Source organism: Variovorax saccharolyticus, from assembly GCF_030316765.1.
Taxonomy (GTDB): domain Bacteria; phylum Pseudomonadota; class Gammaproteobacteria; order Burkholderiales; family Burkholderiaceae_C; genus Variovorax; species Variovorax saccharolyticus.
In genome coordinates this window covers 56,872-170,737 of the sequence record NZ_JASZYT010000012.1, presented here as the reverse complement: position 1 = coordinate 170,737, position 113,866 = coordinate 56,872, and the positions used below count along the sequence as shown (strand labels likewise).

General features: G+C 63.3%; 107 protein-coding genes and 3 pseudogenes (1 of these 110 cut by a window edge). 65 read left to right on the top strand and 45 right to left on the bottom strand.

The window, feature by feature from the left end; genetic code table 11:
* The first annotated feature begins 29 nt into the window (after window positions 1-29).
* From QTI45_RS30340 to QTI45_RS30330, 3 genes are all read left to right on the top strand, one after another.
* Window positions 30-914, top strand: a complete 885-nt coding sequence (locus QTI45_RS30340; protein ID WP_286656972.1) for a c-type cytochrome — start codon at window positions 30-32, stop codon at window positions 912-914.
* Between the two features lie 232 nt (window positions 915-1,146).
* Window positions 1,147-2,124, top strand: coding sequence for a ferritin-like domain-containing protein (locus QTI45_RS30335; RefSeq protein ID WP_286372461.1), 978 nt, complete (start codon window positions 1,147-1,149; stop codon window positions 2,122-2,124).
* A gap of 20 nt (window positions 2,125-2,144) precedes the next feature.
* Window positions 2,145-3,023: a YihY/virulence factor BrkB family protein gene (locus tag QTI45_RS30330; protein WP_286656971.1), complete on the top strand. Its 879-nt coding sequence runs from the start codon at window positions 2,145-2,147 to the stop codon at window positions 3,021-3,023.
* Between the two features lie 30 nt (window positions 3,024-3,053).
* Here the strand turns inward: QTI45_RS30330 and QTI45_RS30325 are convergent, their stop codons facing one another.
* From QTI45_RS30325 to QTI45_RS30310, 4 genes are all read right to left on the bottom strand, one after another.
* Window positions 3,054-3,884 carry an oxygenase MpaB family protein gene (locus QTI45_RS30325; RefSeq protein ID WP_286656970.1) on the bottom strand — a complete coding sequence of 277 codons (831 nt, stop codon included), beginning with the start codon at window positions 3,882-3,884 and terminating at the stop codon, window positions 3,054-3,056.
* A 231-nt stretch (window positions 3,885-4,115) separates the two neighbouring features.
* Window positions 4,116-5,354, bottom strand: coding sequence for an AI-2E family transporter (locus QTI45_RS30320; protein ID WP_286656969.1), 1,239 nt, complete (start codon window positions 5,352-5,354; stop codon window positions 4,116-4,118).
* A gap of 965 nt (window positions 5,355-6,319) precedes the next feature.
* On the bottom strand, window positions 6,320-6,979 hold the full coding sequence (locus QTI45_RS30315; RefSeq protein ID WP_286656968.1) for an SGNH/GDSL hydrolase family protein: 660 nt from the start codon (window positions 6,977-6,979) through the stop codon (window positions 6,320-6,322).
* A 619-nt stretch (window positions 6,980-7,598) separates the two neighbouring features.
* Window positions 7,599-7,928 (bottom strand): hypothetical protein, encoded by a 330-nt coding sequence (locus QTI45_RS30310; protein WP_286656967.1) that lies wholly within the window; start codon window positions 7,926-7,928, stop codon window positions 7,599-7,601.
* A gap of 810 nt (window positions 7,929-8,738) precedes the next feature.
* On the opposite strand from QTI45_RS30310, the gene QTI45_RS30300 reads away from it, so the two are divergent.
* The gene (locus QTI45_RS30300; protein WP_286656993.1) at window positions 8,739-8,960 is read left to right on the top strand and encodes a hypothetical protein; all 222 of its coding nucleotides are present in this window, start codon (window positions 8,739-8,741) and stop codon (window positions 8,958-8,960) included.
* Window positions 8,961-8,984: 24 nt separating this feature from the next.
* Here the strand turns inward: QTI45_RS30300 and QTI45_RS30295 are convergent, their stop codons facing one another.
* The 3 genes from QTI45_RS30295 to QTI45_RS30285 form a co-directional block, all read right to left on the bottom strand.
* On the bottom strand, window positions 8,985-9,296 hold the full coding sequence (locus QTI45_RS30295; protein WP_286656966.1) for an RES family NAD+ phosphorylase: 312 nt from the start codon (window positions 9,294-9,296) through the stop codon (window positions 8,985-8,987).
* Complete coding sequence (locus tag QTI45_RS30290; RefSeq protein ID WP_286656965.1) at window positions 9,293-9,817, bottom strand: MbcA/ParS/Xre antitoxin family protein; 525 nt, start codon at window positions 9,815-9,817, stop codon at window positions 9,293-9,295. Before QTI45_RS30290 ends, QTI45_RS30295 begins: the two co-directional genes overlap by 4 nt.
* 257 nt (window positions 9,818-10,074) lie before the next feature.
* On the bottom strand, window positions 10,075-10,299 hold the full coding sequence (locus QTI45_RS30285) for a hypothetical protein (protein WP_286372467.1): 225 nt from the start codon (window positions 10,297-10,299) through the stop codon (window positions 10,075-10,077).
* A gap of 1,014 nt (window positions 10,300-11,313) precedes the next feature.
* Here QTI45_RS30285 and QTI45_RS35385 point away from each other — a divergent pair.
* From QTI45_RS35385 to QTI45_RS30270, 4 genes and pseudogenes are all read left to right on the top strand, one after another.
* Window positions 11,314-11,733 (top strand): annotated as a pseudogene (locus tag QTI45_RS35385) (IS66 family transposase); the annotation flags it as partial.
* 293 nt (window positions 11,734-12,026) lie between these two features.
* Window positions 12,027-12,302, top strand: a complete 276-nt coding sequence (locus QTI45_RS30280; protein ID WP_286656964.1) for a hypothetical protein — start codon at window positions 12,027-12,029, stop codon at window positions 12,300-12,302.
* Between the two features lie 170 nt (window positions 12,303-12,472).
* Window positions 12,473-12,686: pseudogene (locus QTI45_RS30275) on the top strand (ATP-binding protein); the annotation flags it as partial.
* 89 nt (window positions 12,687-12,775) lie between these two features.
* Window positions 12,776-13,240, top strand: coding sequence for a hypothetical protein (locus tag QTI45_RS30270; protein WP_286656963.1), 465 nt, complete (start codon window positions 12,776-12,778; stop codon window positions 13,238-13,240).
* A 301-nt stretch (window positions 13,241-13,541) separates the two neighbouring features.
* On the opposite strand, the gene QTI45_RS30265 is transcribed toward QTI45_RS30270, so the two are convergent.
* The 5 genes from QTI45_RS30265 to QTI45_RS30245 all read right to left on the bottom strand — a co-directional run bounded on the left by QTI45_RS30265 (window position 13,542) and on the right by QTI45_RS30245 (window position 17,636).
* Window positions 13,542-13,976 carry a hypothetical protein gene (locus tag QTI45_RS30265; RefSeq protein ID WP_286656962.1) on the bottom strand — a complete coding sequence of 145 codons (435 nt, stop codon included), beginning with the start codon at window positions 13,974-13,976 and terminating at the stop codon, window positions 13,542-13,544.
* Between the two features lie 111 nt (window positions 13,977-14,087).
* Window positions 14,088-15,275, bottom strand: a complete 1,188-nt coding sequence (locus QTI45_RS30260) for an NHL repeat-containing protein (protein WP_286656961.1) — start codon at window positions 15,273-15,275, stop codon at window positions 14,088-14,090.
* Window positions 15,276-15,743: 468 nt separating this feature from the next.
* A complete protein-coding gene (locus QTI45_RS30255) occupies window positions 15,744-15,995 on the bottom strand; it encodes a hypothetical protein (RefSeq protein ID WP_286656960.1) in 252 nt (83 codons plus the stop codon).
* A 599-nt stretch (window positions 15,996-16,594) separates the two neighbouring features.
* Window positions 16,595-16,765, bottom strand: a complete 171-nt coding sequence (locus tag QTI45_RS30250; RefSeq protein WP_286656959.1) for a hypothetical protein — start codon at window positions 16,763-16,765, stop codon at window positions 16,595-16,597.
* Between the two features lie 31 nt (window positions 16,766-16,796).
* Complete coding sequence (locus QTI45_RS30245) at window positions 16,797-17,636, bottom strand: hypothetical protein (RefSeq protein WP_286656958.1); 840 nt, start codon at window positions 17,634-17,636, stop codon at window positions 16,797-16,799.
* Between the two features lie 391 nt (window positions 17,637-18,027).
* Between QTI45_RS30245 and QTI45_RS30240 the strand changes: the two genes are divergently transcribed.
* From QTI45_RS30240 to QTI45_RS30230, 3 genes are all read left to right on the top strand, one after another.
* Window positions 18,028-19,221 (top strand): extracellular catalytic domain type 1 short-chain-length polyhydroxyalkanoate depolymerase, encoded by a 1,194-nt coding sequence (locus tag QTI45_RS30240; protein WP_286656957.1) that lies wholly within the window; start codon window positions 18,028-18,030, stop codon window positions 19,219-19,221.
* 489 nt (window positions 19,222-19,710) lie between these two features.
* Window positions 19,711-20,172 (top strand): nuclear transport factor 2 family protein, encoded by a 462-nt coding sequence (locus tag QTI45_RS30235; RefSeq protein ID WP_286656956.1) that lies wholly within the window; start codon window positions 19,711-19,713, stop codon window positions 20,170-20,172.
* 196 nt (window positions 20,173-20,368) lie between these two features.
* Window positions 20,369-20,614, top strand: coding sequence for a hypothetical protein (locus QTI45_RS30230; protein ID WP_286656955.1), 246 nt, complete (start codon window positions 20,369-20,371; stop codon window positions 20,612-20,614).
* A gap of 278 nt (window positions 20,615-20,892) precedes the next feature.
* On the opposite strand, the gene QTI45_RS30225 is transcribed toward QTI45_RS30230, so the two are convergent.
* A complete protein-coding gene (locus QTI45_RS30225) occupies window positions 20,893-21,840 on the bottom strand; it encodes a PDR/VanB family oxidoreductase (protein ID WP_286656954.1) in 948 nt (315 codons plus the stop codon).
* Between the two features lie 37 nt (window positions 21,841-21,877).
* Complete coding sequence (locus tag QTI45_RS30220; RefSeq protein ID WP_286656953.1) at window positions 21,878-22,861, bottom strand: DODA-type extradiol aromatic ring-opening family dioxygenase; 984 nt, start codon at window positions 22,859-22,861, stop codon at window positions 21,878-21,880.
* 181 nt (window positions 22,862-23,042) lie between these two features.
* Here QTI45_RS30220 and QTI45_RS30215 point away from each other — a divergent pair.
* From QTI45_RS30215 to QTI45_RS30210, 3 genes and pseudogenes are all read left to right on the top strand, one after another.
* Window positions 23,043-24,131, top strand: a pseudogene (locus QTI45_RS30215) (aldehyde dehydrogenase family protein); the annotation flags it as partial.
* Window positions 24,132-24,162: 31 nt separating this feature from the next.
* On the top strand, window positions 24,163-24,570 hold the full coding sequence (locus tag QTI45_RS35380) for an aldehyde dehydrogenase family protein (RefSeq protein WP_353621346.1): 408 nt from the start codon (window positions 24,163-24,165) through the stop codon (window positions 24,568-24,570).
* Window positions 24,571-24,683: 113 nt separating this feature from the next.
* A complete protein-coding gene (locus tag QTI45_RS30210; RefSeq protein ID WP_286656951.1) occupies window positions 24,684-25,511 on the top strand; it encodes an IclR family transcriptional regulator in 828 nt (275 codons plus the stop codon).
* Between the two features lie 39 nt (window positions 25,512-25,550).
* On the opposite strand, the gene QTI45_RS30205 is transcribed toward QTI45_RS30210, so the two are convergent.
* Genes QTI45_RS30205 through QTI45_RS30175 form a run of 7 tightly spaced genes read right to left on the bottom strand, consistent with a single transcriptional unit; the run spans window position 25,551 to window position 35,188 of the window.
* Window positions 25,551-26,624, bottom strand: a complete 1,074-nt coding sequence (locus QTI45_RS30205; protein WP_286656950.1) for an ABC transporter substrate-binding protein — start codon at window positions 26,622-26,624, stop codon at window positions 25,551-25,553.
* Window positions 26,624-28,765, bottom strand: coding sequence for a 3-hydroxyacyl-CoA dehydrogenase NAD-binding domain-containing protein (locus QTI45_RS30200; RefSeq protein WP_286656949.1), 2,142 nt, complete (start codon window positions 28,763-28,765; stop codon window positions 26,624-26,626). Before QTI45_RS30200 ends, QTI45_RS30205 begins: the two co-directional genes overlap by 1 nt.
* 30 nt (window positions 28,766-28,795) lie before the next feature.
* The gene (locus QTI45_RS30195; RefSeq protein WP_444813326.1) at window positions 28,796-29,188 is read right to left on the bottom strand and encodes a Zn-ribbon domain-containing OB-fold protein; all 393 of its coding nucleotides are present in this window, start codon (window positions 29,186-29,188) and stop codon (window positions 28,796-28,798) included.
* 2 nt (window positions 29,189-29,190) lie between these two features.
* Complete coding sequence (locus tag QTI45_RS30190; protein ID WP_286656991.1) at window positions 29,191-30,354, bottom strand: thiolase family protein; 1,164 nt, start codon at window positions 30,352-30,354, stop codon at window positions 29,191-29,193.
* A 49-nt stretch (window positions 30,355-30,403) separates the two neighbouring features.
* Window positions 30,404-32,302, bottom strand: coding sequence for a feruloyl-CoA synthase (locus tag QTI45_RS30185; RefSeq protein WP_286656947.1), 1,899 nt, complete (start codon window positions 32,300-32,302; stop codon window positions 30,404-30,406).
* Window positions 32,303-32,342: 40 nt separating this feature from the next.
* A complete protein-coding gene (locus QTI45_RS30180; RefSeq protein ID WP_286656946.1) occupies window positions 32,343-34,085 on the bottom strand; it encodes an ABC transporter permease in 1,743 nt (580 codons plus the stop codon).
* Window positions 34,082-35,188, bottom strand: a complete 1,107-nt coding sequence (locus QTI45_RS30175) for an ABC transporter ATP-binding protein (protein ID WP_286656945.1) — start codon at window positions 35,186-35,188, stop codon at window positions 34,082-34,084. Before QTI45_RS30175 ends, QTI45_RS30180 begins: the two co-directional genes overlap by 4 nt.
* Window positions 35,189-35,417: 229 nt before the next feature.
* Here QTI45_RS30175 and QTI45_RS30170 point away from each other — a divergent pair, with 229 nt between their 5' ends.
* From QTI45_RS30170 to QTI45_RS30130, 9 genes are all read left to right on the top strand, one after another.
* Window positions 35,418-36,452 (top strand): Bug family tripartite tricarboxylate transporter substrate binding protein, encoded by a 1,035-nt coding sequence (locus QTI45_RS30170; protein ID WP_286656944.1) that lies wholly within the window; start codon window positions 35,418-35,420, stop codon window positions 36,450-36,452.
* Between the two features lie 49 nt (window positions 36,453-36,501).
* Window positions 36,502-37,188 (top strand): flavin reductase family protein, encoded by a 687-nt coding sequence (locus QTI45_RS30165; protein ID WP_286656943.1) that lies wholly within the window; start codon window positions 36,502-36,504, stop codon window positions 37,186-37,188.
* 154 nt (window positions 37,189-37,342) lie between these two features.
* Window positions 37,343-38,674 carry a Rieske 2Fe-2S domain-containing protein gene (locus QTI45_RS30160; RefSeq protein WP_286656942.1) on the top strand — a complete coding sequence of 444 codons (1,332 nt, stop codon included), beginning with the start codon at window positions 37,343-37,345 and terminating at the stop codon, window positions 38,672-38,674.
* Window positions 38,671-40,200 (top strand): carboxylesterase/lipase family protein, encoded by a 1,530-nt coding sequence (locus QTI45_RS30155; RefSeq protein ID WP_353621345.1) that lies wholly within the window; start codon window positions 38,671-38,673, stop codon window positions 40,198-40,200. Before QTI45_RS30160 ends, QTI45_RS30155 begins: the two co-directional genes overlap by 4 nt.
* A gap of 47 nt (window positions 40,201-40,247) precedes the next feature.
* On the top strand, window positions 40,248-41,810 hold the full coding sequence (locus tag QTI45_RS30150; protein WP_286656990.1) for a class I adenylate-forming enzyme family protein: 1,563 nt from the start codon (window positions 40,248-40,250) through the stop codon (window positions 41,808-41,810).
* Window positions 41,811-41,822: 12 nt separating this feature from the next.
* Entirely contained in the window at window positions 41,823-42,809 is a 987-nt protein-coding gene (locus QTI45_RS30145; protein WP_286656940.1) for a Bug family tripartite tricarboxylate transporter substrate binding protein, read from the top strand.
* 10 nt (window positions 42,810-42,819) lie between these two features.
* The gene (locus QTI45_RS30140) at window positions 42,820-43,638 is read left to right on the top strand and encodes a pyridoxamine 5'-phosphate oxidase family protein (RefSeq protein WP_286656939.1); all 819 of its coding nucleotides are present in this window, start codon (window positions 42,820-42,822) and stop codon (window positions 43,636-43,638) included.
* 10 nt (window positions 43,639-43,648) lie between these two features.
* Window positions 43,649-44,740 (top strand): AraC family transcriptional regulator, encoded by a 1,092-nt coding sequence (locus tag QTI45_RS30135; protein ID WP_286656938.1) that lies wholly within the window; start codon window positions 43,649-43,651, stop codon window positions 44,738-44,740.
* Window positions 44,741-44,981: 241 nt separating this feature from the next.
* A complete protein-coding gene (locus QTI45_RS30130; RefSeq protein ID WP_286656937.1) occupies window positions 44,982-46,232 on the top strand; it encodes a porin in 1,251 nt (416 codons plus the stop codon).
* A 25-nt stretch (window positions 46,233-46,257) separates the two neighbouring features.
* On the opposite strand, the gene QTI45_RS30125 is transcribed toward QTI45_RS30130, so the two are convergent.
* Window positions 46,258-46,635 (bottom strand): hypothetical protein, encoded by a 378-nt coding sequence (locus QTI45_RS30125; RefSeq protein WP_286656936.1) that lies wholly within the window; start codon window positions 46,633-46,635, stop codon window positions 46,258-46,260.
* 144 nt (window positions 46,636-46,779) lie between these two features.
* On the opposite strand from QTI45_RS30125, the gene QTI45_RS30120 reads away from it, so the two are divergent.
* Complete coding sequence (locus QTI45_RS30120) at window positions 46,780-48,276, top strand: Fic family protein (protein ID WP_286656935.1); 1,497 nt, start codon at window positions 46,780-46,782, stop codon at window positions 48,274-48,276.
* Between the two features lie 267 nt (window positions 48,277-48,543).
* Here QTI45_RS30120 and QTI45_RS30115 read toward each other — a convergent pair whose 3' ends face one another.
* A complete protein-coding gene (locus QTI45_RS30115; RefSeq protein WP_286656934.1) occupies window positions 48,544-48,786 on the bottom strand; it encodes a hypothetical protein in 243 nt (80 codons plus the stop codon).
* A gap of 141 nt (window positions 48,787-48,927) precedes the next feature.
* On the bottom strand, window positions 48,928-49,185 hold the full coding sequence (locus QTI45_RS30110; protein WP_286656933.1) for an SWIB/MDM2 domain-containing protein: 258 nt from the start codon (window positions 49,183-49,185) through the stop codon (window positions 48,928-48,930).
* 339 nt (window positions 49,186-49,524) lie between these two features.
* On the opposite strand from QTI45_RS30110, the gene QTI45_RS30105 reads away from it, so the two are divergent.
* Both QTI45_RS30105 and QTI45_RS30100 read left to right on the top strand, forming a co-directional pair.
* Window positions 49,525-49,734 carry a hypothetical protein gene (locus QTI45_RS30105; RefSeq protein WP_286656932.1) on the top strand — a complete coding sequence of 70 codons (210 nt, stop codon included), beginning with the start codon at window positions 49,525-49,527 and terminating at the stop codon, window positions 49,732-49,734.
* 20 nt (window positions 49,735-49,754) lie between these two features.
* Complete coding sequence (locus QTI45_RS30100; RefSeq protein ID WP_444813325.1) at window positions 49,755-50,282, top strand: thermonuclease family protein; 528 nt, start codon at window positions 49,755-49,757, stop codon at window positions 50,280-50,282.
* A gap of 444 nt (window positions 50,283-50,726) precedes the next feature.
* Here QTI45_RS30100 and QTI45_RS30095 read toward each other — a convergent pair whose 3' ends face one another.
* The 4 genes from QTI45_RS30095 to QTI45_RS30080 all read right to left on the bottom strand — a co-directional run bounded on the left by QTI45_RS30095 (window position 50,727) and on the right by QTI45_RS30080 (window position 54,965).
* Entirely contained in the window at window positions 50,727-50,972 is a 246-nt protein-coding gene (locus tag QTI45_RS30095) for a hypothetical protein (RefSeq protein WP_286656930.1), read from the bottom strand.
* Window positions 50,973-51,081: 109 nt separating this feature from the next.
* Entirely contained in the window at window positions 51,082-51,240 is a 159-nt protein-coding gene (locus QTI45_RS30090; protein ID WP_353621344.1) for a hypothetical protein, read from the bottom strand.
* A gap of 851 nt (window positions 51,241-52,091) precedes the next feature.
* On the bottom strand, window positions 52,092-52,835 hold the full coding sequence (locus QTI45_RS30085; protein WP_286656929.1) for an H-NS histone family protein: 744 nt from the start codon (window positions 52,833-52,835) through the stop codon (window positions 52,092-52,094).
* 381 nt (window positions 52,836-53,216) lie between these two features.
* The gene (locus QTI45_RS30080; RefSeq protein WP_286656928.1) at window positions 53,217-54,965 is read right to left on the bottom strand and encodes a helix-turn-helix domain-containing protein; all 1,749 of its coding nucleotides are present in this window, start codon (window positions 54,963-54,965) and stop codon (window positions 53,217-53,219) included.
* A gap of 387 nt (window positions 54,966-55,352) precedes the next feature.
* Here QTI45_RS30080 and QTI45_RS30075 point away from each other — a divergent pair, with 387 nt between their 5' ends.
* From QTI45_RS30075 to QTI45_RS30025, 11 genes are all read left to right on the top strand, one after another.
* On the top strand, window positions 55,353-56,819 hold the full coding sequence (locus tag QTI45_RS30075; protein WP_286656927.1) for an NAD-dependent succinate-semialdehyde dehydrogenase: 1,467 nt from the start codon (window positions 55,353-55,355) through the stop codon (window positions 56,817-56,819).
* 275 nt (window positions 56,820-57,094) lie between these two features.
* Entirely contained in the window at window positions 57,095-58,108 is a 1,014-nt protein-coding gene (locus QTI45_RS30070; protein ID WP_286656926.1) for a flavin reductase, read from the top strand.
* A complete protein-coding gene (locus QTI45_RS30065) occupies window positions 58,102-59,610 on the top strand; it encodes an aldehyde dehydrogenase (protein WP_286656925.1) in 1,509 nt (502 codons plus the stop codon). The genes QTI45_RS30070 and QTI45_RS30065 overlap by 7 nt, the downstream gene beginning before the upstream one ends.
* Window positions 59,607-60,692, top strand: coding sequence for an LLM class flavin-dependent oxidoreductase (locus tag QTI45_RS30060; RefSeq protein WP_286656924.1), 1,086 nt, complete (start codon window positions 59,607-59,609; stop codon window positions 60,690-60,692). The genes QTI45_RS30065 and QTI45_RS30060 overlap by 4 nt, the downstream gene beginning before the upstream one ends.
* A complete protein-coding gene (locus QTI45_RS30055; protein ID WP_286656923.1) occupies window positions 60,689-61,798 on the top strand; it encodes an ABC transporter substrate-binding protein in 1,110 nt (369 codons plus the stop codon). Before QTI45_RS30060 ends, QTI45_RS30055 begins: the two co-directional genes overlap by 4 nt.
* Window positions 61,795-62,631, top strand: a complete 837-nt coding sequence (locus QTI45_RS30050; RefSeq protein ID WP_286656922.1) for an ABC transporter permease — start codon at window positions 61,795-61,797, stop codon at window positions 62,629-62,631. Before QTI45_RS30055 ends, QTI45_RS30050 begins: the two co-directional genes overlap by 4 nt.
* Window positions 62,628-63,419 carry an ABC transporter permease gene (locus QTI45_RS30045; protein ID WP_286656921.1) on the top strand — a complete coding sequence of 264 codons (792 nt, stop codon included), beginning with the start codon at window positions 62,628-62,630 and terminating at the stop codon, window positions 63,417-63,419. Before QTI45_RS30050 ends, QTI45_RS30045 begins: the two co-directional genes overlap by 4 nt.
* Window positions 63,420-63,443: 24 nt before the next feature.
* A complete protein-coding gene (locus QTI45_RS30040; protein ID WP_286656920.1) occupies window positions 63,444-64,529 on the top strand; it encodes an ABC transporter ATP-binding protein in 1,086 nt (361 codons plus the stop codon).
* Window positions 64,526-65,683, top strand: a complete 1,158-nt coding sequence (locus tag QTI45_RS30035) for an alpha/beta fold hydrolase (protein ID WP_286656919.1) — start codon at window positions 64,526-64,528, stop codon at window positions 65,681-65,683. The genes QTI45_RS30040 and QTI45_RS30035 overlap by 4 nt, the downstream gene beginning before the upstream one ends.
* 23 nt (window positions 65,684-65,706) lie before the next feature.
* Window positions 65,707-66,306 carry an amino acid synthesis family protein gene (locus tag QTI45_RS30030; protein WP_286656918.1) on the top strand — a complete coding sequence of 200 codons (600 nt, stop codon included), beginning with the start codon at window positions 65,707-65,709 and terminating at the stop codon, window positions 66,304-66,306.
* Window positions 66,307-66,369: 63 nt separating this feature from the next.
* Window positions 66,370-66,624, top strand: coding sequence for a tripartite tricarboxylate transporter substrate-binding protein (locus tag QTI45_RS30025; RefSeq protein WP_286656917.1), 255 nt, complete (start codon window positions 66,370-66,372; stop codon window positions 66,622-66,624).
* 224 nt (window positions 66,625-66,848) lie between these two features.
* Here the strand turns inward: QTI45_RS30025 and QTI45_RS30020 are convergent, their stop codons facing one another.
* From QTI45_RS30020 to QTI45_RS30010, 3 genes are all read right to left on the bottom strand, one after another.
* Window positions 66,849-67,283, bottom strand: a complete 435-nt coding sequence (locus QTI45_RS30020; RefSeq protein WP_286656916.1) for a MarR family winged helix-turn-helix transcriptional regulator — start codon at window positions 67,281-67,283, stop codon at window positions 66,849-66,851.
* A gap of 67 nt (window positions 67,284-67,350) precedes the next feature.
* On the bottom strand, window positions 67,351-68,394 hold the full coding sequence (locus QTI45_RS30015; RefSeq protein ID WP_286656915.1) for a 2,5-dihydroxypyridine 5,6-dioxygenase NicX family protein: 1,044 nt from the start codon (window positions 68,392-68,394) through the stop codon (window positions 67,351-67,353).
* Window positions 68,395-68,421: 27 nt separating this feature from the next.
* Window positions 68,422-69,255, bottom strand: a complete 834-nt coding sequence (locus QTI45_RS30010; RefSeq protein WP_286656989.1) for an alpha/beta fold hydrolase — start codon at window positions 69,253-69,255, stop codon at window positions 68,422-68,424.
* Window positions 69,256-69,501: 246 nt separating this feature from the next.
* Here QTI45_RS30010 and QTI45_RS30005 point away from each other — a divergent pair, with 246 nt between their 5' ends.
* The 16 genes from QTI45_RS30005 to QTI45_RS29930 all read left to right on the top strand — a co-directional run bounded on the left by QTI45_RS30005 (window position 69,502) and on the right by QTI45_RS29930 (window position 87,044).
* Window positions 69,502-70,653, top strand: coding sequence for an FAD-dependent monooxygenase (locus QTI45_RS30005; protein WP_286656914.1), 1,152 nt, complete (start codon window positions 69,502-69,504; stop codon window positions 70,651-70,653).
* Between the two features lie 97 nt (window positions 70,654-70,750).
* Entirely contained in the window at window positions 70,751-71,896 is a 1,146-nt protein-coding gene (locus tag QTI45_RS30000; protein ID WP_286656913.1) for an ABC transporter substrate-binding protein, read from the top strand.
* Between the two features lie 36 nt (window positions 71,897-71,932).
* Window positions 71,933-73,819: an ABC transporter permease gene (locus QTI45_RS29995; protein WP_286656912.1), complete on the top strand. Its 1,887-nt coding sequence runs from the start codon at window positions 71,933-71,935 to the stop codon at window positions 73,817-73,819.
* Window positions 73,816-74,589, top strand: a complete 774-nt coding sequence (locus QTI45_RS29990; RefSeq protein WP_286656911.1) for an ABC transporter ATP-binding protein — start codon at window positions 73,816-73,818, stop codon at window positions 74,587-74,589. The genes QTI45_RS29995 and QTI45_RS29990 overlap by 4 nt, the downstream gene beginning before the upstream one ends.
* Window positions 74,586-75,356: an ABC transporter ATP-binding protein gene (locus QTI45_RS29985; RefSeq protein WP_286656910.1), complete on the top strand. Its 771-nt coding sequence runs from the start codon at window positions 74,586-74,588 to the stop codon at window positions 75,354-75,356. The genes QTI45_RS29990 and QTI45_RS29985 overlap by 4 nt, the downstream gene beginning before the upstream one ends.
* 37 nt (window positions 75,357-75,393) lie before the next feature.
* Window positions 75,394-75,864, top strand: a complete 471-nt coding sequence (locus tag QTI45_RS29980) for a (2Fe-2S)-binding protein (RefSeq protein ID WP_444813323.1) — start codon at window positions 75,394-75,396, stop codon at window positions 75,862-75,864.
* The gene (locus tag QTI45_RS29975) at window positions 75,864-79,679 is read left to right on the top strand and encodes a molybdopterin cofactor-binding domain-containing protein (RefSeq protein WP_444813324.1); all 3,816 of its coding nucleotides are present in this window, start codon (window positions 75,864-75,866) and stop codon (window positions 79,677-79,679) included. The genes QTI45_RS29980 and QTI45_RS29975 overlap by 1 nt, the downstream gene beginning before the upstream one ends.
* Window positions 79,679-80,326, top strand: a complete 648-nt coding sequence (locus QTI45_RS29970) for an isochorismatase family protein (protein ID WP_286656908.1) — start codon at window positions 79,679-79,681, stop codon at window positions 80,324-80,326. Before QTI45_RS29975 ends, QTI45_RS29970 begins: the two co-directional genes overlap by 1 nt.
* A gap of 9 nt (window positions 80,327-80,335) precedes the next feature.
* Window positions 80,336-81,283, top strand: a complete 948-nt coding sequence (locus tag QTI45_RS29965) for a D-2-hydroxyacid dehydrogenase family protein (RefSeq protein ID WP_286656907.1) — start codon at window positions 80,336-80,338, stop codon at window positions 81,281-81,283.
* Entirely contained in the window at window positions 81,255-81,458 is a 204-nt protein-coding gene (locus QTI45_RS29960; protein ID WP_286656906.1) for a hypothetical protein, read from the top strand. The genes QTI45_RS29965 and QTI45_RS29960 overlap by 29 nt, the downstream gene beginning before the upstream one ends.
* Window positions 81,459-81,683: 225 nt before the next feature.
* A complete protein-coding gene (locus tag QTI45_RS29955; RefSeq protein ID WP_286656905.1) occupies window positions 81,684-81,920 on the top strand; it encodes an OB-fold domain-containing protein in 237 nt (78 codons plus the stop codon).
* A gap of 39 nt (window positions 81,921-81,959) precedes the next feature.
* Window positions 81,960-83,078 carry a thiolase family protein gene (locus QTI45_RS29950; RefSeq protein ID WP_286656904.1) on the top strand — a complete coding sequence of 373 codons (1,119 nt, stop codon included), beginning with the start codon at window positions 81,960-81,962 and terminating at the stop codon, window positions 83,076-83,078.
* A 1-nt stretch (window position 83,079) separates the two neighbouring features.
* Window positions 83,080-83,838 (top strand): SDR family oxidoreductase, encoded by a 759-nt coding sequence (locus QTI45_RS29945; protein ID WP_286656903.1) that lies wholly within the window; start codon window positions 83,080-83,082, stop codon window positions 83,836-83,838.
* Between the two features lie 10 nt (window positions 83,839-83,848).
* Window positions 83,849-84,649, top strand: a complete 801-nt coding sequence (locus QTI45_RS29940; RefSeq protein ID WP_286656902.1) for an enoyl-CoA hydratase/isomerase family protein — start codon at window positions 83,849-83,851, stop codon at window positions 84,647-84,649.
* A gap of 43 nt (window positions 84,650-84,692) precedes the next feature.
* The gene (locus QTI45_RS29935; protein WP_286656901.1) at window positions 84,693-85,856 is read left to right on the top strand and encodes a CaiB/BaiF CoA transferase family protein; all 1,164 of its coding nucleotides are present in this window, start codon (window positions 84,693-84,695) and stop codon (window positions 85,854-85,856) included.
* A 39-nt stretch (window positions 85,857-85,895) separates the two neighbouring features.
* Complete coding sequence (locus QTI45_RS29930; protein WP_286656900.1) at window positions 85,896-87,044, top strand: PrpF domain-containing protein; 1,149 nt, start codon at window positions 85,896-85,898, stop codon at window positions 87,042-87,044.
* Window positions 87,045-87,776: 732 nt separating this feature from the next.
* Here QTI45_RS29930 and QTI45_RS29925 read toward each other — a convergent pair.
* The 6 genes from QTI45_RS29925 to QTI45_RS29900 form a co-directional block, all read right to left on the bottom strand.
* Complete coding sequence (locus QTI45_RS29925; protein WP_286656899.1) at window positions 87,777-88,859, bottom strand: alpha/beta hydrolase; 1,083 nt, start codon at window positions 88,857-88,859, stop codon at window positions 87,777-87,779.
* Between the two features lie 122 nt (window positions 88,860-88,981).
* Window positions 88,982-89,833 (bottom strand): aldo/keto reductase, encoded by an 852-nt coding sequence (locus tag QTI45_RS29920; protein WP_286656898.1) that lies wholly within the window; start codon window positions 89,831-89,833, stop codon window positions 88,982-88,984.
* A gap of 25 nt (window positions 89,834-89,858) precedes the next feature.
* Window positions 89,859-90,464, bottom strand: coding sequence for a flavodoxin (locus QTI45_RS29915; protein WP_286656897.1), 606 nt, complete (start codon window positions 90,462-90,464; stop codon window positions 89,859-89,861).
* A 7-nt stretch (window positions 90,465-90,471) separates the two neighbouring features.
* Complete coding sequence (locus QTI45_RS29910) at window positions 90,472-91,869, bottom strand: MFS transporter (RefSeq protein ID WP_286656896.1); 1,398 nt, start codon at window positions 91,867-91,869, stop codon at window positions 90,472-90,474.
* The gene (locus QTI45_RS29905; protein WP_286656895.1) at window positions 91,870-92,472 is read right to left on the bottom strand and encodes an NAD(P)H-binding protein; all 603 of its coding nucleotides are present in this window, start codon (window positions 92,470-92,472) and stop codon (window positions 91,870-91,872) included. It lies immediately after the preceding gene.
* A 37-nt stretch (window positions 92,473-92,509) separates the two neighbouring features.
* Window positions 92,510-93,496, bottom strand: coding sequence for an aldo/keto reductase (locus QTI45_RS29900; RefSeq protein ID WP_286656894.1), 987 nt, complete (start codon window positions 93,494-93,496; stop codon window positions 92,510-92,512).
* A 125-nt stretch (window positions 93,497-93,621) separates the two neighbouring features.
* Here QTI45_RS29900 and QTI45_RS29895 point away from each other — a divergent pair, with 125 nt between their 5' ends.
* The 4 genes from QTI45_RS29895 to QTI45_RS29880 all read left to right on the top strand — a co-directional run bounded on the left by QTI45_RS29895 (window position 93,622) and on the right by QTI45_RS29880 (window position 100,537).
* Window positions 93,622-94,518: a LysR family transcriptional regulator gene (locus QTI45_RS29895; RefSeq protein WP_286656893.1), complete on the top strand. Its 897-nt coding sequence runs from the start codon at window positions 93,622-93,624 to the stop codon at window positions 94,516-94,518.
* Between the two features lie 244 nt (window positions 94,519-94,762).
* Window positions 94,763-97,978 (top strand): efflux RND transporter permease subunit, encoded by a 3,216-nt coding sequence (locus QTI45_RS29890; protein ID WP_286656987.1) that lies wholly within the window; start codon window positions 94,763-94,765, stop codon window positions 97,976-97,978.
* On the top strand, window positions 97,968-99,125 hold the full coding sequence (locus QTI45_RS29885; RefSeq protein WP_286656892.1) for an efflux RND transporter periplasmic adaptor subunit: 1,158 nt from the start codon (window positions 97,968-97,970) through the stop codon (window positions 99,123-99,125). Before QTI45_RS29890 ends, QTI45_RS29885 begins: the two co-directional genes overlap by 11 nt.
* A gap of 8 nt (window positions 99,126-99,133) precedes the next feature.
* Entirely contained in the window at window positions 99,134-100,537 is a 1,404-nt protein-coding gene (locus QTI45_RS29880; protein WP_286656891.1) for an efflux transporter outer membrane subunit, read from the top strand.
* A gap of 30 nt (window positions 100,538-100,567) precedes the next feature.
* On the opposite strand, the gene QTI45_RS29875 is transcribed toward QTI45_RS29880, so the two are convergent.
* Complete coding sequence (locus tag QTI45_RS29875) at window positions 100,568-101,536, bottom strand: LysR family transcriptional regulator (protein ID WP_286656890.1); 969 nt, start codon at window positions 101,534-101,536, stop codon at window positions 100,568-100,570.
* A gap of 164 nt (window positions 101,537-101,700) precedes the next feature.
* Between QTI45_RS29875 and QTI45_RS29870 the strand changes: the two genes are divergently transcribed.
* The 6 genes from QTI45_RS29870 to QTI45_RS29845 all read left to right on the top strand — a co-directional run bounded on the left by QTI45_RS29870 (window position 101,701) and on the right by QTI45_RS29845 (window position 105,951).
* Complete coding sequence (locus QTI45_RS29870; protein ID WP_286656889.1) at window positions 101,701-101,997, top strand: alpha/beta hydrolase; 297 nt, start codon at window positions 101,701-101,703, stop codon at window positions 101,995-101,997.
* Window positions 101,998-102,030: 33 nt separating this feature from the next.
* Complete coding sequence (locus tag QTI45_RS29865) at window positions 102,031-102,873, top strand: formylglycine-generating enzyme family protein (RefSeq protein WP_286656888.1); 843 nt, start codon at window positions 102,031-102,033, stop codon at window positions 102,871-102,873.
* 165 nt (window positions 102,874-103,038) lie between these two features.
* Window positions 103,039-104,091: an NAD(P)-dependent alcohol dehydrogenase gene (locus QTI45_RS29860; RefSeq protein ID WP_286656986.1), complete on the top strand. Its 1,053-nt coding sequence runs from the start codon at window positions 103,039-103,041 to the stop codon at window positions 104,089-104,091.
* Window positions 104,092-104,111: 20 nt separating this feature from the next.
* Window positions 104,112-104,597: a (R)-mandelonitrile lyase gene (locus tag QTI45_RS29855; protein ID WP_286656887.1), complete on the top strand. Its 486-nt coding sequence runs from the start codon at window positions 104,112-104,114 to the stop codon at window positions 104,595-104,597.
* On the top strand, window positions 104,594-105,001 hold the full coding sequence (locus tag QTI45_RS29850) for a carboxymuconolactone decarboxylase family protein (RefSeq protein ID WP_286656886.1): 408 nt from the start codon (window positions 104,594-104,596) through the stop codon (window positions 104,999-105,001). Before QTI45_RS29855 ends, QTI45_RS29850 begins: the two co-directional genes overlap by 4 nt.
* 122 nt (window positions 105,002-105,123) lie before the next feature.
* Window positions 105,124-105,951, top strand: a complete 828-nt coding sequence (locus QTI45_RS29845) for an SDR family oxidoreductase (RefSeq protein WP_286656885.1) — start codon at window positions 105,124-105,126, stop codon at window positions 105,949-105,951.
* Between the two features lie 71 nt (window positions 105,952-106,022).
* Here QTI45_RS29845 and QTI45_RS29840 read toward each other — a convergent pair whose 3' ends face one another.
* From QTI45_RS29840 to QTI45_RS29825, 4 genes are all read right to left on the bottom strand, one after another.
* On the bottom strand, window positions 106,023-106,781 hold the full coding sequence (locus QTI45_RS29840; protein WP_286656884.1) for an SDR family NAD(P)-dependent oxidoreductase: 759 nt from the start codon (window positions 106,779-106,781) through the stop codon (window positions 106,023-106,025).
* Between the two features lie 136 nt (window positions 106,782-106,917).
* On the bottom strand, window positions 106,918-107,646 hold the full coding sequence (locus tag QTI45_RS29835) for a dihydrofolate reductase family protein (protein ID WP_286656883.1): 729 nt from the start codon (window positions 107,644-107,646) through the stop codon (window positions 106,918-106,920).
* Window positions 107,647-107,654: 8 nt separating this feature from the next.
* Window positions 107,655-108,515 (bottom strand): N-acyl homoserine lactonase family protein, encoded by an 861-nt coding sequence (locus QTI45_RS29830; protein WP_286656882.1) that lies wholly within the window; start codon window positions 108,513-108,515, stop codon window positions 107,655-107,657.
* 41 nt (window positions 108,516-108,556) lie between these two features.
* A complete protein-coding gene (locus tag QTI45_RS29825; protein WP_286656881.1) occupies window positions 108,557-109,804 on the bottom strand; it encodes an ABC transporter substrate-binding protein in 1,248 nt (415 codons plus the stop codon).
* Between the two features lie 418 nt (window positions 109,805-110,222).
* Between QTI45_RS29825 and QTI45_RS29820 the strand changes: the two genes are divergently transcribed.
* Together QTI45_RS29820 and QTI45_RS29815 are read left to right on the top strand one after the other, a co-directional pair.
* Window positions 110,223-110,600, top strand: coding sequence for a carboxymuconolactone decarboxylase family protein (locus QTI45_RS29820; RefSeq protein ID WP_286656880.1), 378 nt, complete (start codon window positions 110,223-110,225; stop codon window positions 110,598-110,600).
* Window positions 110,601-110,652: 52 nt separating this feature from the next.
* Window positions 110,653-111,561, top strand: a complete 909-nt coding sequence (locus tag QTI45_RS29815; protein ID WP_286656879.1) for an SMP-30/gluconolactonase/LRE family protein — start codon at window positions 110,653-110,655, stop codon at window positions 111,559-111,561.
* A 28-nt stretch (window positions 111,562-111,589) separates the two neighbouring features.
* Here QTI45_RS29815 and QTI45_RS29810 read toward each other — a convergent pair whose 3' ends face one another.
* The 3 genes in view from QTI45_RS29810 to QTI45_RS29800 are tightly spaced (at most 49 nt apart) and all read right to left on the bottom strand, a layout consistent with a single transcriptional unit that may run on beyond the window.
* The gene (locus QTI45_RS29810; protein WP_286656878.1) at window positions 111,590-112,342 is read right to left on the bottom strand and encodes an SDR family NAD(P)-dependent oxidoreductase; all 753 of its coding nucleotides are present in this window, start codon (window positions 112,340-112,342) and stop codon (window positions 111,590-111,592) included.
* A gap of 49 nt (window positions 112,343-112,391) precedes the next feature.
* Window positions 112,392-113,357: a Bug family tripartite tricarboxylate transporter substrate binding protein gene (locus QTI45_RS29805; protein ID WP_286656877.1), complete on the bottom strand. Its 966-nt coding sequence runs from the start codon at window positions 113,355-113,357 to the stop codon at window positions 112,392-112,394.
* On the bottom strand, window positions 113,354-113,866 hold the 3' portion of the coding sequence (locus QTI45_RS29800) for a DUF2889 domain-containing protein (RefSeq protein ID WP_286656876.1). It continues 69 nt past the right edge of the window; only the last 513 of its 582 coding nucleotides appear in the window; its start codon lies off the right edge, out of view; the stop codon is at window positions 113,354-113,356. The genes QTI45_RS29805 and QTI45_RS29800 overlap by 4 nt, the downstream gene beginning before the upstream one ends.

Below are 113,866 nucleotides of genomic sequence, written 5' to 3'. Positions count from 1 at the left end.
CTCGCGTGCGTCGGACAATGCCGCGAACCATGGGAACGATCCGGACCGTGCTGCTGACCCTTGCGACGCTCGGCATTGCCGCGGTGGTCGCCGGTGCGGCCGTGGTCTACGGCGGGCTGTACGACGTGGCCGCGACCGAGCAGCACCTGCAGCCGGTGTTTTCGGTGATGGAAACGGCGATGCGACAGTCGGTGCGCCTGCGCGCACGCCGGATCGAGCCGCCTGCGCTCGACGATCCGTCGCTGCTGGTGCGCGGGGCTGCCTGCTTCCGGGACAAGTGCGTGCAATGCCACGGCGCGCCTGGCGTCGCACAGAGTGACATCGGCAAGAGCATGCAGCCCTTGCCCGGGCCATTGGTGGATGCGCGCCAGCACTGGCGCGCGCGCGAACTCTACTGGGTCACGAAGCACGGGATCCGCATGAGCGGCATGCCGGCCTGGGAGTTCCGCCTGTCCGAAAAGGAACTGTGGGCGGTGGTGGCCTTCCTGCAAAGGCTGCCGGACCTGACACCTGCGCAGTACACGCAGGCCACGGCGATGACCGTGCTGGCGGCGGGCGGCGCCTTGACGCCGGTGGGCGATCAGCTGCCGTGCGGGCGGGCGGAGGGAGCGAGCGCTTCAGCGCCGGCACGCGGCGGCGATGTGGCGCGCGGCAAGAAGGCCCTGTACCAGTACGCCTGCAGTGCCTGCCACACCATCCCCGGCGTTACAGGCTCGCAGCCCCATGTCGGGCCGCCACTGACCGGGATCGCGAAGCGCGCGCGCATCGGCGGCAAGCTGGACAACACCCCCGACAACATGGTGCGCTGGCTTCGTCACACACGCGATGTCGATCCGTTGACGGCGATGCCGGACATGGGTGTCAGCGAGCAGGATGCCCAGGACATCGCAGCCTACCTGGCGACCCTGGACTGAGGCCCGCGTCGTTGGATCAGCGACCGACTGATTCCATTCGGGCCGACGCCGCCCCCCTTTAGAGACCGGAAGCGGCTCGCAAGTCAGAGGTGCAGCCATCGAGGTCTTGACTGACATCCACTGCACGTCTGCGACGACCTCGCAATCTTCGGCCCAGGCCTACTGTCTCCTTCGAAGCGCTTCGACGGAGCGCTCCCCACCCAGCCCATTGCGGGCAATCCAAGGAGATGACATGGCGACAGACGACGGCCAACTCGGCAACGGCGTACCCAATCGAGACCCGATCACCGGCGCGCCGGGCGCCCATCCCGTAGGCACCGGGCTGGGTGCGGCGGGCGGTGGCCTGGCCGGCGCTGCCGCCGGCTCGCTCGCCGGTCCGATCGGCACGGTAGTGGGCTTGGTGGCAGGCGCCGTGGTCGGCGGACTGGGCGGCAAGGCCGCGGCCGAAGGCGTCAACCCGACGGCCGAGGATGCCTACTGGCGCGAAAATCATGGCCGCCAGCCCTACGTGGCCGAAGGTCGCAGCTATGACGACTATGCGCCGGCCTACGAGATGGGCTGGTCGGGCCGTAGCACGCGCGACACCGATTTCGACAGCGCTGAGCCGATGCTCGCGTCCGAATGGGAGACCCGGCGCGGGGCCTCGGGCCTCGCATGGGCGGACGCCCGGCCCGCAACCCGCGCGGCATGGGATCGCGCCGACGAGGTCTACTATGCGAAGCAGGCCAATGGCAGCGACATCGTGAGCCACGAAGACCTGTCGAACGACGATGTGGTCGACATCCTGAATGACCTGCTGGAAAACGCGCGAGACGGCGAATACGGCTTCAAGACCTGCGCCGAACAGGTCGAGAACGCAGCCGCGAAGCAGCTCTTCGCCAGCCGCGCCGAAGGCTGCAGGAAGGCCGGCGACGAGCTGATGCAGCTTGTGCGGGCCTACGGCGGCGAGCCGGCATCTGGAGGAACCGCGGCCGGTGCGCTGCATCGGGGCTGGGTACAGGTCAAGGGCAGCGTCGGCGCGGACAGCGAGCTGTCGATCCTCGAATCCTGCGAGCGCGGCGAGGACAGCGCGGTGGCCCGCTATCGCAAGGCGCTCAAGCAGAGCCTGCCGGCCGACGTGCGCGCTGTGGTGCAACGCCAGGCCGATGGGGCGCAGCGCAACCACGACCAGATCCGCGACTTGCGGAACGCGGCGCGCGCGCGCGAGTAGAGGGCGTGGCTGGAGGCAGGATGTGGCAAGCGGTGCTGGCCTTGCCGGGCCTGCGGGTCCCTCTTCGGGCCCTGCACAACTACATCCTGCACCAGAGCGCGAATCAGGCCGGCAGCCTCGCGTTCTCGTCTGTGCGGGCGATGTTTCCGCTGCTGATCCTGGTGTCCGCCGCCGCCGGATTCTTCGGCCAACCGGGTGATGCGGCGGCCCTGGCTGGCCGTGTCATGGAGTTCGCGCCGCAGGTGGTGCGAGATGCGGTGCAGCCGGTGATCGACCAGGTGCTCGCGCAACGCAACCAGGCCTTGCTGGCGGTGGGCTTCATCGCCACGCTCTGGACCGCTTCCTCGGGACTGCAGGCCGTGCGTACGGCCCTGAATCGCTCGTATGGCATCCAGCGCGGCCTGCCTTTCTGGAAGGCGCGCATCAAGGTCACCCTGTTCACCGTGATCGTCGGTGCCGGTGTGCTCGTCGTCTTCAGCTCGGTGATCGTCTTGCCGGTAGTGTGGCGGGTGCTGGAAGCGAAGGTGGGCGTGGGCCCGGAACTTCCGTGGCTTCGCAACAGCGTTCGCTACGGCTCGGCTTTTCTCGCGCTGAGCTGCCTGTATGCGGTGCTGTACGGCTGGCTGCCGGACGTTCGGCAGCGGCTGTCGACGGTGATCCCCGGCGCCGTGGTGGGCGCAGCGCTGTGGATCGCGGCGGCTGCGACGCTGTCCTATACGCTGCGCACCGCCGGCAAGCTCGCCTTGGTCTATGGCAGCTTCGCCGGCCTGGTGGCTACCTTGGTGTTCCTCTACATCAGCGCTGCCACGCTGATCTTCGGCGCCGAGGTCAATGGTGTGCTCAAGGAAGGCGCGGACTCGCCGCAGGGCACCGATTCGCCATCGTCCTGCGTGGCATAGCGCCCTGTAGATCCCACCAGTCATCCCTGTTCACGGGTCCGCCCGGTAGAGATAGTCGGCGGGCAGGCCCAGTCGCTGACAGGCCTGCACCGCCGGGCTGTCGCCCAGCATGATGCGATCGGCGAACCGGCCTGCCCAGCGCACGAAGCGCCTCTCGACGGCGCTCAATCCCAACCCGCGCTTCAGCCCCAGGCGCTCCCGCACCCACGCCGGCGTGATCTCCACGGCGGCACGAACGAGCAGCCGTTGCATCGGGCGCAGCGGCGTCGGAAGAATCGGCGCCTGGCGCAGGATGTCCAGAAATTCGAACACGATCGGGGACGCCTCGAGTCGGCCGCGCATGCTGTCGAACAGCGTCCGCATGTGGGCCTCGGAAGCGGGCGCATCGATGGCCCCATAAAACCGTGCCGCGGCCCGGCCCTCGAGGTAGAAGCGATCGAACTGCTCGCGCGGCAGCGGGCGAACGTAGGCGTGATAGGCCTCGACGAAACCGAAACTGGCGGTTGCCTGTACCCAGGTCAGCAGATCGACATCGTTGGCACTGTAGGCCTCGCCGGAGGGCGTGAACCCCGTCACCTGGCCATGCCGTCGCACCACGTGGGCGATCATCTCTTCGGCCGTGCCTTGGGCCCCGTACACGGTCACCATCGCGGCCAGGCCCGTTCGTTGCAATCGCTGCATCGGCCGCGTGCGAAACGAGGAGTGTGCCCAGACGCCAGTGCGCACCCGAGGCTCGGCGAGTTCCAGGATCACGGCGGCCACGCCGCCGACGAAGGTCGCGATCGGATTCTTGAAGACTTTCCAGGAGACCGAGTCGTGCGGCGCCAGGGCCGGCTCTCCCGGGGGCAGCGTGAAATCCATGGGCGGCGATCCGGGCGGACGGAGAAGGTCGCTCGCCAGACGATCCACCGCCCGTTGCAGCCAGGCGGGAAGCCGCAGGGTGGCAGGGGTGCCGTCAGCGGACGAGGAGTGAGCCATGGGCCTATTTTGTCCCCACGCCAAGGATGTCCATCATTCGGCGTTCGATCGGGAACGGGCCGCAGGGCGCCCGCATCTACGATCGCCTTCGCTGCGGTCGGTCCGCATCGGTGCTCATGCCCCTGACGGCTTGGGCGTGACGCGGTAAAGTTTGTACGGCTGCGGCACCAATGGCATCTCAGTGGCCATGGGTCCCTGCACCGTGACCACCATGCAGTCCTCGGGAGCCTCGATGAGCGGCGCGAGCGCCCCCGCATCGGGCAGATCGGAAGTGGATGGCTGGGCGAGCAGGTCCGCCTCCAGGTCTGCTTGCCTCATGTCGGCGAACAGCGACCAGGCGGTCATGAAGAGCGCTGCAATGATGGGGCCAAGGACGAAACCGTTGATGCCGAAGATGGCCATTCCCCCGATAGTGGACATCAAGACGATGTAGTCGGGCATCTGGGTTTCCTTGCCGACCAGTTGGGGGCGCAGGAAATTGTCCACCAAACCGATCACCACCGCACAGAAGGCGATCAGCCCGACGCCCTTGAGTATCGATCCGACCGCCAGCAAATACAGCGCCACCGGCAGCCAGATCAGGGCCGCGCCAATCGCGGGCAGCAGCGACAGGAACGCCATGAGGACGCCCCAGACGAGCGCCCCCTGAACACCCAGGAACCAGAAGGCCAAGCCGCCCAGTCCCCCTTGCACAACGGCCACTGCCACGTTTCCCTTGATGGTGGCTCGGGTCACGGTGGTGAACTTGTTCAACAAGTAGTGCGTGTGGGGCTTAGCCAGGGGAAAGGTGTCACGCACGATCTTCGACAGTTCCGCGCCGTCGCGCAGCAAGAAGAAAAGCAGGTAAAGCATGACGCCGAAGCTGACCACAAACTCGAACGTGTTTTGGCCAACGCTGAGCGCCCGCGCTGCGATCAACTGACTGCCCTGGGCCGCGACGCCTTCGATACGCAACTGGATACCCCTCATGTCGCCAAGGCCGAAGCGGTTCATCAGGTTCGTCAGCCAACGTGGAGAGGCAGCGACGATCCGTTCGAAATAGGCGGCAAAGTTCAGTTGGCCCGTCTGGATCCTGTCGCTCAACACCATGATGTCCTGCACCAGGGATGCGCCGACCGCAGCGAGAGGCAACACGACGACGACCGTGCATAGGAGCAGCGTCACGAATGCGGCAAGGGACTTGCGCCGGCCCATCGCTTTGCTGAACCACCTGTACAACGGACTGAAGAGAATGGCCAGGGCGACGGCCCACATCACTGCGCCAAAGAACGGTTGCAGGATCCACAGGAATCCGAGGGTCACGGCTGTGAGCAGGATGAAGAAGACGGTGCGCTGCACACTGGCGGTGTTCATTGAATGAATCCGGTTGAAAAGGATGCGGGCAGACGTCGAGGTGTTCTGGGCTTGCCGCTGAAAAGGAGGCTGCGCCCAACCCCCCGCGGCGACTGTGGGACAGTGCGCCGACAGAGGGTCTGGCGATCGCACGAGCTTCATGATCTCGTCGGCGCTGAACGAGGCGCCGAGAGCCCTGGAAGCGTGTCAGCGAACTCCGACGCGTAGAGGCTATGGCGCAGGAGCCTGCAAGCGGGCGGGTACGCGGTCCTGATGCCTGACGATCTCTCCTGCACGCTGACCCAGGAGCCGCATCGATTGCGATCTGTGGTGACCGCCTTGATCGCTGCAGGAACCGTTCGACGAATGAAGCCTCAAGGGCCCCACGATCATGACGGCATTGCCGTGCACGCCGTGAAAGCGATGGCCGCCGGCTGCATTGTCGGTGGGACAGGACCGGACGGTGGTTCCGGCGCTTGATCGCCTCGTCGGCGGCAAAGCGGACCCATTGGGCCGGGCGATTTCCATCTAAATCTGACCCGCGCAAGAAACTGAGCCTCTGCTTTTGTTGGCATGAGCACCGGCGTGATTGACCTGGCGACGCGGAGCGTCATCAGCGTCGGGCTTGCGTGAGCAACTGTTCATCCGAGAGATAGCCGGGCGCACGCGTGTCTCGCACACCAGCCGCAAGCACCTGCGAGCGCCAGCTCCGCAGGCCTCTCCGACAGCGTGGGCTTCTCGCTCCTTGACGAATTCGGCATCGACTTACGCGTGATCGTGCGGTCGCGACCAAGCCCCGATAGAAGCGTCGTTGCTTGGCGAGTTGAGCGCTCTTCGGCTTCTTTCAGCGACTAGTTACTCGACGCCGCCTTTACGTCAGCGCAGCCGACCAGATCGCCGGCTGGCTCCAGTCCCCCGTCGGACCAGTGGCACACCCGGATCGGATCAGGCATCGATAGTACTGGCGGCAGGAAGAGCCGCGCCCTTCAGGCTGGCGGCACCAGAATGGCCGTACAGCCTGGCGCGATCGCGTCCAGGGTCTGCGCGAGTCGTCCGATGAGCCTGTGGCTGTATTCCCGATTCGGATGCACCGTGTCGAGCAGGTCCACGGCGCCGTAGAACGGGACCGAATCCCAGTCGGCAAACGCGACGTTCGCATTGAGGGCCACCGCGCGAATGACGGAGTCATAAAAGTCCCGAAATCGGAGGTTGTAGGAGGAGAGTACGCCCGAGACCTGGTGAGGAAAGCCCGTCAACACTGGGATCCGCCCCTCATCCCGCACCCTGCGGACGATGGACGTGTAGTCGTACATCACCGTGTTGATGTTCTCGCCTTGCCACGCATCGATCACACCGTTCTGAATGATGACGAAGTGCGCTGCAATTGTCAGATAGGGAAAGTACGTCGCGACGGTGTGAAGCGGCATGCCACCAACCGAATGATCGGCGAGGACCCGCAAATTGGGCCGGATGCGCTGCAGCGTTGCGACGGGCGTTTCGTTCGAGCCGTTGGAGGCCATGATCGAGTCGCCGTACACCTCGACGGTACACACCGATGGATGTTGGGCGAGGACGTAGCCCCCGTGGCTGACAACGAGAGCAGCCACCATCACTGGCGCAAGGGCACGAAGCGGAGGTTGAGCCATGGATTCATCTCCTCGGCTTGGCAAGCCACGCCATGGAACCTATGCCTCGCAACCAACCGAGTCAACACCTTTGAGAATTTCTTACGACACTGAAGTCGTCGGACACAAGCCACTCGGGTCAGCCGCACTCCCGCGCTGAGCACAATTTGGCCATCGGCGTCGCAATTCGCACCGATCCATTCACCAGGGCGTCGCCCTTCAGTTGCGCCCGTTTGCTGCGCTTCGATGAGGAACTCGGAGGCATCTACTTGGGAGATCTACTGCCGCGGATGAAGGACGCCGTTTCGCCTGTCGCGATAGGGGCCTCTGGTTGGCGGAGTGCGGCGTTGGTCGACGCATGGTTCTCCGGGATCAGGGTGATCTCGCGTCCTGACTGCGCCTGGAGGCGCTGAAGCTGTGAGGCGAGATTGGTTGTGCGCTGTTCTGCACCGGCAACGCGCTCGCGAAGCGGCACCATAGCGCCTGCTGCGCAGTGGCCAGAACCGAACGAGCTGTCTCGGTGTCCGCAGCCGGCCTTTTTCTCGTTGGCGAGTTCGGCGCCCGCTTGGCGCGTGGCCCTGCGCTCACGGTCAACCTCCGAGAGGAGGCGACGTCCCTGGAAGAGATGCCTCTCCCCGGCTCAGCGGCGCTGCTTGGCGCCGAGGGCCATCTGGAACTGGTTGCTCATCTGTGCGGAACTTTTTTGCTCAAAGTGTCTGAAAGTTGTTGTTTCCACGGGGTTCGCGATCGAACCTTGGCATCCATTTCGGCTTTCCTCGCCGTCTTTTGCTTGCGGTAACCTACCCAGGCGGCGACTGACAACGTGGCGTGAGGTCGAACAGGCGAAGGCCTGGACCAAAGGCGCGGTCGAAGGCTGGCTTGCCGCGCACCTGTCGCTCGCCAGGGACGACATCGCTGCGACCTTCAGCCAGATCAGCGAAGCATGGGTTCGACGAGATTGCTTGCGCATCGTCCGAGCGTGTGCTTTGGGGTCCCTGGGTTGCTGCAACTATCGCAGGCTTGCTGCGTGCCTGCGTTGCGATTGGCCCCGTGCTGCCGCGGCGGGCTCAGGTCATAGCCGGGGAGCCTGTGCGTGTATGAGGTGGACCTGCGCGCCAAGGACATGCCGGTGGTTTTCGCCCGGCGCCGCAGCCTGGCCTTGATCGTTGATTTGCCAAGAGCGCAGCTGATTTCGGTGTGCAGAGGCCCGAACTCGCGCGCGCGAGAGATCATCTCTTGCCGAAAGGCTTGCGTTGGGCCGTGCGAACTCTAGCGCTCGTCGTGCTTCAGTGGGATGACTTCGTCGCCCATAAACTGGCGCGTGCGATAGCGCGGCTTGCAGATTTCCGGGGGCAGTTCGACATGCACGGCCATTCTCACGCCACCTTGCGCGACTGGCCGACCCAGTAAGGCTCGCGCAGTTGGTAATTGAGCATTTTTGCCGCCCACTGCTGGCCGAGACGCCCGAGATCGCGAGCGCGCGGTACGCTGCGCTGCGCGCAGCCGTACCGGCCGGCGACACCGTATACCTCGACGTGCCCCTGCCCAACGCCGCGGCCGTGGCCCTCGCGAGGGTGTAGGGCCTGCGCAGCGTCTTCGAGACCGCGCGCATGTACGCGGGTCCGGTGCCAGGTCTGAACTGAGGCTAGCCTACGGCATCACCAGCTTCGAGCTTGGCTAGCGGCCTTAGTTGTCCCTCTCGTGAGGCCCGCCGCCAGCGTTGACGCGGGCGCAGCGCGACCACGTAGCCGGGGCTCTTCCATCGCTTGCGTGGAGCGTCGTGGACCTGATTCACCACCTCCGGCGAGGTGCTTGCGGGCGCAACGATGCCGAAGGGCGAGTTCTGAACGATTTTCATGCTCAGGGCCAACTCAAGGAAACATTCGGCGTCGAACTCGAATGGTTTGCGCTCGACCGTGACCGCCACCTGCTGGAATGCCGCGTGATCGGGGTTCAGAACGATGTTGCTCTCGCTCGGTTCAACGGCCGACGGAACCCATAGGCCGAGTGCCCCTCCAGCCTTGCGCTAGGCCACGCCGATCGATTGGGTGAGCGCTTCTTGTTCGATCCAGTCCGCGGGAAGGTCATCGCGAACATCCTGCAGGTCTGCGCCGTCGGGCAGATCGAGGCGAATCAGGGCTTGGCCGATCGGCTTCACGCCGTTGCAATGGACGCGCTTCTCGAGTTGACAGATCGCGCGACTGCCCCCCGCGTAGATCACAGGCAGCCCGTCCGGGGACGGCAAGTGCCACCGCCCCGGTGACAGCGTCGAGCCGTAGCTGAGTTGGTCGCACCGCAGGCACTTGGTCGTGCAGATGCGCCAGACCGACAGCGTCAAACGACGCCCCCGTGCTCGATTGCGTTGAGGATCGCGCGCACCTTCTCGCCGCCATATTCGTTCGTCGCGAACTCGATGGGCGTCTTTCCGTCGAGCAGGGGATGGGGCTTGGTCATCCAGGTCGGGCCCTGCTCCCCAAACACTTCGGCCGCCCGAACCAACAGGTCCGACTGGCGGAACAGGCGCTCGGTGACGCCGGGCTCCAGGGGCGTCTCGGGGCGCGTGCGCGAAAGCGTCGACGCATTGACGCTGAGGGCCGTGAGGAGGTCTTTCTTGCGCGGAAGTCGCGATGCCTCGAACCACTCGTCCAAGCAGCGAGCAGGCACGCTCCACGACGCGTAGTGCGCGGCAACGCCTCGATTCAGTCCCCAGGCCGTTTCACTGACGTGGAAGAAGCGCGTTCCCTCTCCACGGAAATCGTCCTTCCCGCGCGAGAAGGCATGGGCGAACACGCTTTCGAAGGCCTTGGCCACGACGCCGGCGGCGGTCGGTGGGGCAGGTTTGGTGGCGGCGGCGGTCATGGGAAACATTCCACATTTGCAATTGCAATGCTATTGGCGTGCAATTGCATGGCGAGCAGACGGCGCGAATTCTCCCGACAAATTGCGCGTCGCATCGGGGGCGGTCAACACGCGAGGGCCCGACGTTGGTCCTGCTTACATCGTCCTGCATGGCCTGCCCAACCTGCCCGGACTGAGCGGGATCGAGGTCGCGCGCGGTGAGAGTCCGACCGCAGCGGTGGCACTGGATCAGTTGCGGACGCTGCTCGAATCGCGTGCTACCGCTCCATCACTATCAGCCCGTCCTTGACGTAGCGCTGATACACGTCAAGTGGCATCGCCGCGATCTGCGGGTTGCCGGCATCGCCCCAGCTCAGTACGACGCTGTCAGCGCCGACTTGAGCCTCCAAGGGTCCTTCGGGGATGGTGATCAACGGGCCGTCCCCGGCTCTGTATTCGACGCTTCCCTTGACTCGTGCGTTCGCCGGCATGCTGTTCTCCATTGGACTCTCGTGCTGCTTAGCCTAAACCCATGCGGGCGGGCAGCCGTCATCGAACCGCGCGCGCACATGTAGGCAGCCCTGCCGCCGCCAGGGCGACATCGCCTGCCAAGCAACTTCCCGCACCGCGCCTCAAGCACCGAAAACCCGACATCGGAGAGGCGAGCCGCGAACGCGTCAAAAAAAGCGCAACTGGCGGACGGTGCAACGTAGAGTTATATCCAGTATTTTCGAGCCGCCTCCCGTTGCCAAGCTGCACCGCCGCTCGAACTTGACCTTCCTAGTCGGGGCGACACACCCCGAGGGGCTGCTGGAGCGCGCAGTGGCCAAGCTCTACTCCGCCTTCGCCCTGACCGACGAATGCTCGGTCTCGGGCGTCGCTCGTGCCCGCTTGGGTGCACTTCATCTGCGGCAGCGAGATCCTCCTGACCACCCAGAGCGGCCACGCGCCCGGCGACCATCGAGCGCGCTCAGACACACGACTTTTCCGCGAAGCCGGAGGTGGCCATGCGACAGCGGCGCGCCGTCGCCCACATCGAGGCGGAACAGGAACTCAAAGCCCTCGTGAAGACTGAGGCGGCCGCTCTGAATAGCGAGCTTCTTTTGAAGCCGCACGCGGCTCTGTACGGCAGGCTTTCCAGACGACCGGCGAGCGGAAGGCGGACGCATCGTTGGGCCAGGAGAGCTTCGCAAGCAGGACGTTGCGGTGGGCCGGCATCAACCTCGGACCTGGCAGTCGGTGGCTCAGTTCTTGGCAAGGAAGGATGAGCGATATAGTCGCCTCAAAGGCGTCGATGCCGTGCTCTACACCATCGCGTCTGGCCGCTCAGGGTCGGCAGCATACGGACATCGCTTGCAAGGGCGATCTCGAGCGGCGCCTGGACAACGCCAACCCTAAGAGGAGTGCCAGCGCGACCCGCCCCAGCTAAGGCTACCCCGAGCCAAAGCCGCATTGGCGCGGGTCCGGCTGAGTGGCTCGTATGCATCGACGGCTAAGAGGCGGGACGACCATGCCATCTGTACAGGCAGGAAGCCATCTTCGGTCGCGCTGGCCTCGCCATCTCGCGCTCGACGCTGGCTAGCTGGGACTGGGCAGTGCGAGTGCAGCTGCAGCCGTTGGTCGATGCGCACAAGCGCGAGATGCTTGAAGACCGCGTGCTGCATGCCGACGAGACGCCCGTGGCGATGCTCAAACCGGCAACGGCAAGTCACACCGCACGTGCCTCTGGGGCTACTATACGACGAGCTACAGGCGTGCTGGGCGTGGTGGTGTTCGACTTCGCCGACGGCCGGGGCGGCCGGCACGCTCGCGCCTTCCTCCGGGCGGCCGGGCGAACATGGCCGGCGCGGCACGCTTGCGCGCGACGACTTCAGTGGCTACAAGGCGTGCTTCGACTCGGCGTCACCGAGGCCGGTTGCATGTCGCAGGCGAGGCGCAAGCTCCACGAACTATGAGCCAATCACGGCAGCCCGGTCGGCGAGCAGGCACTGAAGTACGCTGCTGCTTCACGCCGAACTCGCCTTGGTGGTCGGCGATCAGGCTCTTCGCGCATGGCCCTCCGGGTTGCGTGTGGGGCTGCAAGGCGGGCTGAAACTTCGGCACGCGTACCGCATTCGCGCATCTACCGTTACCTTAACACTCGGGGTGGAAAGCCCAGGCCGGCCCGCTGGAGGGGCCAGGGCATTCGCACGCGACGTGTAGGACGAAGGGGTCCTAAATTCGAGCGCAAATGCTGCACCGCCACATTTACGGCGGTTCCATGGTTCCTCATCGGCCCTCGGTCGAACACAGAGGTCATATGAGCAACCCTTGGACAAAGAAGAATCCGCTGATGAGCATGTGGCTTAGCGCTGCCAACAAGGCGACTGGCTCGGCTCGCGGCCAGGCCACCAGCGCTGCCAAGCGGCAGATCGGCGCAGCGCAATCAGAGGCAGTGCGGCAGGTCGTGGACTTCTGGAGCGGCAGATCTGCCGTCTCTGCGGCGAAGAAAAAGACACGTCGTTGATGGCGGGGCCCGCAAAGTCTGAATCTGGCGGGCGATGTTCGCGCGGGCGGCAGCTTCGCTGGCGCCGCGCGTCACGGCTGCAGTCGTCCAGCGACTGATTGCATCGCGCAAGGCGTGGACGCAGTTCCGAATTCGGGGTCGTAATCGGGTCCGGGAAGCGCCACCTGACCGTGGCCGAGCTTGCCGAGCAGGGCTCGCCAGCCTTCGAGTCCGCGCAGCCGGTGCTCTCGCAGTTGCTCAAGGCCGAGACGGCCGAAGCGAGGTGCGCTCAGTGGCTAACCACCTGAAGCTGGCACGCTTCCCGTCTACCGAGACCTCGCAGGCTTCGACTTCGCTCACAGCGAGGTGAACGAAGCCTTCGTCCGTCAGTTCCACCGATTTGAAGTTCACCGATGCTCATCTGTTCGGATGATGCGTCGGCGAGAACAGAGGCCTAACTTCGGGCGCCAACAGAATCGGGACCAACTTTTCGCATGATCAGTGGCAAATTTCAACGGTTGGGTGAACCGGCGCAAAACGCGCTCGGACTTTGGAAAGTATCACCCAGGACCCAACGGGCCGGCTTCTTCGTGGCCGGGACGCTTATGGGTGCGATGCTGGTGCTGGCCATGCAGGCTCCGCCCGCGCAACGGGCAGGGCCCCAGCGTTCCGAACAGACATCCAGGCCCCCCTCACTTGCTCCCGCCGGCCCGCGCGAGCTCGACCTGTTGCGCGACGAAGCCGGAAGCGGCAATGAGCTTTCGAACTGGACGCTCGCCAATGCACTGCTGGACAGGTACGACACGTCAGCCGATCCCAGCGAGCTTTATGAGGCGATTGTTTGGTTGGACCGGCAATGGGATCGCAACGGTCGGGCGGAATTGGCTGCGCGCGTCACAGCGCGCTACTGCGGGCAGCGCGTTGTGCGCTGGCATTGGCTGTGTGTTCCCGGCGAATAGGAATGTTGATGGTGCTCGCGATGCCGAGTAGACGGGCATGGACCATCTGCGCACCGAGATCGCCAACGGCATCAAGTCCACCTGCGTGCGAAGTCGACCGACGAAGCGGCGCTGCGGATTAACGACCTGTCCGCGTGGCTGGGCCACAAGACCGGGGTCGATGCGCTGGGACGCGCTGTCTGGAGCGGCCTGGTCGGCGAATTGCAAGCCGGGCGCGAAGCGGTGGTCAGTATGCTGGAGCAGATTCAGAAGGCGAACATCATCCTTCAGCAGCACCTGAAGAAGGAGCATCCGACGCGGATCAACATCCCGGCCCCGGAGGCTTGATATTCTTCCTCGCATTCGCCGTGCCGAAGAAGCTGGGCAGGGCATGCTTGCGCCGGGAGCTGACCAGCAACTCTCTAGGATGTGATTCGTTGGGTTCCATCGCCTCGATCGCATTCGCGAGGAAGTTCAGAATGACTTGTTGGATTTGCGTTCGATCCGCAGAAACCACGGCGCCGGCGTCGGCAAGTTGCGTGAGAACCTCGACCCCCTTGCGCTCGGCATGCGGCCTGACCAAGGCCAGCCGATGGCCTCCCGGAACTTGAAGGCGTGAGCCTCTCAAGGCCTTCCAACGATCAATTCGACCGACCCCGGGCGCAATCGCTACGCGCCGCGTACTGAATAAGTCGCTCTTGGCCTCCTCGTCGCGTTCGCGGTCATGTCTTGCACACTGCAAGTCAACCGATTGCACACGGCCTCGGCCCGTTGCGGCTGTCCCCTTCCTCCGAGGCTGACATTTGTGAGCTTGCCTGCGGAGCGGACCACGAGGAATTTTTCCAGCGCTGCGGCCGTCAAGTGCAACTCAGGGAGCAGGGATTGGCGTTATCTTGCGAATCAGGTTGCCAAAGGTATCGGCCACATACAGATTGCCGACGGCATCCACCGTCACCCCATAAGGTTGCTTGAATGTGGCGGCCGCACCGATGCCGTTCTGCGCGCCCAGCACACCGGGCTGGCCGGCGAGCGTGGAGACCACGCCTGCAGGCGTGATTTTGCGCAGCAGGCTGTTGCCTGTGTCGGCCACGTAGACGTTGCCGTCGCTGTCCACCGTCAGGCCGCCTGGCATACTGAAAGATGCCGAACTGCCGGCCCCGTCGGTCGCGCCGATCTGGCCTGAGCCGGCCAGCGTCGTGACCACGCCACCGGGCGTGATCTTTCGGATCCGGTTGTTGCTGCTGTCGGCAACGTAGACGTTGCCGACAGCGTCGGTCGCTATGCCATAGGCCTGCCCGAAAGATACCGCAGCCCCCGTGCCGTCGGCAAAGCCTGCGATACCCGAGCCGGCCAGCGTGGTGACGTTCCCGGCAGGCGTGACCTTGCGGACAACAGCGCCGATGAATTCGAGCACGTAGATGTTGCCGTCGACATCCGTGGCCACCGACGAGGGGGTATTGAACGTGGCAGAACTGCCGTGGCCATCGAGCGAGCCGATAGAGCCATTGCCCGCGAGCGTGGTCACGTCGGCCGCGGGTGTGATCTTGCGGATGCGGTTGCCGCCGAATTCCGCAGCATAGGCATTGCCCGTGGGGTCCAACGCAAGACCGGACAGGCCCGAGAACGAGGCTGCCGTGCCGTTGCCATCTTGCGAAGTACCGCTGCTGCCACCCGCAAATGTCGTGACGTCGCCAGCGGGCGAGATCTTGCGCACGAGGTTCGTCGCCGTATCCGACACGAGCAGGCTGCCGTTCTTGTCGACGACCACGCTGTATGGCAGGTAGAACGATGCGGCCGTTCCGTTGCCGTTGACCGAGCCGATGGTGCCGGACCCGGCAAACGTGGACACCTGTGCCGCAGCCGCCGAGCAGGCGACCGCCACGTCGATGACGGCGGCCGAGGCCTTGCCGCTGCCCTGGGTCACGGTGCAGAACTGCCACAGGGGCTGGGTGCGCACGCTGACCTCGTAGGCCAAGCCGTCAGCGAGCGCAGCGGCAAAGGTGAACTTGCCGTCGACCGATAGCTTCAGGTCGTCGCCTTCATTGTTCTGGAGCACCAAGGTGCCTGTGAGACCGCTGACTGAACCTCCGACTGCGTGGGAAGTGGCTGGTTGGTGCACGGATGGGGGAGGTGCGGGCGTCGTCTGGTCTCCCGTAGTGGAATTTCCTGATGTGGCCGCCGCCGGTGGCGGGAGAGCTGCCAAGGAGCCCCCACTGCCCCCGCCGCCGCAGGCTGCGAGGGTGAGCGACACGCTCAGCACAAGTATGCAAGCGAGACGGTGTGAGTGCAAAGTCGAAAGTGGCGCGACGGCAGCACAGGCGCGGTGCATGGAAGGCTCGTGCATGGCTTCAGGCACCTAGAGGCGCAACGAAATGTCAATTGTGTCAGCGTACCCGCTACATCACCCTCCTGTCGATCACGGAAAACTGTGATGACCAATGAAGACCTGACGAACTGCTGCTGTTGATAGGGTTAGATCCGTAGGTCCCGTCGGCACTTCCTGACGGGGGAGACCGTCGGACTCTCAATGTGTTCCCATATGGTGGCGAATGGAGAACGACAGCAAATGAGCGATGTAGGTTCCACCGGCGACCAGCAGAAGGTGAAGCCAGGGTGTTTCGACCCCTTCCCAGTATTGGGGCAAGTACAAGAACAACATCAATCCTGCGGCCAGCGCGCCTCCGAACCACGATCCTTGCCGATAGATCGTGATGCTGCTGTGCCGGAAAGTGATGGTCTTCCAAACGTCGCCGCGCAAGGAGTTGAGGAGGGTCATGTTGGGTCCAACGCAAAGTCTCAACGATTCTCGCCGTGAGGGGCCACGTCGATGCACGAGCACCTGCTCACGCCCGACCGCGAGGTGCGGTGACGCTTTAGCATTCGCTACGAAGCAGGCGTTTTCTGACCCGGCGACGCGAACGCGGGTCGACCTGCTGGCAGCACAGTTGAACGACAGAAAGCCTGCCCAGGAGGGTGCGCTAGAACGTTACCCGCGCGGTCGCCGGTGTTGACGCGGTTCTGTAGTTCTGAAAACGGGTATTTTCAGACCTAGGGGAGGGTGGACCCCAAGGCAAGGGCGCGTCCAACGCGATGTCGATCTCGCGGCGGTTGCAGACCCGACCTGCATAGCCGTTGAAGTTGAGAAAGACCAGCAGCGAGCCGTGCTACTCAACGGTCGTAGCGTATCGCGGTCGCCGGCGTCACCGGGGTCGGCGTTGCCCTCGAGGTGCGCCTCACGCCTCGCCGGCGCCCGTCTTTCCCTGAGCTTCTCGGGAGTGATGTCCGGATGGCCGGCCATCCAGTCCCCGCGGCAGAGGGCCTTGAGGCGCGGCAGGGTGGCGCGGATGGCAATCTCGTTGTCGCCGGCGCGTTCGGCTAGCGCGCCAACTCCTGAACAGGTTTCAATGCGTCCTTCGCCGCGTCGCACGCGATGCTCACGCGCTCGGCCAGGTGGTCTTGCGGCTGAGATGTGTCGCTCGCCACCGCCTGCCGGGTATTGTTGACATCTTGTGCTCCTTCAGGTTGCGCGCGCAGACCGTCAGGCATGGACTCGAGATCTGCAGTGATCGCGATGCAGCTAGCAATTGGCGCGAATGCGCCGTATCAAGGTTGCCCCGCCGACTCGCTCGGTTTCAACGAACGCGGTTCCTTCGCACGTTGTCCTGGAAATTCGATAGCTGTACTTTGCCTCGACTACGCTGGCATCTATGGGGCGGATCGACCGAATGAGAAGCGGCCGTTCGAAGGAGCCATAGAACCTTGACATATTGGCTTCGTTGAACGCGCCGAGGCCGCGCTTTGCAGGGACGACGAAAGCTGCCGCGGTCCTGCCATCCGCCGCGGACAGCGCGCGATAGAAATCCTTCACAGCGCGCACCTGGGGATCGGGACTCGACTCGCGCGGCAAAGCGAGGCTGGTCGCCGCCGCGGATTTGACGAGCGGCGCTTTGCCGACCGGAGCAGGCAGCGACCTGACTGCTGCTCTGGGCGCCGGCGCGGGGTCTGGCGCTGGGACGGGAGGCGACGATGAGCGTCGTGGCGCGACCGCTACGAAATCTTTGGTTGCTAACTGTGGCGCGGTCGCTTGGGGCGACTGCATCAAATTGCCGCCCGAAGGGGCGGATGGCTTCGCCGTAGCGTGCAGAAACCAGGCCATGAAGCCGATCGACATGGCCATGCCGGCCGCTCCGAGTTGCAACCAGAACACCTTCGTCTCGGATGGCAGCAAGGGTTCCCCTTGACTTGGCTCCATCTCGCCATTGGATGTAGCACTGGGGATTCGCGTCGACAACGCCTTCATCGCCTCAAGTGCGGAGGGGCCGGATGACTCGAAGCCGGGCAGCTTCCCCGCACACCCAATGCAGAACATCGCGCTTGCGCGGTTGCTTTGCCCGCAATGTTCACAAAGGTTCGGCATGGGGGGTCGCCTCGACTGGAGTTGCCCCTAACTTACATGAAGGACTGAGCGTGTATGTCGGCGCCTTCCTACTGCATGTGTCACGTGTTCGGGGTGCCGGCGGAGTCGCAGGGGTGCCACGAGGGGGTACGGAGACGAGCGAGCCCCTCATTGCTTGCCGGCAGTCCTGTTCGGCGGACTGCGCACTAACAAACGCCATGGATAGATTAGGCATCGACGTCAAAAAACATCCCAGCACCATCCATATGGATGGTGCTAGGATGGCGACGTGCCTTCAAGCGCCGTCCTGCGCGAGTAGAAGCTCTGGCGACCAGAAGGTCGATGTGCCCGACCCAGTAGCGGTGTCAACACTGCGTTGGCCGGCGAATTCACTAACCCCTGAAAGAACCTCATGAACGATTTGCTCCAAAAACTAATGATCAACGCGACTGAATTGACCCGAAATGGGCAACTCCAGGAGGCGACGCAAGCGATCCAGCGTGCCCTGCGGGGAGGCGCTTCCGAAGTGTTCGGCGTCAGTGACCCTGCGACGCCGCCGCCCGCTACCCGGGCCTCAATTCCGTCAGGCGAAGCCTTGGTCCTCGACGGTTTGACGCGGGTGATTGACCCGCCTCCCGAGATCGTGGAGGAGATCCTGCCCGAGCGGTCAGGCGTCGCGGTGAAAGAAGCGGTCGACTTGGACTCGGTCGAGGTTGATAGCCCACGCGAGGAACGTTGGCTCGACGGCAGCTTCACCCACCAAGGGCGCACGCTGGCGTACAAGCTCTATCTGCCGCCTGGCGCGACCGGCGCCGCAATCGCGCCACGCCCCATGGTGGTGATGCTTCACGGGTGCACACAGGGCGCCGCCGACTTCGCGACGGGCACCCAGATGAATGCGCTGGCCCGCGACCTTGGGGTCGTCGTGCTCTATCCCGAGCAAACCCAGCATGCCAACGCACAGAAGTGCTGGAATTGGTTCAAGCCGCAACATCAGCAGCGCGGACGGGGCGAGCCGGCAGTGCTCGCGGCCCTGGCGCAAACGATTACGGCTGAGCATCACGTTGACGCGGCGCGCGTCTACGTAGCGGGACTGTCTGCCGGTGGGGCCATGGCGGACATCGTCGGGCGCTGCTATCCGGATGTGTTCGCCGCGGTCGGGGTTCACTCGGGCTTGCCCCGTGGCTCAGCCACGGATGTCATGACCGCGCTGTCCGCCATGCGCAGCGGCAGCGCCCTTGCACCCTCAGGCGGGGCCGGCAGCCCAGTGCCACCCACCATCGTCTTCCATGGCGATGCCGATGCCACGGTGCACGTGAGCAATGGCGCCGCGATCATCGAAGCGGCTCGCAAGGCGACCGGGCAGACAAATGGAAGGATGCCCTCGGCGCGTACGGCGGAGGGCCATTCTGGCAAGGGACAACGCTACACCCGCACTGTCTACGCGGACGAAGCCGGGCGAAGCACAGCCGAGTATTGGCAGTTGCACAACGCGGGACACGCCTGGTCGGGTGGCAGCTCGCGAGGAAGCTACACAAACCCCACCGGCGCCGATGCGAGCGCCGAGATGCTGCGGTTCTTTCTGGCGCATCCTTTGCGCGCATGAAAAATTAGCTGACCGCTGCAACCGCCGTGCATCAGTCGGCGCGCAATCCCACAGCGCATCGGCATGGGCGAACGCATCTTCGCTGGAACGCCCACCAGAGCGATCCTCGGTTCGCCGATGGCCATTCGTGTCGACTTTATCGAGCTCGATACACACAGGAAAGGGAGCGCGGCTTGGGGCATTGCGGCTCCCACTCCTCAGCGAGTCTCGAGTGAGGGGGAGGGCCCAACGGCCCTTTTGCTTCGGAGTGTGCATCGAGCGCGACATACGAGGAACGGACGAGGGCCTGGACCGGCTCAGGCTGGAGATAACGCGGCCCCCAAGGTCGCCAGCCGAACCGTAGGTAAGCGCGCAAGGGACCGACAGTTTCGTGGCATGTCGCGTCGCGGGCGCCGGCCGACAAAATTAACAACGCTTGACATGTTTTGACGTGCAGAAGTCGCGGCACAGGTCGATGATCGCGCCAGACGCACAGACCAAAGCGACCTCATGACACCTTCGCGCGAGCAGATCGCGGATTTGCCGGCGGGCGGCCTGCCTCCGCCGGTCGCAGCCTATGTCGCAGCCACCAATGCCTTCGATGCTGACGCGTTGGTGGCCTGCTTTGCACCCGGGGCGCTAGTCAACGACCAGTTGCGTGACTTTCTGGGGACGAACGCGATCCGGGGATGGGCCGAGCGCGAGATCGTCGGCGGCAAAATGACCATGCAGGTCGTTGACGTTGCTGAGCACTTCGGCGAGGTGATCCTCACTGCCAACGTGGATGGCGAATTCGACAAGGCTGGGCTTCCGGGCGTGCTGACCCTGACCTTCCACTTTTCGATGCACGCAGACAAGATCGTCCGCTTGTTCATACTCAACAAGCGGCCGGTCGACTCGCCGCCGGAGATTCGAACTCTTCAAAGTGCGGTCCTCACGCGTCGGCCGTCGGACGCAGCGCCGCAGGCATGAGCGTTAGCTTCGACAATCGCCCTGCCGACCAGCCGGGTCGAGGCTTCCTGCATCTTAGGAGAAGCGAGAATGTTGTTCGATTGCATAGGTAAAGCCGACGCGATGACGACACCGACGATGGACGACCCTGACAAGGAAGACTGGATTGCCGCGTACGGTCCCTTCCGGCTGTCCGCGGCCGAGCGGCGGCCGCGAGATGCTGCCGCTGCATATCGACTGGTACACCAACATCATCGACCTTGGCCCCGCGGACGCGGTCTACAGCCAGGGCTGGGACAGGACCGTCGTGTCGCAAGGCATGCAGGCCAAGGCCACCAAGCAGGTGATCAATCGCGAACGGATCTATCCGCCGCGCGGCGGCACGAGGGCGCAGATCCTGGCGGCCGCATCGACCGAGCTCCAGCGTCCGCCCGTTCTGAAGCCGCTCGACCTTCAAGATTGAGGCATCCGTCGCCTATCCGGCAACACGGTGGTCACCGATAGCTGTCTACCGTGAGAGGCGGCTGATACCTAGCATTGGATTACCGCGACGTAGGCGTCAGGCGACCTTGTGGTCGGCATGCCGAGATGCTGAACGTCGCTTAGTCCAGAAAGAGGTCTCCATGCGACGCTGCCTTCAACCTCGACCGGCAGATCGATCTGTCGGAACGCCGTCGTCCCTGCGCCGGGCTCGCCCGACGCCGCCTGCGGTGCGCATGAGGCAGAACTACCTGAGCCGGCTCAGAGGTCCAAAACCAGTTCCGGTGTCAAACTGCCAGAGCAACATATCATCATCACGTCATTGGTCAGCTTTTCATCTGACGACAGTAGCGAGTCGCGGTGGTCCGGTAGTCCACCCAGCACACGGGTCTCACAGGCCCCGCAAACACCTTGTTCGCACGACGCGCGTGCCGGCACGCCACAAGCGCGCACCGCCTCCAGGATCGTCTCTCCCGGCGCGATCTTCAGTCGCTGGCCTGTTTTGGCCAATGTCACAGTGAAGCCGCCTTGCTTAGCCGCGTCCACGGTGGCGCCGAAGCGTTCCAGATGGACCTTTGACGAGGGGCGAGAGCTGGCCGCCACCTCAAACGCATCGAGCATCTGCGCCGGACCGCAGCAGTACAGGTGCGATGACGGAGCTGCTGCAGCCACGATGGCCGCCACGTCGACGTAGCCTCCTTCGGGCTGTTCCGCATCCACATGCAGGTGCAGCGCCGGACCGGCGAGCCGGTCGAGGAAGATCGCCTCGTCTCGGTGCCGAACGCTGTAATGCAGTTCCCAGCTGCCGCCGATCGCCTTGAGTCTTTCCACCATGCAAGCGATGGGGGTGATGCCGATGCCTCCGGCGATCAGCACCGAGTGCGGAGCGGTTTCGCACAGCTCGAAGTGGTTGCGTGGCGCGCTGATCTCGAGCAGGGCGCCCGTCCGCAATTGTTCGTGCATGTACCTCGATCCACCCCGGCTGTTGCGGTCCAGCTTGACGCCGATCACGTAGAGGCCAGCGTCCGCCGGCCCATTGCACAGCGAGTATTGGCGCGACAGCCCGTTCGGCAGGAAGACGTCGATGTGGGCTCCCGGCGCAAAGCCCGGAAGCGCGTCCCCCTTCAAGGGCGCGAACTCGAAGAGGTTCGTGCCATCGCCTGCAAATCGGATGCCGACCAGGCGGACCGTGCGGTGTTCGTCGCTCATGGCCCTTCCTCCGAGTTCGGTGTTCGCATCCTTGAGCTCACTCCCAGACAGCGAAACACAGGCCCGTGCCCGTGCCGGCGGGCGTCCGGTAAGCAGGAATGTACTTTAGCGAGAGCAGAGGAAGCGCCTCGATCGCGCCGGCCATGCAGATCCAGTTGCGGATCTCGGAGTTGCCGGCATTCAGCAGCTCGCGCGGAATCCGCTCCAGTGCCTGCGCGTCCTTGTCTCGCAGTGCCTGGATCACCTTCCCATCCAGCTCCTCGTTCACTGTGAAGTGGCTCAGTCCGCCCGATGCGACCACGCCGACGCGTGCATCCGAAGGAAAGCTCTCTACCGCCTCGCGTATGGCCTGCCCAAGCCGGTAGCAACGCCGAGGCGTCGGCTGATTGGGCGGATAGTAGGTATTCAGGAAGACGGGAATGGCCGGGATCAGCGTGCCGTTCAGCAGGCGGTTGTGCACGAAGCCGAACGCATGGCCTTCGCCATAGCCATCGGGAAGACTGTCGGCGATCGCTATGTCGAACTCGCTCTCCACCAGGTGACCGATGATGTGGCGCGCCAACCGATGATCGACCGGATAGTCACGCGGTCGAGAAGGCTCGTAGTATTTCGCGGAGGCATTGGCCGCCCATTGCGGTCCGCTGAAGTTGGCCAACGGTACGTTGCGGATGCTCTCCCCGTGATACACGAGCATGCTCGGCATGTTGTTGTCCTGAAAGAGTTCCTTCTGGTCGTCGCCCACAACGATCAAGGCATCCAGCTTGGCGCTGCGCAGTTTCTCGCCCAGTAGGTCGACCTGGCTCATTGCTTCGGCATGGCGCTGGTTGAGGAGCCCGCTGTCCAGTTGCTCTCGCATCGCCGGGCCAGCAAGAACCTCCAGCTCTTCGTAGCTCACCGGATTTCCAGCCTTGTCCAGGTGGGCCCGGCCGCGATCGCGTTCGATGAAGCGAGTCCAGTCTGCCACTGGTGCATTGAGCATGGGCGTGTGCGACGTGCCGATTCCGAGAACGATTCTTGCCATCTCTAGTGTCTCCGGTTGGGGGGGCTGCGCTTCGCTGCGGCGGGCCCCTTCAGCAAAATCTCAAGACGAGCGGTTACTGAAATATAATTCCATTATACCCTTCAATAAGGGTTGATGCCAAGACCGTGTCACCGGCTTGACAAGCCACCGCGCACACCAGAAACAAAATATCATTTCATCAATGTCGTCTTGCATCGGGTCGGAGGACCCGTGCTCCGCCACCACATACACCTTTCCAAGGACGAAATCCATGAATCCATCGGATGCCATGAGACGACGCGAAGTCGCGGCCGCCCGGACACGCTACGCACAGACCATCGATGCACAGGCGATGGGAAGCACCAGCGACTTCGAGGTGGTCAATCCTGCAACAGGTCAGGCCTTTGCCCGCAGTCCCGCCGCGGATCGTTCGCAACTCGACGCGGCGGTGAATGCCGCCACAGCGGCTGCACCGGCGTGGGCACGGCTGGGCTTCGAAGCACGCCGCGCACATCTGCTTCGATTCGGTCAATTTCTGGTCGCGAATGCGGACGAACTGGCTTCACTCACGACGCTGGAGCAGGGCAAGCCGTTCACTCGCGCGATGGACGAGGTAACCCGAACGGCCCTCACCATCGAAAGGGTCACCAGCATTCGAATCGATGTCGAAGTGTTGAAGAGCAATGCCCTGGGGCGCGTCGAGATGCACTACAGGCCGCTGGGCGTGGTAGGCGCGATCACGCCGTGGAACGTACCGGTGGGGCTGGCCATGGGGAAGATCGTGCATGCGCTCTACACCGGCAATGCGCTGATCCTCAAGCCGTCGCCCTATACTCCGCTCGCAACGCTGCGCATCGGCGAAATCGGGCGTGCCGTCTTTCCGCCCGGGGTTTTCAGCGTTCTGGCAGGTCGCGACGAGCTGGGCCGCTGGATGACCGAGCATCCGGGCATCCACAAGATATCGTTCACGGGTTCCGGACCCACGGGCCGCCGGGTGATGGCCAGCGCCGCCAGCAACCTCAAGCGGGTCACGCTGGAGCTCGGTGGCAACGATGCCGCGATAGTGCTGCCGAAGTCAGACATCCATGCGATCGCGGGGCGCCTGTACGCGGCTGCCTTTTCCAACAGCGGCCAGATCTGCATGGCGATCAAGCGCCTGTACGTGCATGCCTCTCAGCATGACGAGCTTTGCGAGGCGATCGGTTCCCTGGCCCGCAAGGCGCGCGTCGGCGATGGCTTCGAAGACGGGGTAGAGATGGGCCCGGTGCAGAACGCCGCTCAGCGCGCGCTTGTGGTTGAGCTGCTCGACGACGCGCGTCTTCGTGGCGGCGAGTTCATCGCGGGGGGGGCGTGCGCTCGACCGCCCGGGCTACTTCATCGCACCGACGGTTGTCGCGGGCCTTCCCGAAAACAGTCGCCTTGTGCAGGAAGAGCCTTTCGGCCCAGCCCTGCCCATCCTGGCCTACGACGACGAAGCCGAGGCACTCGCGCGCGCCAACGCCACGTCATTCGGCCTCAGCGGCTCCGTATGGGGACCCGATGTGAGCCACGCTGCGCAGCTGGCTGCGCGACTGGAGGTGGGTACGGCGTGGGTCAACCAGCATCTGGCGCTGGACCCATTCGTGCCCTTCGGTGGCGCCAAGCAGTCGGGCCTCGGCCGGGAGTTCTCGAGCCTCGGGCTCAAGAGCTACATGGAGGCCACTGCGCTGCATGTACCCGCCGCAACTTGATGCGGCGCCACAGGCATCGTGCGTTTCAAGAACGGACTTGAATTCCATTATGATGAATAGAGCCAATTCAAGGAGAGAACGTGGGTCGTCCGAGTCGAAAAGATAAAGTCGTCGTGCCCGACTACTCGGAGGGACTCCAACTCAAGATCGAAGACGACGACCCGCGCTTCAACAGCGCGCTGGCACGTGGGCTTGCCATCCTGCGCTCCTTCCACATCGATCAGCAGTTCCTGGCGAACGCCGACATCGCCGAGCGTACGGGCATTCCCAAGCCGACGGTTTCGCGTCTGACCTACACGCTCACCCAACTGGGGTACCTGCGTTACCGTGAAGACATCGGCAAGTACGAAGTCGCGGCAGGCGTCGTCGGGCTCGCCTATCCGTACATCGCCAAGCAGGTGGTGCCCTCGGCCGCACGTCCGCTGATGCTCAAGCTGGCGGCCGAGACCAATCTCAATGTCGGGCTCGGCGTAGTCGAGGGGCTGAGCATGCTCTACCTCGAATACGCACCCGGAGACATCAAGTCCAATCGGCGGCAGCGCGTTGGATTCAGGGTGCCGCTGGTGCGCACTGCGATGGGGCGAGCCTGCGCGTCCGCCATGTCACCCCAGCAGCACAAGGAGTTGCTCGAGGCGATGCAGCACTACTACCCCAAGGAATGGCAGTCGCTGTGGCGGGAACTCGAAGAGTCATTCGAGCAGTATCAGAAGCACGGCTACGTCATTTCCGTAGGCACTTTTGCCAAGCTGACCAACACGGTGGCGGTGCCTTTCATCTGGGGCGACTCAGGCACGATCATGGCCTTCAATGCCCAAGGACCGGCACACCTGCAGACCCCGGCGCGGATGCAGCGCATCGGAAAAAAGCTGCTGGCCCTCACAGACGAGGTGCGCGAAGTACTCGTCCGTGGTGTACCGGGGCCGCAATACCCGACCATCTAGCGACCTGGAGCGCCGGGCCTGCGATCCCGGCGCTTCAGCCTATTTCGCGAACAGGGCGCCAATTGCCTTTCGGCGCTCGTCGAGCCCCTGCGGCACGGACGCGCCGAGCAGCTTGCCTTGATTGATTTCCCTCAATTGTGCAGGGAGTTCGGCATCGCTCTCTCCCGTGACGGTGCCGTAAGCGGCGTCCAGCAAATGCCTCTGGGTCGGTGAGTCGAGAAAGTGATTCATGAAGAGCCGCGCTGCGTTGGGATGGGGCGCATCCTTGACGCGCAGCAGCGCCATGATGATGTACACATCGCCCTCGCTGGCGGACATCGCCTTCACGGGCAGGCCTTTGAGGTTCAGGATGCTCTGGATGCGGAACGGCACGAAGAAGGCGAACTCGCCCTGCACCACGCGTCGCTCGTTGAGCGAGATGTCGGTCGATATCACTGGCGCCTGGGCCGCAAGCTTGCGCAGATAGTCGGGGCCCAGCTTCTCATTGAGCACGTCGAAGACGAGTCCTCCCGAACCGGGGCTTCGCGGGTCGTCGATGACAATCTTGCCTTTCCACTTGGGGTCCAGGAGATCGTTCCAGCTCTTCGGTTCATCGGCGGGTTTCACCACGCGCGTGTTCATCAGCACAGTCTGCCGCCCGATGCCTACCGGCAGCAGGAGGCCGTCGTCCACGAAGGGTGCGACCAGCTTGCTGGCGTTCGGGATCTCCTCGTGGGGTACATAGGCGCCGATGAAGGCAGGCTGGTTGATCGTCGGTCCATCCATGACGAGGTCGGCCTGGATGCGGCCCGCAGCCTGCTCGGCTCGGATCCGCTCGCGGATCTCGCTCGGACGACCGAAGATCAGGTCGACCTTGATCCCGAACTGCGACTCGAAGCGCTTGATGACTGGACCCAGAGTGGTCGGCGTCGCCGCACCGCTGTAGAGCACCAGCCGCCCCTCCTTCTTGGCCGCGGCGACGACTTGATCCCAGGTGCCGCCGGTTGTGGGAGTCTTGGCGGGCTGTGCGTAAGCAGGCAGCGCGCTGGCCGACAGCGAGAGCAGGACGACCCGGCGCGATACGCGCGCGGCAGAGCTATTCAATGCAAGGGGTGCCATGGCGTTGGTGACCATCAAGCGGCAACCGCCGTCGCCGCCGCTGTGGCTTGCAAGGCGCCGGTGCGATGTCCGGCGAATGTCCCACCTTCATCGGCGAGCCGCTCAAGCAGTGCGGCGGGTTTGAATGCGTCCCCGTGGTCGCGTTCGAATTCGCGTAGGCGGTCGCGGATCTTCGCCAGACCGATCGAGTCCGCATAGTGCATGGGGCCGCCGCGGTGGCGCGGCCATCCGTAGCCGTAGATCCAGATCACGTCGATGTCGCCGGCGCGCAGCGCCACGCCTTCTTCGAGGATCTTGGCCGCCTCGTTGATCATCGGATAGAGCAGCCGCTCGCGGATCAAGACATCGTCCATGTCCCGGCGCTCGATGTTCTGATCGCGCGAGGCCTGAAGGATCAATTCGTTGACGATCGGATCGACGATCGGCGCACGGGCGCCTTCTGGATTCGCGGGGTCGTAGCGGAAGTAGCCAGCGCCTGCTTTCTGACCCAGACGGCCCATCTCGCACAACTTGTCGGCGACGATGGACTTCAGACCCCTTTCCTTTCGGATTCGCCAGCCGATGTCCAGTCCGGCCATGTCGCCCATTGCGAACACGCCCATCGGGAAGCCGAAGTCCTGGAGGACGCGGTCGACCTGCTCCGGGAAGCCGCCTTGCATGATGATCTGCTCGGCCTGCTTGCTGCGCGCGCGTAGGATCCGGTTGCCGACGAAGCCATCGCAGGTACCGACCAGCACGGGAACCTTGCGCATCTGGCGCCCCAGTGCCATGGCGCGTGCAACCACCGACTCCGAAGTGCGGCCGGTACGAACCACTTCCAGCAGCTTCATCACGTTGGCCGGACTGAAGAAGTGAAGGCCGATCACGCTTTCGGGCCTCGCTGTGGCGCTTGCGATTTCGTCGATGTCCAGTGTCGAGGTGTTGGTGCCGAGAATGGCATCGGCTCGGGCGTGCCGGTCGATCTCGGTGAAGACGCTCTTCTTGAGTTCCGTGTTCTCGAAAACAGCCTCCACGATCACCTCGGCCGACGAGACGTCAGCGAGCTTCGTGGATGGCCGGATCAGCGCCATGCGCGCCGACACATCGGATTCGGTCATTCCGCCGCGACGCGCAGTGTTCTCGTAGTTCTTCCTGATGATGCCCAGGCCGCGCTCGAGGGCCTCCGGGTTGAGGTCGATCAGGGTGACTGCAACGCCCGCATTGGCCAGGCTCATCGCGATGCCTCCGCCCATCGTTCCAGCCCCGATGACAGCGGCCTGCTGCACCTTGGCGACATCGCCGGTCTGGATGCCGGGGATCTTGGCCGACTCGCGCTCTGCAAAGAAGAAGTAGCGCAGCGCCTTGGATTGGTCCGAGGAGACCTGTGCGGTCACCAGCTCGCGCTCGCGCTGAAGGCCTTGTTCGAAGGGAAGGTTCACCGCCGCCTCGATGGCGTCGATGGCGGCCAGCGGTGCGGTCAATCCGCGCGACTTCCTGGCCACGGCGGCACGGGCCTTCTCGAACAGCGCGGGGTTTCCGCGCGCGGTGACCAGGTGTTCGTCGCGATCGCGCACGCGCAGCAGTGCCTTGTTTTCATCGACCACGCGACGTGCGAACTGCAATGCGCCCTGAACCAGGTCGCCATCGATCAGCGCATCGACCAGGCCCGCTTCCAGAGCCTGCTTGGCGCTCAGCTGAGAGGCGGTGGTGATCAGCTCGATCGCACGCTCGACGCCAACGACCCGCGGCAGGCGCTGGGTGCCGCCTGCGCCCGGGATGATGCCGAGGTTGACTTCCGGCAGGCCGAGCCGAGTCGCGGGTGCGGCCACACGGTAGTGGCAGCCCAGCGCCAGTTCCAGGCCACCGCCGAGCACGGTGCCGTGCATGGCGGCGATGATCGGCTTCGGGCAGTCCTCGATGGCGGCAATGACGGCACTGATGCGCGGGTCCTTCGGCGGCTTGCCGAATTCCGTGATGTCGGCGCCGGCGATGAAAGTGGTCCCGGCGCATGCGATAAGGATCGCGCGCACGGTGGAATCCTGCCCCGCCTGGGCGACGGCCTGCACCAACCCTTCTCGAACGCCATGCGAAAGGGCGTTGACAGGCGGGCTGTCGATGGTGATGACTGCGATACTGTCGTGGCGAGTCAGTGCCACGGATGCGTTGATAGTGCTCATGATGGATCTCGAAGATTGGGAACTGGGCTGTCAGGCGGCGGTGAACATCGGAATCTGCGGGCCACCTTCGCTGGGCTTGAAGACCAGCCGAACCTTCTGGCCGATGTGGACCTGATCCATGTCGCAGTCCACGATGTTGGTCATCATGGTCGGACCCTCGGCCAGCTTCACGTAGGCGATCACGTAGGGCTGCTCGCTGTGGCGCATCACCGAGAAGGTGTAGATGGTTCCTTCGCCCGAAACCCGTTCCCATGCGGTGGCGCCGAGGCAGAAAGGGCAGAGCGTGCGCGGATAGAAGTGCGGCTTGCCGCATTGAGTACATCGGCGCATCAGCAATTGGCCGTCGCTGGCTGCCTCCCAGTAGTGAAGCGTCTCCGGATTCGGCTTCGGCGGATTGATCTTGCGGTCGGGTGCGATGCGCATGTTCATTCTCTTTCCATGATGAGGGTGGCGCTTCCATGGCGCGTGGCCAGCATTCCGCCGGTGCCGTGCGCCAGGACCAGGTCGCAGTTGGGAACCTGCACCGCGGGATGGGCCTCACCCCGAGCCTGCCGCACGGCCTCGAGAATCTTCGTCATGCCGCCGCGGTTGCCCGGATGGTTGCTGCACAGTCCGCCGCCGTCGGTGTTGAAAGGCAGCTTGCCGACGCCGGAAATCAGGTTGCCATCGGCGACGAACCGGCCGCCTTCGCCCTTCTTGCAGAAGCCGAGGTCTTCGAGCTGCACCAGCACGGTGATGGTGAAACTGTCGTAGATCGATGCGTACTTGATGTCGGATGGCTTGACGCCTGCTTCGGCAAAGGCGGCAGGGCCGGACCAGACGGCGCCCGAATAGGTGATGTCGATCTCGCCGCCGTTCTGTGACTTGTTGGCTTCGCCGCAGCCAAGCACCTTGACGCGTGGGCGCTTCAGCGAGCGGGCGATCTCCGGGGTGGTCACGACCAGTGCGCCGCCGCCGTCGCTGATCACGCAGCAGTCCAATTTGTGCAGTGGATCGGCGACCATCGGCGAGCCGAGCACGTCTTCGACCGTCACGACGTTGCGCAGCATCGCATGCGGGTTGTGCTGCGCGTGATGTGAGGCCGCGACCTTGATCCACGCCAACTGTTCGCTGGTGGTGCCGAATTCATGCATGTGTCGCTTGGCGACCATGGCATAGAGGTTCAGGATGGCCGGCGCGTACGGCCGCTCGAACTGGCTTTCGGGGTAGCGATCCAGGTCGTTCCCAAGGCCCGAACCCATGCCCTCGGAGCGCGGACGTCCTCCCAGCGTGATGAGGGCGACGCTGCACTTTCCTTGCGCGATGGCTTGCGCCGCGTGGTGCACGTGGATCATGTAGGAGGAGCCGCCCGTCTCGGTGGTGTCCAGATAGCGCAGCTTCAAGCCGAGGTAGTCTGCGATCGACAGTGGCCCCAGGCCGGGCGCATCGCCGGCGCAAAAGAATCCATCGACGTCCGAGAGCGACAGGCCAGCGTCGTCGAGCGCGCCCTTGGCGAGTTCGGCATGAAGCTGGGCCAATGCAATGTCGGTGGCCTTGCGGGTGGGATGTTCGTAGATGCCGGCGATATAGGCCGCGCCTTTGATGCTCATGGGGTGAGTCCGATCATGTAGGTTCGAGGGGAGGGGGATGCGTGAAGGTTCAGGCGGGCGAAGCAGCCAACTCGTGGGCCGCACCGGCGGGTAGCACAACTCCCGTGCTGGGCGTCGAGGCGTAGAGGGCGTCGATCAGGGCGCTTCGCCGCGCCAACACGGTTGCAGCGTTGATATAGGCCTTGTCGTTGATCTCTCCGTCTTCGGCGCTGGCAGGTTCGGTCAACAGCATCAGTCGTGCGATGCGAAGCGACGATGCCGGATTAGCGGCGTTGTGGCGGGCCAGCGCGGCGGCGATGGATTCCTGAACCACGCGCGATGCCGCGATGTCCGCGAGCCCGGCCTTGGGTTGACCCATCAAGGCGCGACAGGCAGGCAGGTTCGGCCAGGCCAGGGCGCCCAGCGTGTCGCGGTCATGCCCTGCGATGACCATGTCCTGAAGCATCGGCGCGGTCGCATGCAGTACCGCCGCGCGCAGCGGGCCGGTGGCCACCCAGGTACCACTCTGGAGCTTGAAGTCTTCCTTGACGCGGCCCGCGAACATCAGCCCCTGCAACGGGTCCGCGGGGTCGACCAGTCGAGCGGCGTCGCCCATGCAATAGAAACCTTCGTCGTCGAAGGCCTGCGCGCTCAGATCGGGCTGGCGGTAGTAGCCGGGCGTGACGTTCGGGCCCCGCACCCGCACTTCGTAGCGGCTGGCTGCGACCGGTGCGAGCTTGATTTCGACACCGGGTGCGGGCAGGCCGATGAGATTCGATCCTTCGCTCACCCAGTAGAGCATCGTGATCATCGGGGCGGTTTCGGTGCTGCCGTATCCCGACGTGAACGGAATTCGCATGCCGGTTGCACGGACTGATAGACGCTGGATGCGGTTGAGCAATGCGTCGGGCAAGGCGGCGGCAGCGTAGGACAGGCTCTCCAGTCCGGCGAAGAAGCGCCGGTTGAAATCGTCGTCGGCCTCGAGCGCATCGGCCAGCATGCCGAACGCGGCCGGCACGTTGGAGAAGGTCGCGGGCAATACCTCGCGCAGGTTGGCGATGGTGCGCTCGAACTCGCCGGGAAGAGGGCGACCATCGTCCAGGTAGAGCGTGCCGCCGAGCCGCATATTGCGATTGAACAGCGCATTGCCGCCCATCGTGTGGTTCCATGGCAGCCACGACAAGGTCACGGGCGGGGCTTCACCGGCTGCCGTGCGCAGGGCCGCCGTCATGGCCTGGTTCACGCACATCATCTGATGGGTGTTGATGACACCCTTGGGCTGGCCGGTGGAGCCCGAGGTGAAGAGGATCTTGGCGACGGTCTGTGGTCCGACTCTGGCGTAGGCCGCGTCCACCGCGGGCGTGACCGTCGTCGACGCAAGATCGTCGAAGCGGTCGTGCGGTGTCCCGGGTTCGCCTTTGGCGACCACCACCCGGGCGCCGGCGTCATGGAGCAAGCGCAATGCACCGGCGAAGGCAGTTCCGTCCTGGGCAAACACCGCCGCGGGTTCCACCAAGGAGGCGACGTGCCGCAGTTTCTCGAGGCTCTTGCTGGCGAGCGAATAGGCCGGCGTGACCGGGACAGCGATGATGCCGACGGTCATGGCACCCAGCACCATCACGGCGTGCTCGATCGAGTTGCCCGAGAGCACCATCAGCGTGCTGCCCGGACGCAGACCTCGGTCCAGCAGGGCCTGGCCGATGGCGTCGGCCTTCAGGCGCATCTGCCCGTAGCCGATACGGCGCCAGGCGCGGTCGCCATCACGCTCGGCCAGCATCGTGCGACCCGGATCGGCAACCGACCACGTCCTCAGCCAGGTCAGCACGTCATTGGAGACCTCGCCAAGCGCGTAGGGGCAGCGAAGCAGGACGCTGCCGTCCGGTCGGTGCTCGACTTCCACCGCGGGCGGCGGTGACTGCAGCGGACGAAAGGGCGCGGTGCGCGAATCTTCGGGAATGGAGGCGGTCATTGCGATCGGTGAGGTCGGTATGTTTTTGATGGCGTCGGGCTCAAAGGGTGCTGATGCGGCGTTTGATGAGCTTCAGTTCGATGAAGCGGAACAGCAGCACCAGCAGCAGCATCAGAAGCCCGATCACGCTGACTTCCTCGGCCTTGCCATCCATCCAGAGGCGCAGCATCACGACCGACAGAACCTCGCTGCCGGCGGAGTACAGCAGGATCGAGGCACTCAGCTCTCGAAGCACCATGAAGAAGGTCAGCACCCAGCCGGCGGCGAACGAGGGCCAGGCCAGCGCGACGAGGACTCGCCAGAAGGTGCGCGTCCAGCCGGCCCCGTGGGCCCGCGAGCATTCCTCCAGATCATTCGAGATCTGCATGAAGGAGGCCGACATCACCCGCGTCGCCAGCGGCGAACCCAGTGCCACGTAGGCCAGAAACAGCGCCCATACCGTGCCGTAGATCGGTATCCAGTTCGGCAGCAGCGAGAAGGCCCACAGGAAGCCGACGCCCAGCACCATCCCCGGCATGAACCAGGGCAGCCAGGCCAGCATTTCCAGCACGTGACGGCCTCGCCAGGTGGTGCGCACGCCGATGTAGGCCACCGCCGAACCCAGTAACATCACCGCGGTGGCGGCGCCGATGCCAAGCAGCGCCGTGTTGCCGAGCGCGCGCCAGAACACGTCGTTGCGCCATACAGCCACGTAGTGGCTCAGCGTGAACATGTCCCCCTCGTAGAAGCCCACGAAGCGCACCAGGCTGCCGAGCAGCAACTGGCCCACGGGCAGGGCCACCGTCAGCACGAAGAACAGCATACAGAATGCGAATGCCGGCCAGCGCCAGACGCCGAGCCGCACCAGCCTCGGACGGAATCCCTTGCCGGTGATCGTCTGGTAGCTTCGACCGCCGAGAAGGCGGCGTTGCCAGACCACGATCAGCATCATCAGGATCACGATGCCGAAGGACATCGCGGTAACGGACTGATAGTCGGGAGCAGCCTGCCGGTTGAGAAGGTGGTAGATCTGCGTGGTGATCACCTCGATGCCAGCCGGCGTGCCGAAGAACATCGGCGACTCGAAGGATTCGATGCCCCGGATGAAGGACAGCACGAACAGGCTGCTGATGATCGGAAGCAGCAATGGCAGCGTGATGCGACGCGCAGTGGTCCAGGGCCCGGTGCCGCTGGTGCGCGCGCTCTCTTCCAGCGAAGGGTCGATGGCCCGGATCGCCTCGACCATCAGAAGAAACAGGAAGGGGATCGAGTACTGCATCATGTGCCAGACCACGCCGCCCCATGAGTACACGTTGATCAATGCCGCCTCGGAACCGGTGAGCCAGCGCCAGGCTATATTGAGCGTTCCGACCTGGGTGTTTCCCAGCATGCCCCAGGCCATCGCCGTGAGAATCGGCGGGATGAAGAAGGGCAGCGTGATCAGGATTTCGAGCGGCTCGCGCAGTGGGACGTCGGTGCGGGCGATGATGAAGGCCAGCGCCACCGCAATCGCCAGTGAAAGCACCGTCTTCGTTAGCGCGATGAGCGCGGTGTTCAACAGGATGTGCAGGTTCTCGCCCGTCAACATGCTGCGGTAGCCGGCCAGCGAAAAGCTGCCGGACTCTCCGGGCGGCGCCGTATGGAAGCTGCCGTAAAGCAGCATCAGGAGCGGATACAGGGTCAGGAATCCAAGCAGCAACGCCAGCGAACCGATCACTAGTGCGCGTCGCAGCGCCGGGCGGTTCAGCGAAGATCCGGGCAATGCGACGACCGGTGGCGTCAGGGTGGCTCCGGCCGCGTTCATTGGCCAGCTTCCGCAGGAACGACCCAGGCCTGCGCTGCATCCGCGCGCAAGACGACGTTCTCACCCACACGCGGCCGCCGGCTGGCCTCCACCTCCGCATGAATCACCGCGTCCGGAATGGCGACCCGGATCGCGTGCATGGCCCCCTGGTAAGAGGTACTCTGGATCTCACCATGCCAGCTGATGCCGGCAGCACATGCGCGTGCATCGTTGTCCAGCCTGATCGACTCGGGCCGCACGATCAGCCAGGCGTCATCGCCCGCGCGCAGCGCCGGGACGCCGGGGCAGCGGCCCGCCCAGCCCTGGCCTTCGACGTCGAGCAAGGCGCCGTCGGGTCCGTCGGCGCGGCCCGTGACCCGGGCCCGGACCAGGTTCGGAGACCCCATGAAGGAGGCCACGGTATGTGTCGATGGTCGCGCATAGATTTGCTCTGGGGCACCGGCCTGTTGCACGCGGCCCGCATGCATCACGACCACGTGGTCGGACAGTTCCATGGCCTCGCGCTGATCGTGTGTCACATACACCGTGGTGATGCGAAGTCGCTGTTGCAGCGCGCGAAGTTCGATCCGCATCTGCTCGCGGAGCTTGGCGTCAAGATTGGAGAGGGGTTCGTCCATCAGCAGCACTTGGGGGCGCGAGACGAGGGAACGGGCAATGGCGACACGTTGCTGCTGGCCACCGCTCAGGGCGGGAGCCGGCCGCTGGGCATAGGCACCCATCTCGACCATCTCGAGTGCTTCATTCACGCGCGTCGCGATCTGCCCGCTCGCGACGTGTCGGGCGCGCAGGGGATAGGCCACGTTCTCGAACACAGTCATGTGAGGCCAGATCGCATAGGACTGGAACACCATGCCCAGGTCGCGTCGATCAGGCGAGACGAAGACGCCAGCGTTGGCATCGCTGACCACACGCTCGCCGATCTGGATGCGACCTTCGTCGTTGGCTTCCAATCCAGCGATCATTCGCAGCGTGGTGGTCTTGCCGCAGCCGCTGGGGCCGAGCAGTGTCACGAAAGCCCCGTCGGGCATCGAGATGCTGACTTCGTCGACTGCCGCGACGCCGCCGAAGCGGCGCACGACCTTTTCCAGATTCACTTGTGGCATGGGGCTCTTGTCTCCAGGGCTTCGCGCCCGTTTCTGAGGTTGCTCGTCGCTCGCCGTCGATCGCGGCGTTCCTGTTCCAAAATAATATTCCATTTATCGAAGATTGCGCCAGAACCACGTGCAACCTACGCGACTAGGGATTACCTTAGGCGAAGAAGTGAAAAATGGAATATTATTTCAGTGAACTTGCGGCCGGTCGACACGTCCGCGCAACCACGAGACACACAACATGAGAATCTTCCGGACCACTGCCAATCCGCCCGTCGGCAGTCGCCGCTTCGCAAGCCGGTCCGCTCTTTCGTCGCTCATGCGGGGCGCCTTGTCGACGTTGGCCGCAGCCTTTCTCGTGCATGACCCGGCGCACGCCGCGGAGGCCTATCCGTCGAAGCCCATCACCATCGTCGTGCCGTATGCTGCGGGGTCGCCTCCGGACACCTACACGCGATTGTTCGCCGACAAGCTGAGGCAGAAGGTCGGGCAAAACATCCTGGTCGAGAATCGACAGGGCGCGCTCACCACCGTGGGGATGGGGTACGTCGCGCGCGCCAAGCCGGACGGGTACACGCTCGTGTACGGCAGCAACTCATCTCTCGCGGCGGCCCCGTACCTGTTCAAGTCGCTCCAGTACGACCCTTTGTCGAACTTCTCCGCCATTGCGGTGACTTCGGAGTCGCCGATGGTCTTGATTGGCCGCCAGGAGTTGGCGTCAAAGAGTCTGGGCGAAATGCTGCAGCTCATGCGTGACGAGCCCGGCAAACACCCGATCGGCGGAGGTGCAATCACGCAAGAGGTTGTCAATGGAATGCTGCAGCGCGCTGCAAGGATTGACCAGCCCTATGCCCGCTACAACAACCCCAATCTGAACAACGACGTGATCGGCGGTCGGCTTGACATCGCCGTCAGTGCGCTGGGCGGCATCGAGTCGCTGGTCGAGCAAGGCAAGCTGCACGTGTTCGCGATCACGGCGCCCAAGCGTCTGACTGGCAAGTGGAGCGGCATACCGACGGTGTCCGAGACCCTACCGGGCTTCGAACTCACCAGTTGGACCGGATTCTGGGCGCCCGCTGGCACGCCCCGGCCGATCATCGAATTCCTGCATGCGAAGACCCAGGAGATCCTGAAGGATCCGGAGTTCTTCAAGCGCAGCCAGGACAGTGGCGCCGTGACCTTGTTCATGACGCCCGAGCAATCGGACGCCTTCGTGAAGAAAGAGGGACCGCGATGGGGCGCGCTGCTGAAGAGTATCAATGTCGAGGCGCAGTAGACCCCGGCACCGCACCACTCGCCGTCGAGTGATCAACGAAAAGACCCCCATGTACTACGAACCTGGCGTTACCGACCATCATCTTCCATTTCGGCCATTCAAATCCTGCGTCGTGCCCCGCCCCATTGGCTGGATCTCGACGCTGAGCAAGGACGGCATCGGCAACCTCGCGCCCTACAGTCAGTTCCAGAATGTCAGCTATGACCCGCCGATGGTCTTGTTCTCGGCCAATCGCCGTCAGAGCGGAGAGCCCAAGGATACGGTGCGAAATGCGCAGGACTCCGGAGAGTTTGTCTGGAACATGGCAACTTTCGCACAGCGTGACGCTGTCAATCGATCGTCGCAGGACTATCCGTTCGGGGTCGATGAAATGGAAAAGATCGGCCTGGAGCGGCTGCCTTCGACTCTCGTCAAGCCCGCGCGTGTCGCGGACTCCCCGGTTCACTTCGAATGCCGCTACATGCAGACCGTCTCACTCCCGGGCAACGGCGCAGGCGCGGTGGATGTCGTGTTCGGCAGGGTGATCGGCATTCACATTGACGACCGCGCCTTCGACGCCGAAGGCCGCATCGATATCGTGCGCCTGCGTCCTCTCGCGCGCCTCGGCTACCTCGACTACACCAGCGTCGAGAGCAAGTTCACCATGGTGCCGCCGCACCGCGATCCCTCGAGCATCTCGGACATGGAAGGTCCTCAAGGCGCTCAGCGACCGGTCCGAACCGCCTCTCTGGCATGACCTGGTCCGCCAGAACAGAGCAGCAGTCCGTCCTTCAATCAAACTTTGATCAACCGCTGAGCAGCCGTTTGGCTGTATCGACCCCCAAGGAGAAACAACGATGAGAACTTCGACAGATACCGACGACCTGGCCCGCGTGGGCCCTGGAACGGTCATGGGCAACCTCATGCGCCAGTACTGGTTGCCGGCGATCATGTCCAGGGAACTGGCGGCCGACGGCGCGCCGATGCGACTGATGCTGCTGGGCGAGAAGCTCATCGCGTTTCGGGACAGCCAGGGGCGCGTCGGCGTGATGGATCACCGTTGCCCCCATCGCTGCGCATCCATGTTCCTCGGGCGCAACGAGGAGAGCGGCATACGCTGCATCTACCATGGCTGGAAGTTCGACGTCGAAGGCAACTGCATCGACATGCCCAGTGTGCCGCCCGAGCAGGATTTCAAGGACAAGGTCAAGGCCAAGGCGTACCGGGTTCGCGAAGCCAATGGCCTGATCTGGGTCTACATGGGCGACCGCGAACAGTTGCCCGAGCTGCCGATGATCGAGCCGTCGCTGGTGCCGGGCGACGAACTCGACATCTCGATGGTGCTGCGCGACTGCAACTTCGTGCAGAGCCTCGAGGGCGACATCGATACCGCGCACTTCGGTTTCCTGCACGCGGGCAACCTGGACCCGGAGAACGTTCCGTCCGGCCACCCGCTGGACCACACCGCCACCGAACGTGCCCCGCGCTATCACGTGCGCGAGACCGACTGGGGCACGTCCTACGGTGCATTTCGAAATGCGGGCGAAGGCAAGACTTATTGGCGTTTCGCCAACTTCATGTTTCCCTTCTGGACGCAGACTCCGCAAGGCGAATTCGACAAGAACGTGCATGCGCGGGCCTGGGTTCCGCTGGACGACACACACACGATGATGGTGTTCCTGCGCTGGCGCAGCGACATGCCTAATCTCAGGCAGCGTCCCCTGAAGGACGGCAGCTTTCTGGGAGGCAGCTTGAAGGCCGCAGAATACCAGCCGATCAGCACCGAATGGCTGGGGCGTTGGCGTCTCAAGGCCAACGAGTCGAACGACTGGACCCTGGACCGCGAGGCACAGCAGAACAACAGCATCTACTCCGGAATCGAGAACATCCATCTGCAGGACCAGGCCGTAACCGAGAGCATGGGAGGGATCACCGACCACGACTTCGAGCATCTCGGCCCATCGGACCAGATGATCGCCCGCACCCGGCGCCGGTTGCTCAAGGCGGCACGCGCACTCGCTGAGAAGAAGACGGTGCCTCCGGGAGTGGACAACCCAGAGGTCTTCCTGAAGTCACGCAGCGGCTATTTCGTGGTGGATGAAGGCATCGACTGGTTGCAAGCCTACGAGGACCAGGTCGACAAGGCCGTTCGTCCGGCACAGAAGGCCGCGTTGGCGCCGAGCGCTGTGTCGTCTTCCGCAACTGCCATGAGGGCGGAGACCGTGGACGCGGGAGCGAAGTGACTGCGGACAGCGAAGGCGTGGATGAAGCCACGCCTTGTGTCGATCCACCCTGCGGTGCCCTGCGCGGACGGCGCGATGCGCGGCGCGGCGTGCGTGCCTTTCTCGGCATTCCGTACGCATCGCCTCCGACAGGCGATGCACGATGGCGGCCGCCGATACCTCTCGCGGCCTGGGCAGGCAGGCGTGATGCGACCGCATTCGGCCCGGACTGTCCACAGAACAGCCAGACCCTCACACGCGCGCCCCGACAGAGCGAAGACTGTCTCTATCTGAACGTGTGGTCTCCTGTCGACGCGTCGCCGGGCACTCTGCCCGTGATGATCTGGCTCCATGGGGGGAGCTTTGTCGGCGGCTCGGGGTCGGACGAACGCATCGACGGGCAGACGCTCTCGGCGCGCGGCGTTGTGCTCGTCACCGTCAACTATCGGGTCGGACTCTTCGGCTTCCTTGCGCATCCCGGTCTGAGCGCCGAGTCGCCGGAAGGCGTGTCCGGCAACTACGGACTGCTGGACCAGATCTGTGCGCTGAAATGGGTGCGCGACAACATCCAGGCCTTCGGCGGCGACCCATCGCGGACATCGGTCTTCGGAGTGTCGGCCGGGTCTGCATCGATCTCCCTGCTGCTGGCTTCTCCGCTGTCCCGTGGACTGTTCCAGAAAGCGATTCTCCAGAGCCCCGGCGCCGCTCGGCCCTTGGCCACGCTGGCGGATGCCGAGCGCGCCGGCGAGGCCGTCGGGGCGGACGTGCAGGCCTTGCGCCGGCTCGACGGCGCCGAGGTACTCAGGCGCACCGCCTTCCTGACCCCCAAGGTGCGTGGCCTCACCACGCCTCGGGTTCTGCGACCGATCCGCGATGGCTGGGTACTGCCCGAAGACGAGCGACCCGCATTCATCGGGGGACGTGTACACGCGATGCCGATCCTGATCGGCTCCAATCTTGACGAAGGGTCCATGCTGACCGCCGCCTGGAACGTCGAGGACCTCGCAGGCTTCGACGCGCTGATCCATGCGAACTTCGAGGATTGTGTGGAGCAAGCGCGGAGCGTCTACGGCGCGCGCGATGCGTCCGAAGTGCGCACCCGAGTTGCCGAGATGTTCGCCGACACCCAGTTCAACTACGGAACGCGATTGCTTGCGCGAGCCATGGCGGACCAAGGGCAAGACGTGTGGCGCTACGTCTTCACTCGGCGCAGACCCGGGCAGGTCGATGGACCTCACCACGGCGAGGAAGTGGCGCACGTATTTGGCAACCTGGCCGTCGCAAGGCGAGGTTCGCCGGCACGCTTCGACGCCGTCGACGAGCAGCTCAGCGATTCGATGATGCGAAGCTGGGTCGCCTTTGCGACGACGGGGAATCCCAATGTCGATGGCCTGCCCGCAGAATGGCCTGCCTACGCACCGGGTACCGATCTTCATCTGGTGCTTGGCGATCGTATGCAGGTCGGCGCGGGCTGGCGTTCCGCTGAGCTCGACTTCCTCGAATCACTATTCGCCCGGCGCGAGCCGGCGCCCACGGAGAGCAGATGACTTTTCCTTCAACGGCCTCGACCGGCCCTGAAACGACGGAACTGTCGATGGATGACGATTTCGGCACCATCGGCGAACTGATCCGCATGCATGCGCAGCGCGCGCCAGAGCGGCTGGCCTTGGTGGATGGCAGCGATAGCTCGCAAGCGATCGACTACAGAGAGCTCGATCACCGCATGGACGACGTGGCGGCTGCGCTTCATGAATCCGGCCTGGCCTTGGGCGACCGCATCGCAATCTGTGGTCGCTCGTCAGTGCCCTACGCGCTGGTGTTTCTTGGCGCGCTGCGCGCCGGCGTGGTGGTCGTCCCCCTTGCACCCAGCTCGACGCCGCAACAGCTTGCCCGGATGCTGTCGGATTCCGGCGCCCGGCTTTTCTTCGTCGATGATAGCGTTGCAGACCTCGTCAGCGAGATTCCGCAGGGACGCGCGCAGCGCATCGCACTCGACGAATCGAAAATCGGAGCGAGTTTCTCACGATGGACGTCGTCAATCAGCGTGCCGGCAAGGCCGGCGACCATCGAGGCGGACTCCGGCTTCAATATCATCTACTCGTCGGGCACCACCGGAGAGCCCAAAGGCATCGTGCAGTCTCACGGCATGCGTTGGACCCACATGCAAAGAGGTCGCTCCAGCGGCTACACCGGCGAGAGCGTCTCGGTGCTGGCCACTCCGCTCTACTCGAATACCACCCTGGTCGTCTTCTTCCCGACATTGGCGTTCGGCGGCACGGTGGTCCTGTTGAACAAGTTCAGTGTGCCGGTGTACCTGTCCTTGTGCCAATCGTTTCGCGCGACGCACACGATGCTCGTACCGGTGCAATACCGTCGGCTCATGGCGAGCGATCTCTTCGATGCGCACGATCTCTCGGCCTTCGTCATCAAGTTCTCGACCAGCGCGCCATTTTCTGCAGCCCTCAAGGCCGACGTTCTGCGGCGATGGCCCGGTGGCTTGATCGAGTACTACGGTATGACCGAAGGCGGAGGGACCTGCATCCTCGAGGCTCATCTGCATCCGGACAAGCTTCACACCGTCGGCCAGCCGGCGAGCGGCAGCGATATCCGGCTGATCGACGAGAATGGCCGGGAATGCGCGCCCGGCGAAACGGGGGAGGTCGTCGGAAGCTCTGGCGGCATGATGACCGGCTACTTCGGGCAATCCGAAAAGACTCGCAGCGTCGAATGGTTCGACGCCAGTGGCAAGCGCTTTATCCGGACTGGCGATGTCGGGCGCTTCGATTCCGATGGATTTCTGGTCCTGATGGACCGCAAGAAGGACATGATCATCTCGGGCGGATTCAATATCTACCCCAGCGATCTCGAAGAGGTGCTGTGCAGCCATCCAGCGGTGCTCGAGGCGGCCGTGGTGGCCCTGCCTTCGGAGGAGTGGGGCGAATCACCCGGCGCCTTCGTGGTGTGGCGCAAGGGTCACGAAGAACTGAGCACGGAAGACTTGCGCGCATGGGTCAATGCACGCGTGGGGAAGACGCAGCGCATCGTATCGGTGAATCGCATGGACGAACTGCCGCGCAGTGCCATCGGCAAGGTGCTCAAGCGCGAACTCAGGGAATCCAGCGCAACGTCGCGTGGGTCTTCCGCGTCCGTGGCCTGAGGAAGCAGTGCGATGAAGCTCACAAGACGCGCTTTCCAGCGACGCGCACTCGAACTCGGCGTCGGCTTGGCGGCGATTGCCCATGCGCCGATGTCAAAGGCACAAGCTCCCTTTCCCTCGCAGCCGATACGTTTCATCGTGCCGTTCGGCGCGGGTGGATCGCCCGATGTCTTCACCAGGCTGCTCGCCAAGGAACTGTCGGAGCGGGTCAAGCAGCCCGTCATCGTCGAGAACCGTCCCGGTGCCAACGGCATGCTCGGAACGCAGTACGTGGCCCGCAGCGCACCCGCAGATGGCTACACCATCCTCTATGGCACGAACTCCGGCATCTCGGCAGCGCGTGCGATGGTCAAGAACCTTTCCTATGATCCGACCACCGATCTGGCCGGGGTTGCGATGACACAGGAGACCAGCTTCCTCCTGGTGACCGGCGCAGCCAATAGGGGGATGACGCTGGCTCAGCTCATCCAACGAATCCGCGACGAGCCGGGCCGCTACGAGATCGGGGGCGCCAGCGTGACCACGGCGGTCACCGCTCAGATGATGGCCAATGCGGGCAAGATCAAGGCAGTCTATGTTCCCTACAAGGAGAACTCCCGCATGCTGCTGGACATCATGTCCGGTCAGATCGCTGTCGGCCTGAGCCCCATTCTGGCGGCGACGCCTTTGCTCGAGGCAGGCAAGGTCGTGCCATTGGCTGTCAGCGGATCGCAGCGCGTGCAACTGCTCCCGAACGTCCCCACGCTGTCCGAGCAGCTGCCCGGTGTGGTGCTCACGACCTGGACCGGGTACTTCGTACCCTCGAGAGCACCGCGTGCGGTGGTCGACTATCTGCATCGCCAGATCACCGAGATCAGCGCCTTGCCCGAGTTGCAGAAGTTCATCGTCGAGTCGGGTCGACAGTTCTCGATGACGCCAAGCGAGATCGATCAGTTCGTGAAAAAGGACGAGCCGCGCTGGTCCGCATTGCTCAAGGACGCCGGGATTCAGCCCGAATAGGAGAGAAGCGGTGCATGAAGATTCGTTGGTGGTGGCGGGCAAGCTCGGGCGCGTGCTGCAAGCGGCGGTGGAGGGAGAGACGATCAGTCAGGCGGCGGTCGAAGAGCTGTTGCTCGCCGATTGTGTCGTGCGCTCGCTGGGTGGACGGATCGAGGGCAAGGAGGCGGGCTCGACGGCCTTGTGTGCCATCGCCCAGGAGGCTCGCGGTGCAGGCATGCGCTGCTTGCCGCCGTCGTGCGATACGGGCCACGTGGTCCTGGAGATCGCGTCACCGCCAGAATCATGGCAGCGAGGGTATGTGTTGACGATCGTTGCGCGCGACGGCGGCATCGCCGAGCTGAGCCAGCAGCGCTCGGCGCCTCGACCCGTGCAGGCCTCGGCGCTTGAACTGCCCCGTCAACTTCGGGAGAAGATCAATGCCGCCCTGAGGGAGCGACATCCCATGCTGCTCTCCTACGTGGACGCCGATGGTCAGCCTCACCTGTCGTTCAGGGGATCGTTGCAGGCGCACGGCGATGCTCGCCTTTCTCTTTGGGTGCGCAACGCCCGCGGTGGATTCGCAAGAGCCATCGAGGTCAATCCGCGGGTTGCGCTCATGTATCGCGACGAAGGCATCAAGGCGACCTACCACTTCCTCGGAAGGGCGCACGTGACGGCGTCGGCGCTCGAACGCCAGATCGTGTATGACGCCGCGCCCCAGGTGGAGCGGGAGCATGACTTCGCGATGAGCGGGATTGCGGTGGTGATCGACCTCGACCGTGTCGAAGGCTACGGTGGACTGGGGCCGAGCGGGCAGGTCGATCGAGTCCTCCTCGTGCGCGGCGCTTAGGCCCCACGCAATGGTCCATGACGCAGCGGCAGATCCCTGCGGCGCGGATCACACCGCGCCGGAAGTCAGCGCTGCGTGCTTGCTGGACGACCCGGACATTCCGTTCGCGCATCCGGTTTACATCCGGAGCGTCATGGACTGCCTGAACAGTCTCGGCATCAGGCCGGCGGCGGTACTGGAGAACGCGGGCCTCGCCTGGAAGGATTTGCGTGACGGCCAGCAGATGGTGGACTTCTCCGTCTTCCGGAGATTCGTCGCTCGCGCCATTCAATGCAGCGGCGACCCAGCCTTGGGGTTGATTGCCGGATCGATGCTTCAGCCCTACCACACACCGATAGGCATAGGCTCAGTGACCAGCGACAGCTTGGGGCAAGGGCTTCAGTTCCTGACGCGATACGCCGGCCTTGTTTTCGGTGGCCTTGAGTTCCAGCTGGAGAACAGCACTCGATGGAGCACGCTCAAGGTGAAAGCAACGCGGCCGCTGTGCGAGACGCAAGTGTTCGTCATGCAATCCGTCATCGGCTCGCATTGCCGGCTCCTTGAGGCAATCCTCGGGCGACCTGTCGACGAGCTGACTGTTGGTCTGCCCTATGCGCGCCCGCCCGGCAATGACGTCCCGTGCTTGCGCTATGTACGCCGCGTGACTTTCGACCAGGAGTACCTCAGCTTCCAACTGCCGGCGGATTTGCTTCGCGTGCCTTGCGTCGCGGCCGATCCAGAGGCCTTTGTCGAAGCCGCGCACGCATGCGGGAAGATGGCGTCGGAGCAGGGATGTGGCGCCTTCGTGCAACGGGTGCGTCGCAGGCTGCTCGAACGGCTGACGAGCAATCCGGATGTGAGTGAGCTCGCTCTCGATCTTCACATCTCGGCGCGCACACTGGTTCGAAGGCTTGCAGAGGCGGGGGTCACCTATTCAGACATCAAGGAAGACTTGCGAAGAACGCACGCGACCTGGTATCTGCAGCATACCGAACTGTCGATTGAAGCCATTGCCTCCAAGCTGGGGTATGCAGATCCGACCAACTTCGGTCGCAAGTTCAAGTTCTGGTATCGCGTCGCTCCCAGCAAGATGCGGCAGACCTTGCGTACGGATACGCGTTGAACCCGTGCTGTTGTTCTTCGGGCTTGTCGTTGTCAAACAACGCAATGTCGACTCGTCGGTGTTGAACTTGCAGAGTTATTGAATGAAATTGCAGGAATGACTCTTCATGAATGAAGCGGCCTTGGTGCAATGAAGTTGACTTCCCGTTGGGAGGTTGACTCTGGGCCATTCGGTGCTCGGCGCTGAAGGTCACTGGGACCTCAGGCCGTCACCCTCGCATTCAAATAATGGAGAAACCTGCATGAAAAGATCCCTTGTCGCCTTTGCTGCACTGGCTGCTGCCAGTGTTGCATCCGCGCAGTCCTCAGTCACACTGTTCGGTGTAGCGGACGCTGCGATCAGCAGCTATTCCAACAAGACGGAGAGCGTCCGCGGTGTCGGCATCACGACCAGTCAGACGGGCGTGTCGCCGTCGGGCTACAACTCCGGTCGGCTTGGATTTCGTGGCACCGAAGACCTTGGTGGCGGACTCGCGGCCAGTTTCTGGCTCGAAGCTGGACTGAACGTCGACACCGGTACCGGCGCCGGCACTGCAGGCGCGTTCAACTACAACCGTCGGTCGACGGTGAGCCTGTCTGGTGCTTTCGGAGAAATCCGGCTGGGCCGCGACTACACGCCGACATTCTGGAACGACACTGTCTTTGACCCCTTCGGCTCCAATGGCGTCGGTGCCAGCATCCTGTTGACTGCCAACGGGTACAGCTCCAGCGGCGCGATCACCAATGGGTTTACGAGCAACGGCAACTATGCTCGGGCAAGCAACTCGATCGGCTTTTTCCTGCCTCGGGACCTCGGAGGCTTCTACGGCCAGGCCATGTTCGCGATGAACGAAAAGACGAGCTACGACCCGGGGAGCCTCACTCCACCGGGGGCGGTTGCCATTGCGGGCAACCCCGCGTTGGCGGCTGCCGCCAACAATGCGCGTGCGGGCCGCTACTGGGGCGTACGTGGCGGCTATGCGAGCGGTGCTCTCGATGTCGCAGCCGCCTACGCGCAATCCACCGTCGCCTCCAACTACTTCCTGGGTACGACGACCAATCTGGACATCTGGAACCTCGGAGCTTCGTATGACTTCGGCGCGGTGAAGCTGTTCGGCGAGTACTCGAACAACAAGCAGGACACGCAACGCACCTTCACGCTGGCCAACTTCCAGAAGCCCGGCGCAAACGGCTGGTTGCTTGGTGCGACGGTGCCCGTGGGCCCCGGACTGATCCGCCTCGCCTATTCGGAAGTCAACTACAACAACGTGACGCGACTCAATCAGGTGTTCGGCCTGACCGACGATCCGAAGGCCGACAAGTGGGCCTTGGGCTACGTTCACAACCTCTCGAGGCGTACGGCACTGTACGCAACAGTGGCCAGCATCCGAAACAAGAACGGCGCCGATCTGATTCTGGGCGGACCGAACTTCTATCAGGCGACGCCTGCAACGGGTGTTCTCATCCCCAAGAGCTCCACTGGGTACGACTTCGGCATCAGGCACATCTTCTGAGGAACGTGGCGAGCCTTGGGGGCCGTCAGTGGGCACCACCAATTGAAGAGCCCAGCTCGATCACATTGCTCGCTTCCACGCGAAGCCAGTTTTGCACTGGTCGTTCTGCATCGGGGCTGCGTGCAGCGAGTTCATGCCGCGCGCTCCTTCGATCCTCTGAAGTCCCTGAATCGCTTGAGCTTCCTGCCAGCGAAGCCGCAGATCGACCGTGGATCGCATGAAGCTCGTCAGCACGGGGCCTGCGCTGAACGATCTGATCGGTGGACAGATCGATGCGTTCATCACCGACGTCGCGAGCGCTGACAGAGCGGTCCCATGATGCTAGGCTGCGCCGCGAGAGACTGAAAATAAATTGGACTGCTGCCGCAAAAATGAAGATAAATTGCCCGGAGTGAAAAATCATCTGTCCGCGGTGTTTGAGGGTAATTTACCCGGGTGAAAATGGAGAACTGAAAGAAATCCAGCCTTTGAGCTGGGAAATGAGAAAAATCTGAGAACGCTGAAAGAAAACATGGCAAATGCCGGATATGAACTCGTTCGAACGTCCTTGAATCTCGCCGCCGTGCCTTCGGCGAGGCCTGCGATCGTTCGACCGGTAACTCGCATCCAGGCGATCGAAGGCCACTTGGCGGTGCCAGCGCACGTGGTGCCGCAAACCGAGGACCCACTCAACCACCTGTTGTTTGCGCTGAAGCATGAGGGCGTCAACATGCAGATCCTCGCGCAGGCCTTGCCGAAGATCTCGGCCGAACGGATGTTGAAGGAACTCAACGATTCTCCAAATGGCCAATACATACGGGCGGCCTGCTACCTCTGGGAGTTGCACACCGGGGCCGTACTCGAGGGCAAGCCTGACATCGCCGGCGGCTACGTCGACCTCTTCGATCCTGAGCGATACGTGACCGGACCCGACAATCGCAACAGCCGATGGCGCCTGAATTTCAATGGCCTCGGTTCGCCGATGTACTGCGCCACGGTTGAGCGATCACCAGCCGTCGAAGCCGGAATCAGGTCGGACATCCTGGGCCGCACCAAAGCGTTCATCGACAGCCTGGGCAAGGAGATGATGGATCGAGCGCTTTCGTGGGCATACCTGCACGAGACCGAGGACAGCTACGCAATCGAGCGAGAGGCGCCGTCAGAAGACAAGGCCCGCAAGTTCATCGCGCTGCTGAAGCAAGCCCATGAGGGGCGGCCGCTCTCCGAGGAATACCTGGTCGAGCTGCAGTCTTCCACTGTCAGTGGCGTCTTCGAGAAGGCTGTCCAGTTTCGCAACGAGCAGAACTGGTTGCGCAGCGGCGGGAATAGGGGAGGGGCTGCAAGCGTCTCGTACGTTCCTCCGCCACCTGACGCCGTGCTACGGCTCATGGATGAGTGGATGGCTTTCGCGAACACTGCCCCGAAGCAGATTGACCCGATTGTGGCCGCGAGCATCGCGTCGTTCGGATTCGTGTACATCCATCCGTTCATGGACGGTAATGGCCGTTTGTCGCGATTCCTCTTCCACAAGGCTCTGTGCACGTCCGGCCAACTCGAGAAGGGCGCATTGCTGCCAGTTTCGGTCGCGATGAAACGCCATGAGCGGCAGTATCTGGAGACGCTGCAGGCGTTCTCAGCTCCCGCTCGCGAATTGGTCCAGGTGACGTCGGCAGGCGAAGGTCAGTTCTATTTCGACTTCAAGGCGGACGACACGATCTATCGGTATTGGGACGCCACACCAGCCGTGGAGTTTGGGTTTGCAATGGCCGAGCAGGCGCTCGATGTCGAACTTCGCCAGGAGACGCAATACCTCGCGCATTTCGATGCGATTCGGCGCGCGATCGACGAACGCTACGACGTTCGCGGCTCGCTGCTCGCCACATTGATCTCGATCGCAATGGATGGCGAAGGGACAATCTCGATCAGCAAGCGCAAGCGCTTCGCCGCGGACCTGCCCGCAGAGGTGTTCGATGCGATCGAAGCGGAAGCGCGCGCCGTGCTTGCCGATGCTGCTGAGCCTACGGAGGATGGCGATGGTTCGGCAATAGAGCCTCCGCCTCGCTGACTGGGGAGTCTGGGGCGCGGATCAGGTCAGGGACACAGTCACGGCAGTCGCAGGCCCCGATCGACCGCAGCTGGCCCAGCATGTCCTTCACGGTGGGCTCGATCAGGATGTGCACCCAGCCGTCGCTCAACCTGGGCATCCGAGAAAAGGTGCCGAATGCGGCGTGGAGCTTCTGGCAAGAGCGTCTGATTTCACACGCCCTCGGCCGGCAGGCGACTGTGGAATTGGGCGCTCGAGGCAGGTGCGGTCACGACGGACGGGTCACGGTCATCCCCAGCGCCACTTCGGTGGCGCGCCCTTCAGCCAGCAAATCCCGACCAGGACGAGGCTCAAAAACCCGGTGGACGCAAGAAACGCAACTGGAGTCCGGTCTGGACGGAACACGATGATGGCGAGACCGAGCAGGAGGAAGTACGCGATGAGAACCGCCCAGCCTTGCCAGCGCGTCGGCATACCCCAACCCCACCCATAGCGTTTCGCCGGAAACCAGTGGCCGCGCTCTTCAAGCATGTAGTTGCCTCAAACGTTGAACCCCTGCATTTTGACCGGACGACTAACTCAGCGGAACGTCAGATGTTGGCCGTCTGCGGCCGGTCATCGAGCAGGGTCGGCCCCTGGCCGGCCGAAGCCGGCTGCGTGCGGCAACGCTCTTCAGGACAGGTGCTTCCCAACAAGCCCCGACATTTCGAACATCGTCACCTCGGGCTTGCCCATCACCGCTTGAAGCTTGGCATCACAAAGGATATTGCGCTTGTTCGCTGGGTTTTGGAGGTTGTTCAGCTTGATGTAGTCCCACAGCAGCTTGGTGACCTCGGTTCTAGGCTGGGGTGCGGAGCCAATGACAGCTGCGAGCTCAACGCTGGGTGTCAGGGGGCGCGTGAACGCCGTTTGCTTCTTGGCAGTGGTCATGTTTGTCTCGGCAAAGCGGTGAATTCTACGGACGCCCCCAGAACGGTTTTGCTGGGCGCGGCTCAGAACGGCGGTTGTGGGTCATGTCCGTCGGTCGGTTCTTGGCAAATTGGAAGGCAGGCATGAAGGTCCGATGTTGGACGACTGCAGCCGGTCGCGGTCGGGACGACCGGCGAGCTGTAGCGATCGCCATCTGCGCATTCTGCTGGAGACCGGCGCGCGCCCAACGGCCTCTCGTAGAGCCACAGATCAGCCGCAACCTCTTCGAGCGGGTCAGGACTCACCGTCCGCCATTGACGCTGCAGGGAGATGGACTGCCCCTGGGACGACAATGGGTCCATGAAACACCCGACCATCGAACTGTTCGAACAACGCGCTTCTCTACTGGACGTGCAGGGGAGCGGACAGGGGCTGGACGACGCCATAGCCAGTCTAGCGGCCTGGATGGACCTGGCTGGAGATCGCCTCACAGAAGACGATTGGGCGGTACTTGGAGGGATTGGTGCGCTGCTGTTCCGCGAAGGGCTGCGGAGGCGCGGACAGGCATGACGCTTCGCGACAATGGGACCATGCGTCGCTTCCTCCCACTTCTCCTACTCGCACTCCCGCTTGCCGTCTTCGCGGCCCCTCGCACCTGCCTGGTGGTCGGGGTCTCAGACGGTGACACCCTAAAGGCCCGCTGTGGTCAGCCAGGCAGCTACGAGGAGGTCAAGGTTCGGCTGAACGGCATAGACGCCCCGGAGAAGCGGCAGCCGTTTGGCGTGCGCTCCAAGCAGGCGATGTCAGACATGGTCTACATGAAGGACGTCGACCTCGACTGCCCCAAGACCGATCGCTACGGCCGCTCTGTGTGCAAGGTGATGGTGACGCCCGCCTCAGCGCCGCGCGGGCCCAAGACGCTCGATGCCGGCCTTGCGATGGTCACGGTAGGCATGGCCTGGTGGTACCAGGCCTACTCTCGAGAACAGACCGCCCAGGAACGTGGGCAATACGAGTTCGCCGAGACGGAAGCGAAGGCCAAGCACGCCGGGCTCTGGCGCGATGCCGAGCCGGTGCCGCCGTGGGACTGGCGCAAGGCCCAGCGCGGGGATCAGTGATTGAGGTGGATCAGAGCGATTCCCGTCCGCGCCGCGCGGTGATTCAGGCCCCGTTCATGGGCGAGTTCCACCATGGACCTCCTCCTCGGTGCTCCAAGGTCTTGCCCGCTTCGGCGGGCTTTTTCATGCCGACAGCTTGCTGGCCCACTTACCGAGGTAGGCCAAGTACGCACCGAGGACCGCGAGCGCTACGAGCCCCGCCCACTCCATGGGAGATTCAGGAACTGCCATCCCAAGCCACCATGGAAGGCCCGCCAAGACGTCCGGCGCCTCAACATGCGCTCGCGCCGCCATCCTGCCAGCGCGGTTCCCGATTCGATCCAATCGAAGACCGATCAACGCCAGTACGCCGCATAGGCTAAACAGTGCGCGTCCGGCCAAGCGGAACGCCCCTGGGTAGGCTAAGAGCAGCCCGAAGAACCACTCGTTCATCGGTCCTCCGATTCAGGTTGGTTCGACCCTACGCGCGCCCCCGCCGGCGCTGACGTCGAAAGTGGCTTTGCCGCGGTCGGCGGCCGCAACAGCAGCCAAGTACTGATTCGTCTTGCGCTGCTCAGCAATGAGTTCGCGAAGCAGCGGCTTCGTGCCGAAGATCGCGAACGGCATGCAAATCCACAGGATCGCCACCACGAGTCCCAGCAGGAAAAGCGCCACCGACAGGAACACTCCGAGCCCAGCCATTCCGTTCATCTCTCACTCCTCGATCGTTTTTGGAATGGTGATCGTAGCGGTCCGAGCAGGTCCCCAAAGCAACGTGTTCGGAGGCGACGATCGGGCGGCGCAGGGCGCTGTATGAGCGCTAGGCCGGAGCGGTGATCGGCCCGGCGTCGAACACGTCAACCGGCGTCAGCTTGAGCAGCTCCTGCGCCTCCTCGACGGTGCCGGCCAGCCACTGGTCGACATCGCCCCGCTCGATCGGGATGATCGAGCGCTTGTCCTGCTTTTCGGGAGGCAACACCTCCTTGGTCGCCGGATCGCGCTCGGGCTTGACCCTCTGGGCAAAGGCAGTGCCTCGTCGAGGAGGTAGTCGCGCACCGCCTCGGTCTGCGGTCCCTTTGGGTATCGGCCAACTCCCTGGGCAGCCATATGCCCCAGTACCGCACGAGCGATCGCCTGGGGTTGAGTTTCTACCTTGAGCTCAAGGGGCAGCTCGAGATCCGACCTGACGAGTCGAGCAACTCGGTTTACAAATTCAATGAGCGCAAGATCGTACTTCGTTCCGAGCAGGGTGTTGTTGCAGCGATGGCATAGCGTCTTGAACTTGACGCCGTTCTGAGAAAAGCGCGATTCGGGTCCTAAGGCGCCATAGGACGGGTCTGCCAGCCTGCGAACAAGTGCGCGTAGCTCGACGGCCTTTGGTTGATAGCAACCTTTGGGCGGCGTGTGGTCTTCAGTCAGAGGGCCGACGGTGCCGCAGATGTTGCACTCGCCCACGGCGGGTCCCCGCGTGGCGATACGGGTCTGGGTCTTCGAAGGTCTTCTTGTTGGCTTCATCGATCGGGCATTTGGTAGAAAGCGGGAAGGCGAGGGCGATTGTTCAGGGGTCGCTGGAGATCGCATTCTTGCCCGGGGTCCGTTCTCCTCGCTCTGCGAGCAATGCCTTGGAAGTGATTCGGTGTCACGCCAGGAGCGGCGTTCGACTAAGCGTCGCCTGGCGTCGACGCGGCGTGCTCGGCCAAGAACATGCCTCCCCCGTGGACGTTGAGCGCACCCGGTCGCTGTCTGGGGCAACTGCGCCAAAGCACAAACGGGCCGCAAAAGCGGCCCGTTTGTGTGATCTCGGCGGCCGCAGACGGCCGACGTGCAATATCAGCTCGCGGATACGCTCGTCTCTGCGGGAGCGGAGGTCGACACAGGTGCTGCAGCGGCCGTGGTTGCACGCGGGCGGCGGGTCTTGGCGACGGTTTGCGACTTCGCGGACTTGGCAACGACCTTCTTGGGAGCCTTCGCTGCAGCCTTGGCAACCTTGGGGGCGGCCGCCGCCTTCTTCGCCGGCGTGGCCTTCTTCGAAGGAGCGCTCTTCTTCGGGGCAGCCTTCTTTGCAATCGTCGTCTCAGCTTTCGCATCGGGAACTGCGGCGGAAGCGGAAGCAAGCTTCGTGGCGCGTAGCGACTTCTTCACCGGTGCTGCAACACTGCGGGGCTTGCGAGTAGCCTTTTTCGCCACTGCAGCGACAGGCGCTTCAGCCTTTTCGACCGAAGGTGCCGCAACGACGCCAGATTGGTCGATGAGGAACTTGTCACGATTGCGCGCAGAGGCGATCCAACCGGGAGCTTTGCCGAACCCGGTCCAGGTCTTGCCCGTCTTGGGGTGGCGGTACTTGGGAATGCCTGCGCCCTTGCGCGTTGCTTTGCCACCGCCGAGAGCCTTGCCAGTGGCTGTCTTCAGTGCTTTGGCACCACGGCCAAAGAGGTGCTCGACGGTCAGGCCAAACGTGGCGATCGACTCTCTGATCTGCGCAACCACCTTTGTCGTCTCGGCTTCTCGGAGCGCAGCGGCTTCCTTTTCAAGTTTGGCGATGGCGGATTTGAGTTGCGCGTAGGACTTCGTCATTGAGTCTGAAACCTTTGAAGTTGAGGGAGTTCGTCGCTTGGTCTCATGAACGTCTGCGACAAAGGCGCCTTTGATGAGTCGATGAATGAACATCGCCCATCCCAATCCGCGCCGGAGCGGATTTTATGGGATGTTCGAACAGAAAACGATACCTGTCCTAGAACTCGACACATTCCTTCAAATTGTTGTTGTTTGCTCGGAATGAGTCTGTTCGCTCCGTGCAAAGTCGAAACTAGCACGAGGTAGACATAGTTCGTAAGAGTCGAGAGAGGAAATCACTGGCCATCGGTTGGGCAGCCGGCAGGGAGTCAGAAGAATGACGCAGCAACGGAGGAAATTCTTTCTCTCGACACAGGGTTGAGTCAGATCGAAAGGATTCTCCTAAGGAGTGTGCCGGGCCGGTGCCTCGAGCGCACGAATCCGTAAGGCAAGCTGCAAGCTGAAGCGCTGGTCCGCACTTTCAAAGTCAATGCCGAATAGTTCGCGCACGCGTTCGAGTCGGTATCGAAGCGTCGTGACATGGATCGACATGGCATCGGCGCATCGCTGCAACTTGCAGTTGCAGATCATGAATGACTCCACGGTCGGAAGCAACTCCGAGCCGTTGCGCTCGTCGAAGGCGGCAATGCGATCCAAGACTTTGCTCTGGAACTTGCGTACCCCGTCGTGCGGCAAGGCCGCAAGGATGAGCGCATCCGGACCGAAGTCCGTCTCGTGAACCACGCCCCGTCGGCCGAAACGCAGCGAAAGTTCGGACATGCGCTGACATGCCGACCAAGCTGCGGCGTAGTCCGCTATGCCTACGCAGCGATCGCTAATGCAGAGAAAGGTTGATTCGCCGAGCAGGCGCCCCAGTTCCGTGCAGAGGACTTTTAGGAGCGGACCGTCGCTGCGGAAGGCGTCAGGCCCAGATTCGGACGGAGAGAACCAAACGAGCAGTTCGGAAGGGCGGATCATGACCACGGCCGACTTGTCGAAAGCCTGGCTCACCAGAAAGCTGACGGCCCGGTGGTGCTGCTCGAGCCATTCGGCTCGCTGATGGTCCTGCATCGGCAGACTCACCACCGCCAGGTACGCGGGCGCACCGATGTGAACGCCGACCGCAGCGGCACGAAGACGGACGTCCTCCTCCTTGCGCCAACCGCCGAGCGCCAGCTCTTCGAGGAGCGTCGACTGCGACTCGGCAAGGCTATTGAAACGCACCACGCTTCGCATCAACAGCACGCTGACTGAGAACTGCACCTGTTGCACCAGGAGTTCGTCAAGTGCGTCGACCTCGCTCGCTTCGCCCAGGATGTACAGGCTTCCGACGATTGCTCCGTCGACGTCGAGCTGCTGCTCCCGCCCTTGAAGGAAAGGCGGCAAGGCGCCGGCAGAACGGCTGCCATGGGTCGGCGCGCGCAAGGCCGAGTCGAGGCGTTGACGCACCGGGGGCAGCAATTCGAGGACGGCCGGGTCGCGGCCCGTAGCCTCGCTAGTCAACACGGCCACGGCTGAGTGATCGGTAACGCAGACCTTACGCCCAAGCAACTGCTCGACCACTTCGAGGACGTGCGATGCGGAGGAGTCCGAGAGCACCAGCTTCATGAGGACTCCCGCCGTCTCGACGGTCCTTCGCATGTGGTCTGAGAGAGCCCGCTCTTCGGCCAGCTTGTGCGCCTTCTCGACGGCGATCGCAGCGAGATGCGAAACCGTGAGCAGGAACTCGAGCGCTTCGTCGTCGACGTCAATGGCCGCCTTGGATTGCACCGCAATCACCATCTGGCGTTCGTACGCGTCACGCGCTGGAAGCGGTGCGATGACCACCGTGGAGTAGTTCCGGGCGCGGGCGTCTTCCTGATAGAAGGGGTAGTTCGTGTCGTTCTGGGCATCGAGCAAGATCACCGGTTTGCCGGTGCGCATCACCTGGAGCGCGGGACTCGTCGCCAGATCCCAGGTGCGCGGCGCGGTCGGTACATCCATGAAAAGCGGGTCATAGCGCGCCATCAATACCGTCCGGCCCGTGCGCTCGTCGATGCTCATGATCGAGCTCATATCCCACTGTGTGTAGCGGCAAATTGCAAGGACGATCCGGTCCAGCATCGTGCCAAGGTCCGAACTCGCATTCACGAGCTTGGCGACCTCGGCCAAGCTCGTGAGTTGGAGGATTGACCGCTCGGCTGTGGCGCTTGAGCGCGAGACGCTAGGAATCATCGTGTATTCGCCTATTTTGGGTGGCAACCGCCTTGAAGAATGCGCCTGATCTAACCAAGCAAGCTCGCATTTTCTGGGGCTGATTGGAGATGACTCTACTAGGAAACATAGCGCTATCCACCTCTGGACGCTCTGTTTCTGACCTATCGGGCCGGCGGGTATCCCCGGGAGAATTTGCCGCCGCGCAGAACGCCTTAGTTCGGTTTCTCGATCTGGCGCGGTATGGCGCGGCGTCACGACGGTGCGGCACCTTGACGCACCCTTCACGCGCTGACTCCCGGCATCCCCTGTCCGGTGCGGCGCGGCATGCGAACTCCACTGACAATGAATCACTCCCCTTTGCAAAATCTCCGGGACCGCGCGTTGCTAAAGACCGCGGCCTATGTCAACGGCGCCTGGCTGGAACAGACGCAACGATTTTCGGTCACCGACCCGGCGACCGGTCTGGAACTGGCGCGGGTTGCCGATACTGATCGGGGCCACGCGCAGCAGGCGATTGCTGCGGCCGGCGCAGCCTGGCCTGCTTGGCGGGACAAGACCGCCAAGGAGCGCGCTACTCTGCTGATGCGTTGGAACGCGCTGATGCTCGAGCACGCAGATGACCTCGCGCTCCTGATGACCGCCGAACAGGGCAAGCCTTTGGCCGAGGCTCGCGGCGAGGTCGCCTACGCGGCCAGCTTCCTCGAATGGTTCGCCGAGGAAGGTCGCCGCGTCTGCGGCGAAACCATCGCCACGCATGACCCGGGCAAGCGCCTGCTGGTGCTCCGCCAGGCAGTGGGCGTCTGCGCAGCGATCACGCCATGGAACTTCCCGCTCGCGATGATCACGCGCAAGGTCGCTCCGGCACTGGCCGCGGGATGCCCCGTAATCGTCAAGCCGGCCGAACAGACGCCCCTGTGTGCACTGGCCTTGGCCGAACTGGCCGCGCGCGCGGGTTTGCCTCCCGGCATCTTCAACGTGCTGAGTGCGGACGGCGCCAACTCGATCGCGGTCGGCCGCGCGCTGTGCGAGAGTCCGGTGGTGCGCCACCTGTCGTTCACTGGTTCCACCGAAGTGGGGCGCATCCTCATACGCCAATGCGCGCCGACCATCAAGAAGCTGTCGCTCGAACTCGGCGGCAATGCGCCATTCATCGTGTTCGACGATGCGGATATCGAGAGTGCCGTCGAGGGGGCCTTGATCAGCAAGTTTCGCAACGCCGGACAGACCTGCGTCTGCGTCAACAGGTTCTATGTGCAGGAGGGGGTGTACGAGACTTTCGTCACGCGCCTCGCCGAGCGCGTGCGCGAGCTGCGGCTCGGCAACGGCTTCGATCCCGGCGTGCAGGTGGCCTCGCTGATCGACGATCCAGCCGTGGAGAAGGTCCGTCAGCATGTGAGCGATGCGCAATCCAAGGGTGGGCGCGTCCTGGCTGGGGGGCGATTGCGTTCGGGTCGGCTGTTCGAGCCCACGGTCATCGCCGATGCCAGCGCCGACATGCTTTGCGCCCACGAGGAAACCTTCGGCCCGGTGGCTCCGATATTCCGGTTCCAGAGCGAAGCCGAGGCCATTGCGCTGGCCAACGCGACGGAATTCGGCTTGGCCAGCTACCTCTACAGCCGCGACATCGGTCGGATCTTCCGCGTCGCCGAGGCATTGGAGTCGGGCATGGTTGGGATTAACACTGGCCACATCTCCACCGCCGAAGCACCTTTCGGCGGCGTCAAGCAATCGGGGCTGGGGCGCGAAGGTTCGCGGCATGGCATCGAGGACTACCTCGAGCTCAAATACCTCTGCCTCGGAGGGATCTAGGTGCAGGTCATTCCACGCGCCCGATGAAGCCGCGCTATCCGCCGACCTCATCAGGCGCCAAGAAGGCCGCGTCGGGAGTAGTTGCTGCTATGAATCCTAGCGTTTCTACCTACTTGTGGCGCCGAAGGCATCAATTAAGTGCGCCATGCACCATATTGGCGACATGCTCGTAACGGATCCGGACCCCGGCTTGCTAGGAAACGTAGTGTTATTCAAGTTCCATCACTCTGTTTTCAATCTATTCGAAGGAGGGGCGCCCCGGAAGAATTTCAGGCATGACACACATCCCACACACGCTTTCCACCCCGCTCGATCCGCCCGAGTTGCGTAAGGCATTTGGTGGCTTCGTCACCGGGGTCACGGTGGTCTCAGCGCTCGACGGCGATGGCGTCCCGCGCGGACTGACCGCCAATTCCTTCACCTCAGTGTCGATGAACCCTCCCCTCGTCCTGGTGTGCATCGACAAAAAGGCTGCGAGCCACCAAGTCTTCAGCCAAGCCACGGGCTACGCGGTGAGCATCCTCGGCGCGGATCAACGCGATATCTCCAAGCTCTTCGCGTCCAAGGCTCCGGACAAGTTTGAGCACTGTGCGACCTTCACTGCCGTGACGGGTGCCCCTCTCGTGGAGGGGGCGGTCTGCTGGTTCGACTGTGAAGTGCACAAGTCCGTGGATGCGGGCGACCACCTGCTGCTGCTCGGCGAAGTCAGAGACTTTCACCACACCACCGGAATTCCTCTTGCCTACTGCCGCGGTAACTACATCGACTTCGGCCTCGAGCAAGAGGCGGTGGGCACCGGCCGCAACCTGGTCTACGGTGCCATTGCCGACAGCGGTGGCCGGGTCCTGCTCACGCGCGATTCGCCGACCGGCCGCTGGTCGATTCCTTGCGCCCGAGGCGGAGAGGCGCGCGCCGTGCAATCCGAGCACGCGCCCGGCGGTCTGCCGCGCACCCTCGAAGCTCTCGGCGCGAAGGTGGCGCTTTCCTTTCTCTATTCAGTCTTCGACGAAGGTCCGGACACGCTGATCGTGTACCGCGGGATCGTCCAGAATGAAACGAATCCCACTGCGACGATCCAGGGTGCAGCCTTCTTCTCGGAGGCCGAACTGCCTTGGGAGCAGCTTGCCTCATCCCAGGTCCGCAACATGCTACGCCGCTACTTCGTGGAGCGTGGCAACGATCGCTTCGGCATCTACACCGAGGCTGCGGGTTGTGGCAGCGTAGCGATGCTTGAGGGATCTCCCACCCCTTGGGCGCAACACGCACGTTCGTTGGACTCCACATGCTGAAGATCGAGACCATCCAAGACCAGCGCCTTTCCAATTGGGTCGACGGCGCTTGGCGCGAGCCCGCGTCGAAGCGCTGGATCCCCAGTTTCAATCCATTCACCGGACAGCCGTGGTACTCCATCGCCGACTCTGACACGCAGGACGTGCAGTTCGCCATCGACGCCGCCGCCCGCGCGTCTGCGTTATGGCGTGAGGTCCATGCGATCGAGCGCGGCGGCATGCTGCGACGCCTGGGTCAACTGATTGCCGACAACGCCGAAGCGCTGGCGCAGTTGGAGGTGCACGACAACGGAAAACTTCTGCGCGAGATGCGCGCTCAAATTGGCGTTCTGGCGGAACAATTCGACTACTTCGCGGGTGCAGCAGACAAGATGGAAGGCAGCACCATCCCGATCAATCGTCGTGACGTCCTCGCCTATACGGTGCGCGAGGCCCTGGGCGTGGTCGGCATCATCACCCCGTGGAATTCGCCGCTCTACCAACTCAGTTGGACACTGGGCCCTGCGCTGGCCATGGGCAACACCGTCGTCGTAAAGCCCTCGGAACACACGTCGGCCTCCGCGCTGGCCATCGGCGAACTGGTCGCGCAGGCCGGCATCCCGGCGGGGGTGTACAACGTCGTCACGGGCTTGGGCGCGACCACAGGCGACGCGCTCACCCGCGATCCGCGCATCGCGAAGATCGCCTTCACCGGCAGCACCGCCACGGGACGCAAGGTAGCGCACAACGCTGCAGATCATTTTGCGCAGTGCAATCTGGAACTGGGCGGCAAGTCACCCAACTGCGTCTTCGATGATGCGCCCTTCGAGCGCGCCGTCAATGGGGTGGTTGCCGGCATCTTCGCTGCCGGCGGCCAGACCTGCGTGGCGGGCTCGCGCATCTATGTGCAGAAGGGAATCCTTTCCAGGTTCGTCGACGCGCTCACGGCACGCGCTGCTGCTATCCGCCTCGGCGACCCGCGTGCCGAGGAGACCCAGATGGGGCCGGTCGCCGTTCACGATCAACTGCACAAGATCGGGCGAATGGTCAAGGCCGCACGCCAACAGGGCGCGCAGGTGCTTCACGGCGGCAAACAGCCCGGCGCCGAGCTGGCCCAAGGTTGGTTCTACGAGCCCACTCTGCTGACTGGGCTGTCACAGGACGCCGAGATCGTGCAAGAGGAGGTCTTTGGTCCGGTCGGCGTTGTCATGCCTTTCGAGGACGAAGGGGAACTGATCGCGCTGGCCAACGATACCCGCTACGGATTGACGGCGGGAGTCTGGACGCAAGACCTGGACCGCGCGATGCAGTTCGCCAAGCGTGTCGAGGCGGGAACGATCTGGGTCAATACCTACAGGGCTGCTTCCTTCACCACGCCCATGGGCGGCTTCAAGGAGAGCGGCTATGGAAAGCACTACGGCCTGGAGTCGATGCGCGAGTACTCCCGCGTGAAGAGCGTGATGGTCGACTACTCGCGAACCACGCCCGACGCATTTGTCATGAGAGTGAGAGAGTCAATATGAAGTTTGCAATTGTTCTGAACATGGACCGGTTGAGCGCGGACGTGCCGATGCCGGTTGTCTGGTCGCGGCTGGAAGAGCTCGCATGCATGGCCGACGAAGGTGGGTTCGAGATCATCTTCACGGCCGAACACCACACCATCGAGGTCACGATCGCGCCGAATCCCTTCCAAGTGCTGTCGGCGTTGGCTTCGAAGGTGAAGACAGCGCGTCTCGGCACCGGCGTGTTGTCTGCCTCCTACTGGCATCCGATCCGCCTTGCGGGCGAAGCGGCGCTGTGCGACATCATCACCGGCGGCCGCTTGGAGTTCGGCATTGGCCGTGGCTCCTACCAGTACGAGTTTGACCGCATGCGCCCCGGGATGCCGCAGCAGGAGGGTGTGGCCTACATGAAGGAGCTCATCCCGGCGGTGCGCAAGCTCTGGGAAGGAGACTACGCGCACGACGGGCATTACTGGAAGTTTCCAACTGCCACCTCCGTGCCGAAGCCGATCCAGAAGGCGCCTCGCATGTGGTGCGCAGCGCGCGATCCAGGCTCTTTTGACTGGGCCGTAAAGAATGGCCTGTCGATCATGGCAACCCCGTTGCACGCTCCACACGCAGAGGTCGAAACGCTGGTGCAACGCTTCGAGGACACGCTGCGCAACAACCCGGACGTTGAACGGCCGAAGTTGATGATGTTGCGGCGCACCGCGGTCTATGAGAACGAGAGTGACTGGCGGACCCCGGTGGAGAGTCTTACCAACTACGGGCGCTATTTCGAGAACCTGTTCAAGAACCTCGGCAAGGTCAACAACGGCTTCCCCGAGCCCGTGGATCTTCCGGTGATCGCCAACAAGAGTGACTATGCACCCGAGTCTTTGCGCGAGAACATGATGTTCGGTACCCCGGACCAGGTCGTGCGCAAGCTGCGCCAGTACGAAGCGTTGGGCATCGACTACTTCATGTATGGCGCCTTCTTCGGAATGCCCTACGACTGGGTCAGGCGCTCGCTGAAACTCTTCATTTCCGACGTGCTGCCGCACTTCAACGCTGCGCATCCTGCCCTAGCCTTCGACCAATCCTCAGCTCTGGAGCAATCATGAACGCCCAAGAAGAACGCCAAGCCTTCCTTCGTGCCGTCGACCAGGACACACGCCTTGCACTGTCGCGACGAGGCTTGCTGAGCGTCGCTGCGGCTGGCGCGTTGACAGCGGGCCTGGCCCCGCTGTCCTTCGCCCAGGCCAAACGCTTCGAAGGTCGCAAATTGGTGCACACGAGCTGGGGCGGCGTCTATCAGGAATCGCAGAAGGCGGCCTACTGCGAACCGTTTGCCCTTGAGACCGGCTCGCGCATCATCCAGGACGGTCCCATGAACGAGGCCAAGCTTCGAACCATGGTGGGTGGTGGCTCGCCCGACTGGGACGTGTGCGATGTCACCGACACCTTCCTGTTTGCCGGCGGCAGCGCGCTGTTCGAAAAGGTCGACTACAAGACGGTGCAGCGCAATCTGCTCGTTCCGGAATACGCGCAGGAATACGGCGTGGGCAACAACGTGTGGAGCTACAACGTCTGCTACAACACCAAGTCCTTCGCGCCGGGCTCCGGTCCCAAGACCTGGGCCGACATCTTCGACGTCAAGCGCTTCCCTGGCAAGCGCATGTTCCGTAACCGCGTCTACTCCACGCTCGAGATTGCGCTCCTAGCCGATGGTGTCGAGCCGTCGAAGCTCTACCCGCTGGATGTGGAGCGGGCATTCCGGAAGCTCGACACAATCCGCAACGACATCACTTGGTGGAACACGCCATCGCAGTCGCAGCAACTGATCAGCGACGGCGCGGTGACCTGTGGCGTGATCCAGAATGGCCGTGCCTTCGACGCATCGCGCAAGGGGGCGCCGTTGGCTATCGAGTGGGCGCAGAACCTACGCTCGGTGGACTACCTGGTGGTGCTCAAGGGCAGCAAGAATGTCGACGTGGCGATGCACCTGATCAATCGCTCCATTCAGGCCGACGCGCAGGCCCGGTTCGTCAACGCGACGGCCTATGCGCCGGTGACCCCGGAGGCTTTCACCAAGGTCGAGAACTCCCTGCTGCCCTGGCTTGCGAGTCAGAAGGACAACGCCGCGCGCGGCGTCACAATCGATGGCAAGTGGTGGAGCGACAAGCTCGAGTCGATGAACGACCGGTGGAACAAATGGCGGGTGGCTTGAGCACCGTTCCGCGCAACGCCTGGCTGGCCCTGCCCGCAACGGCACTGGTGATCGGCGCCTTTGCGGTGCCGGTGACGCTGTTCCTCGCGGCAGCCTTCACCGAGCCGAGCCTGGGACTGCAGAACTTCCGGCAGATCTTCGGCGACTCGCTGTATGCCAAGGTGCTGTGGAACACCGCCGTCATCAGTGGCGCCACCACGGTACTCGCTCTGGCATTCGGTTATCCGCTGGCCTACACCATTGCCAACAGCACACCCCGGGCGCGACGGTTCCTGATCTTCGTGGTCCTGGTGCCCTTCTGGACAAGCCTGCTGGTGCGCACGTTCTCGTGGATGGTGCTGTTGCAGCCCAAGGGGCTGATCAACGATCTGCTGATCGGCATCGGTCTGGTCCATCACCCGGTGGAGCTGATCTTCAACCGGACCGGTCTGCTGATCGGCATGGTCCAAGTGCAGCTTCCGTTCATCATCTTCCCGCTCTACGCCATCATGTCCAAGATCGACCCGGCCTTCGTGCGTGCCGCATCCAGCCTTGGCGCAACACCCGTCACGGCCTTCCTCCGGGTGTACCTGCCCCTCTCCATGCCGGGCGTCGTGACCGGATGCCTGCTGGTCTTCGTGACCTCCATGGGCTACTTCATCACACCGGCACTGCTCGGTGGGATCTCCGACGTCATGATCGCGCAGTTGATCCACGAGCAGGTGACCGACATCGGCACCTGGGGGATTCCGGCGGCACTGTCCCTGGTTCTGCTGGTCGGCACCGGCCTCATGTTCTCTATGGCGCGCCTCCCGCGTGTGCGCGCCGCACGCAGGAGCCGGTCCAGGTCATGAACACTAGACTTTCTGGCTGGTGGTGGGCACGCGCTGCGCTGTGCGTGCTGGTGGTGATGTACATGGTAGTGCCACTGTTCATCGTGGTGGCGATCTCCTTCTCATCCGCGCCGTTCCTGACGTTCCCGCCGCCCGGCTTTTCCTTGCAATGGTATCGGTCCATCCGAGACCCCGCCTGGACCGAATCGCTCGCCACCAGCGTGATCGTGATGATTCCGACCGCCGTACTCGCGACGGGCATCGGCTTGGGCGCGGCACTCGGACTCGACCGCTCCCGGCACTGGGCCGCCGGCCTTGTGCGTGGGTTGCTGATGTCACCGCTGGTCGTGCCCGTCATCGTCACTGGCGCTGCGATGTACGTGCTGTTCCGCCCGGTCGGGCTGTACGGCACGGTCCAGGGGCTGGTGGTGGCCCACACCATACTGTGCATTCCCTACGCGCTCGCGACGATCTCGTCCTCGCTGCAGGTGCTCGACCCACGCCTCGGCCAGGCGGCGGCCAGCCTGGGCGCGACGCCCTGGACCTCGTTCCGGCGCATTACTTTGCCGCTGGTCAAGTCCGGGCTGATGTCGAGCTTTCTGTTTTCGCTGGTCGTGTCGTTCGACGAACTGGTGGTTTCGCTCTTCGTCAGTTCACCACAGGCGCGCACGGTGACCGTGCAGATGTGGTCCAACATTCGCGGCGATGTTGACCCGACGATCGCGGCCCTGGCCACCGTCCTGTTCCTGTTCGCGCTGCTGATCCTCCTAGTCGAGGCGATCTTCGGACGCGGCGAAGCCAATCGATAGCACCCATCCGACCCAAGCATTCCGATGAGCAAGCCAATCATTCTCAGTATCAAGAACCTCCGCAAGGAGTACGAAGGGCACGTCGCCGTCAGCGATGTGTCACTCGACCTCGCCGAGGGCGAATTTCTCACCTTTCTCGGTCCTTCAGGGTCGGGAAAGACCACGGTGCTGATGAGCATCGCGGGCTTCACGGAGCCGACAGCCGGCAGCATGGTGCTCTCCGGTCTTCCGCTCGGCCCGCTGCCGCCCCATCGCCGCGACATCGGCATGGTGTTCCAGAGCTACGCGCTCTTCCCGCACATGAGCGTGTCACAGAACGTGGGCTTTCCGTTGCAGGTGCGCGGTGTGGATCAGAAGCAGATCGACAAGCGCGTCCAGCACATGCTGGAACTCGTGGGCCTGCCTTCCCATGGTAAGCGGCTGCCGGCTGAACTCTCAGGAGGCCAGCAACAGCGCATCGCGCTGGCTCGCGCGATGGTCTACGAGCCGCGCTTGCTGCTGATGGACGAGCCTCTCGGCGCTCTTGACAAGAAGCTGCGTCTGCAGATGCAGATCGAGATCATGCGACTGCACCGCGAGCTCGGCGTCAGCATCATCTACGTGACGCACGACCAGGAAGAGGCACTGGTCATGAGCGACCGCATCGCATTGTTCAACGCGGGCGCCATCGAGCAGATCGGCAGTCCGAGCGACCTCTACGAGCTGCCGTGCAGCCGCTTCGTGGCCGATTTCATCGGGGAGTCGAACCTGTTGTCCGTCACCTGCGTGGAGGAGGGGGATGGCGCCCCCATCTTTAAGACGGTTTGCGGCAAAGCGATCCATGCGAGCTTCGGTCATCAGGTACGGCGCGGCGATCAGGTTGCGATCGCGGTCCGTCCGGAGAGGATCAGACTGTCTCCGGCGAACGTTCCGAACGGGCAAGGCAATCGACTCGATGGCGAGGTGGTTGCTGCGGTCTACCTGGGCCAAGCCAAGCGCTACATCGTGCGTACCGACGGCGGCACCGAGCTCGCAGCGCTGGAGCAGCTCTCCACTGCGCACCAGGGCCACCTCGTGGGTGATCGCGTGCGCGTGTGCTGGAGCGCCGAGGACAGCGTGGTGCTGCCATGAAAGCCGCGCACACCCTCAACTTCGTCGTCTCCGGCCAGGGGCGGAGGGTGGTCTTCGTGCATGGCGTCGGCGCCAGCCTGGAAAGCTGGGAGGGCGTGGTCTCGCAACTCGGTGACCGGTACCGCTGCCTGCGCTACGACTTGCGCGGCCACGGCAACTCGGACAAGACGCCCGGCCCTTATTCGCTGGACCTCTTCGTCGACGATCTTCGCGCCCTGGCAGCCTCGCTTGGCTGGACCTCCTTTCATCTCGTGGGCTTCTCGCTCGGTGGACTGATCGTTCAGGCCTTCGCGCTTCGGTATCCCGTCTTGGTGAAGTCGCTCGTCATCGTGAGTTCCGTCGGAGGTCGCACCGCGGAAGAGCAGGAGCGGGTGTGCCAGCGCGCGCGCACGCTGCTGACCGGGGGAGCGTCCGCCCACATGCAGAACTCCGTCGAGCGCTGGTTCACCGACGAGTTCCGGGCCGCGCACCCGGAAGTGGTGCAGCAGCGAGTGCAGCGAAGCCTGCGAAACGACCCCGCCAGCTACGCGGCCGCCTACCAGGTGCTCGCCGAGAGCGACCTGATCGATCAGTTGCACGGCGTCCAGGCGCCCGCGCTGGTCATGACGGGTGAAGAGGACGGCGGCTCGACGCCGCGCATGGCGCATGCGATGGCCGGACGCATTCCGAATGCCCGTGCGGTCATCCTCCCGAGGCTCAAGCACAGCGTGCTGCTCGAAGCCCCGGAGCGGGTTGCCGAGCAGATCGGGGCCTTCATCGAAGACGTCGAGCGTCAGGATGCGTCATCCGACGCGGTCTTCGAGCGGGGACTGGCGGCGCGACGCGCCGTGCTCGGCGACGAATACGTCGATCGCGCCATGGCTGGCGTGGACGACTTTAATCGCAAGTTCCAGCACATGGTCACCGCGTATTGCTGGGGCGAGTGCTGGGGCGACGACACGCTGAGCCCTCGCGAACGCAGCCTGCTCAATCTGGGGATGATCGCCGCGCTCGGAAAGATGCACGAGTTCGAACTCCACCTGCGCGGTGCGGTCCGCAACGGCATCGATAAACAGGAACTCGCTGCTGTCATTCAGCAGATTACCGTGTACTGCGGCGTGCCCGTGGGCGTCGACTGCATGCGCACGGCCAACGCTGTCTTCAAGAACATCTGAAACCTTCAACATCGGAATTTCCCATGCCATTCCAGATCCGCAAGTCTGTCGTCTTCAAGGACATCACCTACGAGGAGGGCGGACGCGCCCTGCTCAAGCCCATCACCATGGTCGGCGTTGCCGCCGTAATTCGCAACCCGTGGGCGGGGCGCGGATTCGTCGAGGATCTGTCACCCGAGCAGCGCGACGGTTGTAGCGACCTCGGCGAGCGGATGGTCGCCCAGATGCTGAGCGAGGTGGACAAGGACAGCATCGAGGCCTACGGCAAGGCTGCGGTCGTCGGCGCCAATGGCGAGGTGGAACACGCTTCGGCGGTGATTCACAACCTGCGCTTTGGCAACCACTACCGCAACGCCGTGGACGCGCAGAGCTACCTCACATTCACCAACAAGCGCGGAAGCCTCGGCACGTCGATCCAGATGCCGATGAAGCATCTGCATGACGCGGCCGCTCGCTCCCACTTCATCACGCTCGAGTTTTCCATCCCCGACGCGCCCGGCACCGACGAGATTGTTGTCGTGATCGGTGCCTCCACCGGTGGCCGTGCGCATCCGCGCATTGGAAACCGGCATCTGGATGAGGCCCAGATGGAACGCGAAGCCAACGACGGGAAGGCTGTTTAGGGCTACGTGGACAGCCGCCTTTTCGGCCAGGCTGCCGATACTGCTTGAACTCAGGAGGTTTGAATGCCGGTTCGCTTCTTTCGTGTCTACATCATTGCATTGCTGTGTGTTTTCGCCTTGGGGACGAGCATGCCGTCGAAGGCCCAAAGTTTTCCCAACCGACTTGTGCGTCTCGTGGTGCCGTTCGCTGCTGGCGGCTGCATTGACCTTATCGGGCGCGTCGTGGCGGACAGGTTAGCCAAGGAACTTGGACAGCCGGTCTTCGTGGAAAACCGCCCAGGAGCGGGGACAGCTATCGGATCCGATGCAGTGGCCTGATCCACGCCGGACGTGTACACGCTGCTGCTCAACGGTAGCTCGATGGCCCATCTACGCGCGTTTGTGGCGAAGGCGCCGTTCGACACCAAAAGGCACTTTCGTCGCGTGTCGGCCCTCTGAAGTGTGCTGTGCGGCGGGGTTCAAGGAGCGTGATCTGCCGACCCGAACTCGGGAACTGACGACGTCAATCGTGCGAGCCAAACCACCGAACTCGCACAAGGTCTCTACGGAGTCGACTCCATGTCGGCCATGCGTCTCAGCAAGTACAAGGCGGCGACGCGCTCTGCTTCATTCAGCCCGTTGAAGGTTTGATCCGAGATGCCTTCTACTTGCTCGGCCGCACCCTCAGTGACTTCACTGCCTTCCGGCGTCAGACTGACGCTGACCTTGCGCGCATCCGCTGGATCGACCGTGGTAATCACCAGCCCCCGTGCCTTGAGGCGGTCGATGATTCCGCGGATCGTGGCCTGGTCGATCGCAGTTTGACGCACCAGATCGCTCTGCGAAGCTCCACCGGACTCCAGCAGAGTGGCAAGCACGATGAACTGGGCCGCCGTGAGCTTGTATTGGCTCATCGCTTGTTGAAATATCGCGACGTGGCGCTGGTAGGCTCGCCGCAATACGTGCCCGATTCGATCGTGAAGGTTGAGATGAAACATCGGGATCAAGGCATTGCGCAGTGAGCGGCTCGTGGCCTGGGTCCCAGTACTGCGATTGCGGCCTTCCTTAAAGCTCCGTATTGTCAAGGAGTTTACCTTCCGCAATCACAGGTTGGCCATCAAGGCTGATGGTGCAGCCCCTCACGGGAATGTCAATGTGGCACTTGGTCGCTCGAGCTCCGCCAACCTCAGTGTTTGGCCCAAGGGAAAACATGAAGTTGCCCGCATAGGATCGGGCGTCCTGTCCCACCACCGCCTCTCGGTCGTAAAGGGCCATGGTGGACCAGCGGGCACGGTGCTGAACTCCCCAGCCAACGTGAGAAAAGGCGTAGGCCTCGGGCTCTTCGAAACCCTCCATGTAGTCGCGAAGCAGCGCGGCGTCGGTGCCACCCTCGATCGCCGTCACGTAGCCATCCTTCACCGTCATTGCAATCGGACCGTTCAGGTAGCACTTCTGCGGCAAAAGAATGTCGCCCCGGTCCAGAACGATCCTGCCTTGTGCTGCGCCCTCGTTGGGCCACGTGAACTGGAATCCGCTCGGCCAGTGGTCCCATCGACCAGGTTCGTCTACGAAGCCGTATTCGCAGATCACAGGGTATTGGCCCAAGGGCAGGACCAGATCGGTGCCGGCCCCGGAAGTAACGCGCATCTCCTTGGCCTTCTCAAGCAGCGATGCTGCCGCCTTGACCCTATCCCTATCCTCCTCCGTGGGCAGCATCCGCATGAGAATTTCCGGAGGCTCAATGACCAAGAGGATCTTCGTGCCACTCTCGAGGATGTCGAGTTGCTCTGGCGAGAACAGCAGCAGCATGAGATCGAGAACCATGTCGCTGGCCTTTAGGGCCGCGACGGCTGCCGGATTACCTGTCAGTGCCGTCTGGCCCAAGTAGGCGATGCGGTCGCGGCTGAAGGACTTGTCCCCGTTGATGGGCGGCACGTCGAGCCGGTTCCCGACCGCGCCGACGCTCGCTATGGCTTGCATGGCCGTGGAAAGCGTCTGAGCATGGGTGTTCGCGCTCGTCAGCACGGTCACGACGTGTCCCGCGCCGATTTTTGAGAGCTTGAGGACGTGCTTCCAGCCCTCCACCAATTGGTAATCTGAGATTGGCATGTTGTTGAACTCCTTCGTTCTTGGTGGTTAGAGGATGCGCGTAGGGATGGCGGCTCCAAGGAAATCTCCAAGGGCGACGTGGAAGCCCGCCTCGTCATCCCAGGGGATCATGTGACCGGCGCCATGGACCGAGCGGTGAATGAGATCGGGGACTGCCTCTCGGATCTCCGCAACGTCAACATCGCGAACGACGTCACCGCGGGCGGCGGTCACTAGCAGCGTCGGAACCTCGATGTGAGGAAGATCGCCATGGAAGTCGTCGTTGGCAAAGCCGTTGAAGCTCTCAGTGATCGCGCGAGGGTCGCATGTGTGCAGCCATTCCGCTCGCAGGGAGAGGTGGTCCTCGGACCATGTCGGGCAGTACTCGCGCATCTCGTCTGCCGACATTCCGCGTGCGGCTCTCTCGATGGATTGCAGGTACCAGGACAACTGCATGGGATAGGGCCGTCGCCCGGGGCCAGACACGGGCGGATCGACGAGCACGAGCCGATCCAGCTTCGCGGGGCGCGTCCGGCCCGCTCGTGCTGCGATTCGCGCGCCCATGGAATGGCCAACGATCGAATACCTGTCGATGCCGATCGACTCAGTGAATGCAAGCACGTCGGCAGCTTGCGCGTCCAGGCTGTAGTCCAGGCCATCGCCCGACTCCGACAGGCCGCGCCCGCGGATGTCGAGCACGAAGACGTCGAACACCGAGCCGAGCCGTTCCGCAACAAAGCCCCATGTCACCGCCGGACTGGTGATGCCGGGCAACAGTACCACCGACGGCAACACCTCGGATGCGGATCGTGCGCGGTATCGGAGGAAGTGTTGGCGAATTCCATTTGCATGGACGTGACCTGAATGAACAAGCGTCGTCAAGGATGAGCACCAATAGTTGATCAATGTTTGAAAGTCTAGCGTATACGCTTCAAACTTGTCGATAGCAGACAGTGGCGATTTTTTCTTCAAGTTGGTGCGCATCGCCCATCAATGGCGCTCGGCATTGGGGTTTGCACCAACACCGTACCTCAATCGACAACACGTCTGCCTGTTGACATTGGCATATCTAGTGCATACGCTACAGTGCATGCGCTAGAGTTTGAGCGCGATCAAGGAGTGTTCGTGTTGAAAAGAAAGATTCGAATCGCCGTCGTTGGTGGCGGACTGGGCGGGTTGGCCGCAGCCCGTTTGTTGCAAAAAGCCGGCATCGAGGCGCGTGTTTTCGAGCAAGCTCCGTCCTTCCAGCGCCTGGGTGCCGGCATTCACATTTCGCCGAACGTCATGAGGGTCATGCAGGGCATGGGCATTGAGAAGCAACTCGAGGCGGCAGGCGCTCATCCCGATCGGTGGCGCAGCCGGGACGGATTGACCGGCGAAGTGATGTTCGAGATGGCCCTCGGCGCCCACGCGGTCGAGCGTTTTGGCGCGAGCTATCTCACGGTCAGGCGTGGTGACTTCCACGCGCTGATGCTGGAGTCGGTGAAGCCGGAGACGGTCCACTTCGGAAAGCGCCTCGTAGACCTAGACGACACAGGATCTTCCGTGCACCTGAGCTTTGACGACGGCAGCGCCGTCGAAGCCGAGATCGTCATCGGGGCCGACGGCATCAACTCGAAGATCCGGGAGAAGCTCCTCGGCCCGGGCCGTCCGACGTACACCGGCGACATCGCGCATCGCGCGATGTTCGCGACGAAGGACCTCAAGGGGTTCACGATCGACGAGGTCTCCAAGTGGTGGAGTGGCGATCGTCACATAGTCGTCTACTACGTCGACCGCAACAAGGACGAGATTTACTACGTCACCGGCGTCCCTCAAACCACGTGGGACCCTGCTCAGGGCTGGTTGCCGAGCAGCCGGGACGAGATGCGCGAGGCTTTCGCGGGCTGGCATCCGGGAATCCAGGCACTGATCGATGCTACCCGGGAAGTGACGAAGTGGCCCCTGATGGACCGTGACCCGCTCCCGCTGTGGAGCCGCGGCCGCCTAGTGCTGCTTGGCGACGCCTGCCACCCCATGAAGCCCCACATGGCGCAAGGCGCCGGCATGGCCATCGAGGACGCCGCGATGCTGGTCCGCTGTCTGCAAGAGACTGGCTTTGACGACTACGCAACAGCATTCAATCTTTACGAGTCGAACCGCAGCGAGCGTGCGAGCCGTGTACAGCGCGTGTCTAAGAACAACACATGGCTGCGCTACGGCGAGGATCCTTCGTGGTGTTTCGGGTACGACGTTTTCAAGGTGCCGCTGGTGGCGCCAAAGGCCTCGATCGAGGTGTGAGCAGGTTTCCATTCATTTGAAAGGCATTGCGATGAAAGTTCAGCGATACATGCGCGTCTTGGCGACTACATGCGCTCTTCTCGGAAGCACCGGCGCCATGGCACAAGGCCAGGGTCCGATCAAGATTGGAGAAATCAACAGCTATCGGCTTCAATCGGCCTTCGTCGAGCCTCACAAGCGGGGCATGGAACTCGCCATCGAAGAGATCAACTCCGCCGGCGGCGTGCTCGGCCGGAAACTGGAGCTCCACACGCGAGACGACAATTCGAACCCTGCAGACGGCGTTCGCGTCGCCGATGAGTTGGTCTCACGTGAAAAGGTCGACGTGCTGACGGGCGTGATGCTGTCGCACGTGGCGCTCGGGGTGTCCAATTTCGCAAGCCAGAAGAAGGTCTTCTACCTCGCTTCGGAAGCGCTGACCGACAAGTTGATCTGGGACAACGGGCACAAGTACACCTACCGTCTGCGCAGCTCGACCTACACGCTTGCCGCCATGCTGGTGCCACCCGCCAGCGCGCTCAAGCGCAAACGTTGGGCGATCGTCTACCCAAACTATGAGTATGGGCAAGCCTCGGCCGCGGCGTTCAAGAAGCTACTGAAAGCGGCGCAACCCGATGTTGAGTTCGTCGCCGAGCAGGCCGTCCCGCTCGGACGCATCGACGCCGCAGCCACCACCCAGGCGCTGCTCGACGCGAAGCCTGATGCGATCTTCAGCACCATTTGGGCCGGAGACCTCTTGAAGTTTCTGCGGGAAGGCAGGACGCGGGGCCTCTTGAACAAGGATATGAAGGTCGTCTCGATGCTCATTGGCGAGCCCGAGTACCTCGATCCGCTGCGCGACGAGGCTCCCGAAGGCTGGATCGTCACAGGCTATCCGTGGCAGGAAGATAAACGACCGGGGAACGTCAAGTTCGTCGACGCCTATCAGAAGCGCTTCAAGGAGGCGCCGCGCCTCGGCTCGGTTGTTGGCTATTCCGCGATCTACTCCCTCGCGGCCGGCATCAAGAAGGCCGGCTCCACAAACGCCGATGCCCTGTCCGACGCCTTTGCAGGTCTCCAGGTCGGAACGCCCTTCGGCGACGTCCAGTACCGGGCGATCGATCACCAGTCCACGATGGGAACCCACGTTGGCACGGTCGCTGTCAGGGACGGCAAGGGAGTGCTTGTCGATTGGAAGTACTTAGACGGCAAGGATTTCCTGCCTTCCGATGTAGAGGTCAGGAAGCTACGGCCGAATGACTGATCGAACACGGGTTGAAATCTCTGCGAAAGGAATTGCATGACGTTCGCCAGCTTGATCGCGCAGTTGCTCAACGGATTGGCAGGCGCATCCACGCTCTTCCTTCTTGCGTCCGGACTGTCGCTCATCTTCGGGGTAAGCCGAATCGTCAACTTCGCCCACGGCTCGCTGTATATGGTGGGGGTCTACCTGGCCTACTCCATCGTCACTGGACTGGGGTCGGGCGGCGTCGGCTTCTGGGCGGGTTTGCTGCTAGCCGCCCTGGCCGTCGCTATGCTCGGCGCGCTCATCGAGCTTGTCGTGTTGCGCCGGATCTACCACGTCCCCGAACTCTTCCAGCTTCTAGCCACTTTCGCCCTGGCGCTCATCATCCGGGACATCGTGCTGGCGTTCTATGGTCCGGAAGAGATCCCGGGGCCACGCGCGCCGGGCCTAGGCGGCGCGGTGGAGATCCTCGGACAGCGTTTCCCCACCTACAGCCTGCTCCTCATCGTGATCGGGCCGGTCGTGTACCTCGCGCTTCGGCTGTTGCTGGCAAAGACCCGTTGGGGCACGCTGATCCGGGCGGCCACCCAGGACCGCGGCATGGTGGCGGCGCTCGGCGTGAACCAGACCTGGCTGTTCACCAGCGTGTTCGCCCTTGGCGCGTTCCTCGCGGGCCTGGCCGGTGCACTGCAGGTACACAACGAGGCGGCGTCCCTCGCGCTGGACGTGCATGCCAGCGTCGATGCATTCGTCGTCGTGGTCGTTGGCGGGCTGGGCAGCATCTCGGGCGCCTATGTAGCCGCTCTCATCATCGCGGTCGTGCGCGCCCTGTGCGCCGGGCTCGGTACGGTCGACTTCGGTGGCTTCTCCGTGTCGTTTAGCCAGTTCACCATGGCGGTCGACTTCGTCATCATGGCGCTGATCTTGGTCGTCCGCCCCTGGGGCCTGATGGGGCGCCCCGAAGCGCCGGTGCGGGCCGGCCATTCGGCCGAGAAGCCCGTGCGAAAGGCGACGCCGCGCCAGAAGCGCCTCACGCAGGTGGCGCTGGCCATGCTGGTGCTGGCGCCGCTGTTGACGCCGATCTTCCCGTACACCCCAGTGATCGGTGTCGAGTTGCTAATCGCGGCGCTTTTCGCGACCAGCTTGCACTTGATCCTCGGGCCGGGAGGCATGGTTTCGTTCGGTCACGCTGCGTATTTTGGTCTCGCTGCCTACGCGGCCGGGTTGGCGGCATCGCGCTTCGGCATGCCCATCCTGGTCGCCATGCCGATTGGCGTCGCGCTGGCCGCGCTCGGGGCGACAGTCTTCGGCTGGTTCAGCGTAAGGCTGAGCGGTGTCTACATGGCGATGCTCACGCTGGCGTTCGCGCAACTCGTCTGGTCGATCGTCTACCAGTGGGACAGCTTCACGGGCGGTAGCAATGGCTTGGTCGGCATATGGCCGCCGCGCTGGCTCGGGGACAGCATCACCTACTTCTACTTCACCTTGTTCTTCGTGGTGGCGGGGCTCTACCTTGTACGCCGTGTCCTATTCGCAGGATTCGGCTACGCCATGCGCGCCGGGCGCGATTCCGCGCTGCGAAGCGATGCGATCGGCATCGATGTGAAGAAGGTTCAGTGGATCGCCTTCATCGTCGCTGGCGCCCTCTGCGGCCTAGCAGGCACGCTGTTCCTGTACAGCAAGGGGAGCATCTCCCCCGATGCCCTGGGCATGACGCGTTCACTCGACGGCTTGGTAATGGTGCTGCTCGGCGGGGTCCAGACCGTGCTGGGCCCGGTAGTGGGCGGCGTGGTCTTCACGACCCTGCAGGACACGCTGGCCCGCGAGTCACGCTACTGGGGCGGGATGCTCGGTATCGCCATCCTGCTGCTCGTGCAGTTGTTGCCCCAGGGGCTCGTCGGCTCGCTCAAACGCGACCGTTTGAATGAGGCTGCATCATGAAGCTCCTTGAAGTACGTGGGATCTCGAAGTCGTATGGCGGCGTTCGAGCGGTGGACAACGTCTCGTTCGATCTTGAGGCGGGTCAGTTCCTCGCCTTGCTGGGGCCGAACGGCGCAGGCAAGTCGACCTGCTTCAACATGCTGAACGGACAGATTCGGGCCGACGACGGGTCGATTCGCTTCCAAGGGCAGGAATTGATGGCGCTGCGCCCGCGGCAAATCTGGCGGCTGGGGATCGGACGGACATTTCAGGTGGCCGCCACTTTCGGCTCCATGAGCGTCGTGGAGAACGTCCAGATGGCCCTGCTGTCGCGCGAAAGAAAGATCTTCAGCTTCTGGCGCGACGCCTCCGAGTTCCACAGGGACGAGGCGTTGTCGCTGCTGGAGATGGTGGGGATGCGCCCGCAGAGCGAACGCCCTTGCAGCCAGTTGGCCTACGGCGACGTCAAGCGCGTTGAACTCGCGATCGCTCTGGCCAACAAGCCCAGGCTCCTGCTGATGGATGAACCTACGGCTGGCATGGGCCCCGTCGAGCGCAACGAGCTAATGGCCTTGACCAAGACGCTTGTCACGGAGCGCAACATCGCCGTCCTCTTCACCGAACACAGCATGGACGTCGTGTTCCGCTACGCCGATCGAATGATCGTTCTCGCCCGTGGGCACGTCATCGCGGACGGTGACGGTCCGTCCATTCGGGCAAACCCGAAAGCGCAGGAGGTCTACTTCGGCTCGGGAAGAACATTTGAGCAACACGAAGAGGTATCGTCATGAAGGAGCCCATCGCAGAGAATCGCCCCTCGATTCGCATCGGGCGTCCGTCGCCCCAGGACGAGGCGCTCCTTTCCGTATCGGGGCTAAACGCCTATTACGGCAAGGCACACATCCTTTTCGATCTGGCGCTCGACGTTCGGCCCGGCGAGGTCGTGGTCTTGATGGGGCGAAACGGAGCGGGCAAATCCACGACCATGAAATCCATCATGAATATGATGGATCGGAAGGAAGGCGCATTGTGCTTTGCAGGCCGCGACATTTCGAGCTTGCCTCCTTACCGCATCAGCCAGGCAGGGCTCGGTTACGTTCCCGAGGACCGGCGCATCTTCACTGAACTGACGGTGCTCGAGAATCTGGAGGTCGGCAGGCAGCCCGCGCGCGCAGGCATGCCTCCTTGGTCGCATGACCGACTGTTCGAGATGTTTCCCAACCTGGGTGAAATGCCGGGCAGGCTGGGAGGGCGCATGAGCGGTGGCGAGCAGCAGATGCTATCGATCGCCCGCACGCTCATGGGCAATCCCTCGCTCGTTCTGCTTGATGAACCATCGGAAGGCATCGCGCCGGTCATTGTTGAGAAGATTGCATTGACGATCCAGCGGTTGAAAAAGCAGGGCGTCTCGATCTTGTTGTCCGAGCAGAACATCACGTTCGCCGAATGGGTCGGGGATCGGGCCTATGTACTTGAGAAGGGGCACATCCGCTTTGAGGGGTCGATGAAGGATCTCGTCCGCAACGAAGAAGTGCGTTCCGCGTACTTGGACCTTTGAGACCATTACTGTGAAAGCTTGCCTGGATTCCATTCTGTTGAATGTCAACGGTCGCCCGGTGTCGGTGCCGCGGACCAGCGCACCTCTCTTGCAGGTGCTGCGCAATGATCTACGACTGAACGGCCCGAAGTACGGCTGCGGCATGGGGCAGTGCGGTGCTTGCACCGTGCACGTCGATGGGGTGGCAACGCGGTCGTGCGTCGTTCCGACCTCCGGCGTTGCCGGGAGGCTCATCACAACGCTCGAAGGTCTTGGAAGCAGGGACGCGTGGCATCCCGTCCAGGCTGCATTCGAGGACGCGCAGGCAGCCCAGTGCGGTTACTGCCTCAATGGCATGGTGATGCAGGCCGTCGCGCTCCTGCTACGCGAATCGGCTCCGACGCCGCAACTGGTGAAAGCCGAGTTGTCTGGCAATCTTTGCCGGTGCGGCACGCATGTTGAAATCCTCAAGGCTGTGGAGTTGGCCGTCATCCGCATGGCGTCACTTCAAACCGTTTCCGAGGAGTGATCATGGTTCGAGCCAGCCGTCCTCGTGTTCGTGCGGACTTCATCACTGCACAAGGTGTCCTTGTTGTCACACGGAAGACGCCGCCGCCGCCGCCGGCTGCGGTCGGTCAGCCACCTTACGTCCCCGGAAATCCTGAGGAAGGCGACGAAATTCTCCTTGCCATATGGGACGACGGCAGCGTCACTGGTCTCAATGGCCACGTGGACCTTGGGACAGGACTTCGCACCGCACTGAGCCAGATCGTTGCCGAGGAACTCGACGTTCGCGTTGGCGACGTGCACATGATGCTCGGCTGCACCAGCGTCTCCCCTAACCAGGGCGGCACTTTCGCGAGCGCGTCGATACAGACTCATTCGCAGCCGCTGAGGATCGCCGCGGCGCAGGCGCGCGGCTGGCTGGTCGCTGCCGCAGCGCAGCGTCTGGGCGGCGCGGCCGAAGACGTGGAGGTCACCGATGGCGTGGCGCGCTTGAAGACGAAACCTTCCTCGGACGTAGGCGTTACCTATGCGCAACTGTTGTCTGGACCTGCGGTTGTGATCTCGCTGGACCCTGCGACGCCATTGAAGGCGCCGGACCAGTACAGGATCGTCGGCGAACGGCAGCCGCGCGTGGATCTACCGGCGAAGCTCGCGGGCGAGCTAGTCTTCGTTCATGACGTGCGTGTCAAGGGCATGCTGCACGGCCGGGTCATCAGGCCACCCTATGTGGGCGCGGAGCAAGGCGATTTCATCGGAAGCACGCTTGAAACGGTGGATGAGTCTTCCATCGCGCACATTCCGGGCGTTCGCGCGGTCGTCGTGATCCGGGATTTCGTAGGCGTCGTCGCCGAGCGCGAAGAGCACGCGGAGCAGGCCATGCGTGAACTCCAGGTGCGCTGGAAGGCCTGGCCGGGCATGCCCGATCTCTCGACCCCAGACAAGATCGAAGCCGCCATTCGGGCGAATCCGCGCACCCAGCGCGTACTCATTAACGAGGGCGATGTCGACGGGGCACTAAAGGATCCGAACGCGCTGCATCGGACCTATCGCTGGCCCTACCAACTCCACGCGTCGATCGGGCCATCCTGCGCGGTCGCCTATTGGATGCCGGATGGCGACAGCGGCCCGTTCGGCCTCCGGGTGTGGGCGGCGCCGCAGAACCCCCACGTCCTTCGCGCCGATTTGGCGCTGTTGATGGGCATCGAGGACGTCGCGGTCGACATCCTCCGGATGGAAGCGGCGGGCTGTTACGGGCGCAATTGCGCAGATGACGTCGCGGGCGACGCAGCGCTGCTGTCCCGGGCAGTTGGTGCCCCGGTTCGTGTTCAGCTGACGCGAGAGCAAGAGAACCAGTGGGACAGCATGGGCACCGCTCAGCTGATGGAGGTGTCAGGGACGCTTACCGAAGAGGGTCGCCTGGGTGCATACAGCTTCGAGACGTCCTATCCGTCAAATGCGCCGCCCATCTCCGCGCTATTGTTCACGCGCGCCATCGAGCCAAAACCCGGCGTTTTCTATTTGGGGGATCGGACCTCGCGGCCGCCTTACCAATATGCACACCTGCGCGTCGCGGTCAACGACATGGCGCCCATCGTGCGAGCCGCGTGGTTCCGCGGGGTCGCGGCGCTTCCGAACGTCTTCGCGCACGAGTCCTTCGTCGACGAACTGGCGACCGCCGCGGGCGCGGACCCTGTCGAGTTTCGACTTCGGCACCTCCCCGATGTCCGAGCGGCAGAACTGGTCCGGACGACCGCGGACAAAGCAGGATGGCGAGTCCGGACGGGACCGATGGAAAACGCCGACGGCGGCCTTGGCCCAGGGGGCGATGTCGTTTTCGGCCAGGGCTTCGCGTACGCGCGCTATGTGCACGGCATGTGGCCGGGCAATGGAGCGGCCTGGTCTGCATGGGTCGCCGATGTAGAGGTCAATCGTCGAACCGGTGAAGTCCATGTTCGGCGGGTCGTAACAGGTCACGATGCAGGCCTGTTGGTCAACCCTTCGGGGGTCGAGCACCAAGTGCACGGCAACGTGATCCAGGCCACCAGCCGTGCTCTGCTCGAAGAGGCCAGCTTTGCACCGACTCGGTCGACGGTCTCGACCATGACGACGCCGGAGCCGGGAAAGCCGCCCTTGCCAACCTTGCTTTCGCAGGTCAACGCGAGTCGTGACTTCGCGCGCTACCCCATCATCTCTTTTCGCGATGTACCCGTGGTGGAGGTCCATCACATCATGCGGCCGGGCGACGCGCCGCTGGGAGCAGGGGAGTCGGCCTCGGTGCCAGGTGCGGCGGCCATCGCAAATGCAATCTTCGACGCCACCGGCGTGCGATTCCGCTCCCCCCCGTTCACGCCCGAGAAGATCCTCGACGGCTTGAACGGGCCGGCTTCGGCAGCTGCCTTGCCGCCGATGGGGCCCCCTTCACCGCCCGTTGACGACGCGAGCGATGGACTCGCGGCGGGCGGCGCGAGGCAAGCAACGACTGGGCCCTTCAGGTTTGGACGAGGCTGGTGGGCCGGATTGGGAGCATTGCTGGTGGGCGGAATCGGCGCTATCGCCGGCCTCGCTGGCTGGCGCGGTGAGATCGCGCCAGTGTCGACCTCGGGCGCAAGAGCCTATAGCGAAGCGACGATCGAGCGCGGCCGCGTGCTCGCATCGGCGGGTAACTGTGTGGGCTGCCACACGATGCCTGGCCTGGTGCCATTCGCAGGTGGCCGTCCGATGGACACCCCTTTCGGCCGTGTCTACACGACCAACCTGACGCCGGATCGCGGGACCGGCCTGGGCAGCTGGTCCTTCAGCGCGTTCCAGCGCGCGATGAGGGAGGGCATCTCGCGCGATGGCCGCCACCTCTATCCCGCGTTCCCGTACACCGCGTTCGCCAAGACCTCCGATGACGACCTGCTGGCGATCTACGCCTACCTCCAGTCGTTGACCCCCGTCTACGCGCCGACGCCGCAGGCTGAAATGAAGGCGCCGTTCGGCGTCCGCAGCCTCATAGCCGGTTGGAACGGCCTCTACCACGAGGCCACGTCCTATAAGCCCGACCCCAATCGGTCCGTGGAGTGGAACCGCGGCGCCTACCTGGTCAACGGTCTCGGCCACTGCGGAAGCTGCCACACGCCGCGCAACGCGCTCGGTGCGGAGCGGAACGGCGACCCCCTGGCCGGTGCCATGGTGAAGGGGTGGGAAGCGCATGCGCTCAATGGGCAGTCGAAGTCCGCTGTGCCATGGTCCAAGGACGAGTTCTACCTGTACCTGCGCCAAGGGCACACCCAGTATCACGGCGTCGCCGCAGGGCCGATGGCAGGCGTGGTGAGTGAACTCGCGGCGCTCCCGGACGAAGACATCAGCGCCATGGCCACTTACCTGGGTTCGCTCTCCACAAGGAGCGAGGCGAGATCGGACGCGGAGATCGCTGCGCAGGCCACCCAGCGCGCGGCGCAGGCCCAAGACAGCCTGCACGGACGCACCCAGCGCATGTTTCAGGCCGCATGCGCCTCCTGTCATCACGACGGCGACGGCCCCACGCTGCTGGGTGTCAATGCCCCGCTCGCGCTCAACAGCAACCTCACAAGCGCGAAGCCGGACAACCTTCTGCGAACCCTGCTCGAGGGGGTTCGGGAGACACCGCATCGCGACGTCGGCTTCATGCCATCTTTCGCTCAGACCTTCGATGACGCGGAACTGGCCGACCTGGCGCGCTACCTACGCGCCCGGTACGCGCAGCAGGAGCCGCCGTGGACCGATCTCGAGAACAACGTCGCGCGGATCCGGCGCGATGTCGAGATCGACCAGAAGACGTTCAACCCAAGTTCAGCAATCAAAGGAGAAAAGTGATGTTTGACGAGAAGAATGCGGCAAGCGGCTTCAGCGGGACGCTGAAGAGCGGGGTGAGGCCCGCTCTGCTGGTGGTCGACTACCAGCGCGCCTTCACGGAGCCGGCCCTGAGCCCCCTGGCCTCGGAATGCGAAGCACAGTTGGTTGCGACGAATAGGCTGATCGATGCGATGCGCGACCTTGGTCCGGTGGTCTTCACCGCCGCGGGCTACGACGCGAACGGATCGGACATCGGTGTGTGGAAGCAGAAGAACGGCGTGCTGGCGACCCTGAAGCGGGGGAGCGCGCATTGCGAGATCGACCCGAGGCTGCATGTCGATCCCGCTAAGGACCTGCTGCTCCTGAAGACCCAGGCCTCGGCCTTCTTCGGCACCCCACTCCCGGCGCTGCTGGCGAGCTGGCATGTCGACATGCTGGTCGTCGCCGGAACCACGACAAGCGGCTGCGTGCGCGCGAGTGTCGTCGATGCCATCCAGTTCGGCTTTGCGCCCTTCGTGGTCGAGGAAGCCGTGTGCGACCGCTCCGAGGCGCAGCACGCGAGCAATTTGATCGACATGCAAAGCAAGTACGCCGAGGTCGTGAAGCTCGGCGCCATGCTCGACATCCTGGAGCCGCTCCACGCGCGAAGCCCTGCCTCCGCATTCTGAAGAGACAACATGAAAATTGCATTCATCGACGACTTCCACAGCGCCTACGCAAAGACCGCGGGCGTCGCGCGCCTGCGGCGCGAGGGGGAGGTCACCATCTTCACGAAGCGCGTCGACAGCCTCCAGGACCTGCGCGGCTTCGACGCCATTGTCGCGACGCGGGAGCGCACGAAGTTCAACGACGCTGCCTTTGAGCAATTGCCCGACGTCCGCGTGATCGCGCAGACGGGTAACCACGCCTACCACGTCGATCTCGCATCCGCCGAGCGGCGCGGCATTGTGATCGGCAAGGCCACCGGCGGCTTCTGCACGGCGGCCGGCGAGCTGGCCTTCGGCTTGATGATGGCCGTGATGCGGCAGATCCCGCAGGTCGACGGCGCCATGAAAGAGGGCGAGTGGCCCACACCGATGACCTGGGTGCTGCGCGGCAAGACCCTCGGCATCGTCGGCCTGGGCAATATCGGGCGCTATGTGGCGCGCGTTGCGCAGGCGTTTGGCATGAACGTGGTGGCCTGGGGAAGCCGTCTCACGGACGAACGGGCTGCTGAGGTCGGCGCCAGGCGATGCGAGCTCGATGAAGTCCTGCGGATCTCCGACATCGTATCGATCCATGCGACTCTGAGTCCCCAGACCCGCGGCCTGATCGACCGCGCGCGCATTGCTTCGATGAAGCCCACGGCATACCTGATCAACACCGCCCGCGGCCCCATCGTCGACGAGCAGGCCTTGGTGGACGCTTTGTCGGAGCGCCGAATCGCCGGCGCCGGGCTCGATGTGTTTGACGTGGAGCCCCTGCCGCCTTCTCACCCGTTGCGAGGCCTGACGAACGTCGTGCTCACGGCGCACCTGGGCTGGCCCACGGACGAGATGTACGAGCAGTTCGCCGCTGCCGCCGCGGATGTGCTGATCGCCTACAAGGAGGGAGAGGATGTCCCCCGATTTCAGTCGGAGCACTGAGGCGGCCGTCGAGGTCTCTTCCTGCCGGGAGACCAACTACATCTTCAACTGCGATGGCATTGCGATCCCTATCGCCGGACCGGAAGAGATGAAGGAGTTCTACCGTGGCGTGGGCCTCGTCGCCAAGATGGCGCTGGTGCTCGCCGTGCTGGTCTGCATGTTTCTGCTTCGGTAGTCCTTTCTCGGCGCGCAATGGTGTCTCCAGGGCGTCTCGCGACGCCATCGACTTCCGTCGGCCTTTTCCGAGCCAGCCAGGCCGGCGGCTCTTAATCAAATCCAAAGGACGTGAATGAATTCAACAACAGCTATCTGGAGCAACCACACTCCCCCCCGGTTGCTTGCGTCTCGCGCCGACACGAGCGGTGCCCTGCGATTTCCCCCTTTCAGCGGGATGTCACCGATGGCCGCGAGGCATCAAACCGTTGCGCTGCCTTCCGAGGGCGTCGTCTACAGCTACAGCGTGATCCATTCCAACCCCAAGCTCGGCACCCCTCCCTTCGCTCTGGGCTACGTGAACATGGAGGGCCCGGCGCGCATCTTCGGCCGCATCAGCGGCGAGGGGCTGGCTATCGGTGCGCGATGCGTCGCGGTCCCCGACCCTGAGTTTGGCTATGCGTTCGATCTGATCAAGGGGTAGCAACCGATGTCGAGCAACACTTTCATCCGCGGCGTCGGCATGACCCCCTTCGGTCGCCATTCCGACATGCGCGCACCCGAACTTGCGCAATGCGCCATCCTCTCGGCGCTCGCCGACGCAGAGATGGAGTTCGGTGATATTCAGGCCGTGTACTGCGCCAATGTGTTCGGAGGCATGATCCTGGGCCAAGTCGTCCTGCGTGACCTCGAGCTGAAGGGCATCCCGGTCTACAACGTCGAGAACGCCTGCGCGAGCGGCGCCACGGCGGTGCATCTCGCCCGCCATGCCCTGGAGGCGCAGAAGTACGACAACGTCATCGTCTTCGGCGTCGAAATGCTGACTCAGCTCGGCGGCGGCACCATTCCACTCCAGCGCAACGACGACATGACGGAGCTGTATGCCAAGGCGGGCATGGTACTGCCGGCCGTGTACGCAATGCGCGCGACGCGATTTCTGCACGAAGGCCGCGGCACGCGCGAGGACCTGGCCCAGATCGCCGTGAAGAATCGATTCCACGGCACGCTGAACGAATACGCGCAGCAGCGGACTGCAGTCAAGGTCGAGGAGGTGCTGTCGAGCCGGCCGATCGCCGAGCCCCTAACCCTGCTGCAATGCTGTCCCTCCCAGGTCGACGGCGCCGCTGCGCTCGTCCTGAGCCGCAATGCCGGCACCGGTTCGCACAAGCCCGTGAAGATACTCGCCTCCGTCGTGCAGTCTGGCCTGCTCGAAGGGCCCCAGGAGGACATCCTCGACGCCGAGATCACCGCCCGCGCTGCGCGCAAGGCCTATGAAGAGGCCGGCGTGTCGCCTTCCGATGTCGGCGTGGTCGAGCTCCACGACGCTTTCACCATCGCCGAGCTACTGTACTACGAGGCACTCGGCTTAGCCGGCAAGGGCGAGGCCACCTCGCTGCTGCGCTCGGGAGCGACCCGCATCGGTGGCCGGGTTCCGGTGAACCCGAGTGGCGGCCTGCTCGCCAAGGGCCACCCCCTCGGCGCGACCGGCGTCGCGCAGATGGTCGAGGTCGCCTGGCACCTGCAAGGCCGCGCAGGCGACCGGCAGGCTGGCGCGCCGCGCATCGGCGTCACGCAGTGCACCGGCGGCGGAATCGCCGGCGTGGATCACGCTGCGTCGTCCGTTCACGTTCTGGGGGTGTGACATGGCGTCGAGACACTCAGGACATACCGCGGTCGTGACGGGCGCCGCGCGCGGCATCGGTTTTGGCATCGCCAAGGCCTTGGTGGAGGAGGGCGTGCGCGTGGCCCTGTTCGACCGCGACGCGGACGCGCTTGCAACCGCGGCCCACGCATTGCGGGAGGCCGGCGCCGCCGTCCACACCGAGACAGTGGACCTCACCTTCGGCCCCGCGGTCGAGGAGGCCTTCGCGGGGACTAGGCGCGACTTCGGCCAAGTCAACTTCCTGGTCAACAATGCCGGCGCGGTTCGCGACATGCGCTTCCTCAAGATGACCGAACAGGACTGGGACCTGGTGATAGCCACCAACCTCAAGTCCCAGTTCCTGTGCTGCAAGGCGGCGCTGCCCGGTATGGTCGAGCGCGGCTTCGGGCGAATCGTCAATATCTCGTCGCGTGCCTGGCTGGGCGGCTTCGGGCAGGCCAACTACTCGGCCGCCAAGGGCGGCGTGGTGAGCCTCACGCGCAGCCTGGCGATCGAGTTCGCCAGCAAGGGCATCACGGTCAATGCGGTCGCGCCCGGCATCGTGGACACGCCGCTGTTCCGAAACTTTCCGCCAGAAGTGCAGTCGCGCCTGCAGGAGTCGGTGCCGGCGCGCCGCATCGGCACGCCCGAGGACATCGCCGGCGCGATCAAGTTCTTCCTCGATCCGGCCGCGAGCTATGTCACCGGGCAGACCCTTTACGTCTGCGGTGGTCGAAGCCTTTCATCTCCCAGCGTCTGAAGAGCCACCAATGCCTGTCGCTTTTGACATTCGAGGCCCTGTAGCCTTGCTGACGCTTAACCGCCCATTGGCGATGAATGCCCTTGACGTCGACAGCCTGAGCGAGTTGCGCGCGCACCTGCTGAGGTGCCAGGACAACGTTGCAGTGCGCTGCGTCGTGTTAGCCGGCGCGGGTGAGCGCGCTTTTTGCACCGGAGCGGACCTCAAGGGCGCGCCCGCCGGCGCCAGCTATGCCCAAGGCATGTTCGGGTCCAAAGACGCCAGCGACAGAAACGGCCTGTACGTGCGTCTGATGGATCTGAACGACCTGCGCCTTACAAAGCCGGTGGTAGCCGCCATTGAGGGCTACTGCCTGGGCGGTGGGCTGGAACTGGCGCTGCAGTGTGACATACGAATCGCATCGCGCAATGCCAGCTTCGGGTTGCCGGAAGTCTGCGTGGGGTCGATACCAGGTGTACTGGGGGTCACGCGTTTGATGCGCGCGGTCGGCTCTAGCCACGCCATGCAGATGGCGCTGACCGGTGATCGTGTCGCCGCCGCGCAGGCGCAGGCCATGGGCCTGGTGTCTGAAGTGCTGGAGGCGCGTGACCTGATGGACCGCGCATTTGCGATTGCCGAACGCATTGCCGCCAACGGCCCCTTGGCTGTGCAAGCCGTGAAGCGCCTGGCACACGCCACGGTGCATCTGTCAGAGACCGAGGCCCAGGACTTGACCGAGCTCCATTGGGGCGCGCTTCGAGATACGCAGGACCGTGTGGAGGGGCGCGCTGCCTTTGCCCAGAAGCGGGCTCCAAACTTTACAGGGCGTTGAGCCCTGAACCTAATTACATGACCATGCAAAGAGGAGACACTCCATGCTGAGAGAAGCATTGCGGGGCATTCGCGTGCTCGATTTCAGCCAGATCGCGGCCGGTCCGATCTGCACCATGCTGCTGGCTGACATGGGTGCCGAAGTGATCAAAGTTGAATCGCCACAGGGCGACCTAGGCCGCTCGTTGGGGCCAGCGTGGGTGGGGCGAGACAGCGCGCTCTTCCACGCCTTTAACCGCAACAAGAAGGGCGTGTGCTTGGACCTCAAGAAGCCCGAATCGGTGCAGGCCATCCTGGCCATGGCAGGGCAGGTAGACGTCGTCGTCGAGAGCTTCCGGCCGGGTGTTATGGAACGGTTGGGTCTTGGCTATGAGACGGTGCGCGCGCTGAACTCGCGCCTGATCTACTGCGCAATCTCAGCCTATGGACAGACAGGCCCGTATGCCCAGCGCGCTGGGGTGGACGGCATACTACAGGCCGACAGCGGGCTGATGAGCATCGTCGGCTTGCCCGACGCCGAACCGTGTAAGGTGCAAACGCCGGTGGTTGATGTAATGACTGGCAATCTCGCCTGCATGGGCATCGTGGCCAAGTTGCTGCAGCGCGGCGCTGATGGTCCAGGCGGGCTGCTGGATGTGAGCCTACTGAGCTCGGCCATCTCGCTGCAGCTGCCATCGCTCGCCAGCTATCTGCGCGACGGAGTGCTGCCCGAGCGCCTCGGCAGCGCCGCGCCGTACTCGGCGCCCAACGAAGCGTTTCGCACCACCGATGGCTGGGTGATGGTGGCAGCCTACATGGGCGACCGATGGCCGCGCCTGTGTGAACTTTTGGGGTGCGAGCACTTGGCTCAAGACCCTCGATTTATTGACTCGGCCGCGCGCACGCGACATCGCGCAGCCATGCGCGCGGAACTGGGTCCGGCCTTTGAAGCGCAGAGTACTGAACATTGGCTGGCGCTACTTCAGGCGCACGACATCCTGTGCGCGAAGGTTTCAACCTATTTGGATCTGATGGTCCATCCGCAGGTCGAGAGCAATCGGTCCTTCATCAACGTGGAGACTCCGGAAGGAACCTTGCGCATGCCGGGTTTCCCGATCAACCCGCACACCGAGAACAGCGACCGCAAAGACCATTGCGCACCGGGCATTGGCGAACATACCGAGGAGGTGCTCCGAGCCTTCGGAATTTCCTTGGAGAAAGTTAGCTGAACGCCAGTCATCTTTTTCTATACGCAACGAGAGATCACTATGAACGAGCAAACCCGAGTGAAGACCACCATTATGCGCGGTGGCACCAGCAAAGCCCTCTTCCTCAATGAGACGCAGATTCCCGCAGATCTGGCGACCAGAAATCGACTGCTGCTGACATTGTTCGGCAGCCCCGACAGGCGTCAGATCGATGGCCTCGGCGGCGCTGATCTGCTGACCAGCAAGTGCGCCATCATCGGACCTTCGACCCGGCCCGACGCTGATATCGATTACACCTTTGCCCAAATCGGTATTGAAGAGCCGACGGTTAGCTATGAGATCGTCTGCGGCAACATCTCCTCTGCCGCTGCCGTCTTTGCGATTGAGGAGGGGTATGTTCGCGCTACCGACCCGCTGACCACAGTTCGCATTCACAACACGAACACCAACAAAGTGCTGCGCGTGAAGGTACAAACGCATGACGGCATGCCGCGCGTGGAAGGCGACTCGGCAATTGACGGTGCACCGGGATCGGGAGCCGAGGTGGCATTGGACTACTCAGACTCCAGCGGCGGCGCGACCGGCAAACTGCTGCCCACTGGCGAGGCGGTCAACCATCTTTATGTGACCGCATTGGGCAAGTCGATCCCAGTATCGATTGTCGACATCGGAACGATCTGCGTATTCTTCCGCGCTGCTGACATCGGCCTGAGCGGCATCGAAGCCCTCGATGAACTGCCCGACCAGGCGTTTGAGATTGCTGAGGAACTGCGCCAAGGGGCGGTCGGCCTTTGCAACTTGCCCGTTGATGGTCTGATGACGCCCTTTCAGATCATGGTAGGCCCTGCCCAGTCTTACCTGGACTACGCCGGCACCCGTACGATCCAGGCCAGGGATGTGCATATGCTGGGCAAGATGATTGGCCGCAACCGGCTCACGCACAAGGCCTATCCGGGCGGCGGCACTATCTGTACCTCGGTGGCGGCCCGCATCGAAGGCAGCATCGTTCATCAGTGCATGGCTCCGATCGAAGCCGGCGAAGCCATCCGCATCGGTCATCCCAGCGGCGTAATCACCGCGCGCAGCGATGTTGTTCAGGTCGACGGCGCCTGGAAGGTCAACGAGGTCCTGTTCTCGCGCACTGCACGCCGCCTGATGGAAGGCTATGCCTTCGTGCGGAACGCCGCACTGCAGGCCCCCGCGGACTAGATTGGGGGCGGCGGTGTATTCTGCACTGTAAGCCAAGAGCCAGCGGCTGCCCGTGCAAAGCACTGCCTCAAAGCCATTTTGACGGCGATTGAAGCGGTCGACGGCTGCGCAGACCTCGAGCACATGGCTCAGGACATGGACGACGCGCGCAAAAGTCCCTCCACTTGATAGCCATGAGAGCGCAGGACGTCCCATCGCAGGCCCGAGATCTCGATGCATGTCGTCCGATGGCACTCAGATGACGATGACGCGTAAGGAACTCGACCCGCTGCTGCCAGAGGTTGCCCTGGCAGACCAGGAGACAGCGGGCGCCATATCGGTGGTTTGTTCGTGCGATCGCACGGCACCGTCTGTTCACTGTCGAGCAAGATGTTCGGGCGAAGTCGGCCTGCGCGGAGGGCCAGACGCTGATCTAAGCGCCGGTACACGCCCCGCTGATCGACAAGGGCATCCCCAGGGCCGGCCTTCTCGCGCAGGTGATGGTTGCGACGTTGGCTGCTAGCGCTGAGCGGCCCAGGAATCTCTTCCTCCCCTTTGGCGCCAACACGGGCTAATCTCCACCGAGGTCGCACCGTTTGGCGGAGGAAAGCAGTCCGGCTTTGGTCGGAAGGTTCAAAGCACGGCTTCGACGACCACAAATCGATCAAGTATGTGTGCTTGGGCGGAATTTAGTGAATGGCACTGCGCGACTACGCATGGGCCTTTCGTTGTATTCGTTCCTGTTGCCGTCAGTCAATCCAGGCCCGTGTCGGTGAGAAAGCTCGAGACCAAGTCGGCGACCTGAATATTGTTCAAGTCCGACATCGGGAAGTGCGTGTTGCCCTTGATGCCTATTTCTGGCAAATGGATTAGCTTCACGTCCCCACCATGCTTGTTGACCGCGTCGCGCCACAACCGGGCCATCTCGAGGCGTGCGCGCCAACTGTCCTGGGCCGGCAGGTCGATCGCTTGCGCCGGAATGTTGTCGCCGTAGAGAATGAGGATCGGGATCTTCGTGAGGGCCAAGAACTGTTCCATCGACACTGCCGCACCCTGAACAGTGTCGAACGCGCTCGGAATCGGGCGCGGCACTTCGCCTTCCGGGAAGACGAAGCTGCTGCCCGGCTCGAAGGCCACGATCGCTCTGACCTTGCTGTTTTTGATCGCGGTCAGCCAGCCCGGGCCTCCCCCTTGCGAATGGGTGAACAGGATGCCGGGGCCGATCTTGTTGAACACTGCCGACACTCCATCGGAGACCACGCCCATGTCGAACGGTCCAGTGTTCGGCGTCATGGCGCGGAAGAACTGGTCTCGGGTCTGCTCATCGCGAGGCACCTGCACGCCTTCGAAGTAGTTCGGCCATAGACCGATTCGGAACTGGTTGAACCAGAGCTGTTCGTCCGGCACCGGTTTGAGCGTCGCTTCGATCATGCTACGTCCTGCACCACCGCGTCGTGGTTGATCGACCAGATACACACCGAACTGTCGGCGCAAGAAGATGTTCTGAAAGCCTTCGCGGCCATCGGCTGTGGTTTCCCACGTCTTCGAGAACTGACCCGCGCCATGCCACATAACGATAGGGAGCTTTCGGGCGTCGACTGGAATTTGGTAGAAGGCGTAGGCATGATCACCGTGGTAGGTCTGCCCAGCCGGTTCAAGTGGCTTGCGCGGGTTGAAGGTGCCCGGCGCTGACACCACCTTTCCACCGGCGGCGAAACTGCCTTGTGCCTGAATCGACAAGGGGCCGGCGAAACCACGTTCGCCACTAGGCCGGGTTGCACAGGCGGCAAGCACGCTGACCACAGCCATGGCAAGCAGGATTCTTGTGATTTTCATGCTCAGTTTCTCAATTCGGCAGCGATCGGACGGCTGACCGGCGGCAGGCTGGTGCTCAGCGCGCCGATTCCTGCCCCATGTTGTTTTGTCAACGGGGTGACTTGCTTCTGGCGTGCCATCGGTCAGATGTCGAGCCGACGTCCGCTCAACGACTTGACCATGGCTGGGTCCCGGTGCGAGAAGAAGCTGCTCTGCCCGGTTTCGAGCGTCGAGAACCGCGCGATGTCCGCGTCGTCTAGCTCGAAGTCGAAGATGCTCAGGTTCTCGGCCATCCGCTCCTTGCGCACCGATTTGGCAAGGGCCACGATGCCCCTTTGCACCAGCCAGCGCAACACCAACTGTCCCACGGACTTGCCGTACTTCTCGCCCATGGTCAGCAGGACCGGGTTCTGAAAAAGGTTGTTGCGCCCCTCGGCGAACGGCGCCCAGGCTTCGGCCTGCACGCCGTTGTCCTGCATGAACCTCAAACTTTCGGCCTGCTGGTGAAAGGGATTCACTTCAATCTGGTTGACCGCCGGCACCACCTCGTTGAAGGCCATCATGTCCATCAACCGATCAGGCTGGAAATTGCTCAGGCCGATGGCCCTGAGCTTGCCCGCGCGGTGGGCTTCCTCCATGGCGCGCCATGAACCATGAACATCGCCATACGGCTGGTGGATCAGGTAGAGGTCCAGATAGTCGAGCTTCAGCCGCTGCAGCGATTTGTCGATCGCCGCCTTCGTACGCTCGAAGCCGGTGTCCTGGACCCAAAGCTTGCTGGTGACGAACAGGTCTTCGCGCGTCACGCCGCTGCTGCGCAGGCCGTGACCCACGGCTTCCTCGTTCATGTACGAAGCTGCGGTGTCGATCAGCCGGTAGCCGCATTCGACCGCATCGGCCACGCTTCGTTCGCATTCCTTGGGGTCGGCGATCTGGAAGACGCCGAAGCCAGCGATGGGCATCTGGATGCCGTTGTTCAATGTAACGTGTTGCATTTTGGGAGTTCCTTGTAGGGAAGGTTCAGCGAGCGACGCGCGCCTCGTTCAACCATCCATTGACGCGATCCATGGTCTGGCGCTCCTGATCGCCCTGCATCAAGAAGGCACGCGCCAGACGTGCCTGTGGCGCATGCCGGGCGAGGACAGTCTCGCTGTTCCCTAGGCCGTAGCCACCGTGAGTGATGAAGGGGATGATCGTCATGCCCGACATGTCATGCGATCCCAGGAAGGCGCGAATGACGGGAGGCGCGGTTTCGCCCCAGATAGGGAATCCTAGATAAACCGTCTGGTACCTAGCGATGCCCGGGATCGTGGCGGCCAGGGCAGGACGAGTGCCGTTGTTGCGCTCTACTCGCGCTTGCTCGACCGTTGCCAGGTAGTCCTCGGGATAGGCGACGGCGGGCTGGATCTCGAAAATGTCGGAACCGGTGGCGCGGCGGATCAAGCCGGCCACGACGCGGGTGTTGCCCGTGCGAGAGAAGTACGCGACCAGGATCGAGGATCCCCCCTGGGCGGGTTTGGTTTCTGATGAATTGCCGGCAGCGTGCGCGGCGCCACCGAGGGAGAGGGCGGCCAGCGACGTCATGAGTGCGCGGCGGGTTTGATCGTTCGAAGATGTTTTGCTCATGGATGATTCACAGGGGAAGTCGGCTCTCGGCCGTGCGCCGTCTGACGAGGCAAGTCAGAACGACCGCCAATGCGAGCGCCGACATCACGGCACCGCCCGCCATCACCGTGCCGATGCGGTGCGTGAGTTCACTTTGCGTGTCACTGCCCGTGGCAGCACTCATCGCGAAGACCACTACCAACAGCGCCAAACCCACCGATCCGCCGAGTTGGTGGGCCACGCCGACCAGTCCGGAGGCAGAGCCCGCGTCTTCTGCCGCGACACCCGATACACCAGCAATCGTCAAGGGGCTCATGGAGCAACCCATGCCTGCGCCGATCAGAACCATGGGCAGCATCACCCCCGTGATGAGCGGCGTGCCGACTTCAATCTGGCCTAGCCAGGCCATGCCCACCATCGACATCACCAGCCCGCCAGCGAGCGTGCCGGCATTGCCTAAACGCTGTACCAGGCGTGGCACGAACATGGCCGCCATGAAGTTGGCGAGCATGGACGGGAGGAATGCCATACCGGCCCACAGCGGCCGCATGCCCAGTACACCCTGCAAGTACTGAGTGGTGTAGAAAAAGAACCCCATGACGCCGCCCACGAACAGTACACGTGAGGCGTATGCGCCCGACCGCTCGCGACTGGCGAAAAGGCGCAGTGGCAAGATCGGCTGTGCCGCGCGTGCCTCGTTCCAGATGAAAAGCGACAGCAGGGCCACACCCGTCGCGAGCGGCACAGCCGTGCCCAGATGAAACCAGCTTTCCTCGGCCGCATGGACCAGACCGTAGACCAGCGAGACCATGCCCAGCGTGGACAGAACGGCGCCCGCCAGGTCGAAGCGCCCGGTGCGCTTGGCCGTCTCCGGCACGTAGCGACGCGCTGCAACGATGAGCAGCAAGCCGATCGGTACGTTGATGAAGAAGCCTGCGCGCCACGACAGCAGATCGGCAGCGATGCCCCCCACGACCAGACCGATGCTGGCGGTGATGCCCCCAACCGCGCCGTACCAACTCAGGGCACGACTGCGCTCCGGGCCTTCCGCAAAAGTGGTCGAAAGCAAGGCCAGCGTCACCGGCGCCAGGATCGCCGACCCCACGCCTTGCACGGCGCGAGCTGCCACCAGCCACGCGGGGGAGGCGGCCAAGCCGATGGCCAGTGACGCTGCAGTGAAGATCGCGAGCCCGGCGAGCAGCATGCGACGCCGGCCCAGCAGATCGCCAGCGCGAGCCCCGAGCATCATCAGGCCACCGAATGCCAGCGTGTAAGCGTTCTGCACCCAAGAAAGGCCGGCCTCGGTGAAGCCCAGGCCCTCGCGAATCCTGGGCAACCCGGTGATGACGATCGAGTTGTCGGTCACGATCATCGCGTAGCTCACGAGAGCGATCACGAGCAACAGGCTGCGGCGGGTGTCGTCCATTCAGCTCGCCTTGTGAACGCCGAGGCTGCAGCGAAGTGCTACGCCGGGCGCAGGGGCCGTGGCCAGTTTCACCACCAGATCCGCAACGCTCTTGCGCGATACGGTGTCGCCAGCCGATTTGAACGACTCGCCTTTCTTTGTGGTGCCGTAGGCGACTTCGTCCTTGTCGCTCAGCCATGCAGGCCGGATGATCGTGTAATCGAGGTCGGAAGCCTCGATCACGGCTGCTGCCTTGCGATACGGATCGAGAATCGCGCCTTGACGTTCACCAGGGACCTCGTCGTAGATGCCCATCGAGCTGATGAAAATCAACCGGCGCAGGTGCGCCGTCTTCATCGCCTTCACGATCGCTTGCGCCTGCTGCTCCAGCGCGCCGGCCAGGTTGGCATAGACCACATCCTGGCCCACCATCGCATCTGCCAGCGAACTGGCATCAAGCACATCGCCTTCCAGGACTCGCACGCGATCCGCGGGACCGGAGCGCTTCAGTCGGCTCGCGCTGCGCAGGTAGAGCGTCAAAGCCACATCCGTGTGCTGCAGAAACAGCTGCGTGGCGACGCGGGCGATCTGACCGTTCGCGCCAAGGATAAGGACATGGGTCAAGCGTGGACTCCGATTGATGGCTTGGTTGGGTGAACTCTCAGCGATCAATGGCCGCGTCGAGGCCTTCGGACAAGGGCGCCCCCTTGATGTCGATCGTCGCGAAGGCCTTGTCGATCTCGTCAAGGTCGTCGCGCGTCAGCGTCACATCCGCAGCTGCGCCGTTGTCTTCCAGGTGGGCGATCTTGGTGCCACCTGGAATCGGAACGATCCAGGGCTTTTGCGCGAGCAGCCAGGCCAGCGCGATCTGGGCGGGGGTGATTCCCTTGCGAGCCCCCAACGCCTTAAGGAAGTCGACCACCTTGAAGTTCGCCTCCAGCGCTTCGGGCGTGAAGCGCGGGAAGTCGCGGCGCAGATCGTTCGGGTCGTCGAACTTCATCTCCCGGGTGATGGCGCCAGTCAGGAAACCCTGACCCAGCGGGCCCCAGGCGACCAGACCGATTCCGAGCTCTTCGCACAACGCGAATTTGGTCGTCTCAGGCTCCCGCATCCACAGCGAATAATGATCCTGGATGGCCGTCACCGGTTGCACAGCGTGTGCCCTGCGGATGTTCTGCGCGCTGGCTTCGGACAGGCCGAAATGCTTGACCTTGCCCTCTGCGATGAGATCCTTGACCGCACCCGCCACGTCTTCCATCGGGACTGCCGGATCGACGCGGTGCTGGTAGAGCAGGTCGATACGGTCGGTCCGCAGGCGCTTCAGGGACGCCTCGACCACGTCGCGAATATGTTCCGGTCGGCTGTCGAGGCCGACGGTTTCCTTCTTCTCGTTGATCTTGAAGCCGAATTTGGTGCAGATAAGCACTTGGTCGCGAACCGGTTCCAGCGCTTCGCCCACGAGTTCTTCGTTGACGAACGGGCCATAGCCCTCGGCAGTGTCGTAGAGCGTCACGCCGCGCTCCACCGCGGAGCGAATGACCCCGATGGCTTCTTTGCGGTCCGTGGCTGGGCCGAGGCCGAAGCTCAAGCCCATGCATCCGAGACCTACGGCCGAAACGTCCAGATTTCCAAGCTTGCGCGTCTGCATTTTTGACTCCATTCAGGTTGAGGCGGCAGCGGAAATAAATCCTTGCCGCATGAAGGAGTCGACTTTAGGGATTCGCGACTTCGTTGAGAAGTGGCAGACTTAGCTAACCCGGATGAGGAAAATTCATGAGTGTTCGCGAAAATCTCGGCGATCTGTATGCTTTCGTGCTGGTCGCCCGCGAGGGCAGCTTTACCCGCGCGGCGGCTCGTCTAGGGATCTCCCAGTCGGCGCTCAGCCATTCGATGCGTAACCTGGAGGCCAGGTTGGGTTACAGGTTGTTGACGCGCACAACACGCAGCGTCTCCCCAACGGAAGCTGGCGACAGGGTGCTCAACGCGATGGCGCCTCGCCTGGATGAGATCGAACTGGAACTCGGCGCATTGGCAGAGCTTCGCGACAAGCCGGCCGGCACCATCCGCATCACCACCTCAGACCATGCGGTGGACACCATTCTTATCCCCAAGCTGGGCAAGCTGGTCCCTGCCTACCCGGACCTCAAGGTGGAGATCGTCGTCGACTACTCGATGACCGACATCGTGGCCCAACGCTTCGACATGGGCGTTCGGCTCGGCGACCAGGTGGCCAAGGACATGATCGCGGTCCGCATCGCCCCGGACATGAAGATGGCCGTGCTGGCTGCGCCGGACTATCTTCAGCGCATGCCCCGGCCAAAGACTCCGCACGATCTGACGGGCCACAATTGCATCAACCTGCGGCTGCCCACCCATGGCGGCTACTACGCCTGGGAGTTCGAGAAGAAGGGCGAGAAGGTCAATGCGAAGGTCGACGGTCAATGGACGTTCAACACCATCGCGCAGATCGTGAATGCGACGCGGGCTGGCGTCGGCCTGGCGTACTTCTCGGCCGACTTGGCCCGACCGTACATCGACCGCGGAGAGCTTGTGTCGGTCCTGGAGGACTGGTGCCCAAGCTTCCCCGGATTCCACATCTATTACCCGAGCCGCAGGCAGTCCTCGCGGGTCCTCGCACTGGTGGTGGATGCACTGCGCTACAGGAACTGACCTGCGGCAAAAGCGCGCCTAGGCGTCGGCCGGAATCACAAGTGCTGGTTGCTAGTCAATCAAGGCGAAGCGGTCTAGTCGCATCGATGGCCCGACTCTAAAGTTCTGCCACACCGTGCTTGGCACATCCGCAACCTCGGTCCGTCGCCCATTTCAAGGCGCGCAGGGCCTTGAAAACCAGCTCCTCAGACGTGACCACTCGATCGACTTCCCTCATGGCCAACTTCGCCGAGGCCCCTGCATGCTGATTGGAGTCGTTCGCGTCGCGCTGCGACGGCCATACACCTTCGTCGTGATGGCGCTCGTGCTGATGATCGTGGGCCCGCTGGTCGCGCGACGCACGCCCACAGACATCTTTCCGGAAATCCGCATGCCCGTCATCGCGGTGGCATGGCAATACACCGGACTGCCGCCGGACCAGATGGCGGGACGCATCTCGACGGTGTTCCAGCGCATCTTGACGACGGCCGTCAATGACATCGAGCACATCGAGGCCGGCACGTATCAAGGGGTCAGCGTCGTCAAGATCTTCTTCCAGCCCGGGGTCGACGTGGCGGTGGCCAATGCACAGGTGACGGCGGCTTCACAGGTCGCGCTGCGGCAGATGCCGGCCGGCATCACACCTCCGGTGATCCTCAACTACAACGCCGCCACAGTCCCCATTCTTCAGTTGGCGCTGTCGGGGCAAGGCTTGTCGGAGCAGACGCTGTTCGATCTCGGCATGAACACCGTGCGAACACCTCTCGTGACCGTGCCTGGCGCGGCCATTCCGCTGCCGTACGGCGGCAAGCAACGGCAGGTGCAGATCGATCTGGATCCTGAAGCGCTCCAGGCGCGCGGCCTTTCAGCTCAGGATGTCGCCGTGGCACTTGCCGCGCAGAACGTGTTGACTCCCATCGGAACGCAAAAGATCGGAAGCCTGGAATACACACTCCAGCTCAACAGCGCACCCTCGGCGATCGCCGCCCTGGGCCGCATCCCGGTGAAGGTGATCGCCGGCAGCACGGTGCATCTGGACGATGTGGCCCAGGTGCGCGACGGCAGTGCGCCGCAGACCAACATCGTCCATGTTGACGGTGGCCGCTCCGTCCTCATGTCGGTCTTGAAGAACGGCTCGACATCCACGCTTGCCATCGTCGACGGCATTCGCCAAAAGCTGGACGGCTTGCGGTCGTCCCTGCCTGAGGCGTTGAAGGTCCTCCCCATCAACGACCAATCGCTGTTCGTTCGAGCAGCCATCAAGGGGGTCGCGCTGGAAGGCGCGATCGCGGCCGTGCTGACCAGCTTGATGATCCTGCTATTTCTCGGCAGTTGGCGTCCGACGGTGATCATCGCGGTCTCGATCCCGTTGTCCATCCTCGGCGCAATTGTCGCGCTGGCCCTCACGGGGCAAACGCTCAACCTGATGACGCTCGGCGGCCTTGCTCTGGCGGTCGGCATCCTGGTTGACGACGCCACCGTGACGATCGAGAACATCAACTGGCACCTGGAACAGGGCAAGGAAGTCGAGGCGGCCATCCTGGATGGGGCGCAGCAGATCGTGGGGCCCGCATTCGTTTCGTTGCTGTGCATCTGCATCGTGCTGGTGCCGATGTTCTTTCTCGAAGGAGTCTCGCGCTTCCTTTTCGTGCCGATGGCGGCGGCGGTGATCTTCGCGATGGTCTGCTCGTTCATCCTGTCTCGAACGCTGGTGCCGACGATGGCGAAATACCTTCTACGCCGGCATGCCGCGCACGCCGAGGCGGAAGAGGGCGAAGCGCTACCACAGGAATCACGGAACCCGCTGGTCCGCTTCCAGCGTCGCTTCGAAGCCAGATTCGAAACAGTGAGGGAGAGTTACCGAGGCGTTCTGGTGCGTGCCCTTGAGCGACGCAGGCCGTTCCTGATCTGGTTTTCGGCGGTGGTGCTTCTTTCCTTCGGCCTTGTCCCTTTCATTGGCAGCAACTTCTTTCCATCGGTGGATTCGGGCCAGATCCTGATGCATGCACGCGTGCCCGTTGGGACGCGGGTTGAAGAAACCGCCGCCCGCTTCGCGGCCATCGAGCAAGCGATCCGTCGCGTGATCCCGGCCGAGGAGATCACTACGCTCGTAGACAACATCGGCCTGCCGCCAAGCAACATCAACCTCACCTACAACAACACGGGCGTTTCCGGCTCGCACGATGGCGATTTTCAGATCGCGCTGCGCGAAGGCCATCGCCCGACCTCCGACTATGTGCGGCGCCTGCGCGCCACGCTTCCACACGAGTTTCCGGACACCAGCTTCTGGTTTCCGCCGGCCGACATCGTCAGCCAGATCCTGAACTTCGGCGCACCAGCGCCGATCGACCTGCAGATCCGCGGCAGCAATGTCGAGGCGAACTTCGCTTACGCCCAACAGTTGCAGAAGCGCATTCGCGCCATCCCCGGCGTGGTCGATGTGCGTATCCAGCAGTCCAACAAGGCGCCGGTGTTCAATGTCGACATCGACCGGACGCAGGCGCAGCAGTTGGGGCTCACCACGCGGGACGTGACCAGCAGCCTGGTCGTGAACCTTGCAGGCAGCAGCCAGGTGGCACCGACCTATTGGCTGAACCCGGCCAATGGCGTGAGCTATCCGATCGTCATGCAGACCCCGCAACACGAACTCGATTCGCTCGCCGCACTGGAGAACCTGCCGGTGGGCAACGGGGCCACCGCTGGAACCACGACGCTGGGCAGCCTCGCGCGGCTGGAGCGCAGCGCGGGCAGCGCGATGGTCAGCCAGTACGACGTGCAGCCGATGGTTCAGATCCATGCCGCCACACAGGATCGCGACCTCGGTGCAGTGGCAGCCGACATTCGACGCGTCATCGCGGACGCCGCTGCAGACTTGCCCAAGGGCTCCAGCGTTCATTTGCTCGGTCAGGTGCGCACGATGGACAGCGCCTTCACTAGCCTGTTCTTCGGACTGCTCGGTGCGGTAGCGTTGATCTACCTCCTCATCGTCGTGAACTTCCAGTCCTGGCGCGACCCGGCGGTGATCGTGTCGGCGCTACCGGCGGCCTTGGCTGGCATCGTGTGGATGCTGTTCGCCACCGGCACCACGCTGTCAGTGCCGGCCCTCACCGGCGCCATCATGTGCATGGGCGTCGCGACCGCCAACAGCGTGCTAGTGATCAGTTTTGCGCGCGAGCGTCTCGCGGAGCTCGGCGATGCCACCGAAGCGGCGCTCGAAGCAGGCGTGGTGCGCTTCAGGCCGGTCGTGATGACGGCACTAGCGATGGTCATCGGTATGCTGCCTATGGCGCTGGGCCTGGGCGAGGGTGGCGAGCAGAACGCGCCGCTCGGCCGTGCCGTGATCGGCGGGCTGGTCAGCGCAACGATCGCGACATTAATCTTCGTTCCCGTGGTTTTCAGCCTCGTGCATGCGCGTGATGCTCGCCGCAGCGAGTTGCCGTCAGCCCCTTCTTCTCCTGTCGAATCCTCACATGCGTACTGATACCGACTCTTTCTCATGGCGGCGCGCTGCCGTGGCCGCAACCGCCCTCACACTCGCCGCTGCCGTGCTGGTGGCAGGTCTGTTAAGCCGGCGCTCCCAGGCGGAGCAGCTGCAACAGGTGGTGGCTGCACAGGCGGTCTCCACCGTGAAGCTGATCTCACCCTCGGTCATGGATGGCAGCGTGCTGGAGCTTCCGGGGCGACTGGAGGCCTGGTCACAAGCACCAATCCACGCGCGGGTCAGCGGCTACCTTCGTCGCTGGACGGCAGAGATCGGCGGTGCGGTCAAGGCAGGCCAATTGCTGGGAGAGATCGATACGCCGGAGCTCGATGAGCAACTGTCGCAGGCCAGGGCCGAGCTGGCCACCGCGCGTAGCAACGCCGCGCTCGCCGAGAGTACGGCGCGGCGCTGGCAATCGCTCCTTGCTACGGATTCCGTCTCGCGTCAGGAGGCGGACGAAAAAGCGGGCGACCTCAGCGCCAAGCAGTCGGTTGTCAACGGATTGCAGGCCAACGTCGAGCGCGTTCAGGCATTGAAGAAATACGCCCGCTTGGTGGCGCCGTTCGACGGAGTCGTCACCGCGCGCAATACCGATGTCGGAGCACTGATTGGCGCCGGAGGCGCGCCCGGCAGCGAGTTGTTCGTCGTGTCGGATGTGCGTCGTTTGCGGGTCTACGTGAACGTGCCCCAGCGACAAGTCGCGTCCATTGGGCGGGGCACCAGGGCGCGGCTGGTCAGCCCCGAGCGTCCGAGCCGGTGGTTCGACGCCACGGTGGAGTCCACGGCGCGCTCCATTCAGTCAGGCTCCGGCACGATGCTGGTGCAGTTGGCAGTCGACAACAAGGCAGGCGAGCTGTTGCCCGGCGGGTTCGCGACGGTTCGCTTCGATGTGCCGGTAGGCGCTGGCGGCATGGGCGTGCCGCCGAGTGCATTGATGTTCGGCAAGGAGGGAGTGCGCGTGGCCACTGTCGACAGCGAGGGGCTGGTGCGAATCAAGAAGGTGGACGTAGCCCGGGACCTGGGGAGCGTGGTCGAGCTGGCAGGTGGCATCGAGCGCAGTGACCGGTTGGTCGAGAGCCCGCCCGACGGCCTTGCGAACGGCGACAAGGTACGCATTGCCGGCCTGCAAGGAGGCGTCACGCCATGAGGTGCAGCTTGCTGGCGGCCGCAGTGTTCGCATGCGTCGGCTGCGCCCAGATCGTGCCGTCGTCAATGCCCGAAGTGCCTGTTGCAGAAGCTTTCAAGGAAGCTCGGGGCCCATGGCTAGCCGGCGGTTCATCTGCGACCAGTCCGCTGAGCGAGAGTTGGTGGACTGTCTACCAAGACCCTGGCCTCGATCGTCTGCAGCAGCAACTGCTCGACAACAGCCCGAACCTCGCCAGCGCGCTGGCACGCTATCAACAGGCACGCGCAGCGACCGGCGTTCTGAGGGCCGCGCAGTCGCCTTCATTGGGTTTGGGCGTGGCTGCGGAGCGCAACCGGCAGTCCGAGCGAAGGCCGCTGCGTGTACTCGGAGCGACCTCGCCTGACTACTACAACGGCGCGACGCTGGCCTTCGCCCTCGACTACGAAGTGGATCTGTGGAGCCGGGTGCGACAGCAAGTGGAGGCAGGAGTCGCAGAGGAGCAGGCCGCTGCCGCCGACCTTGCCGCTGCGCGGCTCGCGTTGCAGACGCAGCTAGCAGACACGTTCTTCGCGCTTCGGGGACTTGATCGCGAGCAGGCGTTGCTGCGCGAGACGACGGCGAACTTTGCGCGCGCGGCCGACCTGACGAACAGCCGGCATCGCGACGGCATCGCTTCGGGGTTGGACGTCGCCCGTTCCATAGCGCTGCTGGACAGCACGCGGTCTCAGGCGCACCAGGTGCAGGCGCAGCGCGCAGTGCTCGAGCATGCCGTTGCCGCCCTCGTCGGGGCCAGCGCATCGACGTTCTCGCTGGAGCCCGTGCTCGACAAGATTCCACTGCCGACAATGCCAACGGGCCTACCGTCTGAATTGCTCCAGCGTCGTCCGGACATTGCAGCGGCCCAGCGGCGGGTTTCGGCGGCCAACGCCAGCGTGGGGGTGGCTCATGCGGCGTTCTATCCTTCGCTGACACTCGGCTCCGCCGGCGGGTTTCAGAGCAGTGCACTGAGCCGCTTCATCGAATCGCCGAACGTGTTCTGGGCGATCGGCACGAGCTTGACCGCGGCCGTATTCGATGGCGGTCGCCGCAAGTCGGAATTGGCGCGCGCCGAAGCCGTCCTCGATGAGGCCGGGCAGCGATACCGGATGGTCGTATTGGGTGCGTTTCAACAGGTGGAGGATCAGCTCGGGTTGCTGGCCGAGTACAGCGAAGCCGCCGTGGCCGAGGATCAGGCGGTCGCCGCATCCCGGCGCGCGGTGGAACTGGCGACCCACCGCTATCAGGAGGGTGCGGTGAGCTATCTCGAAGTGGTCACCGCGCAGACGACCCTTCTCCAGGCGCGGCGCAGTTCTCTCGAACTGGAAACGAGGCAGCGCCGAGCGTCTGCACAACTGGCGCACGCGCTGGGTGGTGGCTGGTCGACCGCGCTGTAGCTGTGGCACCGGAGATCACCGGGCTCGCGCTCAGGCACGGGCCGCTTTGCGGCCCTTGGCTTCCGCTGAGATCAGTTCCTTCGCCGTCAGGACGAATGCGGGGTTGTCCACGAGCAACTCAACCGCCACATCGATGAAGGCCCGCACGCGTGCCGGCTGAGCCGATCGGCTGCCGTAATAGACGAACACGCTGGACTTGTCTGCTATGTGCTTGATGAGCAGCGGCACCAGCCGTCCCGTCCGGATGTGAGGGGCGGCTGCGACGCCAGTCAACAACCCGATCACGTGACCGGCCAGCACCGCTTCGGTCTCAAGTGCTTCATCATTTACCGTCAACGCGGGTACCACGTGGTGGTCGCTCAAGCCGTCGTTGGTCTTTACAAACCAAGGCAGGACGCGCCCCGTGCCCGGGTGCCTGAATGCGCTGCAGCGATGCGTCGCGAGGCTGCCCAGGCTGTCAGGTACGCCATGGCGGATCAGGTAGTCGGGCGCGGCGCAGATGATGAGCTGAAGCGGGAAGAGCCTGCGCGCGATAACGCCCTCTGCCGGGGAGGGCCCGACCCTGAATCCGACATCGACCCGGTCTTCGACCCAATTGCCGATGCGGTCGTCCAATTGGACGTCGGGCTGCACTTCAGGGTAGCGGCGGCAGAACTCGTCCAGCAGTGGCCAGAGAACCGGGGCAAAGACTGAGCTCGGGCCGACGATGCGCAAGGGTCCCGCGATTCCATCTGTGGCCTGGCGCGCCATCTCGAGTGCGCGTTGCATGCCGATCAAGGGAGGTTGTGCGGCCTCGAGAAATTGCCGCCCCTCGTCCGTGAGGGACATGCTGCGCGTGGTGCGATGAAACAAGCGCACCCCCAGGTGTCGCTCCAGTTGGGCCAGGGCCTGGCTGGCCGCCTGCGGCGTCATGCCTTGTGATACGGCAGCCTGCCTCAGGCTGCCCAACTCGGCGGTTTTGACGAATGTCGCGATGGAGCGCAGCTCATTGATGGGCATGAAGGGATTCCTGTAGATGCTGATTATCAACTCCAGCTTTGTAGTCCTTCAAGGCCGGATGGGCTATTCGATGCCAATCCGCGGTTCTAAAGTATCCCTAGGTCGCCCATTCAAAGGCATCGGCCTCCACCACCTTCCGATCTCGAATGTTCAAGGAAATTTCCATGAAGACTTCTACCCAACTCATCGGCACGCTCGTTCTTTCCACGCTTGGCATGGCGATCGCTCAAGCCGAAACGTATCAAGGCGTGCCTGCATCGGTTTCGCAACTCAGCCGTGCCGAGGTGGCGGCTGAAGCGCGTTCAGCCGCACGCGCTGCCAATGCCTACGGTGATTCGTTGCTGGCCGGTGTGACACCCGCGCGCGACCTGCAACTGAGCCGCGTCTCTGTGCGCAACGACGCCGTGCAGACGGCTCGCGCCGGCAACGTGTTCGGAGACGAAGCGTCGGCTGGTCTGTAGGCGGTGGGGCTGCATACCCGTTCCGACAGGTTGGTGGCACCAGTTGCGCTGACCCTGGCCCTCGCGGCCTGCGCCCAGGTCGCGACTGCGCAAGGCGTCTCGCGAACTTCCAGCCTTCAGCGCCCAGACACCTATACCAATTCGATCGGCGTCGAGTTTGCGCGGATTGCGGCCGGCAGTTTCATGATGGGTTCCACCGAAGTCAATCGTGAAGTGCCAGCAAGCGAGAAGCCCCGCCACCCCGTCACGATCAGCAAGTCCTTCTACCTGGCGCGCTTCGAGCTTACGCAGGCGCAGTGGGAGGCGGTGATGGGCAGCAACCCCTACACCTTGTCTCGATCGAACCCGTACTACAACCTGCCGGGCATGGCTGCCCGTATCACGAAGCCGACGCATCCCGCCACTGTCTCGTGGAACGACGCACAGGAGTTCATCCGGCGCCTGAACGAGAAGGAAGGCGTCGCTCTCTACCGTCTTCCGACCGAAGCGGAGTGGGAGTACGCGGCCAGGGCGGGCACGACGACGGCCTATTCGTTCGGGGAAGACGCCGGCCAACTCGACCGCTATGCCTGGCACGGCGAGAGTTTCGCAACAGGCGGCACGCATCCGGTCGGGCAGAAGCCAGCCAACCCATGGGGCCTGCACGACGTCCACGGCAACGTCTGGGAGTGGGTGCAGGATCGGTACGACCCTGACTACTACGCAAGCAGTCCGTCCAGCGATCCGCAAGGTCCGCTTTTTGGCAGCCAGCGGGTGGTGCGCGGTGGAAGTTGGCACAGCACCGGCGACGGCTGGCGTTCGGCATTTCGGCGTGCCTATGAACCGGACTACCGAGGCATCAGCATCGGGTTGCGGTTGGTGCGCGAGATTCCTTAGGCGCTGCGCGTCAAGATCATCAACAGCGGCTTGCCAGTCTTTCAAGGTCTCACGGACTAGTTGCCGCGCGCTTCGCGGCCTAAAGTGATGTCCAGTCGGTCGGAGGCCACGTACAGGCCACATCCATTGCCCCTTTACAACACACACCAAAACAGCACCATGGTCATGAATACTCGCGGCTACGCCGCCCACTCCGCCAACTCCTCCCTCGGCCTGTTCCGCTTCGATCGCCGAGAAGCACGCGCCACCGATGTCGTGATCGACATCCTCTATTGCGGCGTGTGCCATTCCGACATCCACAACGCCCGCAACGACTGGGGCGGCGCGAAGTACCCGATGGTGCCCGGCCACGAGATCGTCGGCCGCGTGCGCCAGGTCGGCGCCGAGGTGACCCGCTTCAAGGTCGGCGACGCGGTCGGCGTCGGTTGCCTGGTCGACTCCTGTCAGCATTGCAGGTCCTGCGCGCGCGGCCTCGAGCAATACTGCGAGAACGGCTTCACGCCGACCTATAACGGCGTCGACCCGCATGACGGCATGACCACCTTCGGCGGCTACTCCGAGTGCATCGTCGTTTCGGAGAAGTTCGTCGTGAAGGTGCCCGATGGCCTTGATCTCCCGGGGGCCGCCCCGCTGCTATGCGCGGGCATCACTACCTGGTCGCCGCTTCGTCACTGGAAGGTCGGAACCGGCAGCAAGGTTGCGGTGGTGGGCCTCGGCGGGCTGGGTCACATGGCGTTGAAGCTGGCCAAGGCCATGGGCGCCGAAGTGACGCTGTTCACCCGCTCGGCCGGCAAGGAAGAAGACGCCCGCCGACTCGGCGCCGATCGTATCGTCCTGTCGACCGACGAAGTGCAGATGGCGACGGTGAAGGGCGCGTTCGACCTGATCATCGATACGGTGCCCTACGTGCACGACGTCAACCCCTATGTGGCCACGCTGGCTATCAGCGGCACGCTGGTGCTGGTCGGCTACCTTGGCCCCCTGGAGCCGATGCTCAACAGCGCGCCGATGGTCATGGGCCGCAAGGCGGTCGCGGGCTCGGTGATCGGCGGTTTGCCAGAGACCCAGGAGATGCTCGACTTCTGCGGCCAGCATGGCATCACCTCCGACATCGAGGTTATTCGCATGGAAGACATCAACGCGTCCTTCGAGCGCATGCTCAAGAGCGACGTCAAGTACCGTTTCGTGATCGACATGTCGACGCTGCCCGCAGTTTGAACCCCAAGAAGGAGAAACACGTGAAATCCCTCGCCATGACGGCAATCTCCCTCTCGATGGCGGCCTCGGCGTTCGCGCAGAACGAGAAAAGCGAGACTGGCCTGCAGATCGCACGCAACGGCTCCCAGGCTTCTGCCAAGGGGTCGGCCGATTACTTCACCGGAACCGTGCGGGTCGACCCTTTGTTCCCGAAGCCAAACGGACCGACCCATGCGACCGGGTCCTACGTGACCTTCGAGCCAGGCGCACGCACCGCCTGGCACACCCACCCCGTCGGCCAGACACTGGTCGTGACGGCAGGCGCGGGCCGCGTGCAACGTTGGGGCGATCCGGTGCAGGAGATCCGGCCCGGCGACGTGGTCTGGATTCCGCCGGGCCAGAAGCACTGGCATGGCGCGGCACCGACCACGGCCATGACGCACATGGCCATCACGGAGCTGTCGGACGGCAAGGCCGTCGACTGGCTCGAGAAAGTCAACGATACGCAATACGGGAGCCAACCATGAGATCCATCGCAAAGACCCTCGCCGGCGCCGCAGTGGCGCTGTCCGCAGCGACGTCGGCCTCTGCGCAGACGCCGCCGCCTGCACCCGTCAGGGGTGCCACGCCGGCCCAGCAGCAGTTCGGCGAGATCTCGCCCAAGTTCGCCGAGCTCACCGACAACGTGCTGTTCGGAGATGTCTGGGAGCGTCCCGGCCTCTCGAAGCGGGATCGCAGCCTGATCACGGTCAGTGCGCTGATCGCCATGAACCGGCCCGACCAGTTGCGTCCCCACATGGTGCGTGCGCGCGAGAACGGCGTGACGCAGGACGAGTTGATCGAGACCATCACGCACCTGGCGTTCTACGCCGGCTGGCCGAGCGCGGTGACCGCGATCTCGGTAGCCAAGGACGTGTTCAAGAAGCCCTGACCATCGGAAGCAGGGAGCAGGGAGCGGCGTCACCCCTGTTCTTGCTGAAGCGTGTGAGCCACGAGATTGCTTCAACTGGCTGGCAGGAAGCCTTCATCCTGAACCCTCTTCAAGGAGAAATCATGACCAACGTCAACGTCGTCATCGGCGCCGGATCTATCGGATTGGCTATCGCCCGCCGCGTCAGCGCCGGCAAGAAGGTGTTACTCGCTGATATCACTCAGGCCAACGCTGAAGCAGCCGCCAAGGTTATGAAAGACGCGGGCTTCGATGTCAGCACGACAACCGTCGACGTATCGTCGAGAGAATCCGTGCACGCTTTGGTCGCTGAGGCCACTGCGCTGGGTGAGGTCTTCGGCGTCATTCATGCGGCAGGTGTGTCGCCGTCGCAAGCCTCTCCGCAAAGGATCCTCGCTGTTGACCTCTACGGCACGGCGATCCTGCTCGAGGAATTTGGCGACGTCATCGCAAACGGCGGTTCCTGTGTCGTCATCTCCTCGCAATCCGGGCATCGCCTCGGCGCATTGACCGCCGATCAAGACAAGGCGCTTGCAACGACGCCAGCCGATCAACTTCTGGCACTGCCCATGCTGCAGGCCGAGCAGGTGAAAGACTCGCTGCATGCGTACCAATTGGCCAAGCGCGCAAATGTGTTGCGTGTGTCGGCAGAAGCGGTTCGCTGGGGCAAACGCGGCGCGCGCGTGAACGCCATCAGCCCCGGCATCATCATCACGCCGCTCGCGAACGACGAACTGACAGGGCCGCGGGGCGCCGGCTATCGACGCATGATCGAGCTTTGCCCGGTTGGGCGCGCCGGTACTCCGGATGAGGTCGGAACCGTTGGCGCGCTCCTGATGGGTGCGGACGGTGCCTTCATCACTGGCAGCGACTTCCTGATGGACGGCGGCGTCACCGCTTCGTACCACTATGGAGAGCTTGCTCCTCAGTGAGCCTTTTGTCAGCGCCCGCCTTTGTGGACAGTGCTGGACGACCAGTCCGACCTGGCAAACAATCGGGAAAGTTAGACGATTCCAGCCGTCATGCCACCATCCACCGTGAGCACGACGCCTGTCACGTAGTCCGAATCGTCGGACGCCAGGAAAATCGCCGGGCCAGTCAGATCCTCGGGGTCACCCCTGCGCTGCAGCGGAATTGCGGCCGCCTTTTTGGCCGCGGCTTCAGGCGTCGAGGGGGCGCTTTGAACCATCGGCGTCTCGATCGAGCCGGGCGCGATGGCGTTGACGGCGATTCCGAGTGGCCCCAGTTCCATCGCCGCGGTCTGGGTGAGGAGGATGATGCCTGCCTTCGAAGCGCAGTACGCACCGCGCTGAGCACGCGCCCGACTTCCCAGGATCGAAGTGGTGTTGATGATCTTTCCCTTGCGCTGCTCGATCATGATGCGACCGACCGCTTGCATGCACAGGAAGTTGCCGCGCAGGTTGATGTCCAGCGTCCGATCCCATTGCTCGAGGGTGGTGTCCATGAGCGAAACCGGATAGATGATGCCTGCAACATTTACGAGAACGTCAATTCGTCCGAACGCCTTGTGCGCCGCGGCGACCATGGATTCAACTTGTTCGGGCGATGCCACGTCGGTCTGGATGGCCAGGCCACGTCGTCCGGCCGCTTCGACGCCCGCGATCGTTTCCTGCGCACCCGCAAGATTCACGTCGGCCACGACAACGTGAGCGCCTTCCTTGGCGTAAGCCAATGCGATTCCGCGTCCGATACCGGAGCCACCGCCCGTCACAATCGCGATCTTGTCTTTCAGTCTCGTCATGATGTTCCTCTGTCAAAAAATAAGTATAGGAATAGGGCTCGACGCAAGTACATGGCCTTTTTCAGCAGCCGGCGTGCGCAAAAGGCGAACGCCATTCGACGCGGCCTCGTCCCGGACCTGACGTATCGAGTGGCCGTCAGTGAACTGACGCAGGATCCTTGTCGATCGAATAGCGAAGCCACGTGACGCCGCCGTCCAGGACCTCTGTGGCCTGATGACAAAGGCGAGAGCCCAGCGCCGGACGTTCGTTTGCATTGCCCACGTAGTCCACGATGCTGGGCACGCCTGAAAGTCCGTCGATGCAGGGATAGACGAGCACGCTCAACTCATCGATCAGCCCGGCCTTCAGGAATGCACCGTTGATGCGTCCTCCACCCTCCAGCAGGATCTTCCTGACTTGGAAGTCCGTTCCGAGCGACAACATGGCGACTTGCAGGTCCATGCCGTCGGGGCCCGCAAAGAGATAGGAGATTCCGACCGCCTTCAACTCGTCGAGGTAGAAGTCGGAGACTCGCTCGCTGAGGACGGCGACAACATGGCTCTCCTGAAGGGAGGGCGACTTGTAGTGGAGCTTGCCCTGCGGGTCCACCACGACGGCTACGGGTGTGCAGGCCGCCTGGGCTCGATGAAACGGACGCGGATTGGTGGAAGATCGCAACGACGGTGGTTGCTCCGATACGCCCGCAAATTCCTGCATCGTCGTGCGGCCGATGATGAAGCCGTCCGCTTCCAGCTTTGATGCCACCGACTCGTAGCAAATGCTTGCGAACTTCGGCCCCAGTTCCGTTGGGAGCGGAGTCCAGCGCGCCACCAGTAGACGGCCATCGATCGAACTGGCCATGTGGCAGATTATTTTGGGACGCATGGTGAGCCTCAGAAGTTGTCGACCCGACTGAGCGCTTCGAGGTCATGGTGGACCGGCTCCTCGTGAAGACAGATGAGCTCGATCCCTCCTGCTTCCTGCTTGGGGTACAGCGCACGCACCTTGGGGTCATGGCCCGGGACGATCCGGCTTACCGCTCCGTCGGCCAATTCGAGCAAGCGGTTGTAGGAGCGCAGCGTGGCAATGGCATCGGTGGTGAGCTTGAACGGTGCCCTGCGCAGGTAGTTGGCGTAGTAGTGGCTGGCATCGGACGCCAAGACCACCGGCCCGCGTTTCGTCATGACTCGAACCACCTGCATGCCCGGCGTATGGCCCGGCACCAGGTGGAGCGACACGCCCGGAAACGGACTTGCGTCGCCATCGTGAAAGCACACGCGTTCCGAGTAGACGCGCCGCATCAGGGTCAGGATGTTCTCGAGTTCGAAGCCGTACCGAAGATGGGACTCGCACATGCACCGGCCGGTCGCATAGTTGACCTCGGCATCCTGAACGTGAAGACGCGCGTTCGGCAATCGGTCGATGCTCCCGGCGTGATCGCAGTGCAGGTGGGTGATGACCACATCCTGGATCGTCTCGACATCGATGCCGAGCTGAACAAGTGATTCAATCGGATCGATGATCAGCGTCCAGGGGCGTTGCCCGGCAAACGCTTCTCGGCCAAATCCCGTGTCGACAAGGATGGTCCGGTGTGCATTGCGAACGATCCAGATGTAGAACTCGAGCGCCATGGGCCCGTCGTGTATGCCGTCGCGAACCAGAAAGTTCTCGAGGGATCGGCGCTCCGGCATGCTGGCATACCGCAGCGCGTAGACCTCATAGACACCATCGTCGGTAGTAGCTGAATTCAGCATGGGATTGCGCTCGTACTGTTCGGAGAAAATCGATTCGCGGGCTACTTGACCTTGCCGACCGCAACCGCCTCGCCGTTCTTGATCTCGCCGATGTAGGTCCACGTGATGATCTGCTGGTTGGACCCGAACAGGTCCTTTCCGCCGATCGTCATCTCGTCTCCTTGAAGCGACTTGACAGGCAGGACCTTCGCAAAAGCCGCGGCAACGCCGGAGGTGTTATTGACATCACCTGTCTTCTCTATCGCCCGGAACATGACCTTCATCGCGTCGTACGTGGGAAGGATCATTTCGTTGGGCGCCTGTCCGACGGTCTTCTTGTACTTCGCGGAAAGCTGCCTGTAGCCTTCGTTCTTGGGGTCCGCATAGAGAGCACTGATCAACCCCTCGGACGCATCCTTCCCCGCAGTGGCGACGATCTCCGACCAGCCTGGTCCGCCAGTTTTGAGAATCAGCCCCTTGTAGCCGAGTTCGCGTGCCTGCCGGACCATCAACCCGGCAGTGGCGGGCGGCGTGGCTCCGATGTCGATCATCTCCGGCTTGAGCGCGACGACCTTGGTCAGGAGGGATTGAAAATCGCTTTGCGCACGTTCGTACATCAGATTGTCAAGAACCTCGAATCCGGCCTTCTTGTAGAGCGGATCGCTCGATTGCGACATGACCCAACCGACGGCATCGTTCGGATTGATGAGCACGATGCGTCTCTGCTTGTAGCGATCCTTGAGCCACGTGACCAGTGCGGCCTCGTAGTTCTCCGGGACGCTGTTCATGCGAAAGAGAAACTTGGTGTTGGCGTCGATGGCGTCCTTGGCGGCTGCTGCTGTGATCGCGACCACCTTGTCGCTCTCGAGGCTGTTCTTGAGCGCCAACGCCGCGGGGGAGTGAAAGATCGCCATGTACTGGACCTTGTCGTTGTTGACGAGTCGGTTGTAGGCGGCAACAGAGTCCGCGGCCTTGAACTGGTCGTCGTACACGATTACCTGCACCTGGTACTTCTTCCCACCGACGTCGAGACCGCCTTGCGCATTGACCTCTTCCGCTGCGATCTTGGTACCCTCTGCCATCGCCATGCCCCAGGGGGCTCCACCACCGGTGAGCGGCGCGATCACTCCAACCTTGAGTGTCTGTGCGTTAACAGCGTTCAACGAGCTGATCGCCAATCCCACGCCGACAGCAATGGTCATGGCGGCTTTGCGCAGACTGGAAGCCATGCCGCGTGAAGCCGATCGGATCGCATTGCCTCCGACGATGGATCCTTCGGTTTGACGCGCAAAGTTGGTTGGGTAGTTCATAGCCTTGTCTCGCATGAAAGGTTTGGAGGGATCCCCACGATCTCTGTCACCAGGTGCGACATGTAGCGCCAGGGATGGCTCCGAAGTTTCGAGCAGCGAGCAAGAACACCGTCGCCGCGTTTACCCGCGAGTTCGCGGGCATTTTCGGCACCTCGTATTCGGCTTTTGCGAACGCCGAAAAGGCACGCCCGCGGCGTCTGCCATTCGGTCGACATGCCTCTCTGAACGTTCGCAATTTGTAATCACGACCTGCTGAAAATGGACATGGATGTGTCCTGTTCTCGCATCTAGACTCGGCCGCTTCATGGAGACGCGGGTCATGCGGAGCTATTCGCCATGATCCAACAGATGGCCCGTTGCCTGATCAACAGTCGGCGCGCGGGACACATCGAATTCAAGCAAAGAAGGAAACCTCATGATGAGCGAAAAGGAAGCCGGCCGACAGATCATGCGCGAGCTGATGGGCGCAGGGTATGTCGAGGCCAAGGACAAGAAGCGCAACTCGTTCAATGTGCTTCTGAACGAGTATTCCGAGGAAGTGTGCTTCGGGCGCGTGTGGGCGCGTCCCGGAATCGATCGAAAGATGCGAAGCATTCTGAACATCGCAATGCTGACGGCCCTCAACCGACCTGCCCAACTGCGACACCATCTCGAGGGCGCTCTCAACAACGGCTGCAGCGTCGAAGAGATCCAGGAGATCCTGCTTCAATCGGCGGTGTACTGTGGGCTTCCTGCCGCCGGCGAGGCTTTCCGCGTCGCTGAGGAGGTGCTGCGTGAACACGGCTGTCTGAGCTAAACGAGGACGACCCGATGCAAATCAAATACATACCGATGTGCAGGAACGTCGCATGAGAGTCATCGCCGAAGACCTGTGGTTTCCCGAAGGGCCCGTGTGGCTTGGCGATGGCAGTCTGCTGGTTGTCGAGATCCGCAGGCAGACCTTGACCCGCATCTGGCTCGACGGTCGGAAGGAGATCATCGCGCATCTTGGTGGTGGACCGAATGGTGCTGCATTCGACGGAGGCCGCTACTGCTACGTTGCGAACAGCGGCGGCTTTGCATTTGTTCAGCGGCCGGCGGGAGGCTGGATGTCAGCCGGCACGCCTGCCGACTATGTGACCGGTTCGATCCAACGGGTAGACATCGAGACCGGGAAGTTCGAAGTCCTCTACGACACGGTCGGCGGCAACCAGATTCGTGGGCCCAACGACATCGTGCTGGACGGCGAGGGAGGATTCTGGTTTACCGACCCCGGCAAGACGCGTCATCGTGATTGGGATCGCGGGAGCGTGTGCTACGCCAAGACCGACGGATCCATGGCACGTGAGGTCATCTTTCCCATACACAAGCCGAATGGAATCGGACTGTCCCCGGACCGCAAGACGCTCTATGTGGCTGAAACAGATTCCGCGCGCTTGTGGGCATGGGATCTGAAGGGCCCGGGCGAGCTGGCGGCCCCTGCCAAGGCGTCAATCGATTCACCACATGGCAGCCGCCTTGTCTACGGATGGCCGACCTTCGCGCGGTTCGATTCGCTTGCCATCGAGGATAGCGGCAACATATGTGTGGCCACGCTGGATCGCGGGGGAGTTACCGTTTGCTCACCGGAGGGCGGGCTCGTCGAGTTCGTTCCGGTCGATGGCGATACGCACATCACGAACCTCTGCTTTGCCGGTTCCGACATGACGAAGGCATACGTCACCCAGTCCTATGCCGGGCGGCTGGTCGAAATCGATTGGAAGCCCAGCGCCAGGTAGCTTCAGGCGATGGGCGACGGGGGCCTGATTAGGCCCCGTAGTAGCTCATCCCGCCGTCCACGGCAATGACCGTCCCGGTGATGTAGCTTGCCAAGGGTGACGCAAGGAAGATCACCAGGTTCGCCACATCCGCGGGCTTTCCGAAGTAACCAATGGGCACGAAGCGCTCAATGAACGCGCGGCGTTCGTGCTCGGGATAGAGGCGATCCAGTTGCTCACTCTCGATGCGGCCCGGTGCGATGCTATTGACCGTGATGCCTTCGGGTGCGAGATCGCGGGAGAGGCCCTTGGCCCAGAGATGGACGCCTGCCTTCGCCGCCATTGCGGCATTCAGGGAGCGCGGCTCCAACAGCCCCGTGATGTTGATGATGCGTCCCCAGCGCGCCTGCCTCATGGATGGCAGCAACTGGGCCGTCAAGCGTCGACCAGCCGTGAAGTTCAGTGCAAATGACTCGTCCCACTCGTCGTCTCCAGATTCCACGGAGACTGGTCGCGAACCGCCTGCGCAATTGACAAGCACTTCGATTGCACCGATGGTAGCGGACGCCTCTCGCGCGATGCGCTTGACATCGTCTGAATTGGTCACGTCACTCGGCACTATCACCGGACGCGCGATTCCGGCATCTTTCATCGTCTGCGCCAGGGCCTCGAGCTGCTGACCTCTCCGGGCAGTTGCCGCTACAAGTGCACCTTCGCGCAGCAGCGCTTCCACTACGCCTGCCCCGATACCAGCGCTCGCCCCGGTCACAAGGCATCGGCGTCCCTCAAGCTTCAAATCCATTCATCATCTCCATGTTGATGGTGCTTTGATCAAAGGATGATCGATCACTTCACTGTGCCTGAAGGCCTGCTTCCTTGACCCAGCGACCCCAGGATGTGATCTGGTCCTTGTTGAATGCGGCGAGTCCGTCGGGTGCCGAAGAGCGTCCGATCATGCCCATGCGGCGAAAGTAGTCCTGCGCTTCGGGGCTCTGGATGGCTTGCGCGAACGCGCCGTTCAGTTTGTCGATGATCGCCTTCGGCGTACCGCGCGGCGCGTAGTAGCCGAGCCACGAAGAATAGTCATAGCCTTTCAGGCCAGCTTCCTGCATCGTCGGCAGGTTCGGCATCGATGGCAGCCGAACCGACGACGAGACGGCTAACGGCCGCAGCGTGCCTTGCTGGATGAAGGAGTCCACCACAAGTGGATCAACGAACATGAAATCAAGCCGGCCGGCCACCAGTTCGAGCGCGGCCTGCGATGCTCCGTTGAAGGAAATATCCTGTGCCTTCAGACCGGTGCCAGTCATCATCAACTGCGCTGCCACTCGCGCACCCGAGTTGCCGACGCCGTAGTTCATCTCTCCGGGGTGGGCCTTCGCGTAGGCGACCAGTTCGGCCACTGTCTTCACGGGCAGGCTCGAGCGCACCACCAGCAGCAGGGGATTCACCGACACCAGGGTGATGGGTTCGAAGTCACGCACCGGGTCGTATGACAGGCTCTTCACCAGGTACACGTTTGCTGCCATGGTCGTGTTGCCACCGAAGAAGAGCGTGTAGCCATCGGGCGGTGACCGCTTGACAAAGTCGGCACCGATCGTGCCGGCAGCGCTGGCCTTGCTGATCACCACGATCGGCTGTCCGAGAGTCTTGGTAACTTCGTTGCCGAGCACTCGCGTAATCGCGTCGGAAGCCGATCCCGGCGTGCTGGTGATGACGATCTGGATCGGCTTGGACGGATAGGCGTCGCCCTGGGCCATGGCGAGGGATCCCGTCATCAGCGTTGCCGCCAACAGCCATCTCGAGAAGGTGTTCATTCTTGGTCGTCTCCTTGTGGGTGAGTGCGGGTATCTCCCGTGTAGTAGTGCGGCCAGCGTTGCCGCACCACGTGGCCATTGCTGGCGTAGGCATGACAACTGTCGATCTTGCGCGGCTTCCCGTCTGCGTCGACTGGCGTGGGCATGGTCTCGCGCACCTGCCATAGCGACTGAAGCGCCACAGTCGCCAGCGGCCGCAGCAGCTCGGCAAGGTGTGTGCATCCCTTGTGGCCTCCGAGCCGTTCGCGAATCGCGGCGGACCACCCGGAGCCGATGCGCAGGCCGCGCAACGACTGCAGAGCAAGAGTCGCTTCGCCGCAAACCTGGTACGGTGAAGCGTCGATGCACGCGTCAACCTCGATCACGTCGAGATTCACATTGATCACGAGGCGGATCGACATGTCGTGAATCGGGTCGCCCGCTGCCACCGCGCGCGCATCGCCGAGCAGCACGCCGATCGCCTTGGTGTCGATCAAGCGCGCCTCGATGTCGTAGAGTCCGTCGAGCCG

Bases quoted from the DNA above. Each gene is read 5' to 3' on its own strand.
- QTI45_RS30320 (WP_286656969.1), bottom strand. From the start codon at position 5,354: ATGAACACCGCCAGTGTGCAGCGCACCGTCTTCTTCATCCTGCTCACA.
- QTI45_RS29810 (WP_286656878.1), bottom strand. From the start codon at position 112,342: ATGGATTTGAAGCTTGAGGGACGCCGATGCCTTGTGACCGGGGCGAGC.
- QTI45_RS30230 (WP_286656955.1), top strand. From the start codon at position 20,369: ATGCTGCCGCTGCATATCGACTGGTACACCAACATCATCGACCTTGGC.
- QTI45_RS30145 (WP_286656940.1), top strand. From the start codon at position 41,823: ATGAAGCTCACAAGACGCGCTTTCCAGCGACGCGCACTCGAACTCGGC.
- QTI45_RS29840 (WP_286656884.1), bottom strand. From the start codon at position 106,781: ATGACGAGACTGAAAGACAAGATCGCGATTGTGACGGGCGGTGGCTCC.
- QTI45_RS30190 (WP_286656991.1), bottom strand. From the start codon at position 30,354: ATGAGCATCAAAGGCGCGGCCTATATCGCCGGCATCTACGAACATCCC.
- QTI45_RS29955 (WP_286656905.1), top strand. From the start codon at position 81,684: ATGGCCGCGAGGCATCAAACCGTTGCGCTGCCTTCCGAGGGCGTCGTC.
- QTI45_RS29845 (WP_286656885.1), top strand. From the start codon at position 105,124: ATGACCAACGTCAACGTCGTCATCGGCGCCGGATCTATCGGATTGGCT.
- QTI45_RS30185 (WP_286656947.1), bottom strand. From the start codon at position 32,302: ATGACCGCCTCCATTCCCGAAGATTCGCGCACCGCGCCCTTTCGTCCG.
- QTI45_RS30070 (WP_286656926.1), top strand. From the start codon at position 57,095: ATGACACACATCCCACACACGCTTTCCACCCCGCTCGATCCGCCCGAG.
- QTI45_RS29970 (WP_286656908.1), top strand. From the start codon at position 79,679: ATGTTTGACGAGAAGAATGCGGCAAGCGGCTTCAGCGGGACGCTGAAG.
- QTI45_RS30315 (WP_286656968.1), bottom strand. From the start codon at position 6,979: ATGGCTCAACCTCCGCTTCGTGCCCTTGCGCCAGTGATGGTGGCTGCT.
- QTI45_RS29895 (WP_286656893.1), top strand. From the start codon at position 93,622: ATGAGTGTTCGCGAAAATCTCGGCGATCTGTATGCTTTCGTGCTGGTC.
- QTI45_RS29870 (WP_286656889.1), top strand. From the start codon at position 101,701: ATGAAGACTTCTACCCAACTCATCGGCACGCTCGTTCTTTCCACGCTT.
- QTI45_RS29915 (WP_286656897.1), bottom strand. From the start codon at position 90,464: ATGAGCAAAACATCTTCGAACGATCAAACCCGCCGCGCACTCATGACG.
- QTI45_RS30060 (WP_286656924.1), top strand. From the start codon at position 59,607: ATGAAGTTTGCAATTGTTCTGAACATGGACCGGTTGAGCGCGGACGTG.
- QTI45_RS30180 (WP_286656946.1), bottom strand. From the start codon at position 34,085: ATGAACGCGGCCGGAGCCACCCTGACGCCACCGGTCGTCGCATTGCCC.
- QTI45_RS30075 (WP_286656927.1), top strand. From the start codon at position 55,353: ATGAATCACTCCCCTTTGCAAAATCTCCGGGACCGCGCGTTGCTAAAG.
- QTI45_RS30200 (WP_286656949.1), bottom strand. From the start codon at position 28,765: ATGAGCACTATCAACGCATCCGTGGCACTGACTCGCCACGACAGTATC.
- QTI45_RS30235 (WP_286656956.1), top strand. From the start codon at position 19,711: ATGACACCTTCGCGCGAGCAGATCGCGGATTTGCCGGCGGGCGGCCTG.
- QTI45_RS30340 (WP_286656972.1), top strand. From the start codon at position 30: ATGGGAACGATCCGGACCGTGCTGCTGACCCTTGCGACGCTCGGCATT.
- QTI45_RS30125 (WP_286656936.1), bottom strand. From the start codon at position 46,635: ATGATTTTTCACTCCGGGCAATTTATCTTCATTTTTGCGGCAGCAGTC.
- QTI45_RS30240 (WP_286656957.1), top strand. From the start codon at position 18,028: ATGAACGATTTGCTCCAAAAACTAATGATCAACGCGACTGAATTGACC.
- QTI45_RS30055 (WP_286656923.1), top strand. From the start codon at position 60,689: ATGAACGCCCAAGAAGAACGCCAAGCCTTCCTTCGTGCCGTCGACCAG.
- QTI45_RS30100 (WP_444813325.1), top strand. From the start codon at position 49,755: ATGCGTCGCTTCCTCCCACTTCTCCTACTCGCACTCCCGCTTGCCGTC.
- QTI45_RS29960 (WP_286656906.1), top strand. From the start codon at position 81,255: ATGTCCCCCGATTTCAGTCGGAGCACTGAGGCGGCCGTCGAGGTCTCT.
- QTI45_RS29940 (WP_286656902.1), top strand. From the start codon at position 83,849: ATGCCTGTCGCTTTTGACATTCGAGGCCCTGTAGCCTTGCTGACGCTT.
- QTI45_RS30310 (WP_286656967.1), bottom strand. From the start codon at position 7,928: ATGCGCAAGCAATCTCGTCGAACCCATGCTTCGCTGATCTGGCTGAAG.
- QTI45_RS29820 (WP_286656880.1), top strand. From the start codon at position 110,223: ATGAGCGAAAAGGAAGCCGGCCGACAGATCATGCGCGAGCTGATGGGC.
- QTI45_RS30205 (WP_286656950.1), bottom strand. From the start codon at position 26,624: ATGGTCACCAACGCCATGGCACCCCTTGCATTGAATAGCTCTGCCGCG.
- QTI45_RS30130 (WP_286656937.1), top strand. From the start codon at position 44,982: ATGAAAAGATCCCTTGTCGCCTTTGCTGCACTGGCTGCTGCCAGTGTT.
- QTI45_RS29945 (WP_286656903.1), top strand. From the start codon at position 83,080: ATGGCGTCGAGACACTCAGGACATACCGCGGTCGTGACGGGCGCCGCG.
- QTI45_RS30335 (WP_286372461.1), top strand. From the start codon at position 1,147: ATGGCGACAGACGACGGCCAACTCGGCAACGGCGTACCCAATCGAGAC.
- QTI45_RS29850 (WP_286656886.1), top strand. From the start codon at position 104,594: ATGAGATCCATCGCAAAGACCCTCGCCGGCGCCGCAGTGGCGCTGTCC.
- QTI45_RS29995 (WP_286656912.1), top strand. From the start codon at position 71,933: ATGACGTTCGCCAGCTTGATCGCGCAGTTGCTCAACGGATTGGCAGGC.
- QTI45_RS29920 (WP_286656898.1), bottom strand. From the start codon at position 89,833: ATGCAACACGTTACATTGAACAACGGCATCCAGATGCCCATCGCTGGC.
- QTI45_RS30095 (WP_286656930.1), bottom strand. From the start codon at position 50,972: ATGAACGGAATGGCTGGGCTCGGAGTGTTCCTGTCGGTGGCGCTTTTC.
- QTI45_RS30225 (WP_286656954.1), bottom strand. From the start codon at position 21,840: ATGAGCGACGAACACCGCACGGTCCGCCTGGTCGGCATCCGATTTGCA.
- QTI45_RS30290 (WP_286656965.1), bottom strand. From the start codon at position 9,817: ATGACCGCCGCCGCCACCAAACCTGCCCCACCGACCGCCGCCGGCGTC.
- QTI45_RS30220 (WP_286656953.1), bottom strand. From the start codon at position 22,861: ATGGCAAGAATCGTTCTCGGAATCGGCACGTCGCACACGCCCATGCTC.
- QTI45_RS30065 (WP_286656925.1), top strand. From the start codon at position 58,102: ATGCTGAAGATCGAGACCATCCAAGACCAGCGCCTTTCCAATTGGGTC.
- QTI45_RS29990 (WP_286656911.1), top strand. From the start codon at position 73,816: ATGAAGCTCCTTGAAGTACGTGGGATCTCGAAGTCGTATGGCGGCGTT.
- QTI45_RS30000 (WP_286656913.1), top strand. From the start codon at position 70,751: ATGGCACAAGGCCAGGGTCCGATCAAGATTGGAGAAATCAACAGCTAT.
- QTI45_RS30170 (WP_286656944.1), top strand. From the start codon at position 35,418: ATGAGAATCTTCCGGACCACTGCCAATCCGCCCGTCGGCAGTCGCCGC.
- QTI45_RS29935 (WP_286656901.1), top strand. From the start codon at position 84,693: ATGCTGAGAGAAGCATTGCGGGGCATTCGCGTGCTCGATTTCAGCCAG.
- QTI45_RS30285 (WP_286372467.1), bottom strand. From the start codon at position 10,299: ATGGAGAACAGCATGCCGGCGAACGCACGAGTCAAGGGAAGCGTCGAA.
- QTI45_RS30085 (WP_286656929.1), bottom strand. From the start codon at position 52,835: ATGACGAAGTCCTACGCGCAACTCAAATCCGCCATCGCCAAACTTGAA.
- QTI45_RS29825 (WP_286656881.1), bottom strand. From the start codon at position 109,804: ATGAACTACCCAACCAACTTTGCGCGTCAAACCGAAGGATCCATCGTC.
- QTI45_RS30325 (WP_286656970.1), bottom strand. From the start codon at position 3,884: ATGGATTTCACGCTGCCCCCGGGAGAGCCGGCCCTGGCGCCGCACGAC.
- QTI45_RS29965 (WP_286656907.1), top strand. From the start codon at position 80,336: ATGAAAATTGCATTCATCGACGACTTCCACAGCGCCTACGCAAAGACC.
- QTI45_RS29860 (WP_286656986.1), top strand. From the start codon at position 103,039: ATGAATACTCGCGGCTACGCCGCCCACTCCGCCAACTCCTCCCTCGGC.
- QTI45_RS29950 (WP_286656904.1), top strand. From the start codon at position 81,960: ATGACCCCCTTCGGTCGCCATTCCGACATGCGCGCACCCGAACTTGCG.
- QTI45_RS30175 (WP_286656945.1), bottom strand. From the start codon at position 35,188: ATGCCACAAGTGAATCTGGAAAAGGTCGTGCGCCGCTTCGGCGGCGTC.
- QTI45_RS30025 (WP_286656917.1), top strand. From the start codon at position 66,370: ATGCCGGTTCGCTTCTTTCGTGTCTACATCATTGCATTGCTGTGTGTT.
- QTI45_RS29885 (WP_286656892.1), top strand. From the start codon at position 97,968: ATGCGTACTGATACCGACTCTTTCTCATGGCGGCGCGCTGCCGTGGCC.
- QTI45_RS29830 (WP_286656882.1), bottom strand. From the start codon at position 108,515: ATGCTGAATTCAGCTACTACCGACGATGGTGTCTATGAGGTCTACGCG.
- QTI45_RS30255 (WP_286656960.1), bottom strand. From the start codon at position 15,995: ATGACCCTCCTCAACTCCTTGCGCGGCGACGTTTGGAAGACCATCACT.
- QTI45_RS30035 (WP_286656919.1), top strand. From the start codon at position 64,526: ATGAAAGCCGCGCACACCCTCAACTTCGTCGTCTCCGGCCAGGGGCGG.
- QTI45_RS30250 (WP_286656959.1), bottom strand. From the start codon at position 16,765: ATGCCTGACGGTCTGCGCGCGCAACCTGAAGGAGCACAAGATGTCAAC.
- QTI45_RS29985 (WP_286656910.1), top strand. From the start codon at position 74,586: ATGAAGGAGCCCATCGCAGAGAATCGCCCCTCGATTCGCATCGGGCGT.
- QTI45_RS29805 (WP_286656877.1), bottom strand. From the start codon at position 113,357: ATGAACACCTTCTCGAGATGGCTGTTGGCGGCAACGCTGATGACGGGA.
- QTI45_RS30330 (WP_286656971.1), top strand. From the start codon at position 2,145: ATGTGGCAAGCGGTGCTGGCCTTGCCGGGCCTGCGGGTCCCTCTTCGG.
- QTI45_RS30280 (WP_286656964.1), top strand. From the start codon at position 12,027: ATGCTGCACCGCCACATTTACGGCGGTTCCATGGTTCCTCATCGGCCC.
- QTI45_RS29900 (WP_286656894.1), bottom strand. From the start codon at position 93,496: ATGCAGACGCGCAAGCTTGGAAATCTGGACGTTTCGGCCGTAGGTCTC.
- QTI45_RS29925 (WP_286656899.1), bottom strand. From the start codon at position 88,859: ATGAAAATCACAAGAATCCTGCTTGCCATGGCTGTGGTCAGCGTGCTT.
- QTI45_RS30015 (WP_286656915.1), bottom strand. From the start codon at position 68,394: ATGCCAATCTCAGATTACCAATTGGTGGAGGGCTGGAAGCACGTCCTC.
- QTI45_RS30195 (WP_444813326.1), bottom strand. From the start codon at position 29,188: ATGCGCATCGCACCCGACCGCAAGATCAATCCGCCGAAGCCGAATCCG.
- QTI45_RS30165 (WP_286656943.1), top strand. From the start codon at position 36,502: ATGTACTACGAACCTGGCGTTACCGACCATCATCTTCCATTTCGGCCA.
- QTI45_RS30110 (WP_286656933.1), bottom strand. From the start codon at position 49,185: ATGACCACTGCCAAGAAGCAAACGGCGTTCACGCGCCCCCTGACACCC.
- QTI45_RS29930 (WP_286656900.1), top strand. From the start codon at position 85,896: ATGAACGAGCAAACCCGAGTGAAGACCACCATTATGCGCGGTGGCACC.
- QTI45_RS29875 (WP_286656890.1), bottom strand. From the start codon at position 101,536: ATGCCCATCAATGAGCTGCGCTCCATCGCGACATTCGTCAAAACCGCC.
- QTI45_RS30045 (WP_286656921.1), top strand. From the start codon at position 62,628: ATGAACACTAGACTTTCTGGCTGGTGGTGGGCACGCGCTGCGCTGTGC.
- QTI45_RS29835 (WP_286656883.1), bottom strand. From the start codon at position 107,646: ATGCGTCCCAAAATAATCTGCCACATGGCCAGTTCGATCGATGGCCGT.
- QTI45_RS29815 (WP_286656879.1), top strand. From the start codon at position 110,653: ATGAGAGTCATCGCCGAAGACCTGTGGTTTCCCGAAGGGCCCGTGTGG.
- QTI45_RS30245 (WP_286656958.1), bottom strand. From the start codon at position 17,636: ATGCCGAACCTTTGTGAACATTGCGGGCAAAGCAACCGCGCAAGCGCG.
- QTI45_RS30040 (WP_286656920.1), top strand. From the start codon at position 63,444: ATGAGCAAGCCAATCATTCTCAGTATCAAGAACCTCCGCAAGGAGTAC.
- QTI45_RS30105 (WP_286656932.1), top strand. From the start codon at position 49,525: ATGAAACACCCGACCATCGAACTGTTCGAACAACGCGCTTCTCTACTG.
- QTI45_RS30160 (WP_286656942.1), top strand. From the start codon at position 37,343: ATGGGCAACCTCATGCGCCAGTACTGGTTGCCGGCGATCATGTCCAGG.
- QTI45_RS30270 (WP_286656963.1), top strand. From the start codon at position 12,776: ATGATCAGTGGCAAATTTCAACGGTTGGGTGAACCGGCGCAAAACGCG.
- QTI45_RS30135 (WP_286656938.1), top strand. From the start codon at position 43,649: ATGGTCCATGACGCAGCGGCAGATCCCTGCGGCGCGGATCACACCGCG.
- QTI45_RS30030 (WP_286656918.1), top strand. From the start codon at position 65,707: ATGCCATTCCAGATCCGCAAGTCTGTCGTCTTCAAGGACATCACCTAC.
- QTI45_RS30150 (WP_286656990.1), top strand. From the start codon at position 40,248: ATGGATGACGATTTCGGCACCATCGGCGAACTGATCCGCATGCATGCG.
- QTI45_RS29910 (WP_286656896.1), bottom strand. From the start codon at position 91,869: ATGGACGACACCCGCCGCAGCCTGTTGCTCGTGATCGCTCTCGTGAGC.
- QTI45_RS30020 (WP_286656916.1), bottom strand. From the start codon at position 67,283: ATGTTTCATCTCAACCTTCACGATCGAATCGGGCACGTATTGCGGCGA.
- QTI45_RS30115 (WP_286656934.1), bottom strand. From the start codon at position 48,786: ATGCTTGAAGAGCGCGGCCACTGGTTTCCGGCGAAACGCTATGGGTGG.